This is a genomic window from Agrobacterium sp. NPDC090283 (genome assembly GCF_044769685.1).
Classification (GTDB): Bacteria; Pseudomonadota; Alphaproteobacteria; order Rhizobiales; family Rhizobiaceae; genus Agrobacterium.
On record NZ_JBIVYG010000001.1, the window covers coordinates 165,260 to 277,601 of the forward strand.

General features: G+C 60.2%; 111 protein-coding genes (2 of these 111 cut by a window edge). 47 read left to right on the plus strand and 64 right to left on the minus strand.

The genetic code is table 11. The annotated features are described in order from the left end of the window. Positions 1–1,821 carry the 5' portion of a lytic transglycosylase domain-containing protein gene (locus tag ACIQUH_RS00855; protein WP_400811861.1) on the minus strand. The gene continues 252 nt to the left of window position 1, outside the view, so 1,821 of the gene's 2,073 nt are visible here — the first part of the coding sequence; its start codon is at positions 1,819–1,821; its stop codon lies beyond the left edge, outside the window. Between the two features lie 362 nt (positions 1,822–2,183). Here ACIQUH_RS00855 and dapA point away from each other — a divergent pair, with 362 nt between their 5' ends. After that, entirely contained in the window at positions 2,184–3,068 is an 885-nt protein-coding gene (dapA, locus tag ACIQUH_RS00860; protein ID WP_065115254.1) for a 4-hydroxy-tetrahydrodipicolinate synthase, read from the plus strand. A gap of 161 nt (positions 3,069–3,229) precedes the next feature. Next, on the plus strand, positions 3,230–3,712 hold the full coding sequence (smpB, locus tag ACIQUH_RS00865; protein ID WP_400811863.1) for an SsrA-binding protein SmpB: 483 nt from the start codon (positions 3,230–3,232) through the stop codon (positions 3,710–3,712). Between the two features lie 164 nt (positions 3,713–3,876). Here the strand turns inward: smpB and ACIQUH_RS00870 are convergent, their stop codons facing one another. Together ACIQUH_RS00870 and ACIQUH_RS00875 are read right to left on the minus strand one after the other, a co-directional pair. Beyond that, positions 3,877–5,376 carry a methyl-accepting chemotaxis protein gene (locus ACIQUH_RS00870; RefSeq protein ID WP_400811865.1) on the minus strand — a complete coding sequence of 500 codons (1,500 nt, stop codon included), beginning with the start codon at positions 5,374–5,376 and terminating at the stop codon, positions 3,877–3,879. A gap of 216 nt (positions 5,377–5,592) precedes the next feature. Then, complete coding sequence (locus ACIQUH_RS00875) at positions 5,593–6,162, minus strand: NYN domain-containing protein (RefSeq protein WP_003509957.1); 570 nt, start codon at positions 6,160–6,162, stop codon at positions 5,593–5,595. Positions 6,163–6,556: 394 nt separating this feature from the next. On the opposite strand from ACIQUH_RS00875, the gene rpoZ reads away from it, so the two are divergent. The 11 genes from rpoZ to recO all read left to right on the plus strand — a co-directional run bounded on the left by rpoZ (position 6,557) and on the right by recO (position 16,189). Next, positions 6,557–6,949, plus strand: coding sequence for a DNA-directed RNA polymerase subunit omega (rpoZ, locus tag ACIQUH_RS00880; protein ID WP_020009554.1), 393 nt, complete (start codon positions 6,557–6,559; stop codon positions 6,947–6,949). 132 nt (positions 6,950–7,081) lie between these two features. Beyond that, positions 7,082–9,316, plus strand: a complete 2,235-nt coding sequence (locus tag ACIQUH_RS00885) for a RelA/SpoT family protein (RefSeq protein WP_400811867.1) — start codon at positions 7,082–7,084, stop codon at positions 9,314–9,316. 197 nt (positions 9,317–9,513) lie between these two features. Continuing rightward, complete coding sequence (locus tag ACIQUH_RS00890) at positions 9,514–9,660, plus strand: hypothetical protein (protein WP_003496944.1); 147 nt, start codon at positions 9,514–9,516, stop codon at positions 9,658–9,660. Positions 9,661–10,020: 360 nt separating this feature from the next. Beyond that, entirely contained in the window at positions 10,021–10,599 is a 579-nt protein-coding gene (locus ACIQUH_RS00895; protein ID WP_400811870.1) for a DUF2062 domain-containing protein, read from the plus strand. Beyond that, positions 10,596–11,000, plus strand: a complete 405-nt coding sequence (acpS, locus tag ACIQUH_RS00900) for a holo-ACP synthase (protein ID WP_400811872.1) — start codon at positions 10,596–10,598, stop codon at positions 10,998–11,000. The genes ACIQUH_RS00895 and acpS overlap by 4 nt, the downstream gene beginning before the upstream one ends. Before the next feature lie 208 nt (positions 11,001–11,208). Further along, positions 11,209–11,955 (plus strand): signal peptidase I, encoded by a 747-nt coding sequence (gene lepB / locus ACIQUH_RS00905; RefSeq protein WP_400811874.1) that lies wholly within the window; start codon positions 11,209–11,211, stop codon positions 11,953–11,955. Beyond that, complete coding sequence (gene rnc / locus ACIQUH_RS00910; protein ID WP_400811875.1) at positions 11,952–12,671, plus strand: ribonuclease III; 720 nt, start codon at positions 11,952–11,954, stop codon at positions 12,669–12,671. The genes lepB and rnc overlap by 4 nt, the downstream gene beginning before the upstream one ends. Positions 12,672–12,748: 77 nt before the next feature. Continuing rightward, complete coding sequence (gene era / locus ACIQUH_RS00915; protein WP_400811877.1) at positions 12,749–13,699, plus strand: GTPase Era; 951 nt, start codon at positions 12,749–12,751, stop codon at positions 13,697–13,699. Positions 13,700–14,042: 343 nt separating this feature from the next. Continuing rightward, positions 14,043–14,795, plus strand: a complete 753-nt coding sequence (locus ACIQUH_RS00920) for a Crp/Fnr family transcriptional regulator (protein WP_400811879.1) — start codon at positions 14,043–14,045, stop codon at positions 14,793–14,795. Positions 14,796–14,932: 137 nt separating this feature from the next. Then, positions 14,933–15,310: a response regulator gene (locus ACIQUH_RS00925; RefSeq protein ID WP_400811880.1), complete on the plus strand. Its 378-nt coding sequence runs from the start codon at positions 14,933–14,935 to the stop codon at positions 15,308–15,310. A 69-nt stretch (positions 15,311–15,379) separates the two neighbouring features. After that, complete coding sequence (gene recO / locus ACIQUH_RS00930) at positions 15,380–16,189, plus strand: DNA repair protein RecO (RefSeq protein ID WP_400811882.1); 810 nt, start codon at positions 15,380–15,382, stop codon at positions 16,187–16,189. Between the two features lie 2 nt (positions 16,190–16,191). Here recO and ACIQUH_RS00935 read toward each other — a convergent pair whose 3' ends face one another. Beyond that, the gene (locus ACIQUH_RS00935) at positions 16,192–17,406 is read right to left on the minus strand and encodes an MFS transporter (protein WP_400811884.1); all 1,215 of its coding nucleotides are present in this window, start codon (positions 17,404–17,406) and stop codon (positions 16,192–16,194) included. Between the two features lie 179 nt (positions 17,407–17,585). Between ACIQUH_RS00935 and ACIQUH_RS00940 the strand changes: the two genes are divergently transcribed. After that, positions 17,586–18,320, plus strand: coding sequence for a class I SAM-dependent methyltransferase (locus ACIQUH_RS00940; RefSeq protein ID WP_400812486.1), 735 nt, complete (start codon positions 17,586–17,588; stop codon positions 18,318–18,320). Positions 18,321–18,526: 206 nt separating this feature from the next. On the opposite strand, the gene ACIQUH_RS00945 is transcribed toward ACIQUH_RS00940, so the two are convergent. The 4 genes from ACIQUH_RS00945 to ACIQUH_RS00960 form a co-directional block, all read right to left on the minus strand. After that, positions 18,527–19,369 (minus strand): MOSC domain-containing protein, encoded by an 843-nt coding sequence (locus ACIQUH_RS00945; protein ID WP_400811886.1) that lies wholly within the window; start codon positions 19,367–19,369, stop codon positions 18,527–18,529. Between the two features lie 11 nt (positions 19,370–19,380). After that, positions 19,381–20,025 carry an HD domain-containing protein gene (locus ACIQUH_RS00950; RefSeq protein WP_400811888.1) on the minus strand — a complete coding sequence of 215 codons (645 nt, stop codon included), beginning with the start codon at positions 20,023–20,025 and terminating at the stop codon, positions 19,381–19,383. Next, positions 20,022–22,793, minus strand: a complete 2,772-nt coding sequence (locus ACIQUH_RS00955) for a DUF2339 domain-containing protein (protein WP_400811890.1) — start codon at positions 22,791–22,793, stop codon at positions 20,022–20,024. The genes ACIQUH_RS00950 and ACIQUH_RS00955 overlap by 4 nt, the downstream gene beginning before the upstream one ends. Before the next feature lie 268 nt (positions 22,794–23,061). Further along, on the minus strand, positions 23,062–24,621 hold the full coding sequence (locus tag ACIQUH_RS00960; protein ID WP_400811891.1) for a VOC family protein: 1,560 nt from the start codon (positions 24,619–24,621) through the stop codon (positions 23,062–23,064). A gap of 290 nt (positions 24,622–24,911) precedes the next feature. Here ACIQUH_RS00960 and ACIQUH_RS00965 point away from each other — a divergent pair, with 290 nt between their 5' ends. From ACIQUH_RS00965 to ACIQUH_RS00975, 3 genes are all read left to right on the plus strand, one after another. Next, positions 24,912–25,955 carry an ABC transporter substrate-binding protein gene (locus tag ACIQUH_RS00965; RefSeq protein WP_400811893.1) on the plus strand — a complete coding sequence of 348 codons (1,044 nt, stop codon included), beginning with the start codon at positions 24,912–24,914 and terminating at the stop codon, positions 25,953–25,955. Positions 25,956–26,160: 205 nt separating this feature from the next. Next, on the plus strand, positions 26,161–26,949 hold the full coding sequence (locus ACIQUH_RS00970) for an ABC transporter ATP-binding protein (RefSeq protein ID WP_400811895.1): 789 nt from the start codon (positions 26,161–26,163) through the stop codon (positions 26,947–26,949). Continuing rightward, a complete protein-coding gene (locus tag ACIQUH_RS00975; protein WP_400811897.1) occupies positions 26,946–27,764 on the plus strand; it encodes an ABC transporter permease in 819 nt (272 codons plus the stop codon). The genes ACIQUH_RS00970 and ACIQUH_RS00975 overlap by 4 nt, the downstream gene beginning before the upstream one ends. A gap of 185 nt (positions 27,765–27,949) precedes the next feature. Here ACIQUH_RS00975 and ACIQUH_RS00980 read toward each other — a convergent pair whose 3' ends face one another. The 9 genes from ACIQUH_RS00980 to ACIQUH_RS01020 all read right to left on the minus strand — a co-directional run bounded on the left by ACIQUH_RS00980 (position 27,950) and on the right by ACIQUH_RS01020 (position 33,911). Beyond that, a complete protein-coding gene (locus tag ACIQUH_RS00980; protein ID WP_400811899.1) occupies positions 27,950–28,630 on the minus strand; it encodes a ZinT family metal-binding protein in 681 nt (226 codons plus the stop codon). A gap of 174 nt (positions 28,631–28,804) precedes the next feature. Then, positions 28,805–29,626: a mechanosensitive ion channel family protein gene (locus ACIQUH_RS00985; RefSeq protein WP_400811901.1), complete on the minus strand. Its 822-nt coding sequence runs from the start codon at positions 29,624–29,626 to the stop codon at positions 28,805–28,807. Between the two features lie 75 nt (positions 29,627–29,701). Beyond that, positions 29,702–30,220, minus strand: a complete 519-nt coding sequence (locus ACIQUH_RS00990; protein ID WP_400811903.1) for a tyrosine phosphatase family protein — start codon at positions 30,218–30,220, stop codon at positions 29,702–29,704. Next, complete coding sequence (locus tag ACIQUH_RS00995; protein WP_188128803.1) at positions 30,217–30,840, minus strand: YfbR-like 5'-deoxynucleotidase; 624 nt, start codon at positions 30,838–30,840, stop codon at positions 30,217–30,219. Before ACIQUH_RS00995 ends, ACIQUH_RS00990 begins: the two co-directional genes overlap by 4 nt. Before the next feature lie 2 nt (positions 30,841–30,842). After that, complete coding sequence (locus ACIQUH_RS01000) at positions 30,843–31,691, minus strand: YgfZ/GcvT domain-containing protein (RefSeq protein WP_400811905.1); 849 nt, start codon at positions 31,689–31,691, stop codon at positions 30,843–30,845. Between the two features lie 122 nt (positions 31,692–31,813). Then, on the minus strand, positions 31,814–32,581 hold the full coding sequence (locus tag ACIQUH_RS01005; RefSeq protein ID WP_400811906.1) for a hypothetical protein: 768 nt from the start codon (positions 32,579–32,581) through the stop codon (positions 31,814–31,816). 14 nt (positions 32,582–32,595) lie between these two features. Next, on the minus strand, positions 32,596–32,853 hold the full coding sequence (locus tag ACIQUH_RS01010) for a hypothetical protein (protein ID WP_003501987.1): 258 nt from the start codon (positions 32,851–32,853) through the stop codon (positions 32,596–32,598). Positions 32,854–32,958: 105 nt separating this feature from the next. Continuing rightward, the gene (locus ACIQUH_RS01015; RefSeq protein WP_400811909.1) at positions 32,959–33,396 is read right to left on the minus strand and encodes a TIGR02301 family protein; all 438 of its coding nucleotides are present in this window, start codon (positions 33,394–33,396) and stop codon (positions 32,959–32,961) included. 98 nt (positions 33,397–33,494) lie between these two features. Continuing rightward, a complete protein-coding gene (locus ACIQUH_RS01020) occupies positions 33,495–33,911 on the minus strand; it encodes an NUDIX hydrolase (RefSeq protein WP_400811911.1) in 417 nt (138 codons plus the stop codon). Positions 33,912–34,042: 131 nt separating this feature from the next. Between ACIQUH_RS01020 and ACIQUH_RS01025 the strand changes: the two genes are divergently transcribed. Together ACIQUH_RS01025 and ACIQUH_RS01030 are read left to right on the plus strand one after the other, a co-directional pair. Continuing rightward, complete coding sequence (locus ACIQUH_RS01025; RefSeq protein WP_400811913.1) at positions 34,043–34,366, plus strand: YnfA family protein; 324 nt, start codon at positions 34,043–34,045, stop codon at positions 34,364–34,366. Positions 34,367–34,435: 69 nt separating this feature from the next. Further along, complete coding sequence (locus ACIQUH_RS01030; protein WP_400811914.1) at positions 34,436–35,197, plus strand: SOS response-associated peptidase; 762 nt, start codon at positions 34,436–34,438, stop codon at positions 35,195–35,197. Between the two features lie 213 nt (positions 35,198–35,410). Here the strand turns inward: ACIQUH_RS01030 and ACIQUH_RS01035 are convergent, their stop codons facing one another. The 6 genes from ACIQUH_RS01035 to ACIQUH_RS01060 all read right to left on the minus strand — a co-directional run bounded on the left by ACIQUH_RS01035 (position 35,411) and on the right by ACIQUH_RS01060 (position 43,280). Then, entirely contained in the window at positions 35,411–36,703 is a 1,293-nt protein-coding gene (locus tag ACIQUH_RS01035; RefSeq protein WP_400811915.1) for a diguanylate cyclase, read from the minus strand. A 389-nt stretch (positions 36,704–37,092) separates the two neighbouring features. Continuing rightward, a complete protein-coding gene (locus ACIQUH_RS01040) occupies positions 37,093–37,224 on the minus strand; it encodes a hypothetical protein (RefSeq protein ID WP_003496883.1) in 132 nt (43 codons plus the stop codon). Positions 37,225–37,396: 172 nt separating this feature from the next. After that, positions 37,397–38,266, minus strand: a complete 870-nt coding sequence (gene pssA / locus ACIQUH_RS01045; RefSeq protein ID WP_020009523.1) for a CDP-diacylglycerol--serine O-phosphatidyltransferase — start codon at positions 38,264–38,266, stop codon at positions 37,397–37,399. A 22-nt stretch (positions 38,267–38,288) separates the two neighbouring features. Next, complete coding sequence (locus ACIQUH_RS01050; protein WP_003520681.1) at positions 38,289–38,987, minus strand: phosphatidylserine decarboxylase; 699 nt, start codon at positions 38,985–38,987, stop codon at positions 38,289–38,291. Between the two features lie 262 nt (positions 38,988–39,249). Continuing rightward, complete coding sequence (locus ACIQUH_RS01055) at positions 39,250–41,136, minus strand: ABCB family ABC transporter ATP-binding protein/permease (protein WP_400811919.1); 1,887 nt, start codon at positions 41,134–41,136, stop codon at positions 39,250–39,252. A gap of 110 nt (positions 41,137–41,246) precedes the next feature. Then, entirely contained in the window at positions 41,247–43,280 is a 2,034-nt protein-coding gene (locus ACIQUH_RS01060; protein WP_400811921.1) for a LysM peptidoglycan-binding domain-containing protein, read from the minus strand. Positions 43,281–43,435: 155 nt separating this feature from the next. Between ACIQUH_RS01060 and ACIQUH_RS01065 the strand changes: the two genes are divergently transcribed. Then, positions 43,436–44,056 carry a TIGR00730 family Rossman fold protein gene (locus ACIQUH_RS01065; RefSeq protein ID WP_400811922.1) on the plus strand — a complete coding sequence of 207 codons (621 nt, stop codon included), beginning with the start codon at positions 43,436–43,438 and terminating at the stop codon, positions 44,054–44,056. A gap of 239 nt (positions 44,057–44,295) precedes the next feature. Further along, positions 44,296–46,056: a peptidoglycan D,D-transpeptidase FtsI family protein gene (locus ACIQUH_RS01070; RefSeq protein ID WP_400811924.1), complete on the plus strand. Its 1,761-nt coding sequence runs from the start codon at positions 44,296–44,298 to the stop codon at positions 46,054–46,056. Positions 46,057–46,117: 61 nt separating this feature from the next. Here the strand turns inward: ACIQUH_RS01070 and rarD are convergent, their stop codons facing one another. From rarD to alr, 14 genes are all read right to left on the minus strand, one after another. Next, on the minus strand, positions 46,118–47,026 hold the full coding sequence (gene rarD / locus ACIQUH_RS01075; protein WP_400811926.1) for an EamA family transporter RarD: 909 nt from the start codon (positions 47,024–47,026) through the stop codon (positions 46,118–46,120). A 215-nt stretch (positions 47,027–47,241) separates the two neighbouring features. Beyond that, positions 47,242–48,198, minus strand: coding sequence for a prolyl aminopeptidase (gene pip / locus ACIQUH_RS01080; RefSeq protein WP_400811928.1), 957 nt, complete (start codon positions 48,196–48,198; stop codon positions 47,242–47,244). Next, positions 48,195–48,680: a GFA family protein gene (locus ACIQUH_RS01085; protein WP_400811930.1), complete on the minus strand. Its 486-nt coding sequence runs from the start codon at positions 48,678–48,680 to the stop codon at positions 48,195–48,197. The genes pip and ACIQUH_RS01085 overlap by 4 nt, the downstream gene beginning before the upstream one ends. After that, complete coding sequence (locus ACIQUH_RS01090; RefSeq protein ID WP_400811932.1) at positions 48,677–49,141, minus strand: GFA family protein; 465 nt, start codon at positions 49,139–49,141, stop codon at positions 48,677–48,679. Before ACIQUH_RS01090 ends, ACIQUH_RS01085 begins: the two co-directional genes overlap by 4 nt. Then, positions 49,138–49,614, minus strand: a complete 477-nt coding sequence (locus ACIQUH_RS01095) for a GFA family protein (protein ID WP_400811934.1) — start codon at positions 49,612–49,614, stop codon at positions 49,138–49,140. The genes ACIQUH_RS01090 and ACIQUH_RS01095 overlap by 4 nt, the downstream gene beginning before the upstream one ends. After that, entirely contained in the window at positions 49,611–49,979 is a 369-nt protein-coding gene (locus tag ACIQUH_RS01100; protein WP_400811936.1) for an endonuclease domain-containing protein, read from the minus strand. Before ACIQUH_RS01100 ends, ACIQUH_RS01095 begins: the two co-directional genes overlap by 4 nt. Before the next feature lie 260 nt (positions 49,980–50,239). Next, positions 50,240–51,625: a cysteine--tRNA ligase gene (gene cysS / locus ACIQUH_RS01105; protein WP_400811937.1), complete on the minus strand. Its 1,386-nt coding sequence runs from the start codon at positions 51,623–51,625 to the stop codon at positions 50,240–50,242. Between the two features lie 215 nt (positions 51,626–51,840). Further along, a complete protein-coding gene (locus ACIQUH_RS01110; RefSeq protein ID WP_400811939.1) occupies positions 51,841–52,581 on the minus strand; it encodes an SDR family NAD(P)-dependent oxidoreductase in 741 nt (246 codons plus the stop codon). A 144-nt stretch (positions 52,582–52,725) separates the two neighbouring features. Then, positions 52,726–54,234 carry an amidophosphoribosyltransferase gene (purF, locus tag ACIQUH_RS01115; protein WP_400811941.1) on the minus strand — a complete coding sequence of 503 codons (1,509 nt, stop codon included), beginning with the start codon at positions 54,232–54,234 and terminating at the stop codon, positions 52,726–52,728. A 137-nt stretch (positions 54,235–54,371) separates the two neighbouring features. Beyond that, positions 54,372–54,959: a CvpA family protein gene (locus ACIQUH_RS01120; protein WP_003502039.1), complete on the minus strand. Its 588-nt coding sequence runs from the start codon at positions 54,957–54,959 to the stop codon at positions 54,372–54,374. A gap of 89 nt (positions 54,960–55,048) precedes the next feature. Further along, entirely contained in the window at positions 55,049–56,455 is a 1,407-nt protein-coding gene (gene radA, locus ACIQUH_RS01125; RefSeq protein WP_400811943.1) for a DNA repair protein RadA, read from the minus strand. A 5-nt stretch (positions 56,456–56,460) separates the two neighbouring features. Further along, positions 56,461–56,751 (minus strand): type II toxin-antitoxin system RelE/ParE family toxin, encoded by a 291-nt coding sequence (locus tag ACIQUH_RS01130; RefSeq protein ID WP_400811945.1) that lies wholly within the window; start codon positions 56,749–56,751, stop codon positions 56,461–56,463. Between the two features lie 16 nt (positions 56,752–56,767). Further along, positions 56,768–57,037 (minus strand): type II toxin-antitoxin system ParD family antitoxin, encoded by a 270-nt coding sequence (locus ACIQUH_RS01135; protein ID WP_400811947.1) that lies wholly within the window; start codon positions 57,035–57,037, stop codon positions 56,768–56,770. Between the two features lie 65 nt (positions 57,038–57,102). Then, the gene (alr, locus tag ACIQUH_RS01140) at positions 57,103–58,272 is read right to left on the minus strand and encodes an alanine racemase (protein ID WP_400811949.1); all 1,170 of its coding nucleotides are present in this window, start codon (positions 58,270–58,272) and stop codon (positions 57,103–57,105) included. 83 nt (positions 58,273–58,355) lie between these two features. On the opposite strand from alr, the gene ACIQUH_RS01145 reads away from it, so the two are divergent. The 3 genes from ACIQUH_RS01145 to ACIQUH_RS01155 all read left to right on the plus strand — a co-directional run bounded on the left by ACIQUH_RS01145 (position 58,356) and on the right by ACIQUH_RS01155 (position 60,307). Beyond that, entirely contained in the window at positions 58,356–59,213 is an 858-nt protein-coding gene (locus ACIQUH_RS01145; protein ID WP_400811951.1) for an AraC family transcriptional regulator, read from the plus strand. Positions 59,214–59,303: 90 nt separating this feature from the next. After that, positions 59,304–60,008, plus strand: coding sequence for an AzlC family ABC transporter permease (locus ACIQUH_RS01150; protein ID WP_400811953.1), 705 nt, complete (start codon positions 59,304–59,306; stop codon positions 60,006–60,008). Then, positions 60,005–60,307, plus strand: coding sequence for an AzlD family protein (locus ACIQUH_RS01155; protein WP_400811955.1), 303 nt, complete (start codon positions 60,005–60,007; stop codon positions 60,305–60,307). Before ACIQUH_RS01150 ends, ACIQUH_RS01155 begins: the two co-directional genes overlap by 4 nt. 96 nt (positions 60,308–60,403) lie before the next feature. On the opposite strand, the gene ACIQUH_RS01160 is transcribed toward ACIQUH_RS01155, so the two are convergent. After that, entirely contained in the window at positions 60,404–61,900 is a 1,497-nt protein-coding gene (locus ACIQUH_RS01160; RefSeq protein WP_003520716.1) for a replicative DNA helicase, read from the minus strand. Between the two features lie 312 nt (positions 61,901–62,212). Here ACIQUH_RS01160 and ACIQUH_RS01165 point away from each other — a divergent pair, with 312 nt between their 5' ends. Genes ACIQUH_RS01165 through ACIQUH_RS01175 form a run of 3 tightly spaced genes read left to right on the plus strand, consistent with a single transcriptional unit; the run spans position 62,213 to position 65,500 of the window. Then, a complete protein-coding gene (locus ACIQUH_RS01165; protein ID WP_080852347.1) occupies positions 62,213–62,668 on the plus strand; it encodes a MarR family winged helix-turn-helix transcriptional regulator in 456 nt (151 codons plus the stop codon). Continuing rightward, positions 62,665–64,413, plus strand: coding sequence for an MFS transporter (locus tag ACIQUH_RS01170; RefSeq protein WP_400811957.1), 1,749 nt, complete (start codon positions 62,665–62,667; stop codon positions 64,411–64,413). The genes ACIQUH_RS01165 and ACIQUH_RS01170 overlap by 4 nt, the downstream gene beginning before the upstream one ends. 19 nt (positions 64,414–64,432) lie before the next feature. Further along, positions 64,433–65,500: an HlyD family secretion protein gene (locus ACIQUH_RS01175; RefSeq protein WP_400811959.1), complete on the plus strand. Its 1,068-nt coding sequence runs from the start codon at positions 64,433–64,435 to the stop codon at positions 65,498–65,500. Positions 65,501–65,760: 260 nt separating this feature from the next. Here the strand turns inward: ACIQUH_RS01175 and rplI are convergent, their stop codons facing one another. From rplI to ACIQUH_RS01205, 6 genes are all read right to left on the minus strand, one after another. Then, a complete protein-coding gene (gene rplI / locus ACIQUH_RS01180; protein ID WP_035261991.1) occupies positions 65,761–66,336 on the minus strand; it encodes a 50S ribosomal protein L9 in 576 nt (191 codons plus the stop codon). A gap of 14 nt (positions 66,337–66,350) precedes the next feature. Then, a complete protein-coding gene (locus ACIQUH_RS01185; protein ID WP_400811961.1) occupies positions 66,351–67,325 on the minus strand; it encodes a DUF2232 domain-containing protein in 975 nt (324 codons plus the stop codon). Positions 67,326–67,512: 187 nt separating this feature from the next. Then, on the minus strand, positions 67,513–67,761 hold the full coding sequence (gene rpsR, locus ACIQUH_RS01190; protein ID WP_003502063.1) for a 30S ribosomal protein S18: 249 nt from the start codon (positions 67,759–67,761) through the stop codon (positions 67,513–67,515). Between the two features lie 16 nt (positions 67,762–67,777). Beyond that, positions 67,778–68,239 (minus strand): 30S ribosomal protein S6, encoded by a 462-nt coding sequence (gene rpsF, locus ACIQUH_RS01195; RefSeq protein ID WP_003520723.1) that lies wholly within the window; start codon positions 68,237–68,239, stop codon positions 67,778–67,780. A gap of 264 nt (positions 68,240–68,503) precedes the next feature. Continuing rightward, positions 68,504–69,139, minus strand: a complete 636-nt coding sequence (locus ACIQUH_RS01200; RefSeq protein ID WP_400811963.1) for a DUF2272 domain-containing protein — start codon at positions 69,137–69,139, stop codon at positions 68,504–68,506. A gap of 171 nt (positions 69,140–69,310) precedes the next feature. After that, on the minus strand, positions 69,311–70,354 hold the full coding sequence (locus ACIQUH_RS01205) for an aldo/keto reductase (RefSeq protein ID WP_400811964.1): 1,044 nt from the start codon (positions 70,352–70,354) through the stop codon (positions 69,311–69,313). Positions 70,355–70,576: 222 nt separating this feature from the next. On the opposite strand from ACIQUH_RS01205, the gene fabD reads away from it, so the two are divergent. The 9 genes from fabD (at position 70,577) to ACIQUH_RS01250 (ending at position 78,399) form a co-directional block, all read left to right on the plus strand. Continuing rightward, complete coding sequence (gene fabD / locus ACIQUH_RS01210) at positions 70,577–71,521, plus strand: ACP S-malonyltransferase (RefSeq protein ID WP_400811966.1); 945 nt, start codon at positions 70,577–70,579, stop codon at positions 71,519–71,521. An 83-nt stretch (positions 71,522–71,604) separates the two neighbouring features. After that, the gene (fabG, locus tag ACIQUH_RS01215) at positions 71,605–72,342 is read left to right on the plus strand and encodes a 3-oxoacyl-[acyl-carrier-protein] reductase (RefSeq protein WP_400811968.1); all 738 of its coding nucleotides are present in this window, start codon (positions 71,605–71,607) and stop codon (positions 72,340–72,342) included. Between the two features lie 350 nt (positions 72,343–72,692). Continuing rightward, positions 72,693–72,929: an acyl carrier protein gene (locus ACIQUH_RS01220; protein ID WP_003502080.1), complete on the plus strand. Its 237-nt coding sequence runs from the start codon at positions 72,693–72,695 to the stop codon at positions 72,927–72,929. 248 nt (positions 72,930–73,177) lie between these two features. Then, a complete protein-coding gene (gene fabF, locus ACIQUH_RS01225) occupies positions 73,178–74,440 on the plus strand; it encodes a beta-ketoacyl-ACP synthase II (RefSeq protein ID WP_400811972.1) in 1,263 nt (420 codons plus the stop codon). A 331-nt stretch (positions 74,441–74,771) separates the two neighbouring features. Next, complete coding sequence (gene mltG, locus ACIQUH_RS01230; protein ID WP_400811974.1) at positions 74,772–75,992, plus strand: endolytic transglycosylase MltG; 1,221 nt, start codon at positions 74,772–74,774, stop codon at positions 75,990–75,992. A gap of 67 nt (positions 75,993–76,059) precedes the next feature. Continuing rightward, complete coding sequence (locus ACIQUH_RS01235; protein ID WP_400811975.1) at positions 76,060–76,947, plus strand: YicC/YloC family endoribonuclease; 888 nt, start codon at positions 76,060–76,062, stop codon at positions 76,945–76,947. A 5-nt stretch (positions 76,948–76,952) separates the two neighbouring features. After that, positions 76,953–77,615 carry a guanylate kinase gene (gmk, locus tag ACIQUH_RS01240; RefSeq protein ID WP_400811976.1) on the plus strand — a complete coding sequence of 221 codons (663 nt, stop codon included), beginning with the start codon at positions 76,953–76,955 and terminating at the stop codon, positions 77,613–77,615. A gap of 152 nt (positions 77,616–77,767) precedes the next feature. Continuing rightward, the gene (gene vapB / locus ACIQUH_RS01245; protein ID WP_400811978.1) at positions 77,768–78,001 is read left to right on the plus strand and encodes a type II toxin-antitoxin system VapB family antitoxin; all 234 of its coding nucleotides are present in this window, start codon (positions 77,768–77,770) and stop codon (positions 77,999–78,001) included. Beyond that, complete coding sequence (locus ACIQUH_RS01250) at positions 78,001–78,399, plus strand: type II toxin-antitoxin system VapC family toxin (protein WP_400811980.1); 399 nt, start codon at positions 78,001–78,003, stop codon at positions 78,397–78,399. Before vapB ends, ACIQUH_RS01250 begins: the two co-directional genes overlap by 1 nt. 15 nt (positions 78,400–78,414) lie before the next feature. Here ACIQUH_RS01250 and ACIQUH_RS01255 read toward each other — a convergent pair whose 3' ends face one another. The 7 genes from ACIQUH_RS01255 to ACIQUH_RS01285 form a co-directional block, all read right to left on the minus strand. After that, positions 78,415–79,038 (minus strand): alpha/beta hydrolase, encoded by a 624-nt coding sequence (locus ACIQUH_RS01255; protein WP_400811982.1) that lies wholly within the window; start codon positions 79,036–79,038, stop codon positions 78,415–78,417. A 74-nt stretch (positions 79,039–79,112) separates the two neighbouring features. Next, the gene (gene rsmA / locus ACIQUH_RS01260; RefSeq protein WP_400811984.1) at positions 79,113–79,943 is read right to left on the minus strand and encodes a 16S rRNA (adenine(1518)-N(6)/adenine(1519)-N(6))-dimethyltransferase RsmA; all 831 of its coding nucleotides are present in this window, start codon (positions 79,941–79,943) and stop codon (positions 79,113–79,115) included. Continuing rightward, entirely contained in the window at positions 79,943–80,965 is a 1,023-nt protein-coding gene (gene pdxA, locus ACIQUH_RS01265; protein ID WP_400811986.1) for a 4-hydroxythreonine-4-phosphate dehydrogenase PdxA, read from the minus strand. The genes rsmA and pdxA overlap by 1 nt, the downstream gene beginning before the upstream one ends. Positions 80,966–80,991: 26 nt before the next feature. Next, positions 80,992–81,939: a SurA N-terminal domain-containing protein gene (locus tag ACIQUH_RS01270; RefSeq protein ID WP_400811988.1), complete on the minus strand. Its 948-nt coding sequence runs from the start codon at positions 81,937–81,939 to the stop codon at positions 80,992–80,994. 297 nt (positions 81,940–82,236) lie between these two features. Further along, positions 82,237–84,618: an LPS-assembly protein LptD gene (locus ACIQUH_RS01275; protein WP_400811989.1), complete on the minus strand. Its 2,382-nt coding sequence runs from the start codon at positions 84,616–84,618 to the stop codon at positions 82,237–82,239. Further along, positions 84,619–85,707 carry an LPS export ABC transporter permease LptG gene (gene lptG / locus ACIQUH_RS01280; protein ID WP_400811991.1) on the minus strand — a complete coding sequence of 363 codons (1,089 nt, stop codon included), beginning with the start codon at positions 85,705–85,707 and terminating at the stop codon, positions 84,619–84,621. It lies immediately after the preceding gene. After that, positions 85,704–86,873 carry an LptF/LptG family permease gene (locus ACIQUH_RS01285; protein ID WP_400811992.1) on the minus strand — a complete coding sequence of 390 codons (1,170 nt, stop codon included), beginning with the start codon at positions 86,871–86,873 and terminating at the stop codon, positions 85,704–85,706. The genes lptG and ACIQUH_RS01285 overlap by 4 nt, the downstream gene beginning before the upstream one ends. A gap of 298 nt (positions 86,874–87,171) precedes the next feature. On the opposite strand from ACIQUH_RS01285, the gene ACIQUH_RS01290 reads away from it, so the two are divergent. The 3 genes from ACIQUH_RS01290 to ACIQUH_RS01300 all read left to right on the plus strand — a co-directional run bounded on the left by ACIQUH_RS01290 (position 87,172) and on the right by ACIQUH_RS01300 (position 90,364). Beyond that, positions 87,172–88,665, plus strand: a complete 1,494-nt coding sequence (locus tag ACIQUH_RS01290; protein WP_400812488.1) for a leucyl aminopeptidase — start codon at positions 87,172–87,174, stop codon at positions 88,663–88,665. Positions 88,666–88,690: 25 nt separating this feature from the next. After that, the gene (locus ACIQUH_RS01295; RefSeq protein WP_400811994.1) at positions 88,691–89,140 is read left to right on the plus strand and encodes a DNA polymerase III subunit chi; all 450 of its coding nucleotides are present in this window, start codon (positions 88,691–88,693) and stop codon (positions 89,138–89,140) included. Positions 89,141–89,335: 195 nt separating this feature from the next. Continuing rightward, complete coding sequence (locus ACIQUH_RS01300) at positions 89,336–90,364, plus strand: sensor domain-containing diguanylate cyclase (RefSeq protein WP_400811995.1); 1,029 nt, start codon at positions 89,336–89,338, stop codon at positions 90,362–90,364. Between the two features lie 31 nt (positions 90,365–90,395). On the opposite strand, the gene ACIQUH_RS01305 is transcribed toward ACIQUH_RS01300, so the two are convergent. After that, positions 90,396–91,322 (minus strand): Gfo/Idh/MocA family protein, encoded by a 927-nt coding sequence (locus tag ACIQUH_RS01305; protein WP_400811997.1) that lies wholly within the window; start codon positions 91,320–91,322, stop codon positions 90,396–90,398. 487 nt (positions 91,323–91,809) lie between these two features. Between ACIQUH_RS01305 and ACIQUH_RS01310 the strand changes: the two genes are divergently transcribed. Next, the gene (locus ACIQUH_RS01310; protein ID WP_400811998.1) at positions 91,810–93,747 is read left to right on the plus strand and encodes an EAL domain-containing protein; all 1,938 of its coding nucleotides are present in this window, start codon (positions 91,810–91,812) and stop codon (positions 93,745–93,747) included. A 161-nt stretch (positions 93,748–93,908) separates the two neighbouring features. On the opposite strand, the gene ACIQUH_RS01315 is transcribed toward ACIQUH_RS01310, so the two are convergent. After that, complete coding sequence (locus tag ACIQUH_RS01315; protein ID WP_400811999.1) at positions 93,909–95,792, minus strand: ABC-F family ATP-binding cassette domain-containing protein; 1,884 nt, start codon at positions 95,790–95,792, stop codon at positions 93,909–93,911. Positions 95,793–95,861: 69 nt separating this feature from the next. After that, a complete protein-coding gene (locus ACIQUH_RS01320; RefSeq protein ID WP_400812001.1) occupies positions 95,862–96,908 on the minus strand; it encodes a GGDEF domain-containing protein in 1,047 nt (348 codons plus the stop codon). A 258-nt stretch (positions 96,909–97,166) separates the two neighbouring features. On the opposite strand from ACIQUH_RS01320, the gene ACIQUH_RS01325 reads away from it, so the two are divergent. Next, a complete protein-coding gene (locus tag ACIQUH_RS01325) occupies positions 97,167–97,862 on the plus strand; it encodes a glutathione S-transferase family protein (protein ID WP_400812003.1) in 696 nt (231 codons plus the stop codon). Positions 97,863–97,965: 103 nt separating this feature from the next. Further along, a complete protein-coding gene (gene ndk / locus ACIQUH_RS01330; RefSeq protein ID WP_003496769.1) occupies positions 97,966–98,388 on the plus strand; it encodes a nucleoside-diphosphate kinase in 423 nt (140 codons plus the stop codon). A 320-nt stretch (positions 98,389–98,708) separates the two neighbouring features. Here the strand turns inward: ndk and ACIQUH_RS01335 are convergent, their stop codons facing one another. Then, complete coding sequence (locus ACIQUH_RS01335) at positions 98,709–99,221, minus strand: hypothetical protein (protein ID WP_400812004.1); 513 nt, start codon at positions 99,219–99,221, stop codon at positions 98,709–98,711. Beyond that, entirely contained in the window at positions 99,218–99,772 is a 555-nt protein-coding gene (locus tag ACIQUH_RS01340) for a CGNR zinc finger domain-containing protein (protein ID WP_400812005.1), read from the minus strand. The genes ACIQUH_RS01335 and ACIQUH_RS01340 overlap by 4 nt, the downstream gene beginning before the upstream one ends. Before the next feature lie 61 nt (positions 99,773–99,833). Here ACIQUH_RS01340 and ACIQUH_RS01345 point away from each other — a divergent pair, with 61 nt between their 5' ends. Beyond that, positions 99,834–100,730, plus strand: coding sequence for a branched-chain amino acid ABC transporter permease (locus ACIQUH_RS01345; protein ID WP_400812006.1), 897 nt, complete (start codon positions 99,834–99,836; stop codon positions 100,728–100,730). A 60-nt stretch (positions 100,731–100,790) separates the two neighbouring features. On the opposite strand, the gene ACIQUH_RS01350 is transcribed toward ACIQUH_RS01345, so the two are convergent. The 5 genes from ACIQUH_RS01350 to ACIQUH_RS01370 form a co-directional block, all read right to left on the minus strand. Next, the gene (locus ACIQUH_RS01350) at positions 100,791–101,258 is read right to left on the minus strand and encodes a molybdenum cofactor biosynthesis protein MoaE (RefSeq protein ID WP_400812008.1); all 468 of its coding nucleotides are present in this window, start codon (positions 101,256–101,258) and stop codon (positions 100,791–100,793) included. Positions 101,259–101,262: 4 nt separating this feature from the next. Beyond that, the gene (gene moaD, locus ACIQUH_RS01355; RefSeq protein WP_400812010.1) at positions 101,263–101,517 is read right to left on the minus strand and encodes a molybdopterin converting factor subunit 1; all 255 of its coding nucleotides are present in this window, start codon (positions 101,515–101,517) and stop codon (positions 101,263–101,265) included. Then, a complete protein-coding gene (pgsA, locus tag ACIQUH_RS01360; RefSeq protein WP_059752461.1) occupies positions 101,517–102,104 on the minus strand; it encodes a CDP-diacylglycerol--glycerol-3-phosphate 3-phosphatidyltransferase in 588 nt (195 codons plus the stop codon). Before pgsA ends, moaD begins: the two co-directional genes overlap by 1 nt. Positions 102,105–102,207: 103 nt before the next feature. Beyond that, positions 102,208–104,253 carry an excinuclease ABC subunit UvrC gene (gene uvrC / locus ACIQUH_RS01365; RefSeq protein WP_400812012.1) on the minus strand — a complete coding sequence of 682 codons (2,046 nt, stop codon included), beginning with the start codon at positions 104,251–104,253 and terminating at the stop codon, positions 102,208–102,210. Beyond that, on the minus strand, positions 104,250–105,038 hold the full coding sequence (locus tag ACIQUH_RS01370; protein ID WP_400812014.1) for an SDR family oxidoreductase: 789 nt from the start codon (positions 105,036–105,038) through the stop codon (positions 104,250–104,252). The genes uvrC and ACIQUH_RS01370 overlap by 4 nt, the downstream gene beginning before the upstream one ends. Positions 105,039–105,387: 349 nt before the next feature. Here ACIQUH_RS01370 and ACIQUH_RS01375 point away from each other — a divergent pair, with 349 nt between their 5' ends. Continuing rightward, positions 105,388–106,044 carry an outer membrane protein gene (locus tag ACIQUH_RS01375; protein ID WP_400812016.1) on the plus strand — a complete coding sequence of 219 codons (657 nt, stop codon included), beginning with the start codon at positions 105,388–105,390 and terminating at the stop codon, positions 106,042–106,044. A gap of 125 nt (positions 106,045–106,169) precedes the next feature. Here ACIQUH_RS01375 and ACIQUH_RS01380 read toward each other — a convergent pair whose 3' ends face one another. Next, complete coding sequence (locus tag ACIQUH_RS01380) at positions 106,170–106,766, minus strand: glutathione S-transferase (protein WP_400812018.1); 597 nt, start codon at positions 106,764–106,766, stop codon at positions 106,170–106,172. Positions 106,767–106,877: 111 nt separating this feature from the next. Continuing rightward, positions 106,878–107,651, minus strand: a complete 774-nt coding sequence (locus tag ACIQUH_RS01385) for a ribonuclease (protein ID WP_400812020.1) — start codon at positions 107,649–107,651, stop codon at positions 106,878–106,880. A 207-nt stretch (positions 107,652–107,858) separates the two neighbouring features. Here ACIQUH_RS01385 and ACIQUH_RS01390 point away from each other — a divergent pair, with 207 nt between their 5' ends. After that, positions 107,859–108,806 carry a lysylphosphatidylglycerol synthase domain-containing protein gene (locus ACIQUH_RS01390; protein WP_400812021.1) on the plus strand — a complete coding sequence of 316 codons (948 nt, stop codon included), beginning with the start codon at positions 107,859–107,861 and terminating at the stop codon, positions 108,804–108,806. A 4-nt stretch (positions 108,807–108,810) separates the two neighbouring features. On the opposite strand, the gene ACIQUH_RS01395 is transcribed toward ACIQUH_RS01390, so the two are convergent. Beyond that, on the minus strand, positions 108,811–109,674 hold the full coding sequence (locus ACIQUH_RS01395) for a 23S rRNA (adenine(2030)-N(6))-methyltransferase RlmJ (RefSeq protein ID WP_400812022.1): 864 nt from the start codon (positions 109,672–109,674) through the stop codon (positions 108,811–108,813). 41 nt (positions 109,675–109,715) lie between these two features. Here ACIQUH_RS01395 and ACIQUH_RS01400 point away from each other — a divergent pair, with 41 nt between their 5' ends. After that, positions 109,716–111,938, plus strand: coding sequence for a molybdopterin-dependent oxidoreductase (locus tag ACIQUH_RS01400; protein WP_400812023.1), 2,223 nt, complete (start codon positions 109,716–109,718; stop codon positions 111,936–111,938). Between the two features lie 58 nt (positions 111,939–111,996). Then, positions 111,997–112,342 carry the 5' portion of an NUDIX domain-containing protein gene (locus ACIQUH_RS01405; protein WP_400812024.1) on the plus strand. 272 nt of this gene lie beyond the right edge of the window, so only the first 346 of its 618 coding nucleotides appear in the window; the start codon lies at positions 111,997–111,999; its stop codon lies off the right edge, out of view.

The following is a 112,342-nucleotide window of genomic DNA, read 5'->3' on the forward strand; positions in this document are numbered from 1 at the left end:
GCTGTCGATCTGCTCACCGAGATAATGCGCGCCGAGCGTGGCGTTATAGCCCGCATCGGTGGTCAGTCGAGCCTGGGTGTAAGGCAGGCCGTGGCGGCCGGCCACACCCTTGGCGGTTCCCGGCAGAAGCTGCAGCAGGCCGCGGGCGTTGGCGGCGGAGACGGCGGCCGGGTTGAAGGCGCTTTCCTGCCGGGCGATGGCGTAAGCAAGCGCCTTGCCGGAGCCGGCAATATTGGCGCTGGCGGGAATGACGCCGAGCGGATAGGCAAGCGCTGCCGCATCGATGCCACGGCTGAAGGCCGTCTTGCCGATCTGCAGCGAAACCTGATGATTGCCGTTGCCCTCCGCCCGCGCGGCCAGAATGGCAAGCTCGCCGGGACTGTCGAGCTGTTCCGCAAGTGACCGGTAGAGACTGTCGGCCCGCCAGCCGTAACCTGCGGCCTCCAGCCGGTCGATGGCGCGCACGGCCTCGCGGCCGGCGAAACGTTCGCGGTCGCCACTGCTGGGGTTTGGATAGGTGACGTTCAGTGTCCTGGCGCCGATTCGCGCAGCGGCAAGCTGGCCGTAAAACGTGCCGGGATGAGCGGCGGCTTTGGTGAAGAAGTCACGGGCATCGCCCGGTCCGCCAGCCTCCGCCGCCCGTCCGAGCCAATAATAAGCGCGCGAGGCGGAAAGCGGCCGGTTGGAAGTCTGGAGCAGCGTGGTGAAGTGACGCGAAGCCGTCGCCGGATCGCGCAGCGCTCGCAGCGCATACCAGCCGGCATGGAACTCGGCATCGGCGGTGTCGACGGCTGAGGTGGCCGAATGATTGGCGACAATGCGATAGGCCTCGGCGAAATCGCCGAGATCGGCCACACCGCGGGCGATGATGCGCCGTTCGTTCCACCATTCGCCGGGATTGACGAGCTTGGCCGTTTCCTTCGGGGCCTGCCGCAGAAGCACGGCTGCTTCGGGATATTTCTGCTGGTTGCGCAGGTTTTCCACCCGCGCGAAAAGATAGGCGGGGTCGCTGCGCCAGGAGGCGTCGACCTTGCCGAGCAGTGCGGTCGCCGTGGCAGATCGCTGCAGCACGGCAGCCCAGGCATTATAAAGCGATTGCGCCTTGCCGAGATCGCCAAAACGCTTCGCCTGGCTGATGCGGCTGCGATACATCAGATAGTCCATGCGCGCCTTGTGATCGGCAGGGGTCAGATAGGTGGGGAACTCGGCAAGCACACGGTCTTCCATGTCCGTGTCCATGCCCTCGCTGACCCAAAGCTGGCGGATGAGGTTCTGGGATTCGGCCGTTTTGCCGGAGGAGGCGAGCGCCTTGGCAAGCACGACGGTCCCTTCCGCGGTTTCCGGCCGGCTATTGGCGAAGGCGGCGAGCACTTCGGGCGCCGGAGGATCTTCGCGGTAAAGCGCTTTTTCGGAATTGGCGCGCAGGGTGGCGGCACCTGGCCAACCGGAGAGCTCGCGCTGGGCGGCGGCGATCTCGGCGGAAGCGACGTCCTTCTGGCCGGAAACGGCGATTGCCCAGGTGAGAATATGCCGGTCTAGGCTGCCGGTCGGCATGGTGTTGCGCAACGCAATCGCCCGTGCCGCATCGCGGCTGGACAGCGCGTCGAGGCCTGCCTTCAGCTGGCTGGTATCGTCGGGACGGTTGAGGCGCGGTATGGCGCCGGTGATTTCAGGCGAGGCCGGCATGAAGGCCGGAACGGTCGGCGCATTCGGTTTGACATAGGGAAGGGGTGCCGCACCTTCCGGCAGCGGTCCGGCCAATGCGTTCCACACGGTTGCGGCAAGGCCTGCCGCCATCAATCCCCAGACTGTCTTTTTCATGCCGTTCTTCATCGTGTAACGGAGTTGCCGACTTTCTTGTAATATTGCTACATTGCAGCGGGATTGCCGAAAACGGTCTGATGTCCCTCCTCGAAATCTTGGGATTTCAGGCTTAATGAAATGTTAATCGCCGCCCTGCAATTCAATCAACTTTTATTCACCGCCCCGCGAGCGGCGTCTCTTTTCGGCACTTGCTTTTCAGGCTTGCCGATCACGGCCCGGAGACTGTCACACTTCCGACAATTTCGGGCAAAATAGGCTGCCTTTGCGCTTGTCGGCGCCAAGGGCTGGCACTAATGTGTGCCGGTTTTAACCATCGAATGCGGCCGAAGCATGAACCGGCTCGGCGCCAGGAGCTTTGCATGTTCAAGGGATCAATTCCCGCCCTCATTACCCCGTTCACGGACAATGGCGCCGTGGACGAACAGGCCTTTGCCGCCCATGTGGAATGGCAGATCGCCGAAGGCAGCAACGGACTTGTGCCGGTGGGCACGACGGGGGAATCTCCAACCCTCTCCCACGACGAGCACAAACGTGTCGTCGAGCTGTGCATCGAGGTTGCGGCGAAACGGGTTCCGGTCATTGCGGGCGCAGGCTCCAACAATACCGATGAAGCGATCGAGCTTGCGCTGCACGCGCAGGAAGCCGGCGCGGATGCGCTGCTGGTGGTCACGCCCTATTACAACAAGCCGACGCAGAAGGGTCTGTTTGCCCATTTCTCCGCCGTTGCCGAAGCGGTGAAGCTGCCGATCGTCATCTACAATATCCCGCCGCGCTCGGTGGTGGATATGTCGCCGGAAACCATGGGCGCGCTGGTCAAGGCGCATAAGAACATCGTCGGCGTCAAGGATGCGACGGGCAAGCTCGACCGCGTCTCCGAACAGCGCATTTCCTGCGGCAAGGATTTCATCCAGCTTTCGGGTGAGGATGGCACGGCGCTCGGTTTCAACGCCCATGGCGGCGTCGGCTGCATTTCGGTCACCGCCAATGTCGCCCCGCGCCTCTGTTCGGAATTTCAGGCGGCAATGCTTGCGGGCGATTATGCCAAGGCGCTGGACTATCAGGACCGCCTGATGCCGCTGCACAAGGCGATCTTCATGGAGCCCGGCGTCTGCGGCACGAAATATGCGCTGTCGAAGACGCGCGGCGGCAACCGCCGGGTTCGTTCGCCCTTGATGAGCACGCTGGAACCGGCGACGGAAGCGGCCATCGATGCGGCGCTGAAGCACGCCGGCCTGATGAACTGAGTCACGTCTTAAAATCCTGAAGGCGCGCCATGGACCGCTTCGAAACAGAAGCCGTTCGGCGCGCCTTTTCTTTTTGCGGCGACAACATTAAATAGAGGTTCGAAAACCGCTCTCGGCGGTAAGCCGAAGGCGCAATAAGAAAAACAAGGGATTGAAATATCATGGCCCCCAAAGGCAGCCAGCGCGTGGTGAACAAGATCGTTGCGGAAAACCGCAAGGCCCGTTTCAACTACGAAATCATCGACACCTATGAGGCAGGGCTCGTGCTGACCGGCACCGAGGTCAAGTCGCTGCGCGAAGGCAAGGCGAATATCGCCGAATCCTATGCCTCGGACGAGGGCGATGAAATCTGGCTGATCAATTCCCACCTGCCGGAATATCTGCAGGCCAACCGCTTCAATCACGAGCCGCGTCGCCGCCGCAAGCTGCTTTTGAACAAGCGGGAGATCAACCGCCTGCGCGCCGGCATCAACCGCGAAGGCATGACGCTGGTGCCGCTGAAGATCTACTTCAACGACAAGGGCCGCGCGAAGATGGAATTGGCGCTCGCCAAGGGCAAGAAGCTGCACGACAAGCGCGAGACCGAGAAGGAACGCGACTGGAACCGGCAGAAGTCGCGGTTGCTGAAGGGTGGGGCGGCCTAAAGCCCACAGCCCTCATTCCTGTGCTTGTCACAGGAATCCAGCCGACGCGCGTCTGCGCGGCGAGAAGAGTCTTTTCAGCCCAAGGACTTGGGCTGGCTAGATTCCTGTGACGAGCACAGGAATGAGGAGGGGGAGAAGGCTGTCGTCCCTGAAATCGACGGTTTTCACGCCGCCCGATAAGTCCGCTCTACATGCGCCCTCGAAGCCGAAACGCTGAACCGGCTGACAAGCGCCGCCAGATTGGCGCTGACATCGCTCAGATTATGCGTGGCCGCATTGGTTTCTTCCACCATCGCTGCATTCTTCTGGGTCAGATTATCCATGCTGTTGATCGCGGCGTTGATTTCCTGGATGCCGGCGGACTGCTCCTGCGCCGCCTTGGTCAGCGACACGATATGTTCCTGAATATGATCAACCTTGTTGCCGATGGTATTCAGGGATTCGCCCGTCTTGTTGACCAGCGAAACGCCCTGCATCACATCCTCGGAAGACTTGGCGATCAGCGTCTTGATTTCCTTGGCGGCGGTGGCGGAGCGCTGCGCCAGCTCCCGGACCTCCTGGGCAACAACGGCAAAACCCTTGCCGGCTTCGCCCGCGCGCGCGGCCTCAACGCCGGCATTCAGCGCCAGAAGGTTGGTCTGGAATGAAATCTCGTCGATGACAGAAATGATCTGGGTGATCTTCTGGGACGATTCCTCGATCGCCCCCATGGCTTTCACCGCATCCGTCACCACATCGCGCGAGCGCGCCGCCTCAATCGCCGAGCTTTCAACGATGGCCTTGGCCTCCTCGGAGCGCTGCGCCGAGAGTTTGGAGATGGTGGTGATTTCCTCCACGGCGGCGGCCGTTTGCTCCAGCGCAGCGGCCTGCTGCTCCGTGCGGCGGGCCATGTCGTCGGTTGCAGACGTCAGTTCGCGCGTATTGCCGGAAATCTTGTTTGCCTCTTCGACGATCTGCGCAAATGCACCGGAGAGATTGCCGACCGCGGCATTGAAATTGGCGATCAGCCCTTCGAATTGCGGCGCGGTCTTTTCGCCGATGCTGGAGGTAAGGTCGCCATTGGCCAGCCTGTCGAGGGCGTTGTTGAGCAGGTCGAGGACATGATCCTGTTCCTTCTTCATCTGCGCCTGCTCGGCCTCCACCTTCTGTCGCTCGGCGGCGAGCACGTCGAGATAGACGGAGATCGAATAATCCATGTCGAGAAGGGCGGCCTTGATGGTGGCGGACAAGGCGTCCTTCACCTTCCTGGCCTTCTTTTCCATAAAGAGGCCCTTCAGCTCGGACTCGATCACCGCCTTGACGATGCCGTCGAGCATCAGCGCATAACCGCCGATATACCATCTCGGCTCCAGCCCCAGCCTTGCATGGGTCCGGCCGATGGCGGTCACGGCATTGGTGTAGTCGTCGTTGAAGGTGCCGGAAGCGATCCGCTCCCAATGTTTGAGCTGCATGCCCTTGGCGTGCTGCACATGCGCTTCACTGGAGAAAAACTTCGCCGTCTCCGGCACTGCGCGAACCTTCGTATAAAAACGATCGAGCGACGCATCGAGAGAGCCGGTAATGGCGCCCTTCATGTCTGAAAGATTTTGCCTCTCACCGGGGCCGAGCCCCAGAAAATTCAGTCTTTCATCGAGCTGTCGGTCGTTTTTGGCTTGGCCGTGCATGTCTTCTTATCCTGCTTTGGCACCCAAATCATGTCTCTGGCGCCGTTGCGTGATTTAGACACGTCTAAAATTAACCAAGATATAATTTCGATTGGCTGGATTTGACGGTTGTTAATTTAAAGGGCGATTTTCCGGCAAGCGGCGGCATGCGCTCAAACAAAACGCGCCCGTCTTTTGGACGAACGCGTTCCTGTCATGTCGGTGGGTAAAGCCGGATCAGACCGTTTCAGGGCCTTCGGCGTGACGCACCGGGCGCTCGTTCGGGTCGCGCCCGATTTCGGCCTTCAGCGTCATCAGATCGATGAAGTGGTCGGCCTGGCGACGCAGGTCGTCGGCGATCATGGCGGGCTGGGTGGCCATGGTGGAGACCACGGAAACCTTGCGGCCCTTGCGCTGCAGCGCGTCCACCAGCGTGGTGAAGTCGCCGTCGCCGGAGAACAGAACCAGATGATCGACCGTCTCGGACTGTTCCATGGCATCGACTGCCAGTTCGATATCCATGTTGCCCTTGATCTTGCGGCGGCCGAGTGCGTCGGTGAATTCCTTAGCCGGCTTCGTAACGACCTTGTAGCCGTTATAATCCAGCCAGTCGATCAGCGGACGGATCGAGGAATATTCCTGATCCTCGATCAACGCGGTGTAATAATAGGCGCGCAGCAGATATCCACGCTTTTGAAAGGCCTTCAGAAGCTTGCGGTAGTCGATATCGAATCCCAGGCTTTTCGATGCTGCATAAAGATTGGCTCCGTCTATGAAGAGCGCAATTTTCTCCCGTGGATCGAACATTCCATCCCATTCCTTTTTTTGGAAAGGCCATTATCTGGCTTTTATATCCGGTCGATAACGCGAAAAATCATTGTCGTATCAATGAATTTCGCGCAAAGCCGTTGCGTTTTAAGTAAGCTACCTTCCCCCGTATTCCAAGACAATTCTTCTAGACATTTTATTCATCAGACGCCAAACATGGGCGATAAGGTGCCAAAAGACGCCAAAGACAGGAAAAACTTGAATTCTGCGGCCAATGGCTGTATCGGAAGCCGGAAAGCTTCGTCGCGAGAGATCGCAAGCGTTTTCCGCAAGGCACGAAGCGCAGATTCAATAGGTTAGAGCAACCCTTGTGCATCCTGAAGACTGCACGGCGCTTTGATCCACGAACATTACGACCCGCAAAGGACAGGCAATGGCCCGCGTCACAGTTGAAGATTGCATTGATAAAGTAGACAACCGTTTCGAGCTGGTGCTTCTTGCCAGCCACCGTGCGCGCCAGATTTCCCAGGGCTCTTCCATCACGGTTGACCGTGACAACGACAAGAACCCGGTTGTGGCGCTGCGTGAAATCGCCGACGAGACCCTGTCTCCCGACGATCTGAAGGAAGACCTCATCCATTCGCTGCAGAAGCATGTGGAAGTGGACGAGCCCGAGCCCGATCCGGTCACGCTCGCCGCCTCCGCCATTGCCGATGGCGAAGACGATGACCAGCCGGAAACCGTCACTTTCGACCAGATGTCGGAAGAAGAACTGCTGGCCGGTATCGAAGGCCTTGTGCCGCCGGAAAAAAATGACGATTATTGATAGGATTTTATGATGCCTTTGGCAGGCGGTGGTTACCGTCTGTCAATAGTTGCCGTCATAATCTGATCCCTATTGATGCAGCATTGTGCGCCGACCCCATGGTTGGCGCGCTTTCTTTTTGTGGAATATCGCATGATGCGGCAATACGAACTCGTCGAGCGGGTTCAAAAATATAAACCGGATGCGAATGAGGCCCTGCTGAACAAGGCCTATGTTTACGCGATGCAGAAACATGGCCAGCAGAAGCGGGCCAATGGCGACCCCTATATCTCGCATCCGCTGGAAGTTGCCGCCATCCTCACCGAAATGCATCTCGACGAATCGACCATTGCAGTCGCGCTGCTGCACGATACGATCGAGGACACCACCGCCACCCGCGCTGAAATCGACGAACTCTTCGGCGAAGACATCGGTCGGCTGGTGGAAGGGCTGACCAAGCTCAAGAAGCTCGACCTCGTCACCCGCAAGGCCAAGCAGGCGGAAAATCTGCGCAAGCTGCTGCTCGCCATTTCCGACGATGTGCGCGTCCTCCTGGTCAAGCTCGCCGACCGCCTGCACAATATGCGTACCATGGAATATATGCCGGCCGACAAGCGCAGCCGCATTTCCGAGGAGACCATGGAAATCTATGCGCCGCTTGCTGGCCGCATGGGCATGCAGGACATGCGCGACGAGCTGGAGGACCTGTCCTTCCGTTATCTCAACCCGGAAGCCTATGAGACGGTGACCAACCGCCTGCAGGAGCTGGAAACGCGCAATGAAGGCCTGATCAAGAAGATCGAGGACGAGTTGCGCGAACTGCTGGTGGCCAACGGCCTGCTTGGCGCCAATGTCAAGGGACGCCAGAAGAAGCCCTATTCGGTATTCCGCAAGATGCAATCGAAGTCGCTCTCCTTCGAGCAGCTGTCCGACGTCTATGGTTTCCGCATTCTGGTGGATGACATTCCCTCCTGCTACCGGGCGCTCGGCATCGTGCACACCCGCTGGCGCGTGGTGCCCGGTCGCTTCAAGGACTATATCTCCACCCCGAAGCAGAACGATTATCGCTCCATCCACACCACCATCGTCGGCCCCTCGCGCCAGCGTATCGAGCTGCAGATCCGCACCAAGCGCATGCACGAGATCGCCGAATTCGGCATCGCCGCCCATGCGCTCTACAAGGATGGCGAGAACGGGGAGGGCGATCTGCTCTCGCCGGAATCGAACGCCTATTCCTGGCTGCGCCACACCATCGAATCGCTGGCCGAGGGCGACAGCCCGGAAGAATTCCTCGAGCACACCAAGCTCGAGCTCTTCCAGGATCAGGTGTTCTGCTTCACGCCCAAGGGCAAGCTGATTGCCCTGCCGCGCGGCGCGACGCCCATCGATTTCGCCTATGCCGTTCACACCAATATCGGCGACACCACCGTGGGCGCGAAGATCAACGGCCGCATCATGCCGCTCGTCACCCGCCTCAACAACGGCGACGAGGTGGAGATCATCCGCTCCGGCGTGCAGGTGCCGCCAGCCGCATGGGAAGAGGTTGTGGTGACGGGCAAGGCCCGTTCGGCCATTCGCCGCGCCACCCGCATGGCCATCCGCAAGCAATATTCCGGCCTCGGTTATCGCATTCTGGAGCGTACCTTCGAGCGCGCCGGCAAAGCCTTCTCCCGGGAAGCGTTGAAGCCCGTGCTGCATCGTCTGGCGCAGAAGGATGTCGAAGACGCCATCGCCGCCGTCGGCCGCGGCGAGGTTTCGTCGCTCGATGTGCTGCGCGCGGTCTATCCCGACTATCAGGATGAGCGCGTCACGGTGAAGATGACCGGCGATGATGGCTGGTTCAACATGCGCAGCGCATCCGGCATGGTCTTCAAGATCCCCGGCAAATCGCGCTCCGTTCTTGAGGATGATGGCGCGGCCGAAATGCTTGATGGGCCGGACCCGCTGCCCATCCGTGGCCTTTCCGGCAATGTCGACGTGCATTTCGGTGCCGCCGGCGCCGTGCCGGGTGATCGCATCGTCGGTATCATGGAAAAGGGCAAGGGTATCACCATCTATCCTATTCAGGCGCCGGCGCTGCAGCGCTTCGACGATGAACCGGAACGCTGGATCGATGTGCGCTGGGACCTCGATGAGGCGAACAAGTCGCGCTTCATGGCGCGGGTGATGATCAATGCGCTGAACGAGCCGGGCACGCTCGCTTCCGTGGCGCAGTCGATCGCGACGCTGGATGTCAATATCCGCGGTCTCAACATGGTCCGCATCGGTACTGACTTCTCCGAGCTGGCGCTGGATGTCGAAGTCTGGGATCTCAGGCAGCTGAACCAGCTGCTGTCGCAGCTCAAGGATCTCGATTGCGTGTCGACGGTGACGCGTGCCTTCGATTGAGGCATTTTTGATCCTTCGCAAATAATAAAAGGCCGTTGCTATGCGTTTGATGCATGGCAGCGGCCTTTTCCTGTCTCTGGTGGTTAATGTGGTTTGCGACTATTTTCTTCTCAGAAATTGAAGAGAAGGAAACGCGGCGTGCCGGTGGATGAACACCGATGAGAAACGCCAGTTCCAAACCGAAAGGACCGAAAATCATGTTTACTCCGCTTCGCAAGATCGCCCGCGCCGTTCGTGGCAAGACGACCCAGGAACGCGAATTCGAATATCTCAGCGGCTCGGTATCGAATGTCGACCTCGAGTTCCGCCAGCGCGAAATCGACCGCGGCCTGTTCCGCCGGTAATGCACTCAGCGCATGGCAGCCCTTCGCCATGCGTATGAGACTCGGAGGGTGTGCGGCAGTTGTTGGCACGCTCACCCCTGTATCTTGCAAAACTATGTGAATGCGCGCTTCAAGCGATTGTCCCAAACTGGTTGACCAATAGGCCGCAAAAAATCCCGGTTCAGTCCCCTGTCGCAATAGACGACACTAAATTGGGACTGATATCGAAGGCTCGATACCCACTGCATTCGTAAGATCCCGCGTCCGTCATGCCGGACTTGATCCGGCACCCAGCCAGCCCAAAAATGCGCCTGCAAAAGAATCCCTGCGTCGTCTATGATGCTCTTGGCGCGGCCCGGGGGATGAAATAAACTCCCCTCCATGCCGTTTCGCCGCCGTGAACCCGTTGGTTTTTCAGAGAAGATTCGCGACCTCTTCTGGCCGCGCACGGGTTTTTCCCGTTCGCTGCGCTATATGAAGCTGCGTCTGCTCAGGCTTTCCGCCTCTCCGCATTCGGTGGCCGCCGGCGTCGCTCTCGGTGTCGGTGTGGCGTGGACGCCGTTTCTCGGCGTTCATATCATCATCGCCATGGCGCTCGGATTTCTCCTGCGCGTCAATCTCGTGGCGGCCGCGCTCGGCACCACCTTCGCCAATCCGCTGACATTTCCCTTCATCTGGGCATCCACCTGGGAGCTGGGGCATTTCATCCTCGGCCGGCAGAAGACGGCAAGTGCGGCGCATGTGGATTTCGTGGCGCTGTTCAGCCATCTCGAATTCCGGCAGATATGGACACCGGTTCTGGAGCCCATGACCATCGGCGCACTTCTTCCTGCCGTCATCAGCGCCGTCATTATCTATATCGCCGTCTACGGCCTCATCAGCGGTTTCCAGCGGCGCAAGATGGAAAATCTCGCCCACCGCGCCGCCAATAAAAATGCTTCTCTGGAGATGTTGAAATGATCATTGGATTGGGCAGCGACCTGATCGACATTCGCCGCGTCGAAAAATCGATCGAGCGCTTCGGCGAGCGTTTCACCCATCGCTGTTTCACCGACATCGAACGCGCCAAATCCGATGGCCGCAAGAACCGCGCCGCTTCCTATGCCAAGCGTTTCGCCGCCAAGGAGGCCTGTTCCAAGGCGCTTGGAACCGGGCTTGCGAATGGCGTCTTCTGGAGGGATATGGGCGTCGTCAACCTGCCGGGCGGCAAGCCGACCATGATCCTGACCAATGGGGCAGGGGAGAGGCTGGCGGCCATGCTGCCTGCCGGCCACCGCGCCAATATTCACCTGACGATCACGGATGATTTTCCTTACGCTCAGGCATTTGTGATTATCGAAGCGCTTCCCGTGAACGGGTAAGACCCGGTGAAGCCGCATTGGCGTCCTATTTGCGGACGTGTCACAGAAGCGCTTCCCTTCGGGCTGGAAAGGTTCTAGAGAAGTCGCAGAAATATGAAAGCGTTGCCGGCTGCGTGAAACCGCTTCACCCGCCGCAGGCGCGACAAACAACGGCCCGGAAGCCTTCGTGAAGCCGAAGAAGCCGGGAAACAATCAGGCAGGTCTTTAAGTGTCGGAAAAAGCTGAAAAGAAGCAGAATGCCCTCTGGGAGAACGTCAAGGTCATCATTCAGGCGCTGCTGTTGGCCATGGTCATCCGCACCGTGCTGTTTCAGCCCTTCACGATCCCGTCCGGCTCGATGATGCCGACGCTTCTGGTTGGCGACTATCTTTTCGTCAACAAGTTCTCCTACGGCTATTCGAAATATTCGCTGCCCTTTTCGCCGAACCTGTTTTCGGGCCGCATTCTCGAATTCAGCAAGCCGAAGCGCGGTGACGTCGTGGTCTTCCGTCTGCCGCCCAATCCTGAAGTCGATTACATCAAGCGTCTCGTGGGCCTGCCCGGTGATCGCATCCAGGTGACCAACGGCGTGCTGTTCATCAACGGCCAGCCGGTGCCGAAACAGCCCGATGGCACCTTCACCTCCGATTACCGCGCCGATCCGGGCGCCAATGTGCCTGTTTTCCGCGAAACGCTGGAGAATGGCGTCACCTATGACACGCTCGACCAGTCGCCTGACTCTCGCGGCGACAACACGCGCGAATTCGTGGTGCCGGAAGGCCATTATTTCATGATGGGCGACAACAGAGACAATTCGCTCGACAGCCGCTTCGATGTCGGTTTCGTACCGGAGGAAAACCTGATCGGCCGCGCCAGCGTCATCTTCTTCTCGCTGGGCAACGACACGCCGTTCAGCCGCATTTGGGAATGGCCGGCCAACATGCGTTGGGACCGCCTCTTCAAGGTTGTGGAATGAGCAAGAGCAAGCCGCTTTCGGCGGACGAGATTTCCCGTCTGGAAGCATTGATCGGATATGAGTTCAAGGAAAAGGCCCGGCTCGACCGGGCCTTGACCCATGCCAGCGCCCGCTCGGCGGCAGCCGGCAATTACGAGCGGCTGGAGTTTCTGGGCGACCGCGTCCTCGGCCTCTGCGTTGCCGAATTGCTGTTCTCCACCTTCCGCAACGCCACCGAAGGCGAACTCTCCGTCCGTCTGAACCAGCTCGTCAGCGCTGAATCCTGCGCCGCGATCGGCGATGAGATGGGCCTGCATAATTTCATCCGCACGGGATCGGATGTGAAGAAACTGACCGGCAAGGCGATGCTCAACGTACGCGCCGATGTGGTCGAAAGCCTGATCGCCACCATCTATCTGGATGGCGGGCTGGAGGCATCCCGCAAATTCATTTTGAAATATTGGCAGGGCCGCGCAACCAGCGTGGATGCCGGGCGACGCGACGCCAAGACCGAGTTGCAGGAATGGGCGCATGCCAGATTTGCGACCACGCCCTCTTACCGGGTTGACGATCGCTCCGGACCGGATCACGATCCCCGCTTTACGGTGACTGTCGAAATTCCCGGCGTAAAGCCGGAAACCGGCGTCGAGCGCTCCAAGCGCGCGGCCGAACAGGTGGCGGCAACACGATTGCTGGAACGCGAAGGCGTCTGGCAGAAGACCTCCACCCGGAACTGAGCGCCCGGCGAACCGGGCGCTGAACATCGAGCGCATGGCGGACCCTTTGGCCGCATGTTGAATACCTCTGACCTTGAATGGATATCATGACCGATCACGAAAACCCCGCCATGACTGGCGAAGACAATGCCCTTCCGACCCGCTCCGGCTTCGTCGCCCTCATCGGCCCGACCAATGCCGGCAAGTCGACGCTGGTGAACCGGCTGGTGGGCGCCAAGGTTTCGATCGTCAGCCACAAGGTGCAGACGACACGCGCGGTGATGCGCGGCATCGCCATTCACGACAATGCCCAGATCGTTTTCATGGATACGCCCGGCATCTTCAAGCCGCGCCGCCGGCTGGACCGCGCCATGGTCACCTCCGCCTGGGGCGGAGCGAAGGATGCCGATCTCATCCTGCTGCTGATCGACAGCGAGCGCGGCCTCAAGGGCGATGCGGAAACCATTCTCGAAGGTCTGAAGGATGTCCCGCAGAAGAAGATCCTCTGCCTCAACAAGATCGACCAGGTGAAGCGCGAAGACCTTCTGAAGCTCGCCGCCGCCGCCAATGAAACGGTTGCCTTCGACCGCACCTTCATGATTTCGGCCACCAATGGTTCGGGCTGCGAAGATCTGATGAATTATCTGGCCGCCGAACTGCCGGAAGGCCCCTGGTATTATCCGGAAGACCAGATTTCCGATCTGCCGATGCGCCAGCTCGCCGCCGAAATCACCCGCGAAAAGCTGTTCCTGCGCCTGCATCAGGAACTGCCCTATGCCTCGCATGTCGAGACGGAAAAGTGGGAAGAACGCAAGGACGGCTCGGTGCGCATCGAGCAGGTGATCTATGTCGAGCGCGACAGCCAGAAGAAGATTGCGCTCGGCAAGAACGGCGATGCGATCAAGGCCATCTCCACCGCCTCGCGCAAGGAACTGTCGGAAATCCTCGAGCAGCCGGTGCATCTCTTCCTGTTCGTCAAGGTGCGCGAGAACTGGGGCGACGACCCGGAGCGCTTCCGTGAAATGGGGCTGGAGTTCCCGCGGGGGTAACCCGCAGGCGCGATATGCGCGACGCGAAAACACACCCGCTTCCGTCATTCCGGCCTTGAGCCGGAATCCAGCCAGCCCAAGTCCTTGGGCTGAAAAGAGGCCTCTCGCCGCGCCGACGCGCGTCGACTGGATTCCGGCTCAAGGCCGGAATGACGGGCGGGAAATGTTGCGAACCAACGCGAACGTCGAGATTGCCCAAACCCTTCGCTTTTGAGTGTTTGAGGGGGGGCGCGACGCAATCCTTGAACGAACTGAATATCTTCACCCACCATCGGGAACCGAATACGCTCGGGCGGGTTGTTCCAAAACAATTGGGCGCAACCTTTTTCGATGACGGATATTCATGTCGCCAAAAAAACCGAATGGAATTTCCACCACCCCGTGCCAGCAATGTCCCCTGCGCGATCTGCCGCATTTCCGGGATTTTTCCTCTTCCGAACTGGATTTCGTCTCGCGTTTCAAGACGGGGGAGCTGGCGGTGGAAGGCGGCTCCGTCATCCTGATGGAAGGCTCGCATAGCGCCCATCTTTACACCGTTCTGCAGGGCTGGGCTTTCCGTTACAAGACGTTGGAAGATGGCAGGCGGCAGATCCTCAATTATGTCATGCCCGGCGATCTCGTCGGCCTGCAGGGCACGGTGATGGGGGAAATGCAGCATTCGGTGGAAGCGCTGTCGCCGGTCACGCTCTGTGTCTTCGAGCGGTCGCGCCTCAACAACCTCTTCACCGATCACCCGACACTTGCCTATGACCTGACCTGGATCGCGGCGAGTGAGGAACGCATGCTCGACAGCCACCTCCTTAGCATCGGCCGGCGCACCGCGCTGGAACGTGCCGCCTATCTGATCGCGTTTCTTTATCGCAAGGCGAAAGCGGTCAATCTCATTCCCGGCGAAACGCCGATCCCGGTCACCCAGCAACACGTTGCCGACACGCTTGGCCTTTCCATCGTTCACACCAACAAGACCTTGAGAAAGCTGGTCGATCGCGGTCTCATCCGCTGGACGGACAAGGGCTGTATGGTGCTTGACGATGCTGGATTGAGCCATGTGGCCGGCTGGGAAAGCGAAGAGAAGCGGCAAAGACCCTTCATCTGATCTTCTTTCGACATGTCTTTTTTAAATGACGATGGAGCCGTAATTTGCGACTCCTGTCCTGATATCTCACGGGAGAATCTTGTCGGAGACCGCGGCTTCGAGCCTTGCGGCCGTCTTTTTTAGGAAGAAGAAAACATATGGTGCCACAACGGGTTATCATCGTTGAGGATGAATATCTGGTGGCGCTCGATGTCGAAGCGGTTCTCCAGTCCATGGGGGTGGACATCGTCGTCATCGCCACCACGCTTGCCCAGGCGCGGCAGGCCGTCGAAGAGGACGGTGCCGATTGCGTGCTTCTCGATGTCAGCCTCACCGACGGCAAGAGCTATGATTTTGCGCGGCGGTTGCGCGAGGCCGGCATTCCCTTCGGTTTCGTCAGCGGTTATGGCGATACGACCGGCTTTCCGGATGATCTCATGCACGCGCCTTTGCTCGGCAAGCCGTTCGGGGAAAACGAAATCGTCGATTTCGTCCTCAACCTCGTCGGCGCGGTCGACGATGCCGTAAAAGAATAACCTTTTGCCGTCAGATCGGCTATGATCGGGCCTGAATCGAAATCCTCTATCGAAGTTCGGACGCGTTTCATGCAGTGGCAGGAAGAGGCAATCATTCTTGGCGTCAAACGCCATGGCGAGACGAGTGTCATCGCCGAGGTGATGACCCCTTCGCGTGGCCGCCATCTGGGGCTGGTGCGTTCCGGCCGTTCCCGCAGCATGCAGCCGGTGCTGCAGGCGGGCAACCGGGCGGATGTCATCTGGCGGGCGCGCCTTCACGATCATTTGGGTGAATTCCGCATCGAGCCGCTGCAATTGCGCGCCGCGCAGCTGATGGAGACGGCGACCGCCGTTTACGGCGTGCAGGCCATGGGCGCGTTGCTCAGGCTTCTGCCGGAGCGCGATCCGCATCCGCATCTCTATCAGGCGCTCGATATCATTCTCGACAATCTCCACGAGCCGGTCGATGCCGGGGAATTGTTCGTGCGTTTCGAACTGGCGGTGCTGAACGAACTCGGTTTCGGGCTCGATCTGACCGAATGTGCGGCGACGGGGCTGCGCACCGACCTTATCTATGTATCGCCGAAAACGGGCAGGGCGGTGTGCCGCACGGCCGGTGCGCCCTATGCGGAGCGGATGCTGTCGCTTCCGGCTTTCTTAAGCGAAGGCCAGTCGAAGGCCGCCGATCCTGACAGCCTTGCGGCCGCTTTCCGCCTCACCGCCCATTTCCTCAACCGGCATGTCTACGATCCGCGTGGCCTCAACGAAAACGCCGCCCGCGACGGTTTCGTGCAGGCGGCGCTGAAGGCGCTTGAGAGCCGGGCGACTGAAGGCAGGGGGATTGAGAGCCCGGCGATTGAGGGCAGGTCGATACCGCCCGCCCTCGATAAGGCCGTATAGTCTCAGGCCATTGCTGGCCGCGGGGCGGGCCGCTCCTGAATGGGCCAATGCACGATGGCCGCAAAAACCCCCATGCCGACGCCCAGCCACCAGACGAGATCATAGGAACCCAGCCTGTCGTAAAGGAAGCCGCCCAGCCAGACGCCGAGGAACGAGCCGATCTGGTGCGACAGGAACACGACACCGCCGAGCATGCCGAGGTGACGCGTGCCGAACATGATCGCCACCAGCGCATTGGTGGGCGGCACGGTGGAAAGCCAGAGAATGCCCATCACGGCCGCAAAGATTATGACCGAAAGCGGCGATTGCGGCAGAAGCAGGAAAGCGGTGACGGCAACCGAACGGGCGAGATAGATATAGGCGAGCAGATAGGGTTTCGAATAACGCTGGGCGATGACGCCGGCGGCAAGCGACCCGATGATGTTGAAGAAGCCGATCAGCGCCATGGCGATGACGGCGTAGCGCGGTTCGATGCCGATATCGCCGAGATAGGCCGGGAAATGCGCGGTGATGAAGGCCACCTGAAAACCGCAGACGAAAAAGCCCGTGGTCAAAAGCAGATAGCTTTTATGGCCGAGCGCTTCCTTCAGCGCCTCGCCCGCCGTCTGCTGGAACTGCGCCTGCGACTGGCTGCCGGAAGAGGAATTGCCGCGCATCGGAAAGGCGAGCAGCGGCACGAGCATCATCATCGCGGCAAGCCAGACCAGGCTGTCCGACCAGCCATAGGTGGAAATCAGGCCCTGGCTGATCGGCGCGAACAGGAACATGCCGGCCGAACCCGCCGCGGTACCGATGCCGAAGGCGAGCGAACGCTGCTGCGGCGTCACATGGCGCGCAAAGGCCGAAAGGATGACGCTGAAGGAACCGGCGGCAATGCCGAGCCCGACCAGCACGCCGCCGCCGAAATGCAGCCAGAAGGGCGAGGTGCCGAAGGACATGCAGATGAGGCCGGCAGCATAAAGCAGTCCGGAAAGCACGAGCACGCGTCCCGTGCCGTATTTATCGGCGATGGCGCCGAAGAAGGGCTGGCCGAGACCCCAGAAGAGGTTCTGCAGGGCCATGGCGAGACCGAAAGTGGAACGGTCCCAGCCCGTATCGGCCAGCATCGGCAACTGGAAAAAGCCCATGGCCGAGCGCGGCCCGAAGGTCATGACTGCGATCAGCGATCCGGCGGCGATAATCAGCCAGGGCATGGTCTGGCGTGTGGCTTGCGACATGAATATTCCCCCATCGCGGCGCCTCGTCCCCCAGTAGAGGGACATGATTTGCCGCGGATTCCGCTATGATGGGATGAATATTATCTTTTGTCAGCCGGTCTCACTAGCGACTTTTCTTGACGGCCACTATTCATGCCATTGATGGAATGCCCCACATGCCGGCCACCGGAGAGACGACGATGAAGCAGAATATCTACGACGATCCTGGGTTTTTTGAGCGCTACAGCGCCATGCCGCGCTCCGTGGAAGGTCTGCGTCAGGCCGGCGAGTGGCACGAATTGCGCGCCATGCTGCCGGACCTGAAAGGTAAGGATTTTCTCGATCTCGGCTGTGGTTTCGGCTGGCATTGTCGTTATGCCGCAGAGCAGGGGGCGGCCCATGCCGTTGGCGTCGATCTCTCCGAAAACATGCTGCGCCGCGCCGCCGAAATAAATGGCAGGCCCGGCATCGAATACCGCCGCGCCGCAATCGAAGACATCGATTTTCCGCCGGAAAGTTTCGATGTGGTGCTGAGTTCTCTCGCCCTGCATTACGTCCGCGATCTCGACGGGGCATTCGCGAAGGTTTTCGCCGTGCTGAAATCCGGTGGCGATTTCGTCTTTTCCATCGAGCATCCGGTATTCACCGCGCTGGAAAAACAGGACTGGTTTTATGGTGAGGGTGGTGAAATCCTGCACTGGCCGCTCGACAACTACCAGAACGAGGGCGTGCGCCACTCCAACTGGATGGCGGATGATGTGGTCAAATATCATCGCACGGTGTCTGGCATTCTCAACTGCTTGCTGTCTGCCGGTTTTGCCCTGACGCATTTGGCGGAACCGCGGCCTGATCCGGCTCTGATGGCCGAGCGGCCGGAACTGAAGCACGAGGATCGCCGGCCGATCTTTCTGATCGTCGGGGCGAAGAAGCCGTGAGGCGATGACCCCTCCGTCTCCTCATCCCTGTGCTTGTCACAGGCACCCAGCCAGCCCAAGTCCTTGGGTTGAAAGGACTCTCTCGCCGCGCGGACGCACGTCGGCTGGATTCCTGTGACAAGCACAGGAATGAGGGAGAGAGGGTGTGCCAGCCTATAAAAACATTGCACCGTGGCTATGAAGTTCGGTTTGACCGAACCGCCAGCCTACCGCCGCTTGATCGCCCAACCCTCCGGCCTTTCCTCGACCACCTTGGCCGCATCACCGACGGACAGCCTGCCTTCCCCGCGCGGCGTCACGTTCCAGCCGAACAGCGGGCCGGGCACGCGCCGGTCTCCGGACATGCGGATGCGGCCCATGGCCTTCATCGGAGAGGGCACGTCGCGGGAGCCGGTCGTCTGGTCCTGCGTGGTCATGATGCAGCGGGCGCAGGGTTTGACGAGATCGAAACGAATGCCGCCGATCTCGATGGCCGCCCAGCGGTCCTCCGCCCATGGCTCATCCGTATCAAGCACGATATTGGGCCTGAAACGCTCCATGCCGACCGCATCCTCGCCATTGGCGCGCATATTGTCGTTCAGCGCGGCAAGAGAGGCGGTGGTGGTGACGAGGATCTGGTAACCATCCGCAAAGGTGACGGGCGTTTCGTTGCCGGTCCATTCGAGGCTTGCAATGCGTTTCGAGGCGTCGTCGAAGAACACCAGCTTCACCTCGCGCCCCAGCCATGCCGAGAGCGTGTCGTTGGTCTCGCCATCGGCTATATTGGCGTTGACGATCGATTTCCACACCGCCACATCCATGCGCTCTCCGGAAGGCCTCGCGAAAATCTCACCATCCGCTTCCCGCGAAAGCGCCATGCCGCCATCCTCATGCCGCGCCAGAACCGTGGCAATGGCCGGCAATTCGCGCTGGGTGATGAAATGACCGGAAGGATCGGTCAGCATGGCGCGGCGGTCGCCCGGCAGGCCCTCGGCAGACACAATGCTTTCGGAGAGGGGAATGCCGCGCGCGCTTTTCAGCGGATAGATGTTGAGTTCGGTCACACGCATATCGGGTCTCCTCAAATCTCGTCGAGAAACAGGTCCAGCACCTGTTTCAGCCGCTCATGGCGGGCCTTGGCCATCTGCCGCCCCGTTTCGGTGCGAAAGCCGTCGGCCAGTTTGAACAGCTTGGTTTCGAAATGGTCGATGGCGAAAGCGCGGTCGTCAAGCGGCCGGTCCTTCGCCAGCGGGTCGACCGGGTCGTAAAGCGCCGAGCCCATGCGCCCGGCAATATAAAAGCAGCGCGCCGCGCCCACCATGCCGATGGCATCCAGCCGGTCGGCATCCTGAAGGATTTTTGCCTCCAGTGTCTGCGGCTCGATATTGGCGGAAAAGCTGTGGGTGGTGATGGCATGGGCGGCGGCGTCGATATCCGTCTGCTGCCAGCCGAGCGCCTCAAGAATGCCAGAGGCCTTTTCCGCCGCCAGCCGTGAGGCCTGCGCGCGCAGCGGCGAGTTCTTCTCCACCGCCACGCAATCATGCAACAGCACGCTGGCCGCCAGCACGGTGCCATCGCCGCCTTCGCCCGCGTGGATGCGCATGGCGTTGCGGAAGACGCGGTGAATATGGGCAAGATCATGCGAGCCGTCGCCGGTATCGGCGGCGTGCGGTATCAGCTCCTGCGCAAGCGCCGCATAGGGCGCGAAAGCCTCGGCCGCGATCATGCCTGCGGCTTCCGGGTGAGGATTTTCTGGTAGAACAGGCCAATGCCGATCAGCACCGCGCCGAGCCCGATGAAGGACAGGGCTCTCAGCACCCCTTCGAGGTTGCTCATGTCGATCAGGAAGGCTTTGGCAACCGAAATCAGCACGAAGGCGGCCGATGCCAGACGCAGGCTGCGGGCATTAAAGCGCGAGCCGAGCACGAGCAGCAAGACGCCGATCAGCAACCAGACCACCGAATAGCTGTAGGTCTCACCCTGCAGGAAACCCTTCCAGTCGGCGATATTTTCGCCCTGCCAGAAACGGCGCACCGAAAGCGTTGCCCAGGCAAAACCGAGTGCCGCACCCGCCACCGCCAGCATGCTGACATAGGGCGGCGGACGTTTTCCCCGCGCATAATAGGCAAGCCCACCATAGGCGAGCGCCGGCAGGAGGTAACCGATCAGCAGCAGGTTGAGGAACGGGATGCGGCCGGTATTTTCGCCGGTGAAATAGGGGTTGAGCGTGAAGAAATGCATCGTCAGCACATTGATGACGGCAATCACCCCGGCAATCATCGAACCGTATCGGAAGACGGGGCTGGGGCTCTTGAGATCCAGCGTCATCAAGACGCCCGAGAAGCCGATGGTCAGCAGCGTGTAGATCGACTGTTCGCCAAGCGTCGGCACGCTGTCATCCAGCGTGCCGCCATTCATCGCGTGGCGGATGAGGATGGCGACGGCCAGAAGCCCCATGACGCTGGCAATCGCCTGCAGGAAGTTCTTCGCCCTGGCCCCCGGCCAGTCGCGCAGCAGCCATGCCGAGGCGACGGCCAGCAGCGCCGGAATGCCATAACCCGGCAGAAGCGCATTGAAGACCGGCGTGGTGCCGAGGTTCTGCGGGCCGACAATGGTAGGTTCCCAGGCGATGCGGCCGAGAACGGCAACGCTTGCCACCGCCATCACCCAGGGCAGCACATCCCAGTTGCGGTGGCGTGTCGCCAGCACATAAACGAAGCCGATGACGGAAAGCAGCACGGTTGTCATGAGCCCCTCCGTCAGCGTGTGCAGGCAGAGAGCGAAGGCGGCGAAGGAGCCGAGCACGAGAATGTTCAGCGGCTTGCGATAGGCCTCGTTGTTCTGCCGGTGCAGCCATTCCGCGCCTGCAATCAGCACCAGTCCAAGGCCGAAGCCATAGGCCGCGTGCAGCCAGTCACGGCCGAGATTGCCGTATTCGACAAAGCTCGCCGTCGCGAGCCAGACCGGGAAGAGCGCAGCGATACCGGCCCAAAGCTGGGCGAAATCCGCATCGTCAGCGCCTTTGCGTTTCAGGAAGGAGAAGGCGCACAGCACGAAGACGGCCCCGAGGCCGAGCGCCATGGCGATTTCCGCCGTGTAGCCGACCGACACCGGCGGAAGGGATACGGACGTATCGTTGATGAGGCCGATGAAGTCGATGCCTTGCCGCGACATCAGCGACACGGCAGCCTGTGCGCCAAGTGCTGCGATAATGGCGGGCCAGACCGCATAATGGCGGGCGGCGCCAAGGGCCGCCAGGGCGGCGATGAGCGCTGAAACGATGAGCGCCGGATGGGTGTCGATCCCGCCGTCGGCAAAGAGGAAGCCGATTGCCGGCAGGATCACGGCCATCGATACGGTGAGATTGAGGGCAAGCGAGGGGCGCAGCAGAAGCCGCATGGCGCGGATGGCGCGCCGCTCGGGAGCGGCGGTTTCGCCTGTCTCGGCAGGCGGTGTGTCGAGCGTCTTTCCGGGCCAGAGGAATATGGTTCCCGCCAGCATGACGAGCAGGGCAAGCGTTGGCGGTTCGGCGCTGATCGTTTCGGAAAAGCCTATGTAACCAATCGCCCATAGGCCAAGGCCGGCATTGGCAAGCGATGGAACCACGGTCCAGCCCTGCCTGCGCGCCGCTGCCGCCGTCGCCAGCCAGGAGACGGTGAGGAAAACGAAGAGCGCCCAGATATTCGGCGTTTCGGTGGAAATCAGCGCCGGTATCAGCATCGAACCGAGAAGGCCGAGACCGGCCAGCGCCTGTCCGTGCAGCAGCGAAAGGCCGATGGTGGCGAAGGCGACGAGCCCAAGCAGGCCAAAAGCCGTTCCGGGGCCGATATAGCCGTAAATGCCATAGGCCGCGTAAACCACACCGAACAGCGTCAATGCGCCGGCCGCCGTCAGCACGCCGGGTATCATGGCGTTGGAATAGGTGGTGGCAATGCCCGGAACCGCCTTGCGGCGGACAGCCTCGCCGGCAAGCCCGAGAACGAGGCCGAAAATGGCGGCAAGCGAAAGCCTGACCGCCGGGCTGAGCAGCCCCGATTCGATCGAATATTTGACGAGGAAAATACCGCCGAGCGCCAGCGCCAGCCCACCGGCCCAGACGGCCCAACGGGCGCCGAGCAGGCTTTCGAAGCTTTCCTTCGTCGCCGGTGCGGATGCCGCCTCGCTGGCGGGAGCGGCGGGTGCTTCCTCGCGAACGGCGCCTTCCGCTTGCGCCATGGCGGCGGCTTCCTGCGGCTCGGATGCGTATTCAGCTTGGAAGGCTGCGTCTTCCGCAGGCGTCCTGCTTTCCTCTTCCGCCTCGAAATCCGGTTTTGCCGTGGATTCCGCGCTCTCTACCTGCGCCGCCACGGGAGAGGTCACGCCCGCAGCCATTAGCCGCTTGAGGCTGAGAACCTCCCGTTCCAGCGACTTGATTCGACTTGAATTGCGGATGCTCGCGACCAGCGTGTAGATGAAGGCCGCGACGAGGGCGAGGATAAACAGCGGGATGTCCAAACGGATTCTCCAATTACCAAGCTGTTTTTAAAGCCCTTTTGGCGAATTTATGCAAGGCCCGGTTGATGGATGATATGGGTGGCGAGGGAGCGAGCGTGTGCCGCCTGTTTCTTCTCCCCGCCGGGGAGAAGTCCGCGGCAGCGGGATGAGGGGGCAAGGGTGGAGATGTACGGAGAGCGAGCCCCCTCATCCGACCCTTCGGGCCACCTTCTCCCCGGCGGGGAGAAGTCCGCAAGGCGCACCCGCACAGTCCTATGCGCAGCTCAAATCAGGAAACATCCGCCAGCCAGCGCCGCGCCGCTTCGATATCGGCAAGCCCGAGCTCGTGCCCGTCCTCGACCGTTTCCATCTCGGCATTTGCGCCGCTCGTGGCCAGCCGGCCCTGCAGTTCATGCGCCCTGTCGAGATATTTGTCCCGTTCTCCCGCCAAAAGCAGGAAATTGCGGCCGGAAAGATCGGTCTGCGGCCATGTTTCCAGAACCGGCATCGGGCGATAGAGCAGCGTATCTCCGGCAAGTTCGGGATAAAGCGCGGCAAAGGCCGCGTAAAAGTTCGCGCCATTGGAATGGCCGATAAACCGCAGTTTCGAACGGTCGAGACCATAGGACCGTATCGCCGCCTCCACGAAGGCGGCGAAGGCTTCCGCTTCCGAGACGATATCCTTCTGGTCGAAGCTGAAATCGGGATTCCGGCGGAACCAGCGGGCGATCTCTTCTTCCGTGCTGCGGCCGCGCACGCCGAGAAGCGTTGCGCGCGGCGCTGCCCGATGCGCCAGCGGCATCAGGCTCGTTTCGCTGCCACCGGAACCGTGCAGCAGGATGATGGTGCTGCCATCAGGATCCTCGGGCGTGTAGAAACGGTGCACGAAGGGCAGGTCGCGATAGACGATGCGCTCTTCGCCCGGCATTGCAAATTGCGGCAGGGCGACACGCACATCCGCCTCGTCCTTCATGAAGAGCGGCGGGATGAACAGTTTTTCGCCGAGCGATTCCAGCGGTTCGTCCACCGTCATGCCCGGCCCGTCGGTCGCCATTTCGATCAGCACGCCGCCCGGTTCGCGGACATAAAGCGAGTGGAAATATTTGCGGTCATGGGCGTTGGTGGTGCTGGAATTCAGCGATTTCAGCCCGGTGAGAACCGTATTCAGCTCATCCATGTCCTCCGCGCGGAAGGCGATATGGTCGACCGTGCCGGTGCCGGGCGCGCTGGACCAGAAGCCGGTCGCGTCGCGCACGTCGATAATGTCGCCGCTGTTGGAGGCGAGCCGGCGGATCGCGCCCACCTGGCTTTCCTGCCGGTAACCGAAATGTTTCTCCAGAAACGCCACGGTTTCTTCCGGCACTTCGCTCAGCACCGTCGCGCCATAGATTCGGCGAATGGCATCTTCCGCGGAAATATCGTTCGTCACATGCGGCGTGGCATCGGCAAAGGCGTGGGTGCCGACCAGCTTGACGATCAGGCCGTCAGGATCTTTCAGCCGGATCACCGGAGCGCCGAATTCATCGGCGGGACCTTCCGCCCGGATGCCAAATTTCAATGCGCGTGTCAGCCAGAAGCCGATTGCGGCGGGATCGATGGCCACGGAAATTTCCAGCGTCTGGCCGTAACCGACGCGGCCCTGGCCGCCATCTTCCCAGACGAGAAATGTCAGAAGCGAGCCGGGCGAGGCGATGTCGTCGCCATAGAGCAGGTGAAGCTGCATGGCGTCTTCGAAGCCGGCCGTGCGCTTGGCCAGCCGCAAGCCCAGAAAGCCGGCGTAAAAATCCACATTCGCCTGCACCTTCCGGGTAATCATGGTGATGTGGTGTATGCCCAGTGCAGAATTCATCTTGCCGTCCCGCTGTTTCGCCTGCTGTTCGTGGCCCTATTTGTCGCACGCTGCGCCTGATCCGCAACCCCGGCAAATGAGAACGCTGTGTTCTCTGCGTGAACGATGCTGCTTTCACTTCGTTGCATGCGCGATGGGCAGAATGCCGGCTTTTTACCTGTCTAATGCGCGTTTGTGCATATAAAATAAGCATACAAAATAACGGCTATTTTGTATGCAATTTTATCTTGCCTTGAGGGCTGGAATTGGGTCTTATGCAACCAATCCAACAAAACCATCAGGGGGAATAGATGATTTTAACGCGCAGGTTGTTGGGCAGGGCCCTGGCCATTACCGCCATCGGTATATCTGCCGGCTTTTCGCTGCCGGCGGTGGAGGCGCGGGCTGAAACGCCGGTGAAATTCACGCTCGACTGGAAGTTCGAAGGCCCCGCCGCCGGTTTCCTGCTGGCGCTCGACAAGGGTTACTTCAAGGCTGAAGGGCTCGATGTCACCATCGATAGCGGCAACGGCTCGGTGGAAGCCATTCCGCGCGTGGCGACCGGCGCCTATCAGATGGGTTTCGGCGATATCAACTCGGTGATGAAGTTCCTCGACGAGGATCCGAGCCAGAAGATCAAGGCCATTTATATGGTCTATGAGCGCCCGACTTTCGCCGTGGTCGGCCGCAAGTCGCTCGGTGTTACCGGCGATCCGAAGTCGCTGGAAGGCAAGAAGCTCGGCGCGCCGCCGCCGGATGGCGCTTTTGCGCAATGGCCTGCCTTCAAGCAGGTGGCAGGTCTCGATGACAGCAAGATCAAGATCGAATCGATCGGTTTTCCGGTGCGGGAACCCATGCTCGCCAAGGGCGATGTCGACGCCGTTTTCGGCTTTGCCTTTTCGGTGATCCTCAACCTCAAGAAGCAGGGCATCGCCGATGACGATATCTCGACCATACTGATGGCCGAGCACGGCTTGAATCTCTATGGCAATGCGGTGCTGGTAAACACTGATTTCGCAGAGAAAAACCCTGAAGCCGTGAAGGGCTTCCTGAAGGCGCTGGCCAAGGGCTTCGCCGATTCCGTCAAGAACCCGGAAGAGGGCGTGGCGGCTGTTCTCAAGCGCAACGAGACGCTCGACAGCGCCATCGAGCTTGAACGCCTCAACATGGCCAACAGCATGAACATCAAGACGCCCTATGTGGTGGAGAACGGCATGGGCGGCGTCGATCCGGCCCGGCTTTCCGCCTCCATCGAGACGCTGAAGGTTTCCCTCGGCCTGAAGGGCAACGTCAAGGCGGAGCAGGTGTTTGATGCGACCTATCTGCCGGGCAGGGAAGAACGCATGCTTCCGTGAGGGGAAGGAGCGAGCGCGGCAAATTTCTTCTCCCCGCCGGGGAGAAGTCCGCGGCAGCGGGATGAGGGGGCAAGCTCTCCGGATATCTCTGCACTTGCCCCCTCATCCGACCCTTCGGGCCACCTTCTCCCCGGCGGGGAGAAGAAACAAGCGGCGAGGCTTCGGGCTGCCATGGCCCATCATTTAACTGAAAACGGGAACAGCAATGTCACATCTCGTGGAAATAGACGGCGTGGACATGCGCTATGGCGGCTCGTCCGGCACGCTTGCGGTCTCCGGCCTGAACCTGACGGTCGACAAGGGTGAGTTCGCGGCCGTGGTCGGCCCATCCGGCTGCGGCAAGTCGACCCTGATGAAGCTGGTGACGGGGCTGCATATTCCGCAGAAGGGCAATGTCATCGTTGCCGGGCGGCAGGTCTCGGAGCCGGTTTCCATTGTCGGCATGGCGTTTCAGAACCCGACGATGCTGCCCTGGCGCACGACGCTTGAGAACATCCTGCTGCCGCTGGAGATCGTCGAGAAACATCGCCGTCGCCTGCGCGCCCACAGGGCCGAATATGTCGCGAAAGCCGAGCGACTGCTGGAAATCGTCGGCCTGAAGGGTTTTGGTTCGAAATATCCGTGGCAGCTTTCCGGCGGCATGCAGCAGCGCGCCAATCTTTGCCGGGCCCTGATCCACGAACCGGAACTGCTGATGCTGGACGAGCCTTTCGGCGCGCTCGACGCTTTCACCCGCGAGGAATTGTGGTGCGTCATCCGCGACCTGCACGCCGCGCAGCGTGTCACCATCATCCTCGTGACCCATGATCTGCGCGAGGCGACATTTCTGGCCGACAAGATTTTCGTGATGAGCGCAAGGCCGGGCCGCGTGCTCGCGGAACATCGTGTTCCCTTTGCCCGCCCGCGCCAGCTCGATATCATGTATGACAAGGGTTTCAACGACATGGTGCAGGAACTGCATGGCGAGATCGCGCAGGCGAGGGTGGCGGCATGAGTGTGCTCGTGGAAGGCACCGTGGCGGCCGAGCCGCGCAAGCCGCTGATTGCCCGCGTCAACTGGGTGAAAGCCGCCCCCTGGCTTTATACGCTGGCGCTTTTCGTGTTGTGGGAACTGTTGGTCTACGCGCTGAAAATGCCGCCCACCATTCTGCCGTCGCCGGTAAGGGTCGGACAGGCCATCGTGCAATATTGGTCGCCGATCTGGAAAAATTCGCTGCAGACGCTGTATACCACGACGCTGGGTTTCGCCATTGCGGTGGCCGCCGGTCTCGCCATCGGTCTGTTCATCGGCTGGTCCAAAACCATCTATGCCGGGCTTTATCCGCTGATGATCGGCTTCAACGCCATCCCGAAAGTGGCACTGGTGCCGATCCTCGTCATCTGGTTCGGCATCGGCACTGTCCCCGCGGTGTTGACCGCCTTCCTGATCTCTTTCTTCCCCATCGTCGTCAACGTCGCGACCGGGCTCGCCACCATAGAGCCGGAAACGGAAGATGTGCTGCGGGCGCTTGGCGCGAAAAAGATGGACATCATGCTGAAGGTCGGCATTCCGCGCTCCATGCCCTATTTCTTCGGCTCGCTGAAAATCGCCATCACGCTCGCCTTTGTCGGTTCGGTCGTGTCGGAGACCGTCGCTTCCAATTATGGCCTCGGCAATATGATGAGTTCGGCGCAGAGCCAGTTCAATGTGCCGCTGGTCTTTGCCGGCCTGCTGATGCTCGCGGTGGAAGGCATCGCCATGTATGCGATCATGGCGTGGCTTGAAAAGCGCATGACCGGCTGGGCGCATCGTTCAACCATGGGGCAGTGAGCCTTTCTTCTCCCCGCCGGAAAGAAGATGCCCCGAAGGGGCAGATGAGGGGGAAAGCTCTCCGCATATCTCTACCGTCGCCCCTCATCCCGCTGCCGCGACCTTCTCCCCCTCGGGGAGAAGGCGACAAGCCGCAACCGCCTGCGTCATTTACGCATGCTGCGGAAGACCGTAAATTTGCGCTCTCAATGCGCGGCCATTTCTTCCACGATATCCGCGCCGTCCATCATGAACGGGTAATAGGTCGGCCAATTGGTGACTTCGTCCAGCAATGTCTTGCGGTCATTGCCCCAATAGAGATGGTAATGGCCCGCCTTGACCGGGGCGATGGAGTGATCGCTGAACTGGATGAATTGCGGCGCCGCCTCATCGCCGCCGGTTTTCTTGAAGATATACCGGACACCGCGATTGCCCTTCTTGTAGGTCAGGATTTCATGGCCATCGCTGACATAGGTGCCTTCAGCGGGCTTGCCGTCCTTATAAAACGCCACGCTGTCGCTCTTGATGACGATGCGGTTCACATCGGTCTTGTAACCGATCTCGTAATAGGCGCGATATTCGGCAGCGGTCTTGTCGCCGTGGGCTGCCTTTTCGGCCATGACGGAATCGAGCGAGCCGTTCAGCAGATAGGGATAGACCGACTGCCAGTCGCCTTCCCAGTCGGAAAGCGTGCGCGGCTTCACCTGGGCGTCCTCGAAATAACCCTTGTAAATCTGCTTTTCCGCTTCGGTCATCTGGTGGCCGTGATCGTGGCTGTGGCTGTGGGCGGCGGATTTGTCGCCGCCGGCGGCCATTGCCACGGTTGCCGCCAGCAGCATGGAGCCAAGTGCGACCGCGCCGGTGACGCGTGGAAGTGTCTTCTGCATCGTTTTGCCCTCTTGTATTCGCAATAGGAAGGTTACGTAATAACATTACAAATTGAGCTATAGAGGTGTCTCTCGCATGACGCAAGGGTGCAGACGGACGCGCCATAATGAAAAAGCGCGGCGGCCGTCATGGCCACCGCGCTCAAGAGGAAACGGGAATGAGACCGTCAGGTCTCAGGCGGGCTGCGCAGAAACGTCCGCCTTGCGCTCGTCGAAGGCGAGTTTCATGGCTTTCGTCACATCGCGGGTCGTCGCGAAATAACTGTCGCTGCGCACCCAATAACGCAACTTGACGGTGGCGCTGTCGGCGCTGACCGAATCGACGAAGGTGACGGGGGCGGGGTCCAGCAGAACCCGGCTTTCCGAGCGCACGACGTTCATCAGCATATCCTGTGCCGCCGCCAGATCCTCGTCATTCTTGACCGTCAGGCTCAGTTCGTGACGGCGCGAGGGAAAGCGGCTGTAATTGGTGATCGGCACGTTCCAGAGCGTGGAATTGGGCGCGAGACGATAGAGACCATCGCTGGTCTTGAGTTCGGTCGCAAAGAGCCCGATTTCGATCACGGTGCCGCTGACCGTGCTGGTCTCGATATATTCGCCGACCCGGAAGGGGCGCAATACAAGCAGCATGATGCCGGCGGCAATATTCTGCAGCGTACCCTGTAGCGCCAGACCGATGGCCAGACCGGCGGCGCCAAGGGCGGCGAGAATGGAGGCCGTCTGCACCCCGAACTGGCCAAGCACCATGACCAGCACCAGAATGAGAACCACATAGCGGATGGCGCCCGCGAAGAAGCCGGCAAGCGTCGCATCGAAGCCACGAATGCGCGACAGGCCCTGAAAGGCCCAGCGTTGCAGGAAGGTGGCGGCCAGCCAGCCGATGATCAGCAGCAGAAGCGCGCCGACTACCGAGAAGGAATATTGCACCGCAAGCGCGCTCGCCTGCTGCAACGCCGCCTGCGATGCGACGATGATATCCGTTGCCTGTTGTTCCATGAATTATCCCGTGATTTTCATTGCTGTTCAGGGTTGGTAACGAATGGATGCCGTGAGAGTTCCGCCAAAACGGCCTCAGTTGCCGAGCGGCAGCACGAAGGGCACGTTACCATCCGTATCCGCACCCCGGCCGATTTTTTTGATCGCCGCCACCAGCCGGCCATCGCGCCCGAGCAGACGGTCGCCGATGGCGATGATGCGGGCATTGGGCGTGGCATAGGGCGAGACGGCGCGCAGGCGCAGCGCGATCTCCATCTCATCCTGGTCCGGATAAAGGCTGAGCGCGGCGATGACGGCGGCGGCGGGAGAGCGCGAAACGCCCATCCAGCAATGGATGAGCAGCGGCGCGGACTGGTCCCATTGCCGGGCGAAATCGATCAGCTTCAGCACATGCGCATCGTCAGGCGCGATGAGATCGGCGGTGCCCTTGAATGCGATGTCGTTCATGGCAAGCGTCAGATGCCGGTCTGCGGCAATGACGGCGGGGCGGTGAAAGGACTGCTCTTTGGCGATCAGCGTCACCATTTCGCGGGCCTTGTGTTTGACGGCCATCTCCGCGATCCGCGACAGCGGCGATACGACAATGGCCGTCATGGCGCGCTCCCCGTCTTGACCGCACGCAGCGCCTCGATCGCCTCGAAACGGTCGATGAACAGCTTCTGCGCTTCGGTTGAGGGCAGGGGCGTCATGTCGAACATGTCGCGGGTGATGCCGCGCGGCAGGCCGAAGAATTTCTGCGCCTCGGCGGTGGAAAACCCGGCAAGCTCCGTCGCCTCGAAAAAGGCGGCGACCGTATCGGCCTTCTTGATGCGGTCCTTCAAGTCGCGCGATGCATGCGGCGGCAGGCCGAAACGCAGATGCACGGCGGCTTCCAGCCGTTTTTCCACGGTCTTGTAACCGCCGCCGACCACGGATTTGAACGGCGAGATCATGTCGCCGATGACATATTCCGGCGCATCGTGCAGAAGCGCCATCTGCATGTCATCAGGCGTCGCGCCCGCGCACATGCGGCAGAAGATGGTCTCGACGATGAGGCAATGCTGGGCGACGGAAAAGGCGTGATCGCCGCGCGTCTGGCCGTTCCAGCGGGCGACACGGGCAAGGCCATGGGCGATATCGGCGATTTCCACATCGAGCGGCGAAGGGTCGAGCAGATCGAGCCGCCGGCCGGACAGCATGCGCTGCCAGGCGCGCGGGCTTTTTGCGGGCGCCACTCTCAGTCCTCCGCCCGCGCCGCCGGATCGGCCGCCGGGAAGGAGAGGCCGCTCCAGACCGGCAGGGCCACGATCACGGGAACAGCCTCCGCCAGAAGCGGCGTGCCGGATGCGAGCGCATCGGCAATGCGGTCGATCCGCACGATGGCAAGCGCCCTCTTGCCGCAAACGGTTCCAAGCGTGCCGACGGGTTTTCCACCGGCGGTAATCTCCGTCCCGCTGGCGGGAATTGCGTCTTCGGCCGAAACGGTGACGACGCGCCGTCTTGCCGTGCCGCGATGTTTCATGCGCGAGACGACTTCCTGGCCGACGAAGCAGCCCTTCCTGAAAGAAACGCCGTCATTCACATCCATCAGCACATCATGCGGAAAAGCATCCTGCAGCGCATAGTCCCGGCCGGATTCGGCAATGCCATGCTCGATACGGAGCGCATCATAGGTCGCGATATCGCGGGATGCCGATGCACCCGGTATACGGAAAAGATCGATGCCGGCTTTGGCGAAACGGCCATCCCTGACGCCTGCCGCTGCGGCAGTCTCGTTCCAGAAAACGCTCACGCCTTCGACCGTCTCGGCTTTGAGATCGACCGGTGCACGCAGCTTGTACATGGTCAGACGGCGTAGCAGCGCGTCCTGTTCGGCAGCGCCCGTTTCGATCAGATAATCGCCACCATCGCGCCAGATCAGGAAATCGAACAGGATCTTGCCCTGCGGTGTCAGAAGGGCTGCGGCCCGGGCTTCGCCTTGCGGCAGGTTTTCGACATCTGCGGTGATGAGGTTGTTCAGAAATTCCTCGGCGCCGGTGCCGGAAACCCGGATCAGGCGGCGGTCGGCAAGAAAGGCGGAAGGCATGGCGTCACCGTTCGGTTCGTCGAGACTCTGTGATGTCCGGCAAAAAGCAGATGCGCTTTGCCGGAATGCTCATTCCGCACAGTTAGGATTTTTGCCGGAGAACGGCAAGCACCGCGATGCGATCAATCGCCGGCGGTGAAGAACTTCCACTTGCCATCGGGCGAAATGCCGACCCGGTAGAAGCTGTAATTGCCATATTCCTGCATGTCGGCCAGATCGCCCGCCGTGATGATGCGCAGAAGCTCCACCTTTTCCGGCGCGGTCAGCGTGTTCAGCGGCTTTCCGGCGAAATAGGGGAAAACATAGGCTTCGTCGGGCGTGCCGGCATCGATATGGGCATAACCGGTCGACAGCAGATCGATGATGATCGCCAGCACTTCCAGCCCGTCAGGATCGCCGGAATAGCTTTTCAGCGCTGCGATCGGGTCTTCGCCGTCATTGCCGTCGATGCGGAATTCCTTCTGGCCGGCAGCGATGAAGGGCCGCAGCTTTTCGATGTCGCCTGACGCGGCGGCGTCGATGATCTGATGGCGCAGCTTGCGCACGGGTTCCGGCGCCTTGGAAATGTCGTGCTCGATCACAACAGACATTTCAGGCGTGTTGTCGGGCTTGGAGGATTGCTGGTTCGCCTTGCCGGCGGAACGGTCCACCAGAGGGTCGGGCAGGGGAATGCCTTCCGAATCGCCTTCGATCTCATCCGGCTCGGCAGGCTGGGCCTGCTGCGGCTCACCGCCATTCTCCGCCTTCGGCTCGCTTTCGGTGCTCTGCGCCGGCTTCAGCTCGGAAAGGGCAAAGGCGCGGCTTGGCAGGCCAATCGGCCCGACGGTCAGGGCAAGCAGTATGGACAGCAGGGCGGAAGAGCGCAAAAGCCCCTTGCTCAGGCAAGACATGATAGACCCCGGCTTTACTGTATTACCCGCTGCGGCGAAAATTCGCCCTGAAGCATGCGCTGGCGCAGCGATTCCAGCATTGCTTCAGCGCCGGCCTCGCCATGAATACGGATGGTTTCGCGCATGGCCAGAGCGATGGCGGCATCGGCGATGATCTCCGGCTCGATGCCGTCGGCCATGCCGTCAGCCCATGCCTCGTTCTGGTGTTCCAGAGCGACCTGCATCTTTTCATGCACGATCATATCGTCGATTTCGTTTCGGCTTGTCTGCATCTTTCATCCTCGACAGGGCGGGCAAGTCCTTACCACCCTGTTAACAACACTAGCAGCCTTTTATCAAAACGGCACGGCCTGCGGCGAAAAGAGGTTAATAATCCTCTAATTTCCGAACCGGGACGCGATTTCCTGCGCGAGTGTTGCCCCTTCGTTACGGTAGTTCTCTTCTGCCATGATGGCGGCGCGTGTGCAACTGGTGTGGATGGCCGCAAAGGAGCGGTATCCACGGTTGAATGCAGCCGTCATGCGCTGACGTCGTTCAGGTTCGTTGGCCGTGTCCGCAGCCAGAAGATCGCTCATCGATCTGCGCCAGTCCTCCGGTCCGGAAGAAGGGCACAGGGTTCTCAGATATTGCACCGCGCCCAATATTTCCGACAGCCGCGCCAGCTTGTCGTCATAGGGAGCGGGTTTGGGCGGCGCGGCTTCCGCCGGACGCGCCTCCGAACCGGGTTTTGAAGGCTGCGCATGAGCGACGCCCTCTTGCCCTGATATGGCAAGCATTGTCAGAAAAAGAGACAGGAAGATGGTTGGTCGTATCAAAATTCTATTCTGCCCCACACATACGCGTGAACTGTTGGCTCGTGACCATCCGGCGGGCGGATCAGCCCTAGATAATAGCGATTCTGGCTGGCTGGCAATCATGCAAGCAGGCGCTCGGCGCATTCGACGACGCTTTCAGGCGCCGGCAGGAGACGGATTTCCGCCAATGTATACCAGCCCGCATCCGCCGCATCGTCACCGACGGTCACCAGCGGATCGGCATCCGTTTCCACGGTGAAGACCGACAGGAAATAATGGCTCGTCAGCACCCCTTCAGCGTCACGGGAGGGAAGATCGTAGGTCGCGAAAAGCTGCGGCCTGCGCGCCACGATGCCGGTTTCCTCGTGCAACTCACGCAGCGCCGTTTCGGCCGGCGTTTCGCCGTCTTCACCGCGCCCGCCCGGAAAGGCGAACATGTCCTTGGAAGGCGGGTTGATGCGGCGAACGAGAAGCAGCCGGTCTCCGTTCCTGACGATGGCGGAGGAGGCGGCGCGGGGCTTGATACGAAGGGTCATGAATGGTTTCGCTTGTTTCGGCCGTCTCCGGCCTGTCTATAGTGGTACGAGGTCGGAAAAATCGATTCCGGTTTCCGAGGTGATGTTTATAGTTCGGAACCGGCACGATTGTGCATGTTAAAGACGGTGGAATGAAGGTCTATCTTATCTACGTCCTGGCGGCCGTTGCCGAAATTGCCGGCTGCTTCTCTTTCTGGGCCTGGCTGAAACTCGGCAAGACCGGGTGGATATTGCTGCCCGGCATGGTGGCGCTGGCCGCTTTTGCCTGGCTTCTGACGCTGGTGCCGACGGAAGCGGCGGGCAGGGCCTATGCCGCCTATGGCGGGATCTATATTGCCGCTTCGCTTTTCTGGCTCTGGGGCGTGGAAGGGCACGCACCGGATAAATGGGATATTGCCGGCGGCGCCGTCTGCCTTGCCGGCACCGCCATCATTCTGTTCGGACCAAGGGCCTAGAACATTTCAACGCATTGTCCAGACGTAAAAGCGATTCCGCTTTTACTGGACATGCCCAAGGAGAAGTCCATGTGCGGACGTTTCGTGCTGAAGGCGACGCCGGAGGAGATCGCCGATTATCTCGATCTGATCGGCCTTGAGGATTTTCCCGCCCGTTTCAACATCGCGCCGACGCAGCCCATTTTGATCGTGATGGAGGGCGAGCGGCAGGAGCGCGGCAGCAACCTGCCCAATCGCCGGGCCGTGCTGGTCCGCTGGGGTTTCCTGCCCGGCTGGGTGAAGGATCCGAAGGATTTTCCGCTTCTCATCAACGCCCGTTCGGAAACCGCCATCGGCAAGGCCTCCTTCCGCGCCGCCATGCGCCATCGCCGCGTGCTGGTGCCCGCCACCGGCTTTTACGAATGGCGACGCCCGCCAAAGGAGGAGGGCGGCAAACCGCAACCCTACTTCATCCGCCCGAAAAGCGGTGGCATCGTTGCCTTCGCCGGCCTGATGGAAACCTGGTCTTCCGCCGATGGTTCGGAGGTCGATACCGGCGCAATCCTCACCACCGCCGCCAATGCCGCGATCGGCCGCATTCACGACCGTATGCCCGTGGTCATTGCGCCAGAGGATTTCAGCCGCTGGCTGGATTGCAAGACCCAGGAGCCGCGCGAGGTGGCCGATCTGATGCGGTCGGTTCAGGATGATTTTTTCGAGATGATCCCGGTCTCGGACAAGGTCAACAAGGTCGCCAATGGCGGCGCCGATCTCATCGAGCCGGTGCCGGAAAGCGCGCCGCTGGCGAAGATCAAGCCGGCGAAGGATGAAGGGCAGATGTCGCTGTTCTGACGAGTAGCCTGCGCATTTGCGCATAATCGCTTCAGCGGGAGGTCGCCGCTTGTTTCTTCTCCCCGGCGGGGAGAAGATGGCCCGAAGGGTCAGATAAGGGGGCTACGGAACAGATATGCGGAGAGCTCGCCCCCTCATCCCGCTGCCGCGACCTTCTCCCCCTCGGGAGAAGAAACAAGCGGCAAGCGCTCGCTCCCCTGACTATGCACGGCCTCAGCCGTTCCGCCCGATCTTCTGCAGGCCTTCCTGGATCATGATGTCGGAATAGACGCGGTTGCGGCCATTCGCCTTGGCGAGATAGAGCAGCTGATCCGCCGCATTCAGCTGATTGTCGAAGGGTTCGCCCTTTTCGATCTCGACGACGCCAAGCGAAATTGTAAGCGCCAGGCTGCTGCCGCTGAGCTGTCGGCCGTTCTTTTCCACCTGTCCGCGCAGCTCCTCGCAGAACTGATAGGCAGCCCGCGCATCCAGTCCGCGCAGGAATACGGCAAATTCCTCGCCGCCGAGGCGCGCGGGAATATGGCGTTGTTCGTCGCACATGCCATGCAGCAGTTCGGCCAGCTTTTTCAGCGCCCTGTCGCCGGCATCGTGGCCCAGCGTGTCGTTGATCTTCTTGAAATGATCGATGTCGAGAATGGCGACGGCGCCGCTCTCGTCATTGCCGTTGATGACATCCATCAGCGCCCGCGTGCGCTCGAAGAAGGAGCGACGATTGGGCAGGCCGGTGAGGTGATCCCGTTCCGCCAGCTCGCGCAGGCGCTTGAGCTGTTTCAACGTCTCGATATTGTTGTCGATGCGGCACTGCAATTCTTCCGGCACGAAGGGGCGATAGACGAAATCCGAGGCGCCCGCCTTGAGAAAACTTGCCGAAAGCAGCCGGTCTGTGGAGGAGGATATGCCGATCACCCGCAGGTCTTCGGATGAGCGGCTGTCGCGGATGCGGCGCGTCAGCTCATAGCCGTCCATATCAGGCATATGGTAGTCGGTGATGACGAGCTGGATCGTCGGATCCTGCGACAGTATTTCCAGCGCCTGCTTGCCCGAATGGGCCTCGCTGACCCGAAAATTCTGCCGCTCCAGTATTTCCACGAGACCGGAACGCGCCGTGCGCACATCATCGACCACCAGGACCGAAAAAAGCTTGTTGCTCAAAATCCGCTGGACCGTTCTGACCACCGCATCGACGGTGCGATGGCCGTCCTTGACGATGTAGTCGATGATCTTCTTTTCGGCGTAGCGCTTGCGCGCCTCGTCATCCACCGTGGCGGTGAAAACGATCGCCGGCACCTTGCGCTCTGACAGGAGCGCGAGAATCTCGCCCTTCGGCGCATCGGGCAGGTTGAGGCCCGTCAGCGCCAGCGTGAAATCATGGGCCTGCATGAGGGTATCGGCTGCGGCCATGCTGTCGCAATGCACGACTTCGGCTTCCGTTTCTTCCGAAAGCCGCGTCTTCAGCAGCATGGAAAGAGCAACGGAATCTTCAATCAGAAGGATTTTATCCTGCATGGCCGTCCCAAGCCCCCCTGGCCTGTCTTCACAATTTTCCCTCAACGCCGAATATTCGTCATCCGCGTGTCCGCGGATTCGAAAGCCGGCTTATGCATTGTTGTGGAAAAAAATGCGGAATAGAAAAGTTATTTTGTATTCTCTAATCTATACGTTGGTATCCGTATAGCCTTCTTGTCGAAGGCGAGCTTTTTACTACACCTTCGTTGCAGCTTCGTTACAGAAAACTGCCAGTTTTGTGAATAATTGACGATCCGCAGTATCGCGGTGCGCCGGAAATAAAAACGGCGCCTCGAAAAGGCGCCGCGTGTTTGTTGATCTTCCGTCAGGAACTCGCCGTTTTCCGGAGAGCCTGAAAAATCCGGTAAAATCAAAAAAAGCGAATATTTTCAGGCGGTTTTAGCGGCGGGCTTGCGCTTCAGCATCAGGGCTGCGGCCGCGACGGCCTTCAGTCCGAGCGGGCGGTAGTGGCTGTTGAGGTCGGGCTTCGCCTGCGGCTGTGCCTTCGTCTCGTTCGTCATTTCTCTCTCTCCACAATTCACGCCAATCGCCGTTGCGATGCGTGTGAGCCACTTCTTTCGCGGCTAATCTTGACGGATTCGAGGCGAAGAAAAACGAAGCCGGCTTTTCAGGCTGCGACATTTTGCGTCACATCCTGCGCCGGCTTGCGTGAGAAAAAATAAACCTGTGGTTTTAAATACCGCGATCGAGGCCGTTGCCGCCATTGGCATCGTCATGCGCGTCTTCCTCGATGGTCAGCGTGCCGTAGCGGCGATGCCAGAGGCGGGCGCTGATGGGAATGAAGACGAGATAGGCGGCAACCGTCAGGACCAGCACTTCCCAGGTGAAACTCATCAGCATCGCCACATAGAGCACGACGACGAGGATCATCGGCAGCACCAGATCGCGGCGGATGCGGCTGGTGCCGGATTTCCCCGACCAGACCGGCAGGCGGCTGATGAGGAGATAACCGATCAGCACGGTATAGGCGGCGGCGACATAGGCGAAGGGCTTGTCCGGTTCCACGCCGAGGAAGCCGAGATAAACCGGCAGCAGCACCAGCATGGCGCCCATCGGGGCGGGAACGCCCACGAAGAACTCGTTTTGCCAGGGCGCCTTCACCGGCCGCTCGATCATGACGTTGAAACGCGCCAGACGCAGGCCGGCGGCGATGACGTAGATAAGGGCGGCGATCCAGCCGATGGAGCGCGCCTGGTCGAGAAGATAGGCATAGACCACGAGGGCAGGGGCGACACCGAAATTGACGATATCGGCGAGCGAATCCATCTGCTCGCCGAATTTGGACGTCGCCTTCATCATCCGGGCGATGCGCCCGTCTATGCCGTCGAGAAAGGCGGCCAGCAGCACCATGCCGACGGCCAGTTCGAAGCGGCCCTCAATGGCGAGGCGCACACCGCTCAATCCCGCGCAAATGGCCAGAACGGTGATGAGATTGGGAACGACGAGGCGAAAGGGAATTTCCCTCAGCCGGGGTCCACGGCCGCTGTCGCTGCGGCCCTCGGGTTTGCCGTTCTGTTGCGGCTCGGCGATCGGCGTTTCCATGCGCATGCCCTTCCTGTTTCCGTCAGCCGCGGCGGCTGACGACCGGACCCTTGGCGGAGCCGAATTCGGCAAGCACGGTTTCACCGGCAATCGCCGTCTGGCCGACCGAAACGCGCGGCTCGAAACCTGCGGGAAGGAAGATATCGAGGCGCGAACCGAAACGGATAAGACCGAAACGCTCACCGGCATCGACTGGTTCATTCGGTTTTACCCAGCAGACGATGCGGCGTGCAACCATGCCGGCGATCTGCACCACGCCGACCTTGCCGTGCGACGTCTCGATGACGAGGCCGTTGCGCTCATTGTCTTCGGAAGCCTTGTCGACTTCGGCATTGAGGAACAGGCCCGGACGGTAAGCGACGTTGACGATACGGCCGCGCACCGGCGAACGGTTCACATGGCAGTTGAACACGTTCATGAACACCGAGATGCGCACCAGCGGTTCCTTGCCGAGTTCCAGCTCCAGCGGCGGAACGACGCTCTGCACGGCGGAAACCTTGCCATCGGCTGGGCTGATGATGAGGTCGTCATCCTGCGGCGTGACGCGCTCGGGATCGCGGAAGAAATAGGCGCACCAGGCTGTCAGCACCAGGCCGACCCAGAACAGCGGTTCGGCGATCCAGCCGAGCACCAGCGATGCGACGAAGAAGGCCGCCACAAAGACATAACCTTCCTTGTGGATCGGTACGATGGTGTTGCGAATGGTGTCGAACAGATTCATGAGATTCCTTGCTCCGGTTTCCGTCTGTCGCGTCTATATGGGTCGTGATACGACACGATCCACACGGCAATGCGACAAATTTTGCCTGATGCATATCGTGTGAAAAGGGTTCACGCGATATGCATCAGGTCTTTATTTGTGCATGTCGTTATCCCGAAACCGCTCTCACACTTTCGGGCGACATGCATGCTGGTTACAGCCAAACGCCCCGCGCGGCAATGGCGGGGTTCGTCTGTCGGCCCTGTTACCCCGGCTATATCGGTCAATGGGCGGGTTCCCCGCGGTCGATGACACCCAGATCGTCGGTTTCGCGTACGTGGCGCAGCATTTCCTCTGCCCGGATCGCCTCGCGCTGGCGGCTCCACATCGAAGCGTAGAGGCCGTTCTGCCCCATCAGCGAGCCGTGCGTGCCGCGTTCGGCGATCTGGCCTTCCTTCAGCACGATGATCTCATCCGCGCCGATGACGGTGGAAAGGCGGTGGGCGATGACCAGCGTGGTGCGGTTCTTCGAGACGATATCGAGCGCGCTCTGGATTTCCTGTTCCGTATGCGTATCGAGCGCCGAGGTGGCCTCGTCGAGAATGAGGATCGGCGGCGCCTTGAGGATGGTGCGGGCGATTGCCACGCGCTGCTTTTCCCCGCCGGAAAGCTTCAGGCCGCGTTCGCCGACCATGGTGGCGTAACCCTCCGGCAGTTTGCCGATGAAGGCGCTGATCTGCGCGGCATCCGCCGCAGCCCTCAGTTCCTCGTCGGTGGCGGAGGGACGGCCATAACGGATGTTATAGGCAAGCGTATCGTTGAAAAGCACCGTATCCTGCGGCACCATGCCGATCACCGAGCGCAGGCTCTTCTGCGTCACGTCGCGAATGTCCTGCCCGTCGACGGTGACGGAGCCTTCCTGAATATCGTAGAAACGATAAAGCAGCCTCGAGATCGTCGATTTCCCCGCACCCGAGGGGCCGACGATGGCCACCGTCTTGCCGGCCGGCACATCGAAGGAAACGCCCTTCAGGATCGGCCTTTCGGGATCATAGGCGAAATGCACGTCGCGGAAGGAGATGGCGCCCGGTCCGCCGGCGAGCGGTTTTGCATCCGGCCTGTCGGTGACTTCCGCCTCCACCTCCAGAAGATCGAACATCTGTTCGATATCCGTCAGGCCCTGGCGGATTTCGCGATAAACGAAGCCGATGAAGTTGAGCGGCACCGAAAGCTGCAGCAGCAGCGCATTGACGAAGACGAAGTCGCCGATGGTCTGTTCTCCGCGCTGCACGGCCAGCGCCGACATCACCATCATGACGGTGGAGCCGATGCCGAAGATCACGCCCTGGCCGAAGTTCAGCCAGCCGAGCGAGGTCCAGATCGAGATCGCCGATTTTTCGTAACGCTCCATGGCGACGTCGAAACGCCGCGCCTCCATCTCCTCATTGCCGAAATATTTGACGGTCTCGAAATTCAAAAGCGAGTCGATCGCCTTGGTATTGGCGTCGGTATCGCTGTCGTTCATGGCGCGGCGGATGGAGATGCGCCAGTTGCTGGCCCGCACCGTGAACCAGATATAGGCCCAGACCGTGATGACCGTGACAAGCACATAGGAAAAACCGTAGGAGGCCCAGAAGATGATCGCCGTCAGCAGGAACTCGATGAAAGTCGGCGCGGTATTGAGAATGGTGAAGCGAACAATGGTTTCGATGCCCTTGGTGCCACGCTCGATGACCCGCGACAGCCCGCCGGTCTTGCGCTCCAGATGGAACCGCAGCGAAAGCCGGTGCATGTGCACGAAGGTCCTGTAGGCGAGCTGGCGCACGGCATGCTGGCCGACGCTGGCGAAAAGCGAATCGCGCAGCTGGTTGAGCCCCACCTGTATCAGCCGCGTCAGATTATAGGCGATAACAAGCGCGACGGCGCCGAGCAGGAAGGCGGGAACAAGCCCGGCCATGTCCAGCCGGCCGTTCAGCGCATCGGTCGCCCATTTGAAGAAATAGGGAACGGAGATCAGCACCAGCTTGGCGACGACCAGATACACGGTGGCCCAGATAACCCGCATCTTCAGGTCCCACCGTCCCTCCGGCCACATATAGGGCCAGAGATTGATCAGCGTCTGGGTGGGATTGCTGGAATCCGCCGAAATGGTTTTTTTCTTCGTGGCCATCATTCGCTCCGGTCACTGCCGGAAGCCGACAGCAGGGCGGCGGCTTTGGTCAAGCCGCCGCGCGTGTCACAGATAGGGTCGTCGCGGGTTCACCGCAACGCTTCAAATGCTCAGGAGCCGCCCTTCAGCCGCTTGCGGTGGAGTTCCTCCGCATTCGGCAGCGCGTCTTTCGGCACGCCGAAAATCTGGCCGGGCTCGATCAGATCAGGGTTTTTGATCTGATCTTCGTTGGCGAGGTAGATCGTCGTATAACGCACGCCCTGACCATAAACGCGACGGGAAATCTGCCAGAGCGTATCGCCCCGGCGGATGATGACGCTGTTCTGGCTTTCGGCCAGCGGCGCCTGCTCGAAGGTCTGCGGACCGGCGGGCGCCTGTGGCGCGGGAGCAGGAGGAGCGGTGATGTGGAGTTCGGCAAGGCGGCTTGCCAGCGAGGCGATGCCCTTGCCGATTGCCGCCACATCGTTCGGCCATGCTTCAACCGATGCCAGCAGCTGGCGCGCCTTGGCGGTAATGTCACCCGCAAAGGCGGTGAAGGCCGGTTCGGTCGCGGCCGCGGTGCGGAATTCCGAAAGCGACTTGAGGCCGATGACGACGGCGGAGCGGCCGGCAATGGCCTGATCGAGCGCCGGCGTGGCCTGATCCTTGTAGAGATTGGAGAGAATGCCGAAGGCCTTGGCGACATCGGTGCGCAGCTTTTCAAAAGCGGCGCGATCACTCGCCGTGCTCTGGTTTTCAGCCGGCGTTGTAGTCGTGGTCGCCGACGACGACGCGGCCGGCGTCTGCATGGCGACGGTTGCCTGATCGGTCTGCGGCCGCTCGAAGGGAACGCGCACGCGCACCTTCGCGGTACCGTCGGGATTCAGTTCCTCGACGGTGATGATATGGCTGCCGACGGCAAGATCGACATCGCCTTCGACGACGAAATGGCCGGAGGCTTCCGTGATGCTCTTGCCGATTTCCCTGTCATCGACCAGCGCGCGCGCCGTCGAACCGGCGGGCGCGGAACCCGCGACGAAAATCTTCGATCCCTCGAATTCGACGGCGGTGACCTGAACGCTTGAGGTGAGCGGAGCACCTGACGCGGCACCAGGCGCGGCCGAAGCCGCAGCGCCGGCGAGCGGTGCGGATGCAATGTTGGCGCTGGTTTCGGACGTTGCCGCAGGCTGCTGCGACGGCGTGGCTTGCGGCTGAAGCGCCGGAGGAGCCGCCTCCGGCATGGCCAGCACGCGGCTTGCCTTGCCGGGCTTGGAAACCATGGCGAGAAGCTCGCCCGCCTTGCCATCAGGCACGGAAACCGTCGCCACTTCTTCGGATTGCGTCGCCTTGCCGTTGGCATCGGTCGAGCGCAGCACCAGCTCGTGATCGCCGGGGGGCAGGGGATTGTCGAAAACGGCGGCGAAATCGCCGGTGCCGTCAATGGTTGTCTGGGCGACCACCTTGCCGTTGCTCAGAATTTCGAGCTTTGCGCCGGGCTGTGCCTTGCCGGCAATGACGGCCGAACCATCCGGCTCGACGCGCAGCACGTCGAAAGTCGGCGTGCCGGAAGACGACTGTGCTGCATCGGCCGGTGCTGCGGCCGGCGCTGAGGCCGGTGTTGCCGGTTGGGGTGCGCCATCGTCGGTGCCGGCGAAGACGCCCGCCAGACGACGCACCTGCGCCGCCGCTGCCGCCGCATTGTCGGGCAGGCCGCGCAGGAACGCCGTGGCACGTTCGGCCGCCGTGCGGGCCGTGGTGATGAGCCGCGACGTCGTCTCGTCCAGCGACTCTGGAATTTCGATATTCGTCAGTTCCTTGAGCGAGGTCTCGACCTTCTTGCGCGCCGCTGCGAAATCGGCGTCGGAGGGAACCTTGCTATCGGCGAAAAGCGTGGTCAGGTCCTTGATCGACTGGGTGGCGGAAGCCGCGAGACGCCCGACCTTGTCGGCGATATTGGCGGTTTCCTCGGCCGCGTCGGAGAGGATGTCGCCCGCCTTGTCGCTGCCCATTTCAACGCTGTTCTTCACGGCATTGCCGGCCTCGTTGATGGCGTCGCCGATCGGTTTGCCGTCGTTTGAAATCCGCGGCAGGACGAAAAAGATCATGAGCAGGGACGCAATCCCCAGCACGATCAGCGCCAGCAAACCGGCCTTATTGTTTTTCATCCTGATGCTCCGGGTATTTCAAGCTTTTCACACGAGTTGAGATTGCTAGCGTCTTACCTTCTCCCAGACAAGCGGCGAGTGGCCAAAAGGCCATATTTGCAAGGGATTTCCCAAATTTTCTTGACGTGCCGCATCGCACATTGTTCCTTCCCTTCATGACGGACAAAAATATAGCGATTCGATCCATCTGCGTTTATTGCGGCTCCCAGCCCGGACGTGATCCGGCTCACATGGAAGCAGGCCGCGCGCTTGGGAAATCCATTGCCGAAAACGGCATTCGCCTCGTCTACGGCGGCGGCACCAAGGGCATCATGGGCGCGGTCGCCAGCGGCGTTCTTTCCAACGGCGGCGAAGTGACCGGCATCATACCGGAATTTCTGGTCGATATGGAGGCAACACGCCATTCTCTCGGACAATTGAACGAGCTTGTCATCACCAAGGACATGCATGAGCGCAAACATATGATGTTCGAGCGCTCGGATGCCTTCGTGACCCTGCCGGGCGGTGTCGGCACGCTGGAAGAAATCGTCGAGATCATGACCTGGGCGCAGCTCGGCCGCCATGCCAAGCCGATGGTCTTCGCCAATATCAACGGTTTCTGGAACCCGATGCTGGAACTGGTGCAGCACATGCGCGATCAGGGCTTCATCCATCGCGCCCATCTTTTGAACCCGCTTGTCGTCGACGAGGTGAAGGACATTGTGCCCGCCATCATCGACCGGGCGCTGGCGCAGCAGAACCCGGAGGGTGATCCTTCGGTGATTTCCCGCCTCTAATGCAGGCTGCCCGAAGACGCGCTGCGTTTCGGGATGGCGGCTACATCCGGCATCTGAAAACCGTTAATGAACCGCCCTGCGGTTCGTTACGATTTTAAATGTATATTAATACAGATTTAACAGCGGCATCGTTCCGACCGCTCTTTTCATGGCCCCACGACTGATCCTGTGCCAGCCTCACCAGGGCGTTGGCTGTCGCGGAATTTATTTCGCCGCCATGGGAATGGGTGCATCGGGAAATGATAGCTTTTGTGGTGCGGCTCAAAAGCCGGGCGCATTTCATTATCAAGAGAAATTCCGCGCAGGGCAGGGAGGCGCTCCTCGGTTCCGCCGCTCGCCGCAGGGTCGATGCGCGCATGAGGCTCGGCATCCTGATCGCCGTCTTCGCTGTCATCTATGGCGTCGTCGCCGCGCGTCTCGTCCAATATGGCCTTGCCGAACCGGTGGCGACAGCGTGGATCAATACCGGCGCCACCGCCGTCGCGTCGCGGCCGGATATTGTCGACCGCAACGGCACATTGCTGGCCACCGATCTCAACATGGTCTCGCTTTATGCGGATCCGCGCAGGATCGTCGATCCGGACGAGGTGGTGGAGAAGCTTGCAACCGTCATTCCCAATCTCGACTGGCGTGAAACGCACCGCCGATTGCGTTCGGACACCGGCTTCCAGTGGCTGCGACGCCAGCTGACACCCCGGCAGCAGGCGGATATTCTCAACCTCGGCATACCCGGCATCGGCTTCCGGCCGGAAAAGCGTCGGTTTTATCCGGGCGGTCCCACCGCTTCGCATATTATCGGCCACGTCAATGTCGATAATCAGGGCCTTGCCGGCATGGAGCGTTACCTCGACCAGCAGGGGCTGGCCGATCTGCGCGCCGTGGGTCTTGCCAGCGGCGCGCCGCTGGAGCCGGTGCGGCTTTCGATCGATCTCAGGGTACAGAACATCGTCCGCGAAGTGGTCGTGAAGGCAAAAAGCGCCTATCAGGCCGAAGCGGCGGGTTCGGTGATCCTCGACGTGGAGACCGGCGAGGTGCTGGCCATGGCCTCCGTGCCGGATTACGATCCGAACGAGCCTTCCCGCACCCTTGCCGATGGCAGCATCGACAAGGAGTATGAAAAGGGCTGGTTCAACCGGATGAGCAATGCCACCTTCGAGATGGGCTCCACCTTCAAGAGCTTCACCCTCGCCATGGGGCTGGATGCCGGGGCGATCACGCTGGGTTCGGTGGTCGATGCCTCGCGCCCGATCCGCACGGGCGGCTTCACCATCAAGGATTTCAAGGGCCGGAACCGGCCGCTTTCCATTCCGGAAGTGTTTCAATATTCATCGAATATCGGCACGGCGGCGGTGGCCGACAAGGTCGGCGTCGAAGGCCATCAGCAGTTCCTGACGAAGCTCGGGCTGCTCACCAGAATGGACACGGAAATGCCGGGCGTGGCGACGCCCACCCAGCCGAGAAGCTGGAAGAAGATCAATTCCGTCACCATCTCCTTCGGCCATGGCGTCGCCACCACCCCGTTGCAGACGGCGGTAGCCGCCGCAGCTCTCATCAATGGCGGCAACCTCATTTCACCGACCTTCCTGCCGCGTTCGAAAGAGGCAGCCGCATCGCTTGCGCACACCGTCATCAACGGCAAGACCAGTGCGGATATGCGTTATCTGTTCAATTGGAACGGCATCAAGGGTTCCGGCCGCGGCGCGCAGGTGGAAGGATTTCATGTGGGCGGAAAGACCGGCACTGCCGACAAGGTGATCAATGGCCGTTATGCCAAGGATATCAATTTTAACGCCTTCGTGGCCGGTTTTCCCATGCACAAACCGAAATATGTCGTGCTGACGATGATCGATGCTCCGAGGACCGGTGTGAACGGCGGGCGTACGGCGGCCTCGACGGCAGCCCCGATGACGCGCGAAATCATTGCCCAGACGGCAGGCCTTCTCGGCGTCAAACCGCGTTTCGGTTATGATGCGAACCCGCTATTGCTGGTGGATTATTGACTTCTGCTTCCCTCATTTCTGCGACACGCACGGGAATGAGGGAGAGAACTCTTAGCCGGCCTTACCGCTTGAGCCGCAGCAGGCTGGAGCCGGTATAGATCGCCAGCGCCACCCAGATCATCGCAAAGGCGGCCATGCGCACCATGTCGAAGGGTTCCTTGAAGATGAAGATGGCGATGAGGAAGATCATCGTCGGCGCGATATATTGCATGATGCCGATGGTGGACAGCCGCAGCAGTTTGGCGCCATTGCCATAGAGGATGAGCGGAACGGCGGTGACGAGGCCGCTTGCCGCCAGAAGCCAGGTATCGGCGGAATTGCCGCCCATGAAATGCGCCTCTCCGCTGAAGGTAAGCCAGATCATGACCAGCACGGCGGGGATGGACAGGAGCATGACTTCCAAGAGGAAACCCTGCGTCGCGCCGATCGGCAATGTCTTGCGGAAAAAGGCGTAAAAACCCCATGATACGGTGAGCGCGATGGACACCCATGGCAGGCTACCCGCATGCCATGTAAGGATCGCGACCGCAAGCGCCACAAGGCCGATGGCGGCGATTTGCGCCGGATAGAGCTTTTCCTTGAGAAGAACCGCGCCGAGAAAGATGCTGAACAGCGGATTGATGAAATAGCCGAGCGCGGCATCGAGCGCGCGGCCTGCGCCGATCGCCCAGATATAGACACCCCAGTTGATGCTGATGAGAGCCGCCGTGAGGCTCGCCATGGCCAGCATTTTCGGGGTTTTAAGTGCCGTTCTTATTTCCGCCGTGCGCCCGAGCGCGATCAGCACGACCGCCGCAATCGGCACCGACCAGATGACGCGATGCACGATGACCTCGATCGGCGAAATATGCGCAACGGCCTTCATGTAAAAGGGAAGAACGCCCCAAAGCAGATAAGCGGAAAGCGCGAAAGCAAAACCGCGCGCGCTGTCGCCGCCCTCCTGGGCCGGGAGCGATTTGTCGAGTGCCATGGGGAGTACCGCCAATTGTTCGGATGGCGATTTATAACGGATCGCCAAAGTGGCGGCCAATTCATTTCCGTGAAGGGTTCATGAGAAAAACTGCATGAATAAAAGGCGCTCTGCCCTTGAAATGTGCTGGTCCGCCGCGGGATGCGTGATCCCCGCAGGAAACCCTGCGTGAATCACTGTCTTATCCGGCCGTTGCAAGATGCTGAAACGACTGGTTATTTCCCGGCAAAACGGTCATTGGCGCGGATCAGTTGATCAAGAATGCCCGGTTCGCTCATCGCGTGTCCTGCCGCCTCTATGATGTGGAAATCCGCCTTTGGCCAAGCCTTGGCGAGCTGCCACGCATATTTCAGCGGGCAGGGCATGTCATAACGCCCATGAACGATGACGCCGGGAATATCCCTGAGTTTGCCGGCGTCGCGCAGCAATTGCCCTTCCTCCAGCCAGCCGCCATTGACGAAGAAGTGGTTTTCGATGCGCGCGAAAGCGATGGCATATTTATCCTCGCCGAAATCCTCGACACGGTCGGTATCGGTAACGAGCGCGATGGTCGCGCCTTCCCACTGGCTCCAGGCCTTGGCGCATTCGAGCTTCTTTGCCTCGTCGGTGCCGGTGAGATAGCGGTTATAGGCCAGCATCATCTCGCCGCGTTCGGCTTCCGGGATAGGCGCGATGAAATTTTCCCAGCGGTCGGGATAGATTTCGGAAACGCCGAACTGATAATACCAGTCCAGCTCCGGCCTGGTGACGGTGTAGATGCCGCGCAGAACCAGTTCGCTGACGCGGTCCGGATGGGTCTCGGCATAAGCGAGCGCCAGCGTCGAACCCCAGGAGCCACCGAAAACCAGCCATTTTTCGAAGCCGCAAAGCGTGCGCAGCCTCTCGATATCGGCGACCAGATGCCATGTGGTGTTGGCTTCCAGCTCCGCATGCGGCGTGGAGCGGCCGCAGCCGCGCTGATCGAATAGAATGACGTCGTAAAGCGCGGGATCAAAAACGCGGCGATGCGTGGGGTTCACCCCGCCGCCGGGGCCGCCATGCAGGAAAACCGCCGGTTTTGCGCCGCGTGTGCCCACCCTTTCCCAATAGATCGTGTGGCCGTCGCCGACATCGAGCATGCCGGTCTCGAAAGGTTCGATCTCAGGGTAAAAGCCGCGTAATTCTTCGGTCATGGGTCATTGTCCTTCGCTGGCCATTCGGCCGTATCATGGTCTGGGTGCTGGCAATTGTTCACCCGAGGGCGAGGGCTATCCGTTGCAGGTTCCGGCTCGACCGGCAAGCCGTCAAGCTCGGCGAACCAGTGCATCTTGCCGGCAAGATTGGACTGCGCCTCGGGTTTGACCCGCTGCGGCTCGTCCAGCGAACCGAGGGTGATGTTGATGAAATCGGCCCCCGGCATGTCGTAGAAAAGCGGTGTGCCACAACGGCCGCAAAAACCGCGACGCACGTGATCGGAGGACTGGAACCATGATGCCTCGCCGCGGGTCATCTCAAACTGCATGAGGGTGCTTGCGGCAAGCGGCATGAAATAATTGCCCGATGCCTTCTGGCACATACGGCAATGGCACAGATGCGGATAACGCAGCCCGCCCTCGATCCGGTAACGCACTGCGCCGCACTGGCATCCGCCGCTGAAACTCTCAGGTCCGCTCATGCGCGGCCGTCTTCCGGCGGCCAGATCTGCGTGTCGTGATCCGGGTGCTGATAGGACGTGATCTCTGCCTCATCCACGCCCTGTTCCACCGCCGGCTTGCCGAAGAGCTGCTCTATCCACGGCATGCGCCTATGGAAATTGACCTGCACCTGCGGCTCGATCCGGTCCGGCTCATCGAAAGCGCCGATGGCGATCTCCACGCCGCCGGGATAATGATAGGTCAGCGGCGTGCCGCATTTATTGCAGAAACCGCGATGGATTTTTGCCGAGGAGCGGAAGAGGGAAGGCTGGCCGCGTGTCCAGGTCAAATGCGCCTGATCGGCGCTGACCAGTGCGCCGAAGAAATTGCCGAAATGTTTCTGGCACATGCGGCAATGGCAGATGGAGGCCCGGCCGAGCTTGCCCGCATGAAAACGCACGGCGCCGCACTGGCAACCGCCGGAAAATCCCGCTTCGCTCATGACCTGTTCTCCGGTGGCCAGTTTTCGGTGTCGTGGTCGGGATGCTGATAGGAAACGAGATCGGCGAGATAGTCCACCTGCGTCAGGTCGTCCTCTGTGGCGACGGCTGGCAGCGTGTGAAGGCTGTCGACGAAATCGATCTTGCGTTCCACGCCCCACTGAATGGTCGGCGGCAGCGCGGCGGGATCGTCGAAGGCCCCGGCCGCCACCGCCACGCCATCCGGCGCCTCATAGGTCAGCGGCGTGCCGCATTCGGGGCAGAAACCGCGCTTGACGACGCTGGAGGACTGGAAGCGTTTCGGCTCTCCCCGGGTCCATTCAAATTCCACGCCGCGCACCGAAACCAGCGGCGCATAATAGGCCCCGAAAGCCTTCTGGCACATGCGGCAATGGCAGATGGAACTGTCTTTCAGGTCTCCGCTGGCGCGAAAACGGATCGCGCCGCACTGGCATCCGCCGGTATGGACGGTCATGGTTGGTTCTCCTTTACCGTTCGGATAATGTGGAGACAGACATTGTCGATGTCTCTGAGGATATCCTCGTTCCAGAAACGGAGGACTGTCCAGCCAAGTTCCTCAAACATCCGTGTTCTCTGCTGGTCATAGGCCGCCGCAGTCTTTTCCCCGTGCTGAAACCCATCCAGCTCGATGATGATCTTATGCGAGGGGCAGGCGAAATCAACGATATATCCGGCGACCGGCAGCTGGCGTCTGAAAGCCAGACCTTCAAGACGATGAGCACGGACGGCGTTCCAGAGCTTCAGCTCTGCATCGGTCATAGTCTTTCGCATCTGCCGGGCATATTCCCGATGTTTTGGCTCAACCTTGGCATGGGGCATTGAGATGCTCGCGGCTGGAAGGGGTGCTGCGAGATTGGAATATGGTGTGGACGAAAGCAAGGGCATGTCGTGTGGCTTTACCCCCCCCTCTGCCCTGCCGGGCATCTCCCCCTCAAGGGGGGAGATCGATCTGCGGCGAGGTCTCGCCCATCTCGAAGCTTGAGACTGGAGTAACGGTAGAGCGTCTTGCCGATCTCCCCCCTTGAGGGGGAGATGCCCGGCAGGGCAGAGGGGGGTAAGCCTCTAGCCGCGACGGTAAATTACCGCTTCAACTCCCACGTCGTCGTCCGCTCTCCGCTCTCCTTGTCCTTGCCATCCTTCAACTGAATGCCCTTTTCCGAAAGCTCATCGCGCAACCGGTCCGCCTCCGCAAAGTTCTTCGCCTTCAGCATTTCCAGACGCAACTGCACCAGGGCATCGACGGCCGAAACGATGGCCTCGTCCATTTCCGTTTTCTTTGGCAAAACACCGAGCAATGCGGCGCTGGCCGCAAAGGCGGGCAGCTTGGATGGATCGGTATTGGCGGCATGCGCCAGCGCATGCAGCGCCTGCACGGCGGCAACGGTGTTGAGATCGTCGGCAAGCGCCTCGAGCACGGTTTCGTCCGGCGGGGCATCGGAGGCTTCGGCTGCCGGCCATTTGGAAAGCAGACGTTCGGCCTCTTCCAGACGCTTCACCGAAAAATCGATCGGCTCGCGGTAGTGCGTCATCAGCATGGCGAGGCGCAAAACCTCGCCCGGCCATTGGCGGCCGCCGAATTTGTCCGTGTGCAGCAATTCGTAGATCGTCACGAAGTTGCCTTCGGACTTCGACATCTTGCGGCCTTCCACCTGCACGAAACCGTTATGCATCCACACATTCGCCATGACATGCGTGCCATTGGCGCAACGCGATTGCGCTATTTCGTTTTCATGGTGCGGGAAGATGAGGTCGAGCCCGCCGCCGTGAATGTCGAACACTTCACCGAGGTAACGACCGGCCATGGCCGAGCATTCGATATGCCAGCCCGGACGGCCGCGGCCCCAGGGGCTTTCCCAGCCGGGCTCGTTATGCGAGGAAAGTTTCCACAGCACGAAATCGCCGGGGTTTTTCTTGTGGGCTTCCACCGCCACGCGCGCCCCGGCCTGCTGCTCGTCCAGCGGCCGCTTGGATAGCTGGCCGTAATCGGCCATCGAGCGGGTGTCGAACAGCACCTCGCCGCCGGCCGTATAGGCATGGCCGCGCGCGATCAGCCTCTCGATGAGGTCGATCATCTCGGCTATATAGTCGGTGGCGCGCGGTTCGACGGTCGGCGGAAGGCATCCGAGCGTGGCCACATCCTCATGGAACTGGTCGGCGGTCTTTTTCGTCACCGCGTGGATGGCGTCGTTCAGCGGCAGATGCGGATAATCCCTCAGCGCCCGTGCGTTGATCTTGTCATCGAGATCGGTGATGTTGCGGGCATAGGTCACATGGTCTTCGCCAAAAACGTGGCGCAGCAGCCGGTAGAGGACATCGAACACGATGACCGGGCGCGCATTGCCGATATGGGCAAAATCATAGACCGTCGGACCGCAGACATACATGCGCACATTGTCCGCATCGATCGGCGCAAATTCCGCTTTTTCGCGTGTCAGGGTGTTGTGGAGTTTGAGGCGCAAGGACATGCGGCAATTCCCTAAAGGCAGTCAATTGTCCTGACCGGACCGTTTGTCTGTTGGACCTTGCGGGAAGACGAAAACGATCTGGCCGGTGGCGAACCAGCAAAAAAAATCTCAGCAGCAGGTGCAGATCATCGTTCTCATATCTTGCTTTATGGCGCGGTGGTGCAGCCCGGTCAAGAGCAGCCGTGGTGGCCTATTGCCCCTTCAGGGGGAAACAGTCACTCCGGCTGGCGATAGTCCACGAATTTTCCCTCGCGCACGACGAAAAGCTTGCCGGTTTCGGTCAGATCGGGCGAGGCGAGCGGAAGAATGGCCGCGGCCACCTCTGACGGATGCGGCACGGTGGCCGGGTCTTCGCCGGGCATGGCCTGCGCACGCATCGCCGTGCGTGTCGCGCCGGGATTGATGCTGTTGATCCGAAGCGCGCTCTTCTGCGTTTCCGCAGCCCAGGTGCGGGCGAGTGCTTCCACGGCGGCCTTTGAGGTGGAATAGACACCCCAGAAGGGGCGACAGCTATGCGCAGCACCGGAAGACAGGATCAGCGCGCGGCCGGCATCCGATTTCAGAAGCAGCGGCTCGACCGAGCGGATCAGCCGCCAGGTGGCGGTGACGTTGATGTTCATGACCCTTTCGAAGACCTTCGCTTCGATATGGCCAACCGGCGAGATCACGCCGAGAACGCCGGCATTGGCGACGAGAATATCGAGCTTGCCCCAGCGCTCGAAAATATTGGCGCCCAGCGCATCGATGGCTTTCATGTCGGAGAGATCGAAGGGAACGAGCGTCGCGGTGCCGCCGACGGCCTTGATGGCGTCGTCGAGCTCCTCAAGGCCGCCCACCGTGCGGGCGCAGGCAATGACATGCGCGCCGGCCTTGGCGAGTTCCAGCGCCGTGAAATAGCCGATGCCGCGCGAAGCGCCGGTGACGAGAGCGATGCGGCCCTTGAGATCGATAGTCATGGTCTCCCCCGAAATGATTGCGCTTCCTTCTACGAAGCGCCAGCGGCCTTTCGCAAGCGATCATATCGTCGCATGCGAAGGCCTGAACAAAAGACAAGAAAAAAGCGGCCCCGGAAGCCGGATGGCCGCTTTGCCTGAGGCGTATCAGCCGTTGCTGGCCAGCATGGAAATCTTGCTGCCCATGGCCTCGCCGTTCTGGTCGAGAAGGCGGGTCGGATAGTCGCCGGTGAAATAATGGTCCGTGAACTGCGGCCGAGCATGGTTGCGGTTCTCGCCACCGACGGCGCGGTAAAGCCCGTCGATGGACAGGAAGGCCAGCGAATCGGCACCGATGAACTTCGCCATCGCTTCGACATCGGCATATTGGTTGGCGAGCAGCTTGTCGGCGTCAGGCGTGTCGATGCCGTAGAAATCCGGATGGAAGATCATCGGGCTGGCGACGCGGATATGCACTTCCTTGGCGCCCGCTTCGCGGATCATCTGCACGATTTTCACCGAGGTCGTGCCGCGCACGATGGAATCGTCCACCAGCACCACGCGCTTGCCTTCGATCATTGCCCGGTTGGCGGAATGCTTGAGCTTGACGCCGAAAGCGCGGATCTGTTGCGTCGGCTCGATGAAGGTGCGGCCGACATAATGGTTGCGGATGATGCCGTATTCGAAGGGAATACCACTTTCCTGCGCAAAACCGAGCGCTGCCGGCGTGCCGCCATCGGGAACCGGAACAACCACGTCGGCCTCGAGCGGCGCTTCCTTGGCAAGGTTCATGCCCATGTTCTTGCGTGTCGTATAGACGTTGCGGCCGCCGACGACGGAATCGGGACGGGCGAAATAGACATATTCGAACAGGCAGAGACGCTCCGGCTGCGGCTTGGAAGGCTTGCGCGCATCGATGGTGATCGAACCGTCAGGCTGGATTTCGCAGATGATGACTTCGCCATTTTCCACGTCGCGGACGAATTTCGCGCCGATGATGTCGAGAGCGCAGGTTTCCGAGCAGAAGATCGGCTTGCCATCAAGCTCGCCCATGACCAGCGGGCGGATGCCGATGGGATCACGTGCGGCGATCAGCTTGGTGCGCGTCATCGCCAGCATCGAATAACCGCCTTCCATCTGCCTGATAGCGTCGATGAAACGATCGGCGGTGGAGGAGTGGCGCGAACGGGCGATGAGGTGAAGAACGACTTCGGTATCCGAGGTCGACTGACAGATGGCGCCGGTGGCGATGATCTGGCGGCGCAGCGTCAGGCCATTGGTGAAGTTGCCGTTGTGGGCAATGGAAATGCCGCCTTCTTCCAGTTCGGCAAACAGGGGCTGCACGTTGCGCATCGCAACTTCGCCTGTCGTGGAATAACGGGTGTGGCCAATGGCGATGGAGCCGGGCAGGCGGGCAAGGGTAGCGGGATCGGTATAGTGATCGCCGACGAGGCCCATATGGCGTTCCTGATGGAAGCGCTTGCCATCGAAGGAGACGATGCCGGCCGCTTCCTGGCCGCGATGCTGGAGCGCATGCAGGCCGAGCGCGGTCAGCGCCGAGGCGTCGGCATGGCCAAGAATGCCGAACACGCCGCATTCTTCATGCAGCGTGTCGCCGTCGATCTCTTCCTTGAAAGTGGCTCCATGGAAACTGGAATGCGAAAGCGGCTCAATCATCCGGCTTGCCCTTGCTCTCTACCGAGAAAAAAGAAAGACCTCTCCGGTGAGTATTTCCCCGGTCGGCCCATCTGTGTCGTGCTTGATATTTAGCACAAATAGCGCGCCTTGCATGCATTGCAAGGCGCACCCTCGTGTCAATTATTCGTTGCCGGCGGATTTGTTGCCGGCACATCTTCTGCAGGCGCCTGCGTCGTTGTCGGTTCCTGTGGTTTTCCAAGGATACGGGCGCGGATCTGCGGTTCGATATCGTCAGGCAGAACCGCTTCCAGCTTGCCCACCAGCCCGTCGAGGAAGGGCTTGGACTTGGCCTGCGTCACCCATTCCGGCTGGGTCTTCACATCCACCAGCCAGTTCCAGAAGGCTACCGCAACGACCAGAAGCAGAATGCCGCGCGCCGCGCCGAACAGGAAACCGAGCGTGCGATCCAGCGCGCCGATACGGCTGTCGATGATGAAATCGGCAATGCGCGAGGTGATGAAGGAAATCACGATCAGCGAGACGAGGAAAACGACGCCCGCCGAACCGGCAATGGCGATCTTGTCGTCATCGGTATAGTTGCGCGCATAGGGCAGCAGGACCGGATAGAGATAATAGGCGGCGGCGACCGAACCGGCCCAGCTCGCGATCGACAGGATTTCGCGGGAGAAGCCGCGGACCATCGCGAGAATGGCGGAGAAAAGAACAACGGCGATGACGATGCCGTCGAAAATTGTAATGGGCATATACCAACTCCGGAGGTGCGACGCCTTGTCAGACGCTGCCTTGCCAATTGTGCGATCCTCTTACACCACTGTTTCCCTTGGCGAAAGGATCAATATTCGTCGTCCTCAACCTGTTTGAACCGGTTGCCGGAGCCGGCGATGCGGGCCACCAGGTCCGGAAGGCTTTCGATTTCCGTCCAGCGTCCCTTCCCGCCTTTCGGCAATTCAGCCGAAGCAGAAGGCAGAAGTGCGGCGGAAAAACCGAGTTTTTCAGCTTCTTTCAATCGCTGGCCGGTATGCGAGACCGGCCGCACCGCGCCCGACAGGCTGATTTCGCCGAAATAGACGCAATCGGCGGGCAGGGCAAGGCCGGCGAGTGACGAAACCAGCGCCGACGCAATCGCCATATCCGCCGCCGGTTCGGAAATGCGGTAGCCGCCGGCGACATTGAGATAGACGTCATGCTGGCCGAGCTTCACGCCGCAATGGGCCTCCAGCACGGCGAGAATCATGGCAAGACGTGAGCTGTCCCAGCCGACCACGGCGCGGCGCGGTGTACCGAGCGACGTGGGCGCGACCAGCGCCTGCACTTCGACAAGCACGGGCCGAGTGCCCTCGATGCCGGCAAAAACCGCCGCACCGGGCGATTTTTCGTTGCGCTCGCCGAGAAACAGTTCGGAAGGGTTGGAGACTTCCCGCAGGCCGCGATCCGACATTTCAAACACGCCGATCTCATCGGTCGGCCCGAAGCGGTTCTTGACGGTGCGCAGGATGCGGTAATGGTGGCCGCGGTCGCCTTCGAAATAAAGCACGGCATCGACCATGTGCTCGACCACGCGCGGACCGGCAATCTGGCCTTCCTTCGTCACATGGCCAACAAGCACCATGGTCGCACCCGTCTGCTTGGCGAAACGGATCATCGCCTGCACGCCGGTGCGCACCTGCGTCACCGTGCCGGGGGCCGAATCAGCCGTATCGCTCCACAGCGTCTGGATGGAATCGATGATGACGAGATCGGGCCGTTTGCCCTCGGAGATCGTCGCCAGAATGTCCTCGACATTGGTTTCGGCGGCCAGCAGCACGTCGGTTTCCGCCGCCCCGAGACGCTGGGCGCGCAGACGCACCTGCGCCACCGCTTCTTCGCCCGAGACATAGACGATGCGGTGCCCGCGCCGCGACAGGGCGGCCGCCGCCTGCATCAGCAACGTCGATTTGCCGATACCGGGATCACCGCCGATCAGGACGGCCGAACCGCGCACGAAACCGCCGCCCGTCGCGCGGTCGAGTTCGCTGATGCCGGTCGGGATGCGCGGCGCTTCCTCAATTTCACCGGAAAGCGAGGTGAGCGTTACCGGGCGCCCCTTCTTCGGTGCCTTGCCCGGCCCGGAGCCGATGCCGCCCATCGGGTCTTCTTCGACGATGGTATTCCACTCGCCGCAGCCTTCGCATTTTCCCGCCCAGCGGGTGTGAACCGTGCCGCAGTTCTGGCACACGAATTGGGTCTTGGCTTTGGCCATCTATGTCAGTTTTCTTCTTGTTTGAAATCGTCAGCGGAAATGTCCTGATGGCCGTGCAGCACGCGCAGAACGGTAAGCTCATTCTCGTCGACACGAAAGAAAATGACGCGCTCACGATAAGCGATGCTGCGAAGCCCGGCTCCATATCCGCTTCTTGAGACACCGGATAAGCCCAGCGCCGCTATCGATTCGATTTTATTGAAGATATCGAGGGCGAAGCGATCAGCAGCAAGGGGATTTTCAGCCTCGATATAGGCGTGGTCTTCGGCAAGGTCGCGCCTTGCGCGCGTGGTCAAGGTTGGAGTCCGGATTTTAATGGCCGGACCCCGTTTTTTGCTGCGCGGAAACGCGTTTGATATCGCTCAGAAACTCGTCCTGTGAGGCATAACGGTGGACCCGGCCCGCCTCGGCGTCATCGATGCCCTCCTGGATCAGCAACTGAAGCGCGGCTCGTTTACCTTCGTCACTGCTCAGCAATTGCAGGCTCGCATGAATAACGGCATCCGCATCGCTGTAAATACCAGCCGCCACCTGCTCCTCGATGAACTTCTCGTCCTGCTCGCTCAAATGGATTTCGGGCATTTCGATCTCCTTTTGTTCTCTTTTAACACAGGTCGCGTCGGCTTTCCAAGTGCTAAAGGCGCGCCTCAGTCGTCGGCCATCAGATATTGCCGCTCGTAGCGCAGGCCAAGCCCCGTGAGCATTTCGTAACCGATGGTGCCGGCGGCCCGTGCCGTCTCATCGACCGGCACGTTGGGGCCAAAAAGCTCGATATAGTCGCCGACACGGATGGCATTGGCCGGAACATCCGTCACGTCAAATATGGTGAGGTCCATGGTCACGCGGCCGGCTACCGGCACCCTGTAGCCGTTGACGACGCCATAGGCGCCGCCATGGCCCATTTCACGCAGCGGAATGCCGGAGCCGGAAAGCGAACGCTGGTATCCATCGGCGTAACCGACGGCTGCGATGGCAAGCCGGCTCGCGCGCTTCAGCGGGAAGGTGCCGCCATAACTCACGGTCTGGCCTTCGCCGGCCTCGCGAATCTGGAGGATCCGCGCCTCGGCCGTGGCCACAGGCCGCATCGGATTGGCCGCGCCGTTGACTGCCTCGCCGCCATAAAGCGCGATGCCGGGGCGGGTGAGGTCGAAATGATAATCTGAGCCCAGAAAGATGCCGGCGGAAGCCGAAAGGCTTGATTCGATACCTTCGAAAGCCGCGCTAACCTTCCGGAATGATTCGAGCTGGACCCCGTTCATCGGCGAGGAGGGCGTGTCGGCGCAGGCGAGGTGCGACAATACCAGAACTGGATCGAAACTCGCCGGCCTCGTCACGTCGTCGGCCAGAAACAGCGCGTCGTCGAGGGGCAGACCGAGGCGATTGAAGCCGGTATCCACATGCAGCGCGCAGGGATGATCGCCCCGCTCGGCAACCGTCGCCATCCAGAAGGACAGCTGTTCTTCGGAGGCCAGAACCGGCACAAGATCGTTGTCGAAGACCTGCCGTTCCTGACCCTGCCAGACGCCGGAAAGCACGTAGATACGCGCTTCCGGCGCATAGGAGCGCAAAGTTGCACCCTCTGCCACCGTGGCCACGAAGAAATCGCGCGCACCGGCATGGTAGAGGGTGGCGCCGCAATCCTCGATCCCGAGACCATAGGCATCGGCCTTGACGACCGCCGCCGTTCGCGCCTTGCCGGAACGCCTTTTCATGCCCCGCCAATTATCGGCCAGAGCGCCGAGATCGACGGTGAGCCTCAGGGGTGCGTGATCGAAAATGTCGGTTTCGGCGAAAGTATCTTCGAAGTCGTCTGTCATGCCATGCGTCCGGTTGATGGGAACTGCCGGACCCTAGCACTTTTGTTCAAGACGGTAAGGACGGAATGTTCTAAACTTCGCTCATGCACAATGTTTCGCAGGAACAGGCCCTGGATGTCATGCCCGTTGCCACGACGGAAACCACGCGTTTCTGGCGTGACCGGCGTTTTGGCGGCATGGAATGCCTGAGCGCGACGTTTCTCACCCATGAATATTCGCCGCATGCGCATGACACGTTTTCCATCGGCGCCATCGAAAGCGGCTCGCAGATTTCCACCATTCAGGGCACCACCGAGCAGACGGGGCCGGGGCATCTTTATCTCATCAACCCGGATGAGGTTCACGATGGCGCACCGGGCGGCGGCGGTTATCGCTACCGGATGATCTATCCCGATATCGCCTTGCTGCGCGATATTATCGAGGATGTGACGGGCAGGGCCTTTCACGGTACGCCGTCCTTTCCAAGATTCCTGCCGCGCGATCCGCAGATGGCGGTCGCCTTCCAGATGGCGCACCGGCGGCTGGAGGCGAAATCCGGCGCTCTGGAGGCGGATGAGGGCATGTTCTCGGTTCTCGCCGCCCTGTTCGGCCGGCACGGCAGCGCCATCGTCCTGCCCGTCGAAACCCGTGAGAAAACGGCGGTTTACACCGCCCGCGACTATCTTTCCGACAATTACGAAACCGATATCGGCCTTGAGGAGCTGGCCTCCATCGCCGGTCTCAGCCGTGCGCACCTCATCCGCGCTTTCAGGAAAGAGTTTCACATCACGCCGCATGCCTATCTGACGGATGTGCGTATCCGCCGGGCGCGCCAGCTTCTGCGCGCCGGCGAAATGCCGGCCGAGGTTGCGGCGATGTGCGGTTTTGCCGATCAGGCGCATTTCACCCGGCATTTCAAGGCCCGCACCGGTGTAACGCCGGGGCAGTTCCGGGTGGCGTGATTCCGCGTGCCTTTTCTTCCCGACGTCACTTTCGTTCAAGACCGTAAGGCGTCCCGGGCGTAATCGCTCTCTTCTGAACGGGAGAATGCGATGTCCATATCGGAAAAACGCGCGGAATTCAGCGCAGGATTGCGGGCTGCCGCCCCATTGCTGGTCGCCATGGTGCCGATCGGCGTGGTGTTTGGTGCGGTTGCCATCGGCAAGGGCCTGTCGCCGCTGGAAGCCTCGCTGATGTCGCTGCTGGTCTTTGCCGGTGGCTCGCAATTCGTGGCCATGGATCTATGGACCCATCCGGCAAGCTGGAGCGCGCTCGGCTTTGCGGCACTGCTGGTCAACCTGCGCCATGTGCTGATGAGCGCCTCCATCGCCGGCAAGCTGGATGATTTCAGGGGCTGGCGGAAATACGCCGCCATGCTGGTGCTGACGGATGAATCCTGGGCATTGTCAGAATTTCGTGTCATCGCCGGCAGGCTGACGGCGGCTTTCTTCACGGGGGCCGCATTGTCGATCTATCTCGTCTGGAACCTCGCAACCCTTGCCGGCGCGCTGCTCGGTTCGATAGTTGGCGACATGTCGGTCATTGGTCTGGATTTCGCCTTTCCCGCCGTCTTCATCGTGCTTCTCATGGGCTTCTGGAAGGGCAGGGAAACCGGCTTCGTGCTTCTGGCAAGTGCGGCCGCCGCCTGTCTCACCCATGCGCTGGTTCCCGGCGCCTGGTATATCGCCGCCGGCGCGCTCGCCGGACTTGCGGTCGCCGCTTTCGGCCACGAGGAGCCGGCGGAGCAGCCGGCATGACGCTCGACCCGAATACACTTCTGACAATCCTCGCCATGATGGCGGCAACGGTCGCCACGCGCCTTGGCGGCCTGCTGCTGGTCAGTCATTTTACACTGACACCGCGTCTGAAAAAGGCGCTCGGCGTGGTGCCGCCCGCCGTCCTGATGGCCGTGGTTACGCCGACGGCACTCGCCAGCGGGCTGGCGGAAACCATCGCCTGCGCAATCACCGCCATCGCCGCGCTGCGCCTCAGCCTGCTGCCGGCGGCCGCACTCGGCGTTGCGTCCGTGGCACTGCTGCGCGGAATCGGATTGTGAGAAAACGTCACCAAGTCCCTGAAAAGACTCCGGCCTCGTACAGGGAATGCGGGACTGGCGAGAGGGTAAACATAACACCCTCTCGCCCTATCCGGATCAATGCTCCTCGTACTGGCTGAAGCTCGGATCGGCCAGATCGGTAAAGCGGGTGAATTCGGACTGGAAGGCGAGTTTCACTGTGCCGGTCGGTCCGTGACGCTGCTTGGCGATGATAACGTCAGCCGTACCCTTCACCTTGTCGAACAGGGCCTCCCATTCGGCATATTTGGGATCGGAAATATCGCGCGGCTCCATGTTCTTGACGTAATATTCCTCACGGAACACGAAGAGCACGACGTCCGCGTCCTGCTCGATGGAGCCGGATTCACGCAGGTCGGAAAGCTGCGGACGCTTGTCTTCGCGGCTTTCCACCGCACGGGAGAGCTGTGACAGCGCGATGATCGGAACGTTGAGTTCCTTGCCGAGCGCCTTGAGGCCCGTGGTGATCTGGGTGATTTCCTGCACGCGGTTTTCGCCGCTCTTGCCGGAGCCGGTCATCAGCTGAACGTAGTCGACCACCAGAACGTCGAGGCCGCGCTGGCGCTTCAGGCGGCGGGCGCGGGCGGAAAGCTGGGCAATCGAGATACCACCAGTCTGGTCGATGTAAAGCGGCACCTTCTGCATCATCTGGGAGCAGGCGACCAGCTTTTCGAAATCGGCCTCGGTGATGTCACCGCGGCGGATTTTCGAGGAGGACACTTCCGTCTGCTCGGAAATGATACGGGTCGCAAGCTGTTCGGACGACATTTCGAGCGAGTAGAAGCCGACGACGCCGCCATTCTTCGCCTTGTACGACCCGTCCGGCTGTACTTCCTGTTCATAGGATGCGGCGATATTGTAGGCGATGTTGGTCGCAAGCGAGGTCTTGCCCATACCCGGACGACCCGCAAGCACGATAAGGTCGGAACGCTGCAACCCGCCCATGCGGGCGTCGAGCGAATGAATGCCGGTGGAAATGCCGGAGAGATTGCCGTCGCGTTCGAAGGCGGCGCCCGCCATGTCGATCGCCAGCGCCACGGCATCGTTGAACGACTGGAAGCCGCCGTCGTAACGGCCGGTTTCCGCCAGTTCGAACAGGCGGCGCTCGGTGTCTTCGATCTGCGCCTGCGGCGGCATGTCGAGCGGCGCATCATAGGCGATGTTGACGACATCCTCGCCGATCTGGATCAGCGCCCGGCGCAGCGCCAGATCATAGATCGCGCGGCCGTAGTCTTCCGCGTTGATGATCGATACGGCTTCCGCTGCCAGACGCGCGAGATATTGCGCCACCGTCAGATCGCCGATCTTGTCGTCGGCGGGCAGGAAGGTCTTGATCGTCACCGGATTGGCGGTCTTGCCCATGCGGATGATATCGCCCGCAACTTCAAAAATCTTGCGATGCAGCGGTTCGTAAAGATGCACCGGCTTCAGGAAGTCCGACACGCGGTAATAAGCGTCGTTATTGACGAGGATGGCGCCGAGCAGCGCCTGTTCCGCCTCGATATTGTTCGGCGCCTCGCGGTAGTGCGGTTCCGCCGGTTGCGCGGGGGTGATCTTTCTCACAGCGTCGTTCATGGTTTGCGCGATCTCCCTTTGCCTTTGTCCTTAAACCTCGGGTTTGGCTTTCTGGGGCATGGCAGTCAATGATAATGTTGCAACACTCTATGGCAGGCTGACGTCTGCTCTGCGAAGCTTGATCACATCTTCAGTTGTCCCCAGCAATCCACAGGCGGGTTGGGAACAAGGGGCCGGATCCTTCCGGCAAGGTGATTCGCTGCCATGAGTTTATCGCATGGCAGACCCGGCGTGAAAGAAACTTGAAAATCGTCAGTCTTGCGAATAAATAGGCAGAAAATAAGTAGTGTGCTAATTATAAGGCTTGCTGATATGTCCCGCGAGACCGACAAGGAACAGCTTCTGGATGAAGTCTCCGCTTTCACCCGCAAACTGCGTGCGTTTTTCGATGCGCGGGTGGGGGAGAGCGGGCTGACGCTTGCACGGGCGCGAGCGCTCTTTGCGCTGTCGCGGCGTGGGCCGTTGACGCAGACGGAGCTTGCCGAGGAAATGGAAATCGAAACGCCGACGCTGGTGCGGGTGCTTGACGGCATGGAGAAACAGAACCTCATCGAACGCCGTTCGGATGAGAACGACCGCCGCGCCAAACGCATCCACATGACGGCGGAAGGTGAAAAAACCTCCGAGACGGTGCAGGCGATGGCAAAGTCGCTGCGCTCCGAGATTGCCGCCGACATTTCCTCGCAGGAACTGGCCATGGCGCTCGATGTCATGCGCAGGCTTTCGGCCAATCTGCAAAATCTCGCGGCCGGGAGGGTGCAATCGTGAGCACCCCAGTGCCGCAAACCGCTGACGAGGCCGCCTCGCAAAATGCCGAAGCGACGGCCAAACCCGCCGACCTTCCGGAAGAGGCAGCCACGCCGATGAGTGCTTCGGGCACGGACGAAACCGTACCGGAACCCGCGGCCGCAGCCGCACCGCAGCCGGTCGAGCGGCCGCTATGGCTGCGGCTGTGTTTCATCTTCGCGGGCCTGTCGTTCTTCATTACGCAAGGTTTGGGCATGAACCTCGTCATGGCCAATATCTACCAGCTGCAGGGCGAGTTTTCCGCCACCGTGGCCGAGGTCGCCTGGCTTTCCGCCGCCTATATGGCGCCTTACGCCACGTTTTCCATCGCGCTGTTCAAGGTCCGGGCGCAATATGGCCTGCGGCCCTTTGCCGAAGTCTCGATTATCGTGTTTGTCGTCGCTTCCTGTCTCAACCTGTTCGTGACCGACCTGCATTCGGCCATCGTCATCCGCTTTGTCAGCGGCATGGCCGCCGCGCCGATCTCGTCGCTCGGCTTTCTCTATATTCTGGAAGCCTTCCCGCCGGCGCGGAAATTCTCGCTCGGTTTCAGCATCGCGCTGACGGGCACGTTGCTGTCGGCGCCGCTCGCGCGCATCGTCTCGCCATCCCTCTTGGAAATCGACGGCTGGAACGCGCTCTATTCCATGGAAGTGGGATTCGCGCTGATCGCTTTCGCCATGATCTATGTGCTGAAAGTCACCCCGCCGCCACGGGCGAAAGTCATCGAGCGCATGGATATTCTGAGCTATCTTCTGTTTGCGGGTGGTCTGGGCTGTCTTGCCGTCATGCTCACGCTCGGCCGGTTCTACTGGTGGTTCGAAACATGGTGGCTGGGCGTCCTTCTGGCGACCTCCATCGCACTTCTGACCCTCATGGCTTTCATCGAATTGCCGCGCAAGAATCCGTTGCTCGATCTGCGCTGGATTTTTTCGAAGACCAACATGCACATTATTGCGGTACTGCTTGTCTACCGCGCGGTCTCTTCCGAGCAATCGTCGACGGCGGTCAGCTTTTACCAGCAGCTCGGCCTGTTGAACGAGCAGACGACGACGCTTTATGCACTTGTGCTGTTGGCAACCATTCTCGGCGGTGCGGCCTGTGCCTGGCTGATGCTCACGAAATACGTCGATACCGCCCATGTGATTGCGCTGACGCTGATCGCTGCCGGTTCCTTCATGGACAGCCAGTCCAGCAATCTGACGCGGCCGGGTGAGATGTATCTCAGCCAGATGATGATCGCCTTCGGTGCGGCCATGTTCCTGCCACCCGTCATGGCCAAGGGATTTGCCGCAGCGCTTGCCAGGGGCGCACCCTATCTGGTGAATTTCATCACCATCTTCCTGTTCACGCAGATCACGGGTTCGATGCTGATGACCGGCCTGCTCGGCAGTTTCGTAACGCTACGGGAGAAATTCCACTCCAATATTCTGGTGGAAAATATCCTGCTCACCAATCCCATGGTCGCCCAGCGCGTCTCGCAGCTTTCCAGCGCCTACGGCCATGTCATCACCGATCCGGCATTGCTGAAGGCCGAGGGGCTGTCGCTGCTCGGCCAACAGGTCAGCAAGGAAGCCTATGTGCTTGCTTACAATGACACGTTCCTGCTGATTTCCGTCGTTTCCGCGCTGGCGCTGGCCACGCTTTTGATCCACCTTGCATGGCTGCGCATCCGTCCTTTCCTTTTCCGGGAAGAAATCGATGCCGCACCGGCACCACAGTCTTGAACATTCCAAGAGTGACAAAATGCTGAAGAAGTTTTTTACCCCCGTTTCCATTCTCGTGCTGCTCGGCGGTCTCGCCGGCGTGGCGCTGGTGCTTTACGCCTGGCGGCTGCCGCCGTTCCTGTCCACCGTCGAAATGACCGACAACGCCTTCGTGCGTGGTTATGTCACGACGATGAGCCCGCAGGTGAGCGGTTATGTCGTGGATGTGCCGGTGAAGGATTATCAGGAAGTCAGGCAGGGCGCGCTGCTGGCGAAAATCGACGACCGCATCTACCGCCAGAAGCAGGCACAGGCGGAAGCAACGCTCGATACGCAGAAGGCGGCGCTCGATAATTCCCGCCAGCAGGAAAATGCCGCCAATGCCAATATTCTCTCCAGCCAGGCGGCTGTCGACAGCGCGCAGGCCTCGCTGAAACAGGCGCAGCTCGCATCCGACCGTCAGGACAATCTCATCAAGAGCGGTGCGGGAACCTCCAGCCTTCAGGAAGAGGCCCATGCCGCGCTTGAAAAGGCCCGCGCATCACTTTCGCAGGCCAAGGCCGCACTCGAAGTCTCCCGACAGGATCTGCAGACCATCATCGTCAACCGCAGCTCGCTGCAGGCCGCCGTAGCCAATGCCGAAGCCGCCGTCGAGCTCGCCCGGATCGATCTCTCCAATACCGAGATCCATGCGCCCGTGGATGGCAGGCTCGGCGAAGTCGGCGTGCGCACCGGCCAGTATGTCACCGCCGGAACGCAGCTGATGGCCGTCGTGCCGCATGATGTCTGGGTTATCGCCAATTTCAAGGAAACCCAGCTTGCCGGCATGCAGGTCGGCCAGCCGGTGACGATTTCGGTCGATGCCCTGCATCGCCGCAAGCTTACCGGCCATGTGGAGCGCTTCTCGCCCGCGACGGGGTCGGAATTCGCCGTCATCAAGCCGGACAATGCGACGGGCAATTTCGTGAAGATCGCCCAGCGCCTCGGCGTGCGGATCGTGATCGATGCGGATCAGCCGCTGGCCGCGGAGCTTTCGCCGGGCATGTCGGTGGTGGTGCATGTGGATAAGAGCGTGGCGCCGGAGGGTGCGGAGACGGCGGCGAAGTAGGTTAGGATTGGATGGGCGTGGCTCACCCCCCTCTGTCCTGCCGGACATCTCCCCCTCAAGGGGGGGAGATCGACTCGCGGTTAGGTCTCGCCCATCTCAACGTTTGCGAATGAAGTGGTGGTAGCGCTTCCTGCCGATCTCCCCCCTTGAGGGGGAGATGCCCGGCAGGGCAGAGGGGGGTATTCCTCCGCGAATTCAAGCCAACAAAAAACCCCGGATGTCTCCATCCGGGGTTTTCTTATGGCCACAAGGGCCAAATCTTATTCGTCGTCGCCGTCGCGATCGGCTTCCGGATCGAAGAAGTCTTCCGGACGCAGTGCGTCTTCGTCAACGCCGTAGATGGCGTCAGCGGAGGTGAGGCTTTCGCCCTTGGCCTGACGCTCTGCTTCTTCAGCCGAACGGGCAACGTTCAGCTCGACCTGCAGCTCGACTTCGGCATGCAGGTGCAGGGTGACGTTGTGAAGACCGATGGTCTTGATCGGCGTGTTCAGCTCAACCTGGTTACGGCCGATGTTGAAGCCTTCGGCAGCCAGGATTTCAACGACGTCGCGGGCAGCAACAGAACCGTAGAGCTGGCCGGTTTCGCCAGCCGAACGGACGACGATGAAGGACTTGCCTTCCAGAGCCTCGGCAACCTTCTGGGCTTCCGACTTGCGCTCGAGGTTACGGGCTTCGAGCGTTGCGCGCTCGGTTTCGAAACGGGCCTTGTTGGCGGCGTTGGCGCGCAGCGCCTTGCCCTGCGGCAGCAGGAAGTTACGGGCGTAGCCGTCGCGAACCTTTACGGTTTCGCCCATCTGGCCGAGCTTGTTGATGCGTTCGAGAAGAATGACGTCCATCTTCTTGATCCTTTCTATGGTTTGGTTTCGTTCGTATTGTCGGTTTTCCGCGTCGGAGTAAGAGAGATCGTGCTGCGCACGTCGCTCAGGCCGAACACGAGAATGATGAACAGCGGAAAGACAAAGACCGCCGAGAGATAAGCGAGGATAAGAACCGGCAGCCGCCAGTCCTTGCCGCGGGCGCGCTTGTGCAGCGAGGCGTAACCCGCCATCAGGAAGCCTGCGCCGAAGGTGCCGCAGATGACCGCGCCGACCATGGCCGCGACGCCGCCGAGGAACATGGCGACGATGCCGGCCAGAAAAATGAAGATGGCGTTGCGGTGCATACGCAGCGCGGAAGCAATATCCTCACGCGGGCGAAGGCCCTTGCCGAAGGTGCCGACCAGCCGCGTCGCGAAATAATAGGCGGCAAACAGCAGGATGACCCAGAGGCCGCCCTGAACGATCGGCAGCATCAGCACCAGCAGGGATTTCGTCTGGGCGAGTGCCTCGGCATTGGGTTCGAACAAGGGTTCGCGATTCTGCACCGAGGTCATCATGATATCGACCATGCGGGCGACGAGATCGGGACCGTAACCGATCATCCAGCCGAGAATGACGACGGCGATGGAGACCAGAATGCACAGGTGCAGGACGATGCCGGAAAGCGGATACCAGGCGAGCAGATCGTCCGGGCCGCCGAGTTCGGAAGCCGGACGCGCCAGATTGGCAAGATGCGAAAGGTAACCCGCCGGGATCAGCGTGAAGATCGCAATGGTCAGCGCGAAAAGCGGCGACATGACGAGTGCGCCGATGATGGCCGTGGTGATGATCGCGATAATGGCGGCGCGGTTGCCCCAGCCCATGCCGGCGATGAAGATGGGCATGGCCGAACCGGCATAGAGCAGGAAAGAAAGCGACGACTGTGCCGTTGCGCCAAGCGTTAAAAACGCGGCGCATATGCCGGCGAGGACGCCGGTGATCAGCACTGTCTGGTTCAACTTCTGCACTTCGCTGTCCTGCTGAAACTAAAGCAGTTAGAGGATCGCTCCTTGGAGCCTCATCCCCAACATGGGTTTTACGGTATCGATCCGCGCCCAACGCGGAAGGATTTGAACTCGCAACCCACTGATTAAAAGTCAGTTGCTTCAACGGAGAAAGCGAGGCCGCGCCAAGACGCAGCCTCGCTTCAATTCATTACGCTACGACGTAGGGCAGCAGGCCGAGGAAACGGGCGCGCTTGATCGCCTGGGCGAGTTCGCGCTGCTTCTTCTGGGAAACGGCCGTGATGCGGGAAGGAACGATCTTGCCGCGCTCGGAAATGTAGCGCTGCAGGAGACGAACGTCCTTGTAGTCGATCTTCGGAGCGTTGGCGCCGGAGAAGGGGCACGTCTTGCGACGGCGGTGGAACGGGCGGCGTGCCTGGGAAGAGGATGCGTCAGCCATTGGTCAAAACTCCTTCTTATGCACGGTCTTCGCGCGGACGGCGCGGACGGTCTTCGCGGTCGCCGAAGCCACCTTCGCGCGGTGCGCGGGGGCCACGATCTTCACGCGGGCCACGGTCCGGACGGTCGCCATCGCGGCGCGGACGGTCGTCGCGGTCGCGCTTCTGCATCATCGCGGACGGGCCTTCTTCGTGGGCTTCGACGGCGATGGTCATGTAGCGAAGAACGTCTTCGTTGATGCGCATCTGGCGCTCGACTTCATGGATGGCGGCCGCCGGAGCGTCGATGTCCATGAGGGCGTAGTGAGCCTTGCGGTTCTTCTTGATGCGGTAGGTGAGGGACTTCAGACCCCAGTTCTCGATGCGTCCGACTTTGCCGCCGAACGATTCGATAACGCCCTTGTACTGCTCGACAAGTGCGTCGACCTGCTGGGCAGAAATATCCTGCCGGGCAAGGAAGATGTGTTCGTAAAGAGCCATTTAAGCTTTGCCTTTCTTGCGTTTCGTCCTTCACCCGGCAACGGCGCTAAGCCTCAACGACTGCTCCTGAAAAGGCGTGAGCCTTAAAGCAAGAAAAGCGTTGTTCGAGACGGTCGAGAGCGGAGACACGGGAGGCCGGAAAAACCTTATGGTTCCTGCTGTTCCGTTGCCGGAACCAGCCCTCCGTTCAGCCACCAGCCAATTGGACCGGGTGTTGTGAACAGCGCGCTTATACGGATTTTTCGCATTTTGGCAATGGTTTTGTCAGTGAAGCGCGTTTTTCTTCAAAACGACGAACCATTTATGCGTGGTATCGGCAATGTGACCGCTTTCACTGAGCGGGATCGTTTTCTTCGTGACCGAGTCGAGAACGTTGAAGCCAATGACGTCGATTTCTCCCGGTCGTCTGGCAACGACAATATCGGTATGCGACTTATAGGTCCCGACTTTGTCATAATATCCTTGGGCCTGTTGGAAGCTCACTTTTTCGTAAGTATAGCCCACAATATCACCCACATCCGGTGTCGCGCCGGGCTCCTTAAGACGATACCCGTGATAGAGGGCATTTGTCGCGTTTTGCTGCCGCGCCTTTATGAAATGGCGAATCCACACGGAATGCGCTTGCGCGAAGGGGAACTCTTTCTTGCTGAACTGTGCGGCATGGAAGACATAGGAAATCCCGACGGCAGACCAGAAATACTCGTCGTTCATAATCTCGTCTTCAGTTGGTGCTCCGCCACCTGCAGCATTGTAGTTCTTGATGACGTGCTTTGCGAATATGGGTTCGTCATCTTTGTGCTTGATGTTCTTGGCGCCAGTAGAAAGGTTCCATGTGGAATTCCCCCAATGGTTCCATTCGTTGCCAGCTATATTGAGAATATCTGCGACCGTCTTCGCCATCGAATTCTCCCAAATTGTAATATATTATTATCGTTGAAAAATATCTATTTAATTCTGTATCCAAATCATAAAATCACTGGCGTATACGGAAATACACACCAGTGATTGCAACAATACAGAATTTAATCAGTATTGAAAGACGGTTTATTTTAATTTTTGTTTGATGATGGTTCAGATCGCCATAGGATACTGCCGGTGGATTGCCGCGATGCCCTTCAGCACCTCTTCCGACAGCGTCACATCCGCCGCCGCAATATCCACCTTCAGCTGTTCGATCGTCGTCGCGCCGATGATGGCCGAGGCCATGAAGGGGCGTGTCAGGCAGAAAGCGATAGCGAGTTGCGCCGGGTCGATCCCGTGCTTGGCGGCAAGCTCCAGATAGGCCTTGACCGGCGCTTCCTGATGCGGCTGCAGTCGGCCGCCGAGGTCGTGGTTGATGCTGCCGCGCGAACCTGCGGGGCGGGCGCCGTTCTGATATTTGCCGGTCAGCAGCCCGGCCGCCAGCGGCGAATAGGCGAGCAGGCCGACATCTTCGTGATGCGCGACTTCCGCCATGTCGAGATCGAAACTGCGGTAGAGCAGGTTATATTCGTTCTGGATGGTGGCGACGCGGGGCAGGCCCTTGGCTTCTGCTATGTCGATATATTTCTGCGTGCCCCAGGCGCTTTCGTTGGAGAGGCCGATGGCGCGGATCTTGCCGGCCTTCACCAGTTCGCCGAGCGTCTCGAGCTTTTCGGTGATTTCCGCAAGCGTGCGCGTCTTGTCCTGGCCGGAAGCGTCGAAGCTCCAGGCGCCGCGGAAATGATAGGTGCCGCGATTCGGCCAGTGCACCTGATAGAGGTCGATATAGTCGGTCTTCAGCCGCTTGAGGCTGGTATCGACAGCCTCGCGGATGGCGGAGGCGTCGATATCGCGGCCGCCGCGAATGTAATCGCGCCCGGAGCCGGCGACCTTGGTGGCGAGCACGACCTGATCGCGCCTGCCGGTCTTTTCGAACCAGCTGCCGATATATTCTTCGGTCCGGCCCTGCGTTTCGGCGGAGACGGGGGTGGTGGGATAAAGCTCGGCCGTATCGAAAAAGTTGATGCCGTTTTCGATGGCATAGTCCATCTGCTGATGCGCTTCGGCTTCGCTGTTCTGCGTGCCCCACGTCATGGTGCCGAGGCAGATTTCGGACACGGAGATGCCCGTGCGTCCCAGTAGATTCTGTTTCATGGAGAGGTCCCGGTGCTTTGGCGAGTTTTGGAAGGTGGGGTGAAAGTAATGGGGATTTGCCGCAGTGCAAGAAAAAATATGATGAAAAGAAAGGGGAAAACAGGTCGGCAAAACCCCTCGCAAAGGCCCGCCGTAGGCCTTCAAGCCTTGACTTCGCTGGCGGGAATGTGAATGGAAGTCCGAAAGAATAAAGGCAAGGCCAGACAAGAAGGACGACATCCCATGGGTATTGCATTCACATTTCCCGGTCAGGGAAGCCAGGCCGTCGGCATGGGCAAGGAGCTGGCGGATACCTATCCGGAAGCGCGCGCCGTGTTTGAGGAAGTCGACGAGGCGCTCGACCAGAAGCTTTCCGACATCATGTGGAACGGCCCGGAAGAGACGCTGACGCTGACCGCCAACGCCCAGCCGGCCCTCATGGCTGTCTCCATGGCGGTGATGCGGGTTCTCGAAGCGCGCGGCTTCAAGCTGTCCGATACGGTTTCTTATGTGGCCGGCCATTCGCTCGGCGAATATTCGGCGCTCTGTGCCGCCGGCACCTTCTCGGTTGCCGATACCGCCCGTCTTCTGCGCATCCGCGGCAACGCCATGCAGGCCGCCGTGCCGGTGGGCGAGGGCGCCATGGCGGCGATCATCGGGCTTGAGCATGACGCCGTTTCGGCAATCTGCGAAGAGGCAGCCATTCTCGGCGTCTGCCAGATCGCCAACGACAATGGCGGCGGCCAGCTCGTCATCTCCGGCTCCAAGGCCGCCGTCGAAAAGGCCGCGGCGGTCGCTTCCGAAAAGGGCGCCAAGCGCGCCATCATGCTGCCGGTTTCCGCCCCCTTCCACTCCGCGCTGATGGCGCCGGCGGCGGAAGCCATGCGCGAGGCGCTGGCGAAAGTCGAAAAGCACAACCCGGTTGTGCCTGTCATCGCCAACGTGCGCGCCGCCCCCGTTTCCGATGCCAATGAGATCGCCGCCCTGCTGGTCGAGCAGGTGACGGGCCAGGTGCGCTGGCGCGAGACGGTGGAATGGTTCGCCGCCAACAATGTCACGCAGCTTTACGAGATCGGCTCCGGCAAGGTGCTGACGGGCCTTGCCCGCCGCATCGACAAGACGGTGAACGGCGTTGCCGTCAACGGTGCTGCCGATATCGACCAGCTTCTGGCCACCCTCATCGGCTGAGACGGGATACTCCGGCTACCGCATTCATCGAGCGCAACAGCGCTGAACATTTTCAGTCCGAAGCTCTAAAGAAGGAATAGGACATGTTTGATCTGACAGGCCGCAAGGCTCTCGTAACCGGCGCGACCGGCGGCATCGGCGAAGAAATCGCCCGCACCCTGCACGCCCAGGGCGCAACCGTCGGCCTGCACGGCACCCGCGTTGAAAAGCTCGAGGCGCTGGCAGCGGAACTTGGCGATCGCGTCAAGATTTTCCCGGCCAACCTTTCCGACCGCGCCGAGGTCAAGGCGCTCGGTGAAAAGGCCGAGGCCGAACTGGAAGGCGTCGATATTCTCGTCAACAATGCCGGCATCACCAAGGACGGCCTCTTCGTGCGCATGAGCGACGAGGACTGGGACAACGTCATCGAAGTGAACCTGACGGCGATGTTCCGCCTGACGCGCGAACTGACGCATCCGATGATGCGCCGCCGTTTCGGCCGCATCATCAACATCACCTCCATCGTCGGCGTTACCGGCAATCCCGGCCAGGCCAACTATTGCGCCTCCAAGGCCGGCATGATCGGTTTTTCGAAGTCGCTGGCCCAGGAAATCGCCACCCGCAACGTCACCGTCAACTGCGTGGCCCCGGGCTTCATCGAAAGCGCCATGACCGGCAAGCTGAACGACAAGCAGAAAGAAGCCATCATGGGCGCCATTCCCATGAAGCGCATGGGAACCGGCGCGGAAATCGCTTCGGCCGTGCTGTACCTCGCTTCCAACGAGGCGGGCTACATGACGGGCCAGACGCTGCACGTCAATGGCGGCATGGCGATGATCTGACGGCCCTCCAGGCCGTCGTGAAAAGGATTGCGGCGCTGTTTAAGCTCCTTCTTGGGTAGCTTGCGCCGCAAGGCCCCGCTTGCTGGTTTCCGGCGAAATTGCCTGTCATACGCTGTGCTTAGCGCGTTTTCAGGCTTTTCGACCGATTGAAACCATGTTAAGCGGGCCAAGACTGTGAACAGTCGTCCCGGAGAGACAGGAAGCCGTTGCGATTTTGTGTGACGATGTCTAGCTTGGACCGGGTTGAACGGGTTTGCCAGCGGTGCCGGATTTGAACGGCGCATGAGGGCTTCTAACAGGGCAGGGTGCCGCAAGGCATTCCCTTCAAAATAAAGGTCGAGGAAACCGACATGAGCGATATCGCAGAACGCGTAAAGAAAATTGTAATTGATCATCTTGGCGTTGACGCCGACAAGGTTGTCGAAGGCGCCAGCTTCATTGACGATCTGGGCGCTGATTCGCTCGACACCGTTGAACTGGTCATGGCTTTCGAAGAAGAATTCGGCGTTGAAATCCCCGACGACGCAGCTGACTCGATCCTGACCGTTGGCGACGCCGTAAAGTTCATCGAGAAGGCTCAGGCCTGATCGACCTTGATGGGGGAGGTGCAATATCCTCCCGTCCTTGGCCCGGCTCGTCCGGGCCAATGTTTTATAGGCAGACGGCAACATGCCCCTGACGGTGCGTGTTCCGGGCAATGCATGGGGTCAAGCGCTGGAAACGGTGCCCACAACCCTCATGCTGACATTTGAAATACTGCAGCATCCGATGAACATCTCGCGATGTCCGGCGTTGCATGAAGACCGATGATTTGGATAAGGGCGGAGCATTGGCGATGAGGCGTGTCGTTATCACCGGTACCGGCATGGTATCTCCTCTTGGATGTGGGACGGAAGTGACCTGGGAGCGGCTGTTGGCCGGCCAGAACGGCGCCCGTCTCGTGACTGAATTCGAAGTCGATGACCTTCCGGCAAAGATCGCCTGCCGTATTCCCGTGGGCGATGGTTCCAACGGCACCTTCAATGCCGATGACTGGATGGAACCCAAGGAACAGCGCAAGATCGATCCTTTCATCCTGTACGGCATGGCTGCCGCCGACATGGCGCTTGCCGACGCGGACTGGCATCCTGAAACGGACGAGGACCAGATCGCCACCGGCGTTCTGATCGGCTCCGGTATCGGTGGCCTGGAGGGCATTGTCGAGGCGGGCTATACGCTGCGCGACAAGGGCCCGCGGCGCATTTCTCCATTCTTCATTCCCGGCCGTCTGATCAACCTCGTATCCGGCCAGGTTTCCATCCGCCACAAGCTGCGCGGACCGAACCATGCCGTGGTGACGGCCTGCTCGACCGGTGCGCACGCCATTGGCGACGCGGCCCGTCTGATCGCGCTCGGCGATGCCGAAGTCATGGTCGCCGGCGGCGCCGAATCGCCTGTCTGCCGCATTGCGCTTGCCGGTTTTGCCGCCTGCAAGGCGCTTTCCACTCAGCACAATGACGACCCGCAGAAGGCTTCGCGCCCTTATGACCGCGATCGCGACGGTTTCGTCATGGGTGAGGGCGCGGGCATCGTCGTTCTGGAAGAGCTGGAACATGCCAAGGCGCGCGGCGCGAAGATTTACGCCGAAGTCGTCGGTTATGGCCTCTCCGGCGATGCATATCACATCACCGCGCCGTCCGAGGACGGTGAAGGCGCCTATCGCTGCATGTCGATGGCGCTGAAGCGCGCAGGTCTCACGCCTGACGACGTCGACTACATCAATGCCCATGGCACCTCGACCATGGCCGATACCATCGAGCTTGGCGCGGTCGAGCGCCTCGTCGGCGAATCGGCCGCGAAGATTTCGATGTCGTCTACCAAGTCGGCCACCGGCCATCTTCTCGGTGCGGCGGGCGCCATCGAGGCGATTTTCGCCACGCTTGCGATCCGCGACAACATCGTTCCGCCGACGCTGAACCTCGACAATCCCGATGTCGAGACGAAGATCGATCTCGTGCCGCACAAGGCGCGCAAGCGGCAGGTCGATGTGGCGCTCTCGAACTCCTTCGGCTTCGGCGGCACCAACGCCTCCCTCGTGCTGCGTCGTTACGAAGCATAATTGCCGCGGCGGCTCTGCCGCCGCGCTGGCGCCCTCCCACCGGGTGCTGACAAAGGACGTTCTTTCCTTTGAAGAACGCATTGCGGCTTGCGAAAGCCATTCCGGTTTTCGCGCCGATATTGTAGTCGTTTATGGGAAGCGTTTGCCGGTTCGGGGTGATTTCCGGCCGCAGGCTGCTTCCTCCATCGGCTTTGTCCGAAACGATGTTCGTGAAGCCGGATAGCAAGGCTTCACGATATCTCTATGTGGTGCAGGAAGACATTCCGAACCTGTTTTTGCCGCATTACCTGCGCAAAAAGCGCTGACAACGCCGAACTGAAAAGGACCGACGGTGAGCGACACGAACCAGAACAGCCAGGGACCATACGGCCAGAACGGCGCGGGCGAAGGCAATCGCGGCCCGATCATTCCGAAATCCCCGACGGAAGCCCTGCGGCCGGAAAAAGTGCCGGCGCCGCCCAAGCGCTCCCGCAAGGCCCATGGCCAGCTTGTGATCTTCCTGAATTTTCTGATGACGCTTGCGGTTGCCGTCTGTGTGCTGGCCATTGCCGCTTTCTATTACATGATCAATGCGTTCCAGGAGCCCGGTCCGCTTCAGACGAACACGCATTTCACGGTGCGCAACGGCGCCGGCATCATCGAGATCGCCAATAATCTCGAGCGTAACGAGGTCATCTCCAACGCCCGTGTCTTCCGCCTGATGACCGGCAGCTACCTGCAAAAGGACCAGACGCTGAAGGCCGGCGAATATGAGATCAAGGCCGGCGCATCGATGAAGGACATCATGATGCTGCTGGAGTCCGGCAAGTCGATCCTTTATTCCGTGTCGCTGCCGGAAGGTCTGACGGTGAAGCAGATGTTCGCGCGTCTTGGAGCGGATGAAGTGCTGGACGGCGAATTGCCCTCGGCCCTGCCGCCGGAAGGCAGCCTGCGCCCCGATACCTACCGCTTCACCCGCGGCACCAAGCGCGAGGAAATCATCAACCAGATGAGTGCGGCGCAGGACAAGCTGATCGACATGATCTGGGAACGGCGCGATCCCGACCTGCCGATCAAGACTGTCGAGGAATTCGTGACGCTTGCCTCGATCGTCGAGAAGGAAACCGGCAAGGATGACGAGCGCGCCCATGTCGCTTCCGTGTTCTACAACCGTCTGAAGAAGGGCATGCGCCTGCAATCCGACCCGACGATCATCTACGGCCTGTTCGGTGGCGACGGCAAGCCGTCCGACCGCCCGATCTACCAGTCGGACCTGCAGAAGCAGACGCCGTTCAACACCTATGTCATCAAGGGCCTGCCGCCGTCTCCCATCGCCAATCCGGGCCGGGCGGCGCTTGAAGCAGTAGCCAATCCATGGCGCACGGACGACCTTTATTTCGTGGCCGATGGCACCGGTGGCCACGTTTTTGCGAAGACGCTTGAAGAGCATAACGCCAATGTGCGCCGCTGGCGCAAGATAGAGGCCGAAAAGGCGGCCTCCGGCGCCAATCCCGATGTTGTCGTGGATGGTCAGCCGGGCGGGGCCGAGGCGGAAAAGCCGGCCAACAATTGATAATCCTGACCGGGCCCTGCGATCCGCATGGCCCGGTTTTGCACGGCATGACGGGGGGCTTCCAGATATGACATTGCAATCGATGACCGGCTTCGCACGCAGCGAAGGAACCTCCGGCCGTTACCGCTGGGCGTGGGAATTGCGCTCGGTGAACGGCAAGGGGCTCGATGTGCGCCTGCGTCTGCCGGCCGGTCTTGAAGCGCTGGAAACGGCCCTGCGGGAAATTGCAGGCGAGCATCTTTCCCGCGGCAACATCCAGGCGGGCCTGACGCTGGCGATTGCGGAAAATCGGCTTGAGGCGGTAATCAACCGCGATGCCCTGGCGGCGGTTCTGGCACTCAAGAAGGAGCTTGGCGATGTCGTGGAAGACAAGCCGCTGAGCTTCGACACGCTGCTCACGCTGCGCGGGCTTGTCGATTTTCGTGAGGCGGAAGATGACGCGGAGGCGCAGGCTACGCGCAACAGCGATGTGCTTGCCGGCTTTGCCGCCGCGGTCGAGAAGCTGAAGGATATGCGCGAGCGCGAAGGGGCGTCGCTGTTTGCCATCCTGTCCGGTCATATCAACCGGATCGAGCAGCTCGCGGACATCATTGAAAGCGATCCGTCCCGCCATCCGGAGCAGATCGCGGCACGGCTCGCCCAGCAGATCGCCCTCATCGGTGACGGCTTGCATGGTCTCGACCGTGACCGGCTGCATGCCGAGGCGGCGCTGATCGCCACCAAGGCGGATCTGCGCGAAGAGATCGACCGGCTGCACGCCCATGTTCAGGCGTCGCGGGAGCTTTTGGCCAATGGCGGGCCGGTAGGGCGCAAGCTTGATTTTCTTGCACAGGAATTTAACCGCGAGTCGAATACAATCTGTTCCAAATCGAACGCCAGTGCGGTAACCGCAGCAGGCATAGAGCTGAAAGTGGTGATCGACCAGTTCCGCGAGCAGGTCCAAAATCTGGAGTAGACCCCATGGTCCCGGTGAATAATTCTCCCGTCACGATTGCCCGCAGAGGGTTGATGCTGGTGATTTCTTCGCCATCGGGCGCAGGCAAATCCACGATTGCGCGCAACCTGCTCGACAAGGACAAGAATATCGGCCTGTCCGTCAGCGTCACGACGCGCCCGCGCCGCCAGAGCGAGATTGACGGCATCCACTACCATTTCATTTCCACGCGTGAATTCGAGCGCCTGCGGGATAGCGATGCGCTGCTGGAATGGGCGGAGGTTCACGGCAATTTTTACGGCACGCCGCGTGGGCTGGTGGAAGATGCCATGGCTGCCGGTCGCGACATGTTGTTCGATATCGACTGGCAGGGCGCCGAGCAGCTGCAGGACAAGATGAAAGCGGACGTTGTTTCGATCTTCATCCTGCCGCCGACCATGACCGAACTTCAATCGCGCCTGCATCGCCGCGCCGAAGACACCGAAGAGGTGATCAAGACCCGGCTCCTCAATTCCCGTGCTGAAATCGAGCACTGGCGCGACTATGACTATGTCATCCTCAATGACGACCTGCAGGCCGCCTTCGAGGCCGTGGAAGCCATCGTGAAGGCCGAACGCGTCCGCCGCGACCGCCGCCATGGTATGTTCGATTTCGTGCGGGCATTGCTGGAGGAAGAGCCGAAGCTCTGACAGGCAAGCAGAGGCCAGCGTTTTGATTTTGGGCCGGGTTGTCGCTGCCACGACGATATCTGCGCTCTGATGGCCGAATACCGGGCAAAGACCTTGAAGCGGAGTGAAGGGAGGGTTATGTATATCCTGATGGGATATACGAGGCTTCGTCAATGGCTACGTCTACAGTTTTCATAACTAATCGCAGTCAAGCCGTCAGGTTACCAAAGACTGTGGCTTTTCCTGACGATGTGCATAAGGTCGACGTTTTGAAAGTTGGTCTTACACGCGTTATCGTGCCACATGGCAAGCGCTGGAATGATCTCTTCTTGACTGGTCCGCGCGTGACGGATGATTTTCTATCCGATCGCGAAGAGCCAACATCGGAGGAGCGAGAGTCCTTCTGATGCTCACATATATGCTCGACACCAATATATGCATCTATGTGATGAAGACCTATCCTCCAGCTCTACTGGAAAAATTCAATAGTTCAGCAGATCAACTCTGTATTTCGAGTATTACGCTTGGCGAACTCCACTATGGTGCGGAGAAATCTGCCCGGCGTCAGGAAAATCTCAATGCCATAGAGAATTTCACTGCGCGCCTTGAGGTTCTGCCCTTCGCCGATAAAGGTGCTGCGCATTATGGGCAGATCAGAGCCGAACTTGTCCGGGCCGGAACGCCCTGCGGCGTTCACGATATGCAGATTGGTGGCCATGCTCGAAGCGAAGGGCTCGTTGTCGTGACCAACAATATGCGTGAGTTTGTCCGAATGCCCGGCTTGCGAGTTGAGAACTGGGTTTAATTTTCGATGCCGTTGCTACGCGATGGACCAGCGTGCCAGCCATTGGCGGGATAATTGCTCGTCTGCTGCGTCTTCCGCCCAGCCGTGGCCCGTGTTGATTGTTTCCAGAACGGTATCAGCGCCGGCTGACCTCAGTTGCTCGGCCAAATGCGGCGCATCGGAGGGGTGACGCCGTTCGTCGTCGGCGCCGGCCAGCAGCAGTGCCGGATACCCCGCAAGGTTCGGAAGAGATTGATCCTTCCTTGGAGATAGCGGGCGAAGCAGGATGGCGCCTTTCGACAGATGACGGTCCTGACATATCGTTTCAGCCGCCACGATCGCGCCGTTCGAATATCCGACGAGAAAGGGTCTTTGCCCCGTCTGCTGAAAGACCATGGTGATAAACCGGCATAGTCTGGCGGCCTGATGTTTCAGATCGTCAATATCGAGCTGTCTGTCGGGTTTTCTGCGAAAAAATGCGAAGCCATTCTCCCAGGGAACAGCGCCTCTTGGCGCGTATAACGCACCCTTGGGAAAGACGGCGCGGCCAAACGAAATGAGGTCGTCTTCCTTTCGTCCTGATCCATGCAACAAGACAACCGCGCAGTCAGGTCGTTCGGCGGGAATGTCGAGCTTGTAGTGAAAACCGGCACTCTCCACGCGCTTGTTCCTTTATTCGCGGCGTCCACGAACCCGTGTCCCGCCGTTTGGAATCGCACATCACATGGCGGGATTTACAGGCAATTCGCCAAAGTGACGAATTCCTCCACCGACAGCGTTTCCGCTCGCCGTGTGGGATCGATCCCCGCTTTTTCCAGCAGTACCTCGCCGCCAAGGCTTTTCACGCTCTGGCGCAGCATCTTGCGGCGCTGGCCGAAGGCAGCTTCCGTGACCTTTTCAAGCTTGGCGACATCGCAGGGCAGCGGCTTGTCCTTCGGCAGCAGATGCACGACGGTGGACGTCACCTTCGGCGGCGGGCTGAAGGCCTGTGGCGGGACGTCGAAGGCCATTTCGGCGACCGTGCGCCAGCCGGCGAGAACGCCCAGCCGGCCATAATGATTGTCACCTTCTTCTGCCACGATACGCTGGCCGACTTCCTTCTGGAACATCAGCGTCATGGAGAGCCAGAAGGGTGGCCATTCCCTCGGCAGCAGCCAGTTGACCAGCAATTGCGTGCCGACATTATAGGGCAGGTTGGCGATGATCCGCACCGGTTCGCCGGCGGGAAGCAGAGCCTCGAAATCGGTCTTGAGGGCGTCGCCCTCGATGACTTCGAGCCGTCCGGGATAATGCGCTTCGATTTCGGCCAGCGCCGGCAGGCAGCGGCTGTCGCGTTCGACGGCTATGACCTTTTTCGCCCCAAGCGAAAGAATGGCGCGGGTGAGGCCGCCAGGCCCCGGGCCGACCTCGATCACCGTCACGCCGTCCAGCGGCCCTGCCGTCCTGGCGATCTTCTGGGTGAGGTTGAGGTCGAACAGGAAGTTCTGGCCGAGCGATTTCTTCGCGTCGAGCCCGTGGCGCTCTATGACATCACGCAGCGGCGGCAGTCCGTCGATGGCCGCCATTATGCGTTCGCCCAGCTGCGGAGGGAGATTTCCGCCGCCATCTTCAGCGCCGCCACAAGGCTCGCCTCATTGGCTATGCCCTGGCCGGCAATGCCGAAGGCGGTGCCATGATCGGGCGAAGTACGGATGAAGGGCAGGCCGAGCGTGACATTGACGGAATCGTCGAAGCCGAGCGCCTTGGCCGGAATGAGCGCCTGATCGTGATACATGCACACCGCCACGTCATAACGCTTGCGGGCGGCATCGTGGAACATGGTGTCGGCGGGCAGGGGACCGAAAGCATCGATCCCGTCCTTCCGCAACCGCATGGTCGCCGGGTGAACGATATCGCGATCCTCGGTGCCCAGTGCGCCATCTTCACCCGCATGCGGGTTGAGGCCGGCAACCGCCAGACGCGGCGCCTCGATGCCGAATTTCTGCCGCAGATCGGCATCGATGATCCGGCAGGTCGTGACGATCAGCTCTTCCGTGAGAGCGGCCGGCACGTCTTTTACGGGGATATGGATCGTCACCGGGACGACACGGACCTTGGGTCCGGCAATCATCATGACCGGGATGACTTGCTCGCCCGTCTGGCGCAAGGCGAGATCGGCCAGAAATTCCGTATGACCGGGGAAGCCGAAACCGGCTTCGTAAAGTACGGATTTTGCGATCGGATTGGTAACGACAGCCGCAGTCTTGCCCTCGACCGTCAGGGAAACGGCGGTCTCGATGGCCTTGATCGTCGCATGCGCCGCTCCGACATGCGGCTGACCCGCCTGCACCTCGAAACCGACAGGAAGAGGAAGGACGGGGAAAGCGCGTTCGAACAGGCCGACGGCACTTTCCGCATCGCAGGTCTCGATATTGACCGGGACACCGATCAGAGCCGCACGGCTCGCCACCACATCGGGGTCGCCGATGAAAATGAACGGCGGCACGCCGTTCTCCCGGCGCTTTGCCCAGGCGGTGATGGCGATGTCGGGGCCGATACCGGCTGGATCTCCCTGTGTCAGGGCAAGCGGCAGGGATGCATATGTCACGGAAAGACCCGGCTCTTGTATCAATATCAGGTGTTGACGATCTGCGCCTTCTTGCGCAGCTCATCCATATATTTCTTTTCGTTCGGGTTTTCGCCGTCCTTGGCCTTCATCAGGTCCTCGGACTTGAATACCATTTCAGCCGCATAGTCGTCGGAAACCTGACGCTGCTTGCAGATGGCCAGATATTCGACGCCCTTTTCGGTCACACGCGTACCGGTGGTGCCGCCTTCCTTGGTCTTTTCCACCAGCGCCTTCCAGTCTTCCGGCAGTTCCGGCGCGAGAATGCGGCCAAGATCCTTGATCGCCACGTCGCGCATGGTCGCGGCGAAGCTCATGGCCTGGTCGCAGCCGGGATAACGCTTGCGCGAGGCTTCAGCCTCGGCCTTGCGCTTGCCGGTAATGGCGTTGCGTTTCGATTCCGGGACAACGAAGATGATCTGCTGCAGGAAATATTCCGTGGTGACGGGCTTGTCGCCGCGTTCCTTCAGGCGGGTAACGAGATCCTGCGTCGACATCTTGCCGCGTGCGCCATAACGGGCGTTGACAAGGCGTGGCCAGCTCATCTGAACGGCGATGAAGGCCTTAAAATGGTCGGCTCCGACACCCGCCTGCGAAAGCACCTTCGTCAATTGCTGCGGCGTCATCTTGTTGTTGCCGGCAAAGCGTGCGAAGGCGGCATCGACGTCGTCGGTGCTGACCGACATTTTCACGCGGCCGATTTCTTCGCGTTTCAGCGCCTCATCGACCAGCTGCTCACGCGCCTTTTCATTGAGGTTGCCGGACTGGCGCTGCAGCTTCAGAAACGCGACGCGCCTGGCAATATCATCATTGGTGATGGGGGTCTTGTTGACGACGATCTTGACGGTGCTGTCGGCGAAGGCCTGGCCGGCATAGGGCACAACGGCCATGGGAACGGCGAATATCGCAAAGGCGAAAGCAGCGCCACGCAAAGCCGTCTTTCCGAAATTCATCATATCCTTCTCCCTTTCGTCGGGCAGGGTCCTGTTGCCCTGTCCCGCCAATCTGTTCTGCCTGATGGGGGGAATATAGAACTCTCCCGCTTTTCAGACCTGCCCTTTTGCATCCGCACCGCGAATTTGCCACGTATATATCATCGCGATCCGCAAGACGGCAATGTGTCGGTTTGTTGAAAGAAAACCCGATAGGTTCCATGCGCGGCCGACATTGGCGTGTTGTTGCGGCGAAACCGTGGCTTTACTGGCCAAATGGTAAAAAGGCAGGCCACGATGCTGCGTGACCTGCCTCTAAACTCAATAGTTGTTTGGCTTCCAGCCAATATCCATGTCGTTCCAGTCCTCATTGGCGGAGCCGACGCTGATATCGCCGAGCGTACGGAAGGCCAGGCGAGCATTGATCGACCAGTCATTGGCGGCCTGGCGGCTGGAGTTGATATTGCCTTCGTCGGAGTAGCTGACCGTCAAGATCGTGCATTCATCCTGATAGGCAATGCCGATGCGGCGTTCGGCGGCAAACTTGCCGTTCAGATCGTAGTTGATCGAGCCGAACAGCGACCAGTTGTCGTCCATGCGCAGCGTACCGGACGCCTGGATGATATCGCGGTCTTCATTATAGCCGTATTTGGGTTGCGCCTTGACCTGCGTATAGCTGAGCTTGCCGGTAAGGCGGCGGTCCGAATAGCTGATGCCGGTCTCCGAACGGTTGATGTCGAAATCGTCCTTGTCGAGACGCAGGCTCGACGACAGCGAAAGACCGATCGGCGCATCGAAAGCAGCCATGGCGACGTAGTCCGAACGGTCGGATTCGAGGCCGGAATTGGCGCCTGCATTGACGAGATCGTAGGAGGCGAAGGAGTTATCGCCCGCCAGATGGAAGGACTGGCCGGCAATGGCGCGAACGCCGTAGCCATTGTCGAACGTACCATTATAGCGGAAGCCGATATTGGCGCGCGTGCCGCCTTCGATCCGGTCGAAACCGGAGAATTTGTCGCGTTCGAACAGATTTGTCGCGTCGAAGACGAAGGCCTGTGCGTCCTCGTTCGGAAGACGGCCGGCATATTGTTCGTTCGGACGCACGAAAATCTGTGCAATCGGCTCGATCACGTGGCTGCTGTTGAGCGCCGTGAACAGCCAGGGATAACGTACTTCCAGACCACCGGTGACCATGCCGCGGAAAGCCGCGCCGTCATTCATCATGCCCTCATAGGCATAGGAGGTGCCGCCCGAAGTGAAGGCCGCAGGGGACATGTCCGACCAGAGCGCGTCGCCGCGCGCGGCAAGGATCGGCGTGATCTGCAGGCCGCTGTCCATCGTGAAGGTGCGCTTCCACTCGGCTTCGGTGGAAAGGCGCGTGTAGTCACCCTCAAGTCCGCTGAAACGCGGATAACCGCCTAGCGCGTAAGCATCCTGCCTCAGGCGGGTGATGCTCGTCAGATTGGTGGTCAGCGAAAGTTCGCCGCCATAAACCGGATCGGGCACGAAATAGCGATAGTCGACAACCGGATGGACGATTGCCTGCTTGCGTTCCTTGGCTTCGGTATTGTCCGTATCCTGAACGTTGAAATAATAGCCGCGGGCTTCGAAGCTGTTACGCTCCCCCGTACCGGTCAGATAGATCTGGTTGGTCTGGACGTCGTTTTTATAACCCTTCAGCCCATAGGTGCGCGAAAAGTTATTGTCGGTCTGCACCATGGCATCCCAGCCGAACGCCCAGCGCGGGTTGATCGAGAAATCACCCTTGCTTGCGATCATGCCGCGATTGTCGTTGAGGGCATCGCTGGTGCCGGCCGTGAAGGTTTCGGACTTCTGCTGGCTGATGCCGGCGATCGTGACCGTGTGCATGCCGGTTTCGAAGCGCTGGCGCAATTCCGCCTGCAAAAGCAGACCCTGCGTCGTGTAATAGGTCGGCGTGACGGTCACGTCCGATGTGTCGGACAGAACCTGGAAATAGGGGACACCGATACCGAAACCGAGATTATCGGTAATGCTCATCTGCGGGAATAGGAAGCCGGATTTGCGCTTAACCGTATTGTCCGGAACCGTGAGGAACGGCAGATAGGCGATCGAATGGCCGAAAAGCTGGAGGCGGGCCTTTTCCAGCCGCACCGTATGGGTCTTGCCGTCCTGAATGACGCGCTCGGCCTTGACCTGCCACAGCGGCGCCTTTTCGGGCCGCTCGGCGCAGGGCAGACACGCGGTGTAGACACCGTTGTTAAGCACCATCATGTCGCCTTCGAGACGCTCGGCGCTTTCACCCGCAATACGGGTATTGTCCGTGGTCTCGACGCGCAGCGCATTGACGAAGCCCTGACCGAAATCGTCAGTGACGTCCATCTCGTCGGCATAGATCTTGTTGCCGCCCGGCTCGATCAGCTCGATGTTGCCATGGGCAATCACGCGGCCGGTCTGCTGGTTGTATTCCACTTGCTGGGCCACCATGCGGTAGCCCGAATATTTCATGCGAACCACGCCCTTCGCGATCACGCGCTGGGAATCGCGATTATAGGTCAGTTCATTTGCTGTAAGCAGGAGTTTCGAATCGTCTTGGCTTGCCGACGCAAGCAGTCCATCCTGGCCGAAAGCGACCGGGCTGGATGCCAAATACGCGCACACAGCGGCACCTGTCAGAAGGGCCGTCCAAAGCCGCCTGATATTCCCGCGGTCAATTACCGCCACTTAGCCGTCCTCCTGATGAAGCAGAATGGTTGCCCCCAAAGCCAACGCCACGATGACTGGAACCCAGACCGCGACGGTGGGAGGGACAACACCACCACTCCCGAATGCCCTTACGAGCACGGTTACTACATAAAGCACGAAGCCGGAAACGATTCCACCCAGAATCACGGAGCGCGATTGGGCGAAGCGGCTGAACTTTAATGAAACGGTCGCGGCGATCAAGGTCATCGCGACCAGAAGCAGGGGCGTCGATAGCAGGAAATGATACTGCGTCTCAAGCGCCTTCGAAGATAGTCCAAAGGACTTTGCAACTTCGATCTTGTGAGAAAGGTCAAAGAAAGCAACGGTTTCCGTCTGCGTCATGCGCTCCTGGACGAATTCCCGTCTCAGATTGGTACTGATCCGCATGCTCTCTTGCCGAACTGGCACATGGCCGGCGCGCGTTTCCGTAACGCCGTTAAGAAGCCAGTAACCATCTTCCAATTTAGCCGACTTCGCATCCTTCCGCGAGACGATGTTTCCGCCCTTGTCGAGGTCGATGAGAACCACGTCGAGAAGCATCGTTCCGTTGTCTTCGAAGCTCTTGGCGCCGATGATCGTATCCTGGCCGCCGCTCGACTGGCGCATCCACGGAACGATCTCCTGCTGGCGGCCGCCGCCTGCTTCGTTGCGCAGGCCGGCTTCCATCGCCAGCGACTTGTTCTGGCCCCATGCCGCGATGGGGTTCAGGATCGTGACCGACAGGATACCGATGAAAACCGCGCCGAGCACGAAGGGAAGGATGAACTGCCAGGCGGAAATGCCGGCGGCGCGCGTCACCACCAGTTCGTAACGGCGGTTGAGCGAGATCAGCGTCGTCATGCCGACGAAAAGCGCGATGAAGGGCACGGTCTGCTGCAGGATCAACGGCAGGCGGAGCGCCGTCAGGCCAAGGGCGGCCGGAACCGAGTAGCCGGGCAGGCCGGACATGCGCCGTGCCGTTTCGCTGAAATCGGCAAGGTAAATGATCGAGGATACGCCGAGCACGAACCAGATGGCGGTGATCAGATATCGTTTCAGGAAATACCGGGAGAGCGTGTTGAAAATCATGCGTTGCCGCTCCCAGGGTTTTTCGCCATCCGGCTGGAGAAGAGACGGCGCAGGCGACCCATCGTATCGGCGATGACTTTCGGCATCTTCGGCTTGCGGCCGGTCAGCAGAATGAAGGCGGCGGCGCCGCCGCTTAAGCCCGGCACGGCATAGACCAGCGGAATGAAGGCCGCGCTTTGCTTGATCTGATTGGTGACGTAAAAACCAAGCCAGCGCAGCATGAAGGCCGTCACCAGTGCGGCGACCATTGGATGCAGGCGCGCCTCGCGGTGAGAACGGGCATCGGCGGCGATGACCAGCGAAATCAGCGCGAAGGAGAAGGCGAACATCCAGTCCGACAGGCGCTTGTGCAGCTCGCTGCGGAAATTCTCCGGTGAGCGCTTGTAGCTCGCATTGTTCTCGTCCGGGGAAAGAAGGAAGCCGAGGCTCGCATCACCGGGGGAAAGCGAGGGTTCCGAATCCTGCTTTTCCGACATGGTCGAGAGGTCGAAGGCATAGGACAGGAACTTGACGATCGAGACCTTGCCGTCCGGCGTCTTCTGCTGCACTTCGCCGTCGCGCATGGTGAGAGACGTGCCGCTCTCGTCGATCATGCCTTCCTTGGCATAATAGATGAGGTCGAAATTCGGATCGCGGCGGTCGGCGACGAACAGGCCCTTGAGGATACGGCCCTGCCGCTGGGCGATCTGCACGTAAAGGCCGTCCTGAATGGTGCGGAAGGTCTTTTCCTCGATCACCGAGGACAGAAGGTCGGCATAGGCGGCGGCCACCATCTGTCGGGCCGAGCTGCGGGCGGGCGGCTCGATGAAATTGGTGATGGTGAAGGAAAGCGCGCTCAGAACGGCGGCCAGAATGAGAACCGGGCGATACATCACCGAACGCGGCGCTCCGGCCGCATCGATGATGGCAAGCTCGGAATCATTGTTCATCGTCGTGAAGATCTGGGTGATGCCGATGACGAGCGCAAAAGGCAGGACCACGGGAATGAGCGTCGGCAGGATCATCGTCGCGAGCGCCATGAAGGAACCCATCGACTGGCCCGTATCGGTCACGAGGTTGATTCTCTGGAGAACCTGGATGGTCCAGATGATGGCCAGCACCGGCAGCAGCGCGACCAGAAACATCTGCGTTGTCCGCCGCAGGATATAGTTCTCGAGAAGCTTCATACGGCCCTGTTCGACATTGTTTTTCCGTGCGATCGCTCGCCGAATTTTCGCCTATCTAATCGCATCGTTGGCAATTGGCTATTCCGGCATGCTCACAAATATGTTTTGCGCGACGATTTTTCCATCGCCTGTGTCTTTTTGTGGAACAAGCTGTCGGTTTCATGACGTGATTTCGCATTCCACAAAAATGCCTTTCCTTTAACGACTGTAGGCCGTTAAAGAATGCGGGGTTGCGCCCCGGGCCGAAAAGGCCATGATCATGCGCATCGTGCAAGTCGTAGAAGAAGAGCAGGAAAACATGTCCGCCAAATTCGATATTTCTTTCGCCAATTCCGCCGCGCTGGAAAATGCCTTGGCCATCGTGCTGCAGGCCTCGGGTGAGGCGCAGGCCGTCGCCGGTGCTTCCGAGGCCGATCCGGGCGGGGTGATCGAGAGAGCGGCGAAGATTTCCGGCTTTTCCGCGAAATCCATGGCGACGCTCGACGTCATCGCACCGCAGGGTTCGGCGGCGGACCGGCTGCTCGTCATCGGGCTGGGCAAGCCGTCGAAACTGATCGCCCATGACTGGCTGCGCGCCGGCGGCACCGCGGCCGCCCATTTCAAAAAGGCGGACAAGGTCGTCATCTATCTCGATGCCCCGGGCGTCGAGGTTGGTGCCGAGGCGGCTGCGGACTTCGCGCTTGGCCTGCTGCTGCGCGCCTATAGTTTCGATGCCTACAAGACCAAGAAAAAGTCCGATGACGAAAAGACGCCGAAGAAGGTCGATGTCACCATCGTAACCGCCGCCCACAAGGACGCGGAAAAGGCCTTTGCCGTGTCGGAAGCCGTTGCCGGCGGCGTGGTTCTGGCGCGTGATCTCGTCAACCTGCCACCGAACGTGCTTGGCCCGGTCGAGTTCGCCGAAAAGGCGGAGGAACTGCGCAAGCTCGGCGTCGACGTCGAAATTCTCGGCGAGAAGGAACTGAAGAAGCTCGGCATGAATGCGCTTCTCGGCGTGGCGCAGGGCTCGGCCCGCCCGCCGCGGCTTGCGGTCATGCAGTGGAACGGTGGTTCGAAGAAAGATGAACCCATTGCCTTTGTCGGCAAGGGCGTCGTTTTCGATACCGGCGGCATTTCGCTGAAGCCCGGCCTCAACATGGAAGACATGAAGGGTGATATGGGCGGCGCGGCAGCCGTGACCGGCCTGATGCATGTGCTGGCGGCCCGCAAGGCCAAGGCGAATGTGATCGGCGTCATCGGCCTTGTGGAAAACATGCCTGATGGCAACGCGCAGCGCCCCGGCGATATCGTCACGTCAATGTCCGGCCAGACCATCGAGATCATCAACACAGATGCCGAGGGCCGGCTGGTTCTGGCCGATGCGCTCTGGTACACCAAGGACCGCTTCAACCCGAAATTCATGATCAACCTCGCCACGCTGACGGGCGCGATCACGGTAGCGCTCGGCAATCTGCAGGCCGGGCTTTTCTCCAACGACGACGAACTGGCCGCGCGGCTTGCTCAGGCGGGAGAGGCGACGGCCGAAAAACTGTGGCGCATGCCGCTCGGCAAGGATTACGACAAGATCATCGATTCCAAATTCGCCGACATGAAGAACAGCTCCGGCCGGCTAGCGGGTTCCGTCACCGCCGCGCAATTCCTCAAGCGTTTCGTGGGCGAAACGCCGTGGGCGCATCTCGATATCGCCGGCACCGCCATGGGGTCGCCGCTGACCGAGATCAACCAGTCCTGGGGATCGGGCTACGGCGTGCGTCTGCTGAACGAGCTCGTTCGCGCCCACTACGAAGATTGAAGCGAGTGGGGCGGCACGTCTGCGGATGACTGAAATTCTGTTCTACCATCTGACGGAATCGAAGCTGGAGGACGCGTTGCCGCCCTTGCTCGAGAAATCGCTGGAGCGCGGCTGGAAGGTCGCGATCCAGACGGTGGGCGAGGAGCGCCGTGATTTCCTCGACACGCATCTGTGGACCTTTCGTGACGACAGCTTCCTGCCGCACGCCACCGACACGTCGTCCGCACCGCAAAGCCAGCCGATTCTCCTGACGGCCTCGGATGAGAACGCCAATGCGGCGAGCGTGCGCTTTCTCGTTGATGGCGCCGAGCCGCCGGCGGTGGAGGCCTATGAACGCGTTGTCTTCATGTTTGACGGATACGACGCCTACCAGCTGGAAATGGCACGTAACCATTGGAAAAGGCTGAAGACGGAGGGGCACTCCCTGACCTATTGGCAGCAGTCGCCAGAAGGCCGCTGGCAGAAAAAGGCCTGATCGCACCGCAGGTTGGATATTTCCACGATTGGTTCCATATGCAAACAGACCGGCAAAAATTCGCACGTGGCGTTAATTGCCGGTTTTTGCATTATGCGCCGAAGGAAAGCACCCGGAGAGATGTGGGCTTTCGTGGGGCCGGTCGTTTGATCCGGTCAAAGGCTGCCGCAGACGAAACAGCAGAAGGATATGCGCATGGGACAGGCGATTTCACGACCGGACGGGGAAATGGAGCGTCTGGTGGCGGTGCGGTCGATCATGTCTTTCAAGAATGCCGAGATGCCGGAACTGAAAGTGCTGTCGCAATTGGGGCAGGGGGTGTTTGGCGTGGCACGTGCGGCGATCAATATTGTCGACGAGGATTGGCTTCATATCGCCGAGCAATCGGGAATGCAGTTGTCGGAATGCCCGCGCGATCTCTCGATCTGCAACCGCGTCATCGCCAAACAGGATGTGGTGGTGATTTCCGATCTGACCGAGCATCCGCATTTCCGCTTCATGTCCTATGTGAAAGGCGGCCCGGAACTGCGTTCTTATGCGGGCGCGCCGATCGAGCTTGAGCCCGGTCTTGTTGTCGGCGCCTTTTGTCTGGTCGATACGGTGCCGAGAAATTTTTCCGGCATCGAAATCGACAATCTCAGACACTTCGCGCTGCTGGCGGCCGCAATGCTGCGGCTTCAGAAAGCCAATTTCACCATGAGTCTTGCCGAACGCGAATTGCGCAATGCGGCGATGACCGATCCGCTGACCAGTTTTTATAATCGCAAGGCGCTGGAGGCGATCGTCGACGGCCAGCTCGGCGCGGCCCTGCGTGCAAACGAGGCCTTCGGTGTGCTCTATCTGGATCTCGACGGTTTCAAGACCATCAATGACACATTCGGCCATCCCGCGGGCGACCGCGTTCTGACCGCCGCCGCCGGACGTATTCGCAAGGCAATCCGCAGGGAGGACATTGTCGTGCGTATGGGCGGCGATGAATTCGCGATTTTTATACCGCGGCCCGGCACCCCCGATATCATGAGCGGGATGGCGGACCGGCTTCTGGCCGCTTTCCGCAACCCCTTTGACGTGGACGGGCAGGATGTCGACGCCCGCCTCAGCATCGGTGGCGCGCTTGCTCCGCAGGCGGGTACAGACCGGGCAACGCTGCTGTGCAGCGTTGATGAAGCGCTGTATCAGGCCAAAAATTCAGGGCGCGACCGCTTCGTCAGCCGCGCCCTTTGAGGCATTATCCTTCGGGAAGCGCTTCGGCTTCTCAGTCGTAGAAGGAATCCACGAATTTGTGGCGGCCGAGCAGGAAGGCGTCGGCCACATGGGTCAGCGGCGCAAGATCGACGTCCGAGCGGCTCGCCTTGATGATCTCGGAGAAGCGCTCGTAAAGGGCCGGATATTCCCGTTCCGGCTGGGAGAGCTTGTCTTCGCCATTGATCGAGAGCTTGGCGCCACCTTCGGACAGCACCATCCGTCCCGCCGCCGTCTCGGCAATGATGTCCCAGCTCTGCTTGCCGGTCTGGCGCCAGTCGAATTCGGCATGGACGGGCGTCTTCGTCACATCGGAAAAATGCAGGTCGGCGGCGATCGGGGCGTCGCGGTTTTCCGGGAATTCCAGCGTCGCCTTGGTCAGGAACAGCGCGCGCGGCAGGATGTGGGTGATGATCGAGAGCGCATTAATGCCTGGATCGAACACGCCGAGACCGCCCGCCTGCCAGATCCAGGCCTGGTTCGGGTGCCAATGACGCACATCCTCTTTCCAGATCACATGCACGCTGTCGATTTTCGTCGAGGCCAGAAACGCCTTCGCCGCCTCCACCGCCGGCGCATAACGCGAATGCCAACTGGTAAACAGCGAAAGGCCCTTCGAATCCGCAAGCCGAACGAGATCCTGCACCTCCGAAAGCGTCGCGCCCGGCGGCTTTTCAAGGAAGACATGCTTGCCGGCATTCAGCGCCGCGTAAGCCGCCTCGTAGCGATATTGCGGCGGCATGCACAGTGAAACCGCATCGATTGCCGGCTCCGCCTCCAGCATGGCCTCGATGGTGCCATAAGAAGAAACACCGTCGACGGTGCCGTGGCGGCTCGCGGTGCAGATCAATTCGAAATCCGGATTGCCTGCGATGGCGGGAAGATGCTGGTCGCGAACGATTTTACCGACGCCGACGATGGCAAGCTTGGTGGCTGACATGGAGAGGAATCCGTTTGAGTGCTTCATGGAATAAAGTGTGACTTTATAGGGTTTTAGCAGAAACGACCGAAGGGGCAAGGCGATCGATCCCGAAGGCCCTGTCATTTTTCATATCGCAGCATCATGACAAAATGCGTGAGTGCTTCATCGACAATACAGAATAAGTTGATTTTAATAAGTATTGTTTTCGATTTTAATGTTTTATTTTTGTCATAATCCGATTTTAACTATTTAATTTTAATATAAGTTTCGAAATTATTGTTTTTTAATTTAGTTTTATATTGAATTATTTCAAAGGGGACGGAGACGTGAGGTATTTGTTTGGCAATGACTGTCCTGATGGCGTCGCCGGTGCGGCGGCCCTGGCTGAGATCGCCCGGATCAGGCGGCGATAATGCTGTTTTTTATCCCTGCGCAAAAGCTGGATTTGTGAAGGCTAGGTGCTGAAATTCGGGCGCCAGCGCCGATATTTAACCGTGAGTTACAAATGATGGAATTGATCGTTGCCCAGGCGGCTGCATCCGCCGCCGAACTTCCATTCCTGCTGCTTCAGGCGGCGGCCGTGGTTGGCATGTTGTCCGTGCTGATGCTCCTGCACCGGACCATCGCTTTTAATGACGTGCGTTATAAGGTTTATTACGGGGTGGTTTTCGGAGTGACCGGCTTTCTGCTGACGCTCCTGGTTTCCGAGTTCATCCAGCTGCCGTCCAAGCCCTATATCCGCTCGGACCTGTTGTTTCTGGCGGGGGTGCTTGGATCCTGGCAGGGCGGATTGATAGGTCTGGCGTTTATCTCCGCGGCGCGTTACCTGTTCGGCGGTCCCGCCTTTTTTGGGGCGGCACTTCTGGACATGAGCATCATCTCCGCTTTCGGCATCGCCGTCTATGGCTGGATGCGCGGGCGCCGTCTCACCGAACTCGGCATACGGGAGATTACAGGGGTTTTCGCGATCAGGATTTTTGCGGCGCTGTTCGCGATTTCCATGACTTACCTCCTCGGCATGATCGGTGAAGAGCTGTTTCTGAGCAATGTCGGACGTCGCATTGTCGGCGCGAGTGTCGGCCTGCCGATGATCGCCTGCCTTTTCCTTGTCCTGCGCAGCGAAGCGCGGGCGCGGGACGCGGCTAAAAAACGCGACGTTGCCGCGCGGACGGATTCGCTGACCGGCCTGCCCAACCGGCGCGCGCTCAAAGACCATATCGAAATGACGACACGCCAGACACCGGCCGTGCCGCACGCGCTGCTGCTGATCGAAATCGTCAATATTGCCGATGTCGCGGCCTATCAGGGCGAGGATTGGGCCGATCTTTTCTGGCCCAAACTGGCGCAGGAAGTCTGTGACGACGATAACGGTCTGTTGTCGAAGGCCAATGCGCCACGCAGCTTCATGTTTGGAGACGCGACGCTTGCGGTGGTCGTTGCGGGGATTTCGCTGGAGAAATCGGAAAGCGCCAGCCTTGTCATGCATCTGCACGAGGGGCTGATCTCCTTTTTCCGAACCGCGGAGGCAGGTCCGGTCCCGCATTTCAAACTCGGTGCGGCGAATCTGGAAATGGTCCCGGATCAAAACGTTGCCTCCTTCCTCAGGCATCTCAGCCTGGCGCTGAGACGGAGCGAAAATCCCGTGCAGATTTTCCCCTTCTCTTTCGCCGAGAAAGCGGCACGGGACGAGGGCGTGCGGCAGATGCTGGTCCGTTGGATCAAAAATGGAAGGCCGCCGATATTTTATCAGCCCAAGTTTGAAATTCACACCCGCCGCATGGTCGGCGCCGAGGCGCTTTTACGGGCGGTCGACACACATGGGCAGGCGCTTTCGCCCTATTATGTGCTGGAGATCGCCGAACGCCACCGGCTGCTGGTGGATTTCGAATGGTCGACCATCGAGGCGGTGGTTCGCGACCTTGCCGAGTTACGGGATGTCGATGCGGATTTCCATCTCGCCGTGAATATCTCCGCTTCGTCTTTTGCGACCGCGCGTTTCGGGGAGAGGGTGGTGGCCTTGCTGCAGGCGGCGGCGGTCCCGGCATATCGGCTGTCGATCGAGGTGACGGAAATGAGCAAGATGCCGAGCATCGATGCCGTGCAGCACAATTTCGATGCGCTGTTTGCAGCCGGCATAAGGTTGGCGCTCGATGATTTCGGCACTGGCTACGCCGCGCTCACTCTGCTGGCAAGGTTTCCCTTCGAAGAGGTGAAGATCGATCATTGGATGACATCCCGGCTCGATCAGGCACGCTTCAGGGATGCCGTTGTGCTCGCTTTTGAAAGTGCCGAACGATATGGCGCCAAGCTTGTCACGGAGGGCATAGAGACCGAGGAGCAGAGCCGGATGTTGATGCAGATGGGCATCCGCTTCGGGCAGGGCTATCTTTATTCGCCCGCCGTTCCCCTTGAACGCCTGCTGCCTCAGAGGAAATGCGCCTGATGCATGCCGGGGGAGTTGCGCCGTGATTTGCCTTTAGGGATGAAAGCGTCACGGACGGGCAGGCCGTCCGTGGCAGTTCCATTCGATTGCTTCTGGCGCGCAGGAAGACATTTGCGCCGGCGGAACGGGGTGCCGACTGAGCTCCTCGTTGTTGCCGCCCATCACGATGCCATCGCGTCCTCATATTCGCTCGAAAGCAGCAGCCATTGTTCCTCTGCGTCTGAAAGCTTGCTTGCGGCTTCGCCCCGCTCCTTCACTTTCTGTGCGGCCTTGGCGGGTGCCTTTTCGTAGAGGGCAGGGTCGGCCAGTTCGGTGTCGAGAGACTGAATCAGTTTCTCAAGCTTCGCCGTCAGGGATTCGATTTCGTTGATCTTTTTCTTGAGCGGCGCCAGTTGGGCGCGCTTTTCCGCGCTTGCCTTGCGCTGGTCGGCCTTCGAGGCCTGATCGGCGCCGGCATCGGTCTTGTCGTCTTTCTTTCTGCCGGAGGAAACGACGAGATCGCGATATTCCTCCATGTCGCCTTCGAAGGTCTTGACCGTGCCGTCTGCCACCAGCCACAGCCGGTCCACCGTCGCTTCGATGAGGTGGCGGTCATGCGAGATCAGGATCACTGCGCCATCATAATCGTTCAGCGCCTCGATCAGCGCCCGGCGGCTGTCAATGTCGAGATGGTTGGTCGGTTCGTCGAGGATCAGAAGGTTCGGCGCATGGAACGCCGCAAGTCCCATCAACAGGCGAGCCTTTTCTCCTCCGGACAGATCCTTCGCCGCCGTCGCCATTTTTTCCGTTGCAAGGCCCATCTGCGCCACACGTGCGCGCACCTGCGCTTCAGGCGCCAGCGGCATCAGCTTGCGCACATGTTCGACCGGCGTTTCATCCGGCACGAGGTCATCGAGCTGGTGCTGCGCGAAAAAGCCGATCTTGAGGCCAGGCGCTACACGAAGATCGCCCGCCTGCGGCGCAAGCCGGCCGGAGATGAATTTCGCGAAGGTGGACTTGCCGTTGCCGTTCGAGCCGAGCAGCGCGATGCGGTCGTCATTGTCGATCCTGAGATTGAGCTGCTTCAGAATGGATTTGCCGGGCGCGTAACCAACGGCGCCGCCATTGATCGCGACGATGGGGGAAGCGGGCTGCTTTTCCGGCTCGGGGAAGGTGATCGGCTGGACATGATCCTCGATAACGGCGGCAACCGTGCCCATGCGCTCCAGCGCCTTGATGCGGCTCTGCGCCTGCCGCGCCTTGGTGGCCTTGGCGCGGAAACGGTCGATGAAGCTTTGCAGATGTTTGCGCGCGGCATCGTTTTTCGCCTTCGCCTTCATCTGCAATTCGTCGGCCTCGGCCTTCTGCCGCTCGAACTGGTCATAACCGCCGCGATAGAAGGTCAGCTTCTTCTGGTCGAGATGCACGATGGAATTGACGGCATTGTTCAGAAGATCGCGGTCATGGCTGATGATGATGACGGTATGCGGATAACGCCTGATATAATCTTCCAGCCAGAGCGTGCCTTCGAGATCGAGATAGTTGGTCGGCTCGTCGAGCAGCAGCAGGTCCGGTTCGGCAAACAGCACCGAGGCAAGCGCCACGCGCATGCGCCAGCCGCCGGAGAAGGAGGAGGCGGGGCGAAGCTGCGCCTCGTGATCGAAACCGAGACCGGCAAGAATGCTGGAGGCGCGCGCTTCGGCCGAATGGGCGTCGATATCGACAAGCCGCATCTGGATTTCGGCGATCCGGTGTGGATCGGTTGCGGTTTCGGCCTCGGCCAGCAGCGCGCTGCGCTCCTTGTCGGCGGAAAGCACGATGGAAATCAGCGATTCTTCGGTGCCCGGCGCTTCCTGCGCGACCTGGCCGATGCGCGCCTGTTTCGGGATCGTTACCGAACCGCTTTCCGCCGAAAAATCGCCGGTGATGACTCTGAACAGGGTGGATTTGCCAGCGCCGTTGCGGCCAACAAGGCCCGCCTTCACACCGGCGGGAAGCGTCACGCTGGCATGGTCAAGAAGCAGACGCCCGGCGATGCGGGCGGAAAGATCGGTAATCGTAATCATGGCGCCGTTTTGGCCGAACTGTCTGGCCAAGGCAAGAGCGCGCGCGCCACATCGGGTGAGATTACGGTATCAATCGCCGAGCTGCGCCAGATAGCTGGTGCGGCTGTGCTGCGCCACCTCCCGCGAGTAACCGACGACGCAGTTGCGCGCGCCGCAGCGGGCGGAGAGCAGAGCGAGTTCGGCATGGCCGAAAAATTCGGCGGCCGTGGCGGTGCCATCCACCTCCGCGACACCGATCGAAACGGTCAGGTGCTCGCCATCGCCGCCGCTCGTCGCAAAACGCAAGGCCTCAACGCTCTGCCGCAGCCGCTCCGCAATGGCCTCGGCCGTATTCTGCGGCACGCCGGCAAACAGAAAGGCAAATTCATCGCCGCCGATGCGTGCGACGAAATCGTCCTTCTTGATGGTCTTGCGAAACAGGGCGGCGAGCCTTCGCAGCGCCTTGTTGCCGGCGGAAGAACCATATTTGCCGTTGATTTCCCGGAAATGGTCGATGTCGAGCAACACCAGCGAGGTGGCGGAGGCGGCCCGATCCTTGGCAAAAAGGGCGCCGAGCTTTTCCAGAAAGGCGGCCCGGTTGGGAAGCGCCGTCAAGCTGTCGCGCAGCGAGGCCGCCTGAAGTTCCACCCGGTTTCTTTCGGCTTCGCGGATTTTCACCAGGCCCATGGCAATGAAATGCCGGAGGCTCGTCTGCTCCTCGTGAATGTCGCCCAAAAGTTCCAGAAAACGCTCCGTCGCGGGCGGCTCACCCTCTTCGTCCTGCTGGAGGCCATCCATGAAAGTTTCTGTGCGCTGCAGGCTTGCCTCAAGCCGCGCGGAAATCTGCGTCAGCGTATCGAAGGCCTCGCTCGCCATCTGTTCGGCCTCGATCCGGGAAAAGCCCGGCAGATTGTGCCGTTGGCCGATAAGATCGATCTCGTGCTGTCGCGGCGCATTGCCGAGCGCGAGAATATCGCGGCCCATGGCCGGGTTGTGGCCCGACAATATTTCATAGATCAGTTCGTAATTGCGCGGCAAAGGCGCAATGTTCATCTTGGCGATGAATTGGGCGATTTTGGTAACGACAAGAGAACTTCTTGCCTGTTCACGTTTCTTATCGCCCGCCGATGTCGTCACTGACAGCCCCAATACCGATAGATTATTATAAATAGACCGGCGATGACCGATTGATGAATGGGGATATTCTTACAAGCAACGGTTTAAAATTGACTGAATCCACAAAAATTTTTGGCGCTGCGAAGCGAAAATTTCCATGTCGGCAAAAGTGGCGGAACACCCGCGCGCCTTGATCGATTGCATGACAAATCCTGATTTGATTTCATGCTTGCGCCGTTCTTATATCGCTCCATCGATGTTGCAGAAGAGGGGTAGCCCATGACGACTTCCAGAACGCTCTATTCGCTGTGCGGAAGCGATACTTCCCGGCCATTTTCTCCCCATTGCTGGAAAACCGTGCTTTCGCTCGCCCATAAGGGGCTGGATTTCGAGGAGCGGCCTTTGCCCTTCACGGTGATCCCGACGGTGGAGGATGGTTTTTCGAAGACCGTGCCGATCCTGCGCGACGGCGACCAGCTGGTGAGCGACAGTTTCGAAATCGCCCTCTATCTGGATGAGGCCTATCCGGAGCGCCCGTCGCTGTTTAACGGCGAGGGCGGCAAGGCCATGGCCCGTTTCGTCGAAAGCTGGTCGCAGACGGTGCTTCACCCGGCGATTACCCGCATCGCCGTACTCGATATCCACAACATGCTGGATGAGCCGGATCGCCGCTATTTCCGCGACAGCCGCACGAAAGTGCTCGGCCGCCCGCTTGAGGATGTGGTGGCCAATCGCGAGACGGAAATCGCTGCGTTTCCCGCATTGTTGACGCCGATCCGCCGCATGTTGAGCTTCCAGCCCTTCATCGGCGGCACATCGCCGCTCTTTTCCGACTACATCGTGTTCGGCGCGCTGCAATGGGCGCGCATCACCACCGGGGCCGATCTGTTTTCCGATAATGACCCGGTGCGGGACTGGTTCGAAGGTTGCCTCGATCTCTACGATGCGAGGGGCCGCAGTGTGACAGCGGCGTGAAATGTCTGGCGTCATCGTCGCAATCTCGTCGATCCCCCTTGTTTTCGGGCCTTTGGGCGGGTAAAGACCGCCCACTTTCTCTGAAGGAAAAGGAAACGGACACATGGCGATTGAACGCACATTTTCGATGATCAAGCCGGACGCAACCAAGCGTAACCTCACGGGCGCGATCACCAAGGTATTTGAAGACAACGGCCTGCGCGTCGTCGCCTCCAAGCGCGTCTGGATGAGCAAGCGCGAAGCCGAAGGCTTCTACGCCGTTCACAAGGAGCGTCCCTTCTTCGGCGAACTCGTTGAAGGCATGACCTCCGGCCCGACCATCGTTCAGGTTCTGGAAGGCGAAAACGCCATCCTCAAGAACCGCGAAATCATGGGCGCCACCAACCCGGCCCAGGCCGCTGAAGGCACCATTCGCAAGACCTTCGCGCTCTCCATCGGTGAAAACTCCGTTCACGGCTCCGACGCCCCGGAAACCGCCGCACAGGAAATCGCCTACTGGTTCGCCGAAACCGAAATCGTCGGCTGATTCAAAATCTCAACGGCTTGAATCGTTGTTTCAGGCGGTTGGTTGAAGTTGCTGAAAAGACTCGAAGAAACGGAGCCGAAAGGCTCCGTTTTTTTTGTTTTGGAGCGCTGCCCGCAAGACGACGCATTTTTGCGGAGACCTCGCTCCATACTCCGTCACCCCGGACTGGATCCGGGGTCCAGCGCGATCAAGTCCTTGATCGCAAAAAGTCTTACGCCACGCAGACGCGCGGCTGCTGGATGCCGGGTCAAGCCCGGCATGACGGAAGAGAGGTTTGCCACCTCTTACAGGGACCTCAGCCGAAAGATTGCAATTTCTTGTTACGACGCCGGGCACCCCTGAACCGGCCGCATATCCGTCGTGCCGTCAGGTTTGAACACCTCCGGATTAGGCGTATAGAGCGGGCCAACCACCAGCGGCTTGGCGGGAAGAAGCGACTGGTCGGTGTCGGAACGGATCGTGGTTTCGATCGTCTGCAGAATATCGCCTTCCGGCCCCTTGATGCGGAGGGTGACCCTGTAGGGCCGGTCCTGCTTCACGCATTCGACCGGCGGGCTCTGAATGGTGATCTTTTCGTCCTTCGGGAAAATCTTCTCGCGGCTGTTGAGGTCCGGGCCCCCGCGCGGGTTTTCGAACGTCGCCTCAATGGTGCTGCCATCGCGAATGGGGGCAATGCGCTGAAGGGTCACCAGATAGGTGGCGATGGCGACGCGGTAGTTGAAAACGAACATGCGGCCGGAAATCTTGGCCACCTCGCGCGGTTCGTCGCGCTGGCAACCGGAAAGAGCGAGCATTCCCGCAATCGCCAGCAATGGAAGGGCAATTCTTTTCATGTCTGCACCTCCTTCTTCCGGTGATAGTGCCGGCTGGCTTTCTGCCGGTTGCCGCACACCGCCATGTCGCACCAGATTCGGCTTCTGTTCTTGCTGCGGTCAATGAAAAGCCAGCCGCAATTGCCGCAGATCCGCAGTCGTTCCTGTGTTTCGCCCGCAAGCAGCGAGAGCGTGGAATGGGCGGTGGCGTTGCCGAGGTTTTCGGCACGCGGGAATGTCCGCAGCGCCGTGCCGCAGGCGAAGAGGAGCCCGGCCAGCCTGCCGTCGCCGTCTTTTCCGCCGCCGGTGACGGATGCGCGGAAATAATCATCGACAGCCTCGCGAAGTGCGAGAAAAACCGGCCGGTTTTCCGCGTCGGGCGCAATGAGCGCGGGAAACCTGTCACGCTCCGCACCAAGCTGCATCGCGGCCTCGGCAAAGGCGGCGATCTGGGCCGGCACGGCAAAACGGTCGACCGTTTTTGCCGCATCCGAGCGCAGGATGACGCTATTGGCGACATCCAGCGCCAATGCGCCGCCTGCGAAACGATGTTCTGTCCAGCGAAAGGTCATGCGGCATATTATAACTGTCAAAATCAGTTTTAACAGTTATAATCATCGCGGGAGGATGCGCTTGGCCTATTTCCTGCAACAATTGCTGAATGCCGTGCCGGTAGCCTCGCTTTATGCGGTCCTGGCCTTTGGTTATGCCATCGCCTTTTCCGTCACAAAACGCGCCGATGTCACCTATGGGGCCATATTCGCCTTTGCCGGCCAGACCTGCCTGCTCTTTGCCGACTTCGGCTGGAACCGGTTGTGGCTGGTTTTGCCGGCAACCCTGGCGTTCGGGGCAGGGGCGGGCCTGTTCGGCGGGCTCTGGGCGGCGGGTTTTGTCGGCAGGGCGGTGATGCGGCCGCTGGCGAAAGCCTCTCCCAATGCGGTCACCGTGGCCTCCGTCGGTGTGCTGATCGCGCTGACCGAAAGCGCGAGGCTGGCTGCCGACACAAGGCAATTATGGCTGCCGCCGCTTCTGTCTGAACCGGTGCATTTCTGGGCAGAAGCGGGCTTTGCCGTGACCCTGACGCCGTTGCAGATGCTGAACACGGCGGCCTTCTGCCTGCTCATTCTCGCAGGCTCGCTTTATCTCAGCCGTTCCGGTTTCGGCAGGCGCTGGAAGGCGGTGTCGGACGATGCTCTCGCCGCCGCTCTATGCGGGGTGAATGCGGGCAGGATATTTCTCGTATCCTATTGCGCGGCGGGCCTCGTTGCCGCCATTGCCGGCGTGCTGGCCACGTTTTATTACGGCACCATGGATTTTGGCGCAGGTCTTGTCTTTGGCCTGAAGGTGGTGCTGATTTCGGCGGCTGGCGGTTATGCCAGCCCGCTGATCTGCGGTCTGGGAGCCGCCGCCGTCGGCTTTGCGGAAACATTCTGGGTCGGTTACGGTCCGGTCGCCTGGCGGGATGCGGCGGTTCTGGCGATGCTGGTCGGCTGGCTGATTGTCATGCGCAGCAGGGTCGAAGCGCCTTAGAGCATTTCCAGGAAAAGTGAAATGCGGTTTTCCGTCCGGAAATGCGAGAAAGAAGGAACACTATCGCCACTTGTCCTTCGCCGTATCGTCGATCGTTTTTGCCGTGACCCAGTCGCCCGCCGTGCCATCCCTGCCATGTTCCTTTTTCCAGAACGGGGCTGAGGTCTTGAGATAGTCCATCACGAAATTTGCGCCGTCGAAGGCGGCCTGTCGATGCGATGAGGCGGCGATGACGAGGACGATGTTTTCGCCCGCGGCGATCTTGCCATGGCGGTGGATGGCGGTGAGGCCGAGAAGGCCGAAACGCTCGATGGCCAGTCTGGCAATGCGGGTGATTTCCGCTTCCGCCATGCCGGGATAATGTTCGAGTTCGAGTGCGGCCAGCGTGCCGCCGTCATCCCGGCAGAGCCCGGTGAAAGCGACGACCGCGCCGATGCTTCCGTCGCCCTGCGTCAACAGGCGTGTCTCTTCGGCGGCATCGAAATCCTCCGCCTGTACGCGCACGGTCGGCTGAACGGCGTTTCGCATCCGCTCATCCCCCCGTCATGGGCGGGAAGATGCCGATCTCGCGGGCGCCGGCAATGCTCTCGTCATGCTCGACATGTTCCTGATTGACGGCAACGCGGATCACATCGGGAAACTCGAAGGCCGCTTCGTAATTTTCGCCGCGTGTCGCAAGCCAGGCGATCAGTTCGCCGGCGGTGGCGACGGAAGAGGGGATATCCAACGCCTCTTCGTCCGTGCCGATCTTTTCGCGAACCCAGGCGAAATAAACGATCCGTGTCATCAATCTTCGTCCACGATGTGTTTCAGGCCCGCCTTGAAGTAGTCATAGCCGGTATACATGGTCAGCGCCGCCGCGATCCACAGCAGGGTGATGCCCATTTCGGTCGTGTAGGGCAGCACCTTGTCGCCCGCCGGACCGGCGAGCAGGAAGGCGATGGCGACCATCTGGATCGTGGTTTTCCACTTCGCGATGCGGGTAACGGGAACGCTGACCTTCAGCGCCGCCAGATATTCGCGCAGGCCGGAAACCAGAATCTCGCGGCAGAGAATGGTGATGGCGGCCCAGAGCGACCAGCCGGCAATGGTGCCGTCCGCCGCCATCAACAGCAGCACGGAGGCCACCAGCAGCTTGTCGGCGATCGGGTCCAGCATGCGGCCGATATTCGAGGTCTGGTTCCAGATCCGCGCCAGATAACCGTCGAGGAAATCGGTGAGCGAGGCGATGATGAACAGCCACAACGCCGTCCAGCGCGCGAAATCCGAGCTTTCCAGTTTTCCTTCGATGAAGAAGCACAGGACAATGACAGGAACCGCAAGAATACGGCCATAGGTGAGAAGGTTGGGAATGCTGTATGCGCGCGAAGCCATGGGAAACCTGTCAGTCAAAGATCAGCTGCCTTGATGCCGCCGCCAGGGCATAGCGTCAACATGTCATTATGTTTTTTTAGCAGTTCGGTCTCACCGTTCTGCGTCAATCGCCGCCGCTCTCGTGGAAGTGATTGTAAATTTGCCGCGCGACCGTCTCGGAAATGCCGGTAACAGCCATCAGATCGTTGAGACCGGCGCGGGAAACCGCCTTGGCCGTGCCGAAATGCTGCAGCAGGGAGCGTTTGCGTCCCGGCCCGATTCCCGAGATTTCATCCAGCGGATTGCGCACCATTTCCTTCTTGCGACGCGCCCGGTGGGAGCCGATGGCGAAGCGGTGCGCCTCGTCGCGCATGCGCTGGATGAAATAAAGCACGGGATCGCGCGGCGGCAGGGAGAAATCGCTGCGCCCATCCGCAAAGAAACGCTCGCGGCCCGCCTCGCGGTCCACACCCTTCGCCACGCCGATGGCCGTCACGCAGTCGCGAATGCCGAGTTCGTCGAGAATGGCCCGCACTGCCGTCATCTGGCCCTGACCGCCATCGATCAGGATCACATCCGGCCAGGCGGGGAAGGGCATGTCGGCCGCTTCTTCCGGTGTCGGCGCCCGTTCGCGGTCCGGTTTGCCTTCTTCCTTCAGCAGGCGTGAGAAGCGACGGGTCATCACCTCGCGCATCATGCCGAAGTCGTCGCCGGGGGTGATGTCGGTCGATTTGATGTTGAACTTGCGATACTGGTTCTTCACGAAACCTTCCGGTCCCGCCACCACCATGCCGCCCACGGCATTGGTGCCCATGATGTGCGAGTTATCGTAGATCTCGATGCGGCGCGGCACGGTGGAAAGACCGAAGGTCTCCGCAAAGCCTTTCAGCAGCCGCGCCTGAGACGAGGTTTCCGCCAGCTTGCGGCCATGCGCCTCGCGGGCATTGGCCAGAACATGGTCGGTAATGTCTTTCTTCTCGCCACGCTGCGGCACGCTGATCGTAACCTTGTGCCCCGCCTTTTCGCCAAGCGCGGCAGCCAGCAGCTCCTGTTCCTCCACCGTTTCGGAAAGCAGGATCTGCTTCGGTACCGGCTTGTCGTCGTAAAACTGCGCGAGGAAGGCGTTGAGGATTTCCGAGCCGGGCAGAGAGGGATCGGCCTTCGGGAAATAGGCGCGGTTGCCCCAGTTCTGGCCGGTGCGGAAAAAGAACACCTGAATACAGGAAATGCCGCCTTCATGGTGGATGGCGAAGACATCCGCCTCCTCGATGCCGGCGGGATTGATGCCCTGATGGCTCTGGACGTGCGACAGCGCTGCCAGCCGGTCGCGATAGACCGCAGCGCGCTCGAAATCCAAATCCTCGGCCGCCTCGTTCATCTGCCGCGCAATCGCGGTCTTGACGCTCTGGCTTTTGCCGGACAGGAAATCCTTGGCTTCCTTGACGAGTTCTTCATACCCCTGATCGCTGATCTCATGCGTACAGGGGCCGGAACAGCGCTTGATCTGATAAAGAAGACAGGGGCGCGTACGGGTCTCGAACACGCTGTCGGTGCAGGTGCGAATCAAAAAGGCGCGCTGCAGCGAATTGATCGTGCGGCCGACGGCGCCGGCCGACGCAAAGGGGCCGAAATAATCGCCCTTGCGCGCCCGGGCGCCACGATGCTTGAAGATCGCCGGCGCGCGATTATCGGCGGTGATGAGAATATAGGGAAACGACTTGTCGTCGCGCAAAAGCACGTTAAAGCGCGGCCGCAAGCGCTTGATGAGGTTAGCTTCGAGCAGAAGCGCCTCGGTCTCCGTGCGGGTGGTGACGAACTCCATATGCGTGGTGAAACGCACCATCTGGGCGATGCGGTTGGAATGCACGCGGCCCTGCGCATAATTGCCGACACGCTTCTTCAGCGAGCGTGCCTTGCCGACGTAAAGAACGTCGCCCGCCTCGTTGAACATGCGGTAGACACCCGGCGAATTCGGCAGGTGTTTGACGAATTCTCCGATGAGGTCCATGCCCTTCAGGCCGGATTCGTTTTTCCAGCCCGCATTCCAGTCCATGCCGGCGACGTCGCGCGGCGCCTCGGCAGCATCCGTCGCTGCAAGGTTGGCATCGTCGTCTTCGTCGTCGGTGTCATCGAAGAGAATACCGCCATCAGGCAGCTTCTTTCCGTTCATTCATTTATCTCCGCCACGTCAGGGGTTTCCCAGCCAAGGTGCTGGCCGCCGTCGAGCGCGATCATTTGTCCGGTGACCGACGGCGTATCATAAAGAAAGCGAATCGTCCGGCCGAACTCATCCGGCGCGGGACCACGCTTTAATATAAGGCCGTCGATCTGCGCCTGAAAGTCCTGAGGCGCCTGTCTTTCGCTTTTGAAGGTGGGGCCGGGCCCGATGGCATTGACCCGCACACGTGGCGCAAAGCTTTGCGCCATGGTGCGTGTGGCGGTCCACAGCGCCGATTTCGAAAGCGTATAGGAGTAAAAACGCGGCGTGAGCGCAAGCACACGCTGGTCGATGATATTGACGATCAGCCCGGATTTGTCGGCCGGCAATTGCTCGACAAAGGCGGCGGCGATGAGGGAGGGCGCCCGCACATGCACGGCGAAATGGGCATCGAAGACATCAGGATCGGGTGTTTCTGCGGTATCGGCGAGAAAAACAGACGCATTGTTGACGACGACGCCGATGGGGCCAAGGGCAGAAGTGGCCTTTTCGACAAGCGCCATGGTCGGCGCCGATTGTGTCAAATCCGCCTGAACAGCCGTGGCCCTGCCACCTTTTTGCCTTATTTCGTTAGCGAATTCCTCCGCCTGCGCCATCGATTCATTGGCATGGACGGCGATCGCAAAGCCATGGGCGGCCAGATCGGTGGCGATTGCCCGCCCGAGCCGGCGGGCGGCTCCCGTTATCAAGACTGTCTTTTGTATATTTTCTTTCACGGCGGACCTGCATTTGCTCATATCCGTCCTATTTGCTGGATATAAATGCAAATCGCAAGCTGTCCGTCGACCCCAAAAGAATTGGGCGATTTTTTATTCACAATGCAATTTCGGTTTAATTTGAATATAACTAAGTTTAAAGGCGATCTATTGCTGATTAGGCTTCTGTTAGGGTTAATAAACCCCTTGTGGCAATTAGGCAACGTCTAATTCTAGTCACGTCGCTGCCCCAAACAATTCACATTTTGGCTCTTTGATCTCCGCATTCTCCTATCAAATTCAGTTTCCAGAGGGGCGATTAACCCGACGAGTTTACACCGCGTCTGAGAACAATGTTTTGAGTACAGAGCGGTCCTGAAAGGAGAATAGCATGCGTATTTTCGTAGCAACCCTTATGGCTTCGACCATGGCAGCCGCCGGCTTTTCGGCTGCTCACGCCGCTGACGCCGTAAATGAAGTGCCGCAGGCACCGGTGTCCTACGACCAGCCCGCGCCGGTCAAGGATTGGTCCGGCGCCTACCTCGGTGGTACCGTCAACTACGATTGGGGCCGTTTCAGCTCCAGCAACGACGGTCGTGACGCCAAGGGCGCTGGCGGCGGTCTCTACGGCGGTTACAACTGGCAGAACGGCCAGCTGGTTTACGGTGCGGAAGCAGACGTCAACCTCGGTGACGAGCGTGGTTCCGCCGGTACGGTCGCAGGTCGCGCCTTCGAAGGCAAGCAGGGCGTCAACGGCTCGCTGCGTGGCCGCGTCGGTTACGACATGAACCCGTTCCTGCTCTATGGTACGGCCGGTCTTGCTGTTTCCGACAACAAGGTTCGTGACGGCGTCGACAAGGACAGCGCCACGGCTCTCGGTTACACGGTTGGTGCCGGTGTAGAAGCCATGGTCACCGACAACATCACCGCTCGTCTGGAATATCGCTACAGCGACTACCAGAAGAAGGACTACACGCTCGGCAACGACGCCTTCTCGCGTGGTTTTGACGACCATTCGGTCAAGGCCGGTATCGGCGTCAAGTTCTGATCCCTCAAGGATCGCTATTGGAAAAGCCGGGGTTTTCGCCCCGGCTTTTTTGTTTTCCGGTCTATGTCGGATTGATGTCGGGAAGAATGCCCGGCCTTCTGGCCAGGCATCCTTCTGCATCCGCCTCAGGCGGCGGCCTTCATTTCCGTATAGGCTTCGAAACGCTTGCCGAAGGTTTCCGGCCAAGCGACCAGCGCCTCGCGCCCTTCGGCCCATTCTCCGGCAAAACGCAGGTCCAGGTAACCGATCATCGCGGCAAGGGCGAAATGGCCGCCATGCAGCTTCTTGCCGGTTTTCGGCAGGTTCGCATTGAGATGGTCGAGGCCCTTCACGACCTTTTTCCACTGCTTGTCGATCCATGGCTGGTGGATCTTGTCTTCCGGGCGGTAGCGGCGCTCGTAAACGATGGCCAGCAGGCAATCCATGATGCCGTCGCACAGCGCCTCCAGAATTTCCACATCCGTGCGCTTGCCGTTCTTTTTCGGGTAGAGCTTGCCGCCTGAAAGACGGTCGAGATAATGCATGATCGCCACGCTGTCATAAACCGAGCCGCCTTCATCCAGAAGCAGGACCGGAATCTTGCCGAGCGGATTGTTATCCATCAGCGTTGCGGGCTCGGCATTGGTGTCGACGCGTACGGAGGTAATGTCGATGCCGAGATGGCGCGCGGCCATGCGCACCTTGGCGGAGTAGGGGGAAGCGGGCGAGTAGAGCAGTTCCATGGTCGGGTCCTGTGGTTGTCGTCTGGTGACTGGAATATTCAATAAAACTGGATAGCGGCTTTATGTCTGGAAAATGTGTAAAGACAGGAAAGAGAGCGCATTTGATGCGCTCTAGCGAATGGGGATGATTTCCGTGGCGTTGGCGCGGCAGCCCTTGCGGTCAAGCTCGGGGCAATCGCGGAATGTCATGTCCCTGTTGAGGCAGATACGCACTTCCTCGAGGCGCCTGCCGTCGCAGCTGATGGAGATGCCACGTTTCGACAGGCCGGGATTGGCGTCGGTGAAGGCGGTTTCTATGGCGTCGGCGGAAAGTGTGGCGGCTTCGGCGCCCGAGGAAATTTTCCCCGGCAACCTGATGGCTTCGAAGGCGGCCCGTGTCGCCGAGAAATAGTCCCTCTGCGACAGGCCGGAGCAGGAGCCGTGCTTGCGCCACTGGTGGCCGATCAGGCCCATCGACGGCATGATGTCGAACATGGTGCGGCCGATCGCATCCGGAACCCGCTCGGGCTCGCTGCTTTGGCAGAATTCGGGATAGCCGTTTTCGTTCTGCGGCCACAGCCCGTGCACCACGAAACCGTAACGCCTGTCGCTGCCGCATTGCTGGCGGTTGCCCGAGCCTTCGGAACTGGCGCAGAAGGCCGGCGACCAGGAGAGCGACAGCACGTAAAAATCGAACCCGTTTCCGCGCGGCGCAGGGTTTTTCTCGGTCTCCTGTTGGGAAACGTCGCGCCTTGGAGCGTCCGTCCGGGAATTCCCGGTGGTCTGCGACTGGGGCTGTGTCTGCCGGTTGCCGGCGGGGCTCATCGGTGCCGGATTTTCCCGCGCGAACCACAGTGCTGCAAGCGATAAAAGACCCAGGGCGATGAAACCGGCATAACGCTTCATTCCGTGTACGTTCTCCGGAAAATGGACGACCTCATATCGTCGGCAGGCGACGATCCGGTCTTACATCAACTTGTGAACGGGGCAAACCGCCAATCTTTGATGAAAAGGTTGAAAGCTTCGCCGCATAACGAATAGAGTCGAACGAATCTTCCGCAAAAGACGGAACAGGGCTGGGGTGAAGCTGGAGGAAATAGGCGGCATGACCGCATGAAATTCAAGAAATACATCTGGCCCGTCGTTGGCTTCGCGACGATCGGTTTTTCCGCATGGTTGCTCTTTCACGAATTGCGCGGGTTGTCGCTCGACGATCTCTGGGACAGTCTGAAAGCCATTCGTGTGCGGGACTGGCTGTGTTCGGGCCTTGCAACCCTGCTCGCCTATGCCGCGCTCGCCGGTTACGACCGCATCGCATTGCAGCATCTTGGCCGCAAGGTGAACTGGTTCTTCATCACGCTCACCTCTTTCACCACCTATGCGCTGTCCCACAATGTCGGGGCGTCGGTATTCTCGGGCGCCGTGGTGCGATATCGGGCCTATACGTCCAAGGGACTGAGTGTGGCGGAAGTGGGCGTTCTCGTCGGCCTCTGCTCCTTCACCTTCCTCATAGGCACGATCATGCTCATCGGGCTGGTGCTGCTTTACGAGCCCGACATCACCGAACGGTTTACCGGAATCCTGCCCGTCGAAGCCTCCACCACGACAGGCGTGCTGCTGCTGCTCTTCGTCGGCCTTTATATTCTTGGCAGCCTGCTCAGACTGAAGCCTTTGAAAATCGGCTCATTCGTGCTGCCGTACCCCGCGCCGAAGCTTGTTGCGCAGCAACTCGTCATCGGCCCGATCGAGCTGATCGGCGCAGCGGGCATCATCTATTTCGCGCTGCCGGAAGCCGGAAATCCGGGTTACATGGTCATTCTCGGCATATTTCTGGTGTCCTTCTCGGCGGCACTCATCTCGCATGCGCCGGGCGGACTGGGGGTGCTGGAACTGGTCTTCGTCACCGGCCTGCCGGATATGAACCCCGCCGACGTCATCGCCGCACTGCTGGTCTTCCGGCTGTTTTACCTCATCATTCCCTTCATCATGGCGCTGTTCGTGATCCTGTTCTTCGAGCGATCACAGCTTGCAGCGGCGCAGAAAAGGGAAGGGCTGAGATAGGCCTTCAATTCTCTTCCGGCTTTTCCTCGCCGCGCAGCCAGAAGGCGCGCTGCGAGGCGAACCTGTCCTGCGCCAGCATTGTCTTCAGATAAGGCAGCAGCGTGTGCAATTCGTCCTTCAGCGTATAGGGCGGATTGACGATGATGAGGCCGGAGCCGCTCAGGCCATCCAGCCGGTCGCTTCTGACGGAAAGTTCCGCGCACAGCATCTTCGGAATGTCGAAGGATTGCAGCCGCTCATGGAAGTCCTTGATCGGTGCGCCTTTCTTCAAGGGATACCACAGGCAATAGGTGCCGGTGGAAAAACGTCGACAGGCCTTGTTCAAACCATCGGCCAGACGCTGATATTCATTCTCAAGCTCGAAGGGCGGATCGACGAGGATGAGGCCGCGCTTTTCCTTCGGCGGCAGGTGCGCGCCGAGCGACAGCCAGCCATCCAGCTCGGTGACACGCACCTGATAGTCCCCCTCGAACAGGCGCGCGAGCGCCCGGCTGTCATCCGGGTGCAGTTCCATGGCCGAAAGCCGGTCCTGCGGGCGAAACAGCATACGCGCGAGTTTCGGCGAGCCGGGGTAGAATTTCACGCCACCTTCCGGATTGAGTTCCTTCACGGCGTCAAGATAGGGCTTCAGCAGGTCGGCGATGGGGGCGGGCAGATCGGCCTCCATCAGCTTGCCGATACCGGTCTGCCATTCGCCGGTCTTCTGCGCCTCTTCCGAGGTGAGATCGTAAAGCCCGATGCCGGCATGGGTGTCCAGCACCCGAAAGGCCTTGTCCTTGTTCTGCAGGTAGCGCACGAGGCGGGCGAGAACGGCATGTTTGAGGACATCCGCGAAATTGCCGGCGTGATAGATGTGGCGGTAGTTCATGGATGTGTCTCGCTTGCCGTTTATCCGGATGAATGGTCAGGATGAATATTCTTGATGGACGTCACTTCGGCCTTTTTGCCGCATCGTTGATGCAATATACAAAAGACATGAACGTTGCGACCCCGATTTCCGCTGAAAAAGCCGCCCCGAAGGCCGAAGTCCGTATCGGACACACGGTATGCCCGCATGACTGTCCGAGCGCCTGCGCGCTTGAGGTCGACATCAATGCCGATGGCCGCATCGGCCGTGTGCGCGGCGCCAACGCAAATACTTACACCGCCGGCGTCATCTGCGCCAAGGTGGCGCGTTATTCCGAGCGCATCTATCATCCCGGCCGTCTTCTGACCCCGAAGCGCCGCAAGGGTGCGAAGGGCGCCGGCGACTGGCAGGAAATCTCCTGGGAAGCGGCTCTGGACGAGGTCGCCGATGCCTTCGTCAAGGCTGAGGCACGGCATGGCGCGGAGGCCATCTGGCCCTATTTTTATGCCGGCACCATGGGGCAGGTCCAACGCGATTCCATCGAGCGTCTGCGCCACGCCAAGAAATATTCCGGCTTCTTCGGTTCGATCTGCACCAACATGGCCTGGACCGGTTATGTCATGGGCACCGGCGCACTGCGTGGACCCGATCCGCGCGAGATCGCCAAGGCCGATGTCGTCGTCATCTGGGGCACCAATGCGGTCGCCACGCAGGTCAATGTCATGACCCATGCGGTCAAGGCCCGCAAGGAACGTGGCGCGAAGATCGTCGTCGTCGATATCTACGACAATCCGACCATGAAACAGGCGGATATGCGCATCGTCGTCCGCCCCGGCACGGATGCCGCACTTGCCTGCGCCGTCATGCACATCGCCTTCCGCGATGGTTACGCCGACCGTGATTATATGGCGCGCTTCGCCGACGATCCGGCAGGGCTCGAGGCGCATCTGAAGACGAAGACGCCGCAATGGGCGTCCGAAATCACCGGTCTTTCCGTCGACGAAATCGAGGATTTCGCAAGGCTGGTCGGCACCACGAAAAAGACCTTCTTCCGGCTGGGTTATGGTTTTGCCCGCCAGCGCAACGGCGCGGTCGCCATGCATGCGGCGCTTTCCATCGCCACGGTTCTCGGTTCCTGGCAATATGAGGGCGGCGGCGCGTTTCACAACAATGGCGACATTTTCCGGCTCAACAAGGCGGAGCTGATGGGCAGTTCTTACGCCGACCCCGAGGTGCGCCAGCTCGACCAGTCGCAGATCGGCCGTGTGCTGACGGGCGATGCGGAAGCGCTGCGCCACGGCGGCCCTGTGACGGCCTTGCTCATCCAGAACACCAATCCCGTCAATGTCGCGCCCGAACAGCGGCTGGTGAAACAGGGTTTTCTGCGCGACGATCTCTTTGTTGCCGTGCATGAGCAGTTCATGACCGAGACGGCCGACGTCGCCGATATCGTGCTGCCGGCCACCATGTTCCTGGAGCATGACGACATATACCGCGCCGGCGGCCAGAACCACATTCTGCTCGGCCCCAAACTGGTGGAGCCGCCGGAAACGGTGCGCACCAATCTCTTCGTCATCGAGGAACTGGCGAAACGCCTCGGCATCGACCATATGCCGGGTTTCGGCCTTTCGGCCCGCGAGCATGTCGACCGTATGCTCAAAGTCAGCGGCTGGGGTGATTTCGACACGCTGGCTGAAGAGAAGTGGATCGATGCGCAGCCGTCCTTCGAGGTGGCGCATTATCTCGAAGGATTCGGTTACGGCGATGGCAAATTCCGTTTCAGCCCCGAATGGGCGACTGGACCGTCTCCGAACAAGCCGCCGAAAAACATCGGTGTGATGGGGCCCGTTGGGCAATTCCCGAAATTCCCGGATCAGGTCGACGTCATCGAAACCGTGGATGGCGACCATCCGTTCCGGTTGGCGACATCGCCGGCGCGCAATTTCCTCAACTCCACCTTCGCGGAAACCAAAACATCCGTGCAGAAGGAGGGCCGCCCGGAACTGATGATCTGTCCGCAGGATGCCGCCGGCAACGGTATCGCCGATGGCGATGTCGTCCGCATCGGCAATGGCCGCGGTGAAGTGCGGCTCCATGCGAAAATCGTGGAGGGTGCGAGACCGGGCGTGCTGATTGCCGAAGGCCTGTGGCCCAACAGGGCGCATATGGATGGCGAGGGCATCAATGTGCTGACCGGCGCCGATGCCGTTGCCCCCTATGGCGGCGCGGCCTTTCATGACAACAAGGTTTGGTTACGCCGCGACGATGAGGCTCGCGAGGCTTGATATTGCGCCGCAACAAGGGCAGGCTGAAACCAATGCACGACAGGCAAGGACATATCCGTTGACACAGACGCAGGCGAAAAACGTTCCGGCCGACACGGATGCCGGCAGAATCCGGCTGGTGGAAAAAGAAACCGTCTGGAAGGGCTTCGTGCATATGCAGAAGCTCGTTTTCGATCAGCGCATGCCTGACGGTAAAACCATCCGTATCGTCCGGGAAGTCCACGACCATGGCAGCGCCGCCGCCATTCTCCTCTATGATCCGAAACGTGACAGCGTGGTGATGGTGCGCCAGTTCCGCCCCGCCGCCTTCGTGAACGGCGATCAAAGCTTCATGATCGAGGTGCCGGCGGGGCTTCTCGATGACGACGACGCGGCCGTCGCCATCCGCCGGGAGGCAATGGAAG

Coding starts and splice junctions, on each gene's coding strand:
- dapA (WP_065115254.1), top strand. CDS start 2,184: ATGTTCAAGGGATCAATTCCCGCCCTCATTACCCCGTTCACGGACAAT.
- smpB (WP_400811863.1), top strand. CDS start 3,230: ATGGCCCCCAAAGGCAGCCAGCGCGTGGTGAACAAGATCGTTGCGGAA.
- ACIQUH_RS00870 (WP_400811865.1), bottom strand. CDS start 5,376: ATGCACGGCCAAGCCAAAAACGACCGACAGCTCGATGAAAGACTGAAT.
- ACIQUH_RS00875 (WP_003509957.1), bottom strand. CDS start 6,162: ATGTTCGATCCACGGGAGAAAATTGCGCTCTTCATAGACGGAGCCAAT.
- rpoZ (WP_020009554.1), top strand. CDS start 6,557: ATGGCCCGCGTCACAGTTGAAGATTGCATTGATAAAGTAGACAACCGT.
- ACIQUH_RS00885 (WP_400811867.1), top strand. CDS start 7,082: ATGATGCGGCAATACGAACTCGTCGAGCGGGTTCAAAAATATAAACCG.
- ACIQUH_RS00890 (WP_003496944.1), top strand. CDS start 9,514: ATGTTTACTCCGCTTCGCAAGATCGCCCGCGCCGTTCGTGGCAAGACG.
- ACIQUH_RS00895 (WP_400811870.1), top strand. CDS start 10,021: ATGCCGTTTCGCCGCCGTGAACCCGTTGGTTTTTCAGAGAAGATTCGC.
- acpS (WP_400811872.1), top strand. CDS start 10,596: ATGATCATTGGATTGGGCAGCGACCTGATCGACATTCGCCGCGTCGAA.
- rnc (WP_400811875.1), top strand. CDS start 11,952: ATGAGCAAGAGCAAGCCGCTTTCGGCGGACGAGATTTCCCGTCTGGAA.
- era (WP_400811877.1), top strand. CDS start 12,749: ATGGATATCATGACCGATCACGAAAACCCCGCCATGACTGGCGAAGAC.
- ACIQUH_RS00920 (WP_400811879.1), top strand. CDS start 14,043: ATGTCGCCAAAAAAACCGAATGGAATTTCCACCACCCCGTGCCAGCAA.
- ACIQUH_RS00925 (WP_400811880.1), top strand. CDS start 14,933: ATGGTGCCACAACGGGTTATCATCGTTGAGGATGAATATCTGGTGGCG.
- recO (WP_400811882.1), top strand. CDS start 15,380: ATGCAGTGGCAGGAAGAGGCAATCATTCTTGGCGTCAAACGCCATGGC.
- ACIQUH_RS00935 (WP_400811884.1), bottom strand. CDS start 17,406: ATGTCGCAAGCCACACGCCAGACCATGCCCTGGCTGATTATCGCCGCC.
- ACIQUH_RS00940 (WP_400812486.1), top strand. CDS start 17,586: ATGAAGCAGAATATCTACGACGATCCTGGGTTTTTTGAGCGCTACAGC.
- ACIQUH_RS00945 (WP_400811886.1), bottom strand. CDS start 19,369: ATGCGTGTGACCGAACTCAACATCTATCCGCTGAAAAGCGCGCGCGGC.
- ACIQUH_RS00950 (WP_400811888.1), bottom strand. CDS start 20,025: ATGATCGCGGCCGAGGCTTTCGCGCCCTATGCGGCGCTTGCGCAGGAG.
- ACIQUH_RS00960 (WP_400811891.1), bottom strand. CDS start 24,621: ATGAATTCTGCACTGGGCATACACCACATCACCATGATTACCCGGAAG.
- ACIQUH_RS00965 (WP_400811893.1), top strand. CDS start 24,912: ATGATTTTAACGCGCAGGTTGTTGGGCAGGGCCCTGGCCATTACCGCC.
- ACIQUH_RS00970 (WP_400811895.1), top strand. CDS start 26,161: ATGTCACATCTCGTGGAAATAGACGGCGTGGACATGCGCTATGGCGGC.
- ACIQUH_RS00975 (WP_400811897.1), top strand. CDS start 26,946: ATGAGTGTGCTCGTGGAAGGCACCGTGGCGGCCGAGCCGCGCAAGCCG.
- ACIQUH_RS00980 (WP_400811899.1), bottom strand. CDS start 28,630: ATGCAGAAGACACTTCCACGCGTCACCGGCGCGGTCGCACTTGGCTCC.
- ACIQUH_RS00985 (WP_400811901.1), bottom strand. CDS start 29,626: ATGGAACAACAGGCAACGGATATCATCGTCGCATCGCAGGCGGCGTTG.
- ACIQUH_RS00990 (WP_400811903.1), bottom strand. CDS start 30,220: ATGACGGCCATTGTCGTATCGCCGCTGTCGCGGATCGCGGAGATGGCC.
- ACIQUH_RS01000 (WP_400811905.1), bottom strand. CDS start 31,691: ATGCCTTCCGCCTTTCTTGCCGACCGCCGCCTGATCCGGGTTTCCGGC.
- ACIQUH_RS01005 (WP_400811906.1), bottom strand. CDS start 32,581: ATGTCTTGCCTGAGCAAGGGGCTTTTGCGCTCTTCCGCCCTGCTGTCC.
- ACIQUH_RS01010 (WP_003501987.1), bottom strand. CDS start 32,853: ATGCAGACAAGCCGAAACGAAATCGACGATATGATCGTGCATGAAAAG.
- ACIQUH_RS01020 (WP_400811911.1), bottom strand. CDS start 33,911: ATGACCCTTCGTATCAAGCCCCGCGCCGCCTCCTCCGCCATCGTCAGG.
- ACIQUH_RS01025 (WP_400811913.1), top strand. CDS start 34,043: ATGAAGGTCTATCTTATCTACGTCCTGGCGGCCGTTGCCGAAATTGCC.
- ACIQUH_RS01030 (WP_400811914.1), top strand. CDS start 34,436: ATGTGCGGACGTTTCGTGCTGAAGGCGACGCCGGAGGAGATCGCCGAT.
- ACIQUH_RS01035 (WP_400811915.1), bottom strand. CDS start 36,703: ATGCAGGATAAAATCCTTCTGATTGAAGATTCCGTTGCTCTTTCCATG.
- ACIQUH_RS01040 (WP_003496883.1), bottom strand. CDS start 37,224: ATGACGAACGAGACGAAGGCACAGCCGCAGGCGAAGCCCGACCTCAAC.
- pssA (WP_020009523.1), bottom strand. CDS start 38,266: ATGGAAACGCCGATCGCCGAGCCGCAACAGAACGGCAAACCCGAGGGC.
- ACIQUH_RS01050 (WP_003520681.1), bottom strand. CDS start 38,987: ATGAATCTGTTCGACACCATTCGCAACACCATCGTACCGATCCACAAG.
- ACIQUH_RS01055 (WP_400811919.1), bottom strand. CDS start 41,136: ATGGCCACGAAGAAAAAAACCATTTCGGCGGATTCCAGCAATCCCACC.
- ACIQUH_RS01060 (WP_400811921.1), bottom strand. CDS start 43,280: ATGAAAAACAATAAGGCCGGTTTGCTGGCGCTGATCGTGCTGGGGATT.
- ACIQUH_RS01065 (WP_400811922.1), top strand. CDS start 43,436: ATGACGGACAAAAATATAGCGATTCGATCCATCTGCGTTTATTGCGGC.
- ACIQUH_RS01070 (WP_400811924.1), top strand. CDS start 44,296: ATGATAGCTTTTGTGGTGCGGCTCAAAAGCCGGGCGCATTTCATTATC.
- rarD (WP_400811926.1), bottom strand. CDS start 47,026: ATGGCACTCGACAAATCGCTCCCGGCCCAGGAGGGCGGCGACAGCGCG.
- pip (WP_400811928.1), bottom strand. CDS start 48,198: ATGACCGAAGAATTACGCGGCTTTTACCCTGAGATCGAACCTTTCGAG.
- ACIQUH_RS01085 (WP_400811930.1), bottom strand. CDS start 48,680: ATGAGCGGACCTGAGAGTTTCAGCGGCGGATGCCAGTGCGGCGCAGTG.
- ACIQUH_RS01090 (WP_400811932.1), bottom strand. CDS start 49,141: ATGAGCGAAGCGGGATTTTCCGGCGGTTGCCAGTGCGGCGCCGTGCGT.
- ACIQUH_RS01095 (WP_400811934.1), bottom strand. CDS start 49,614: ATGACCGTCCATACCGGCGGATGCCAGTGCGGCGCGATCCGTTTTCGC.
- ACIQUH_RS01100 (WP_400811936.1), bottom strand. CDS start 49,979: ATGCCCCATGCCAAGGTTGAGCCAAAACATCGGGAATATGCCCGGCAG.
- cysS (WP_400811937.1), bottom strand. CDS start 51,625: ATGTCCTTGCGCCTCAAACTCCACAACACCCTGACACGCGAAAAAGCG.
- ACIQUH_RS01110 (WP_400811939.1), bottom strand. CDS start 52,581: ATGACTATCGATCTCAAGGGCCGCATCGCTCTCGTCACCGGCGCTTCG.
- purF (WP_400811941.1), bottom strand. CDS start 54,234: ATGATTGAGCCGCTTTCGCATTCCAGTTTCCATGGAGCCACTTTCAAG.
- ACIQUH_RS01120 (WP_003502039.1), bottom strand. CDS start 54,959: ATGCCCATTACAATTTTCGACGGCATCGTCATCGCCGTTGTTCTTTTC.
- radA (WP_400811943.1), bottom strand. CDS start 56,455: ATGGCCAAAGCCAAGACCCAATTCGTGTGCCAGAACTGCGGCACGGTT.
- ACIQUH_RS01135 (WP_400811947.1), bottom strand. CDS start 57,037: ATGCCCGAAATCCATTTGAGCGAGCAGGACGAGAAGTTCATCGAGGAG.
- alr (WP_400811949.1), bottom strand. CDS start 58,272: ATGACAGACGACTTCGAAGATACTTTCGCCGAAACCGACATTTTCGAT.
- ACIQUH_RS01145 (WP_400811951.1), top strand. CDS start 58,356: ATGCACAATGTTTCGCAGGAACAGGCCCTGGATGTCATGCCCGTTGCC.
- ACIQUH_RS01150 (WP_400811953.1), top strand. CDS start 59,304: ATGTCCATATCGGAAAAACGCGCGGAATTCAGCGCAGGATTGCGGGCT.
- ACIQUH_RS01155 (WP_400811955.1), top strand. CDS start 60,005: ATGACGCTCGACCCGAATACACTTCTGACAATCCTCGCCATGATGGCG.
- ACIQUH_RS01160 (WP_003520716.1), bottom strand. CDS start 61,900: ATGAACGACGCTGTGAGAAAGATCACCCCCGCGCAACCGGCGGAACCG.
- ACIQUH_RS01165 (WP_080852347.1), top strand. CDS start 62,213: ATGTCCCGCGAGACCGACAAGGAACAGCTTCTGGATGAAGTCTCCGCT.
- ACIQUH_RS01175 (WP_400811959.1), top strand. CDS start 64,433: ATGCTGAAGAAGTTTTTTACCCCCGTTTCCATTCTCGTGCTGCTCGGC.
- rplI (WP_035261991.1), bottom strand. CDS start 66,336: ATGGACGTCATTCTTCTCGAACGCATCAACAAGCTCGGCCAGATGGGC.
- rpsR (WP_003502063.1), bottom strand. CDS start 67,761: ATGGCTGACGCATCCTCTTCCCAGGCACGCCGCCCGTTCCACCGCCGT.
- rpsF (WP_003520723.1), bottom strand. CDS start 68,239: ATGGCTCTTTACGAACACATCTTCCTTGCCCGGCAGGATATTTCTGCC.
- ACIQUH_RS01200 (WP_400811963.1), bottom strand. CDS start 69,139: ATGGCGAAGACGGTCGCAGATATTCTCAATATAGCTGGCAACGAATGG.
- ACIQUH_RS01205 (WP_400811964.1), bottom strand. CDS start 70,354: ATGAAACAGAATCTACTGGGACGCACGGGCATCTCCGTGTCCGAAATC.
- fabD (WP_400811966.1), top strand. CDS start 70,577: ATGGGTATTGCATTCACATTTCCCGGTCAGGGAAGCCAGGCCGTCGGC.
- fabG (WP_400811968.1), top strand. CDS start 71,605: ATGTTTGATCTGACAGGCCGCAAGGCTCTCGTAACCGGCGCGACCGGC.
- ACIQUH_RS01220 (WP_003502080.1), top strand. CDS start 72,693: ATGAGCGATATCGCAGAACGCGTAAAGAAAATTGTAATTGATCATCTT.
- fabF (WP_400811972.1), top strand. CDS start 73,178: ATGAGGCGTGTCGTTATCACCGGTACCGGCATGGTATCTCCTCTTGGA.
- ACIQUH_RS01235 (WP_400811975.1), top strand. CDS start 76,060: ATGACATTGCAATCGATGACCGGCTTCGCACGCAGCGAAGGAACCTCC.
- gmk (WP_400811976.1), top strand. CDS start 76,953: ATGGTCCCGGTGAATAATTCTCCCGTCACGATTGCCCGCAGAGGGTTG.
- vapB (WP_400811978.1), top strand. CDS start 77,768: ATGGCTACGTCTACAGTTTTCATAACTAATCGCAGTCAAGCCGTCAGG.
- ACIQUH_RS01250 (WP_400811980.1), top strand. CDS start 78,001: ATGCTCACATATATGCTCGACACCAATATATGCATCTATGTGATGAAG.
- rsmA (WP_400811984.1), bottom strand. CDS start 79,943: ATGGCGGCCATCGACGGACTGCCGCCGCTGCGTGATGTCATAGAGCGC.
- ACIQUH_RS01270 (WP_400811988.1), bottom strand. CDS start 81,939: ATGATGAATTTCGGAAAGACGGCTTTGCGTGGCGCTGCTTTCGCCTTT.
- lptG (WP_400811991.1), bottom strand. CDS start 85,707: ATGATTTTCAACACGCTCTCCCGGTATTTCCTGAAACGATATCTGATC.
- ACIQUH_RS01285 (WP_400811992.1), bottom strand. CDS start 86,873: ATGAAGCTTCTCGAGAACTATATCCTGCGGCGGACAACGCAGATGTTT.
- ACIQUH_RS01290 (WP_400812488.1), top strand. CDS start 87,172: ATGTCCGCCAAATTCGATATTTCTTTCGCCAATTCCGCCGCGCTGGAA.
- ACIQUH_RS01295 (WP_400811994.1), top strand. CDS start 88,691: ATGACTGAAATTCTGTTCTACCATCTGACGGAATCGAAGCTGGAGGAC.
- ACIQUH_RS01300 (WP_400811995.1), top strand. CDS start 89,336: ATGGGACAGGCGATTTCACGACCGGACGGGGAAATGGAGCGTCTGGTG.
- ACIQUH_RS01305 (WP_400811997.1), bottom strand. CDS start 91,322: ATGTCAGCCACCAAGCTTGCCATCGTCGGCGTCGGTAAAATCGTTCGC.
- ACIQUH_RS01310 (WP_400811998.1), top strand. CDS start 91,810: ATGATGGAATTGATCGTTGCCCAGGCGGCTGCATCCGCCGCCGAACTT.
- ACIQUH_RS01315 (WP_400811999.1), bottom strand. CDS start 95,792: ATGATTACGATTACCGATCTTTCCGCCCGCATCGCCGGGCGTCTGCTT.
- ACIQUH_RS01325 (WP_400812003.1), top strand. CDS start 97,167: ATGACGACTTCCAGAACGCTCTATTCGCTGTGCGGAAGCGATACTTCC.
- ndk (WP_003496769.1), top strand. CDS start 97,966: ATGGCGATTGAACGCACATTTTCGATGATCAAGCCGGACGCAACCAAG.
- ACIQUH_RS01335 (WP_400812004.1), bottom strand. CDS start 99,221: ATGAAAAGAATTGCCCTTCCATTGCTGGCGATTGCGGGAATGCTCGCT.
- ACIQUH_RS01340 (WP_400812005.1), bottom strand. CDS start 99,772: ATGACCTTTCGCTGGACAGAACATCGTTTCGCAGGCGGCGCATTGGCG.
- ACIQUH_RS01350 (WP_400812008.1), bottom strand. CDS start 101,258: ATGCGAAACGCCGTTCAGCCGACCGTGCGCGTACAGGCGGAGGATTTC.
- moaD (WP_400812010.1), bottom strand. CDS start 101,517: ATGACACGGATCGTTTATTTCGCCTGGGTTCGCGAAAAGATCGGCACG.
- pgsA (WP_059752461.1), bottom strand. CDS start 102,104: ATGGCTTCGCGCGCATACAGCATTCCCAACCTTCTCACCTATGGCCGT.
- uvrC (WP_400812012.1), bottom strand. CDS start 104,253: ATGAACGGAAAGAAGCTGCCTGATGGCGGTATTCTCTTCGATGACACC.
- ACIQUH_RS01370 (WP_400812014.1), bottom strand. CDS start 105,038: ATGAGCAAATGCAGGTCCGCCGTGAAAGAAAATATACAAAAGACAGTC.
- ACIQUH_RS01375 (WP_400812016.1), top strand. CDS start 105,388: ATGCGTATTTTCGTAGCAACCCTTATGGCTTCGACCATGGCAGCCGCC.
- ACIQUH_RS01380 (WP_400812018.1), bottom strand. CDS start 106,766: ATGGAACTGCTCTACTCGCCCGCTTCCCCCTACTCCGCCAAGGTGCGC.
- ACIQUH_RS01385 (WP_400812020.1), bottom strand. CDS start 107,651: ATGAAGCGTTATGCCGGTTTCATCGCCCTGGGTCTTTTATCGCTTGCA.
- ACIQUH_RS01390 (WP_400812021.1), top strand. CDS start 107,859: ATGAAATTCAAGAAATACATCTGGCCCGTCGTTGGCTTCGCGACGATC.
- ACIQUH_RS01395 (WP_400812022.1), bottom strand. CDS start 109,674: ATGAACTACCGCCACATCTATCACGCCGGCAATTTCGCGGATGTCCTC.
- ACIQUH_RS01400 (WP_400812023.1), top strand. CDS start 109,716: ATGAATATTCTTGATGGACGTCACTTCGGCCTTTTTGCCGCATCGTTG.